Source organism: Alteromonas sp. CNT1-28, assembly GCF_022348345.1.
GTDB classification, from domain to species: domain Bacteria; phylum Pseudomonadota; class Gammaproteobacteria; order Enterobacterales; family Alteromonadaceae; genus Alteromonas; species Alteromonas macleodii.
Map to the genome: position 1 here is coordinate 57,672 of NZ_JAKREZ010000003.1, position 91,212 is coordinate 148,883.

The 91,212-nt window shown below is 44.8% G+C and carries 72 protein-coding genes and 3 tRNA genes (1 of these 75 cut by a window edge); 46 read left to right on the forward strand and 29 right to left on the reverse strand.

All coding sequences use genetic code 11. From position 1 onward, the window contains the following. Together MHN02_RS03000 and MHN02_RS03005 are read right to left on the reverse strand one after the other, a co-directional pair. Positions 1 to 78 carry the beginning of a glucose 1-dehydrogenase gene (locus MHN02_RS03000; RefSeq protein ID WP_239244497.1) on the reverse strand. 687 nt of this gene lie to the left of the window's left edge, so only the first 78 of its 765 coding nucleotides appear in the window; the start codon lies at positions 76 to 78; the stop codon falls past the left edge of the window. A gap of 44 nt (positions 79 to 122) precedes the next feature. Next, positions 123 to 1,037, reverse strand: coding sequence for a haloalkane dehalogenase (locus MHN02_RS03005; RefSeq protein ID WP_239244499.1), 915 nt, complete (start codon positions 1,035 to 1,037; stop codon positions 123 to 125). A gap of 245 nt (positions 1,038 to 1,282) precedes the next feature. On the opposite strand from MHN02_RS03005, the gene MHN02_RS03010 reads away from it, so the two are divergent. The 4 genes from MHN02_RS03010 (at position 1,283) to MHN02_RS03025 (ending at position 7,597) form a co-directional block, all read left to right on the forward strand. Continuing rightward, positions 1,283 to 3,406, forward strand: coding sequence for a 3-hydroxyacyl-CoA dehydrogenase NAD-binding domain-containing protein (locus MHN02_RS03010; RefSeq protein WP_061094864.1), 2,124 nt, complete (start codon positions 1,283 to 1,285; stop codon positions 3,404 to 3,406). Positions 3,407 to 3,566: 160 nt separating this feature from the next. After that, positions 3,567 to 4,748 carry an acetyl-CoA C-acyltransferase gene (locus tag MHN02_RS03015; protein WP_239244501.1) on the forward strand — a complete coding sequence of 394 codons (1,182 nt, stop codon included), beginning with the start codon at positions 3,567 to 3,569 and terminating at the stop codon, positions 4,746 to 4,748. 9 nt (positions 4,749 to 4,757) lie between these two features. After that, positions 4,758 to 6,557 (forward strand): acyl-CoA dehydrogenase C-terminal domain-containing protein, encoded by a 1,800-nt coding sequence (locus tag MHN02_RS03020; RefSeq protein WP_014949232.1) that lies wholly within the window; start codon positions 4,758 to 4,760, stop codon positions 6,555 to 6,557. A 155-nt stretch (positions 6,558 to 6,712) separates the two neighbouring features. After that, a complete protein-coding gene (locus MHN02_RS03025) occupies positions 6,713 to 7,597 on the forward strand; it encodes an alpha/beta hydrolase (protein WP_239244503.1) in 885 nt (294 codons plus the stop codon). A gap of 94 nt (positions 7,598 to 7,691) precedes the next feature. Here MHN02_RS03025 and MHN02_RS03030 read toward each other — a convergent pair whose 3' ends face one another. The 4 genes from MHN02_RS03030 to MHN02_RS03045 all read right to left on the reverse strand — a co-directional run bounded on the left by MHN02_RS03030 (position 7,692) and on the right by MHN02_RS03045 (position 10,753). Continuing rightward, a complete protein-coding gene (locus tag MHN02_RS03030; RefSeq protein WP_014949234.1) occupies positions 7,692 to 8,090 on the reverse strand; it encodes a DUF3718 domain-containing protein in 399 nt (132 codons plus the stop codon). Positions 8,091 to 8,388: 298 nt separating this feature from the next. Beyond that, positions 8,389 to 8,787, reverse strand: coding sequence for a DUF3718 domain-containing protein (locus MHN02_RS03035; RefSeq protein WP_014949235.1), 399 nt, complete (start codon positions 8,785 to 8,787; stop codon positions 8,389 to 8,391). 332 nt (positions 8,788 to 9,119) lie between these two features. Further along, positions 9,120 to 10,076, reverse strand: coding sequence for a sugar-binding transcriptional regulator (locus tag MHN02_RS03040; protein ID WP_239244505.1), 957 nt, complete (start codon positions 10,074 to 10,076; stop codon positions 9,120 to 9,122). Next, positions 10,073 to 10,753, reverse strand: a complete 681-nt coding sequence (locus MHN02_RS03045) for an HAD family hydrolase (protein WP_239244507.1) — start codon at positions 10,751 to 10,753, stop codon at positions 10,073 to 10,075. The genes MHN02_RS03040 and MHN02_RS03045 overlap by 4 nt, the downstream gene beginning before the upstream one ends. 440 nt (positions 10,754 to 11,193) lie before the next feature. Between MHN02_RS03045 and MHN02_RS03050 the strand changes: the two genes are divergently transcribed. Then, positions 11,194 to 12,909, forward strand: a complete 1,716-nt coding sequence (locus tag MHN02_RS03050; RefSeq protein ID WP_239244509.1) for a hypothetical protein — start codon at positions 11,194 to 11,196, stop codon at positions 12,907 to 12,909. Positions 12,910 to 12,919: 10 nt separating this feature from the next. Next, positions 12,920 to 14,437: a mannitol dehydrogenase family protein gene (locus MHN02_RS03055; RefSeq protein ID WP_239244510.1), complete on the forward strand. Its 1,518-nt coding sequence runs from the start codon at positions 12,920 to 12,922 to the stop codon at positions 14,435 to 14,437. Between the two features lie 171 nt (positions 14,438 to 14,608). Here the strand turns inward: MHN02_RS03055 and MHN02_RS03060 are convergent, their stop codons facing one another. Both MHN02_RS03060 and MHN02_RS03065 read right to left on the reverse strand, forming a co-directional pair. After that, positions 14,609 to 15,001 carry a DUF3718 domain-containing protein gene (locus MHN02_RS03060; RefSeq protein ID WP_014949240.1) on the reverse strand — a complete coding sequence of 131 codons (393 nt, stop codon included), beginning with the start codon at positions 14,999 to 15,001 and terminating at the stop codon, positions 14,609 to 14,611. Between the two features lie 163 nt (positions 15,002 to 15,164). Next, positions 15,165 to 16,067, reverse strand: coding sequence for a LysR family transcriptional regulator (locus MHN02_RS03065; protein ID WP_061094868.1), 903 nt, complete (start codon positions 16,065 to 16,067; stop codon positions 15,165 to 15,167). A 231-nt stretch (positions 16,068 to 16,298) separates the two neighbouring features. On the opposite strand from MHN02_RS03065, the gene MHN02_RS03070 reads away from it, so the two are divergent. Further along, positions 16,299 to 16,748 carry a MaoC family dehydratase gene (locus MHN02_RS03070; protein ID WP_014976345.1) on the forward strand — a complete coding sequence of 150 codons (450 nt, stop codon included), beginning with the start codon at positions 16,299 to 16,301 and terminating at the stop codon, positions 16,746 to 16,748. 274 nt (positions 16,749 to 17,022) lie between these two features. Here the strand turns inward: MHN02_RS03070 and MHN02_RS03075 are convergent, their stop codons facing one another. Continuing rightward, complete coding sequence (locus MHN02_RS03075; protein ID WP_014949248.1) at positions 17,023 to 17,187, reverse strand: entericidin A/B family lipoprotein; 165 nt, start codon at positions 17,185 to 17,187, stop codon at positions 17,023 to 17,025. Between the two features lie 17 nt (positions 17,188 to 17,204). After that, complete coding sequence (locus tag MHN02_RS03080) at positions 17,205 to 18,191, reverse strand: mechanosensitive ion channel family protein (RefSeq protein WP_014976346.1); 987 nt, start codon at positions 18,189 to 18,191, stop codon at positions 17,205 to 17,207. A gap of 421 nt (positions 18,192 to 18,612) precedes the next feature. On the opposite strand from MHN02_RS03080, the gene MHN02_RS03085 reads away from it, so the two are divergent. The 14 genes from MHN02_RS03085 (at position 18,613) to rpsO (ending at position 35,230) form a co-directional block, all read left to right on the forward strand. Then, positions 18,613 to 21,318, forward strand: a complete 2,706-nt coding sequence (locus tag MHN02_RS03085; protein WP_014976347.1) for a TonB-dependent receptor — start codon at positions 18,613 to 18,615, stop codon at positions 21,316 to 21,318. A gap of 190 nt (positions 21,319 to 21,508) precedes the next feature. Beyond that, entirely contained in the window at positions 21,509 to 21,811 is a 303-nt protein-coding gene (locus tag MHN02_RS03090; protein WP_014949251.1) for a 4a-hydroxytetrahydrobiopterin dehydratase, read from the forward strand. 201 nt (positions 21,812 to 22,012) lie between these two features. Continuing rightward, a tRNA-Met gene (locus tag MHN02_RS03095) sits at positions 22,013 to 22,089 on the forward strand. A gap of 53 nt (positions 22,090 to 22,142) precedes the next feature. Beyond that, a tRNA-Met gene (locus tag MHN02_RS03100) sits at positions 22,143 to 22,219 on the forward strand. Positions 22,220 to 22,271: 52 nt separating this feature from the next. Beyond that, positions 22,272 to 22,348 (forward strand) — tRNA-Met (locus tag MHN02_RS03105). Between the two features lie 171 nt (positions 22,349 to 22,519). Further along, positions 22,520 to 25,855, forward strand: coding sequence for an MHYT domain-containing protein (locus MHN02_RS03110; RefSeq protein ID WP_239244512.1), 3,336 nt, complete (start codon positions 22,520 to 22,522; stop codon positions 25,853 to 25,855). Positions 25,856 to 25,869: 14 nt separating this feature from the next. After that, a complete protein-coding gene (locus tag MHN02_RS03115) occupies positions 25,870 to 26,871 on the forward strand; it encodes a two-component system response regulator (protein WP_014976349.1) in 1,002 nt (333 codons plus the stop codon). Between the two features lie 377 nt (positions 26,872 to 27,248). Next, complete coding sequence (gene rimP, locus MHN02_RS03120) at positions 27,249 to 27,707, forward strand: ribosome maturation factor RimP (RefSeq protein WP_014949254.1); 459 nt, start codon at positions 27,249 to 27,251, stop codon at positions 27,705 to 27,707. A gap of 45 nt (positions 27,708 to 27,752) precedes the next feature. After that, positions 27,753 to 29,249, forward strand: a complete 1,497-nt coding sequence (gene nusA, locus MHN02_RS03125; protein ID WP_014949255.1) for a transcription termination factor NusA — start codon at positions 27,753 to 27,755, stop codon at positions 29,247 to 29,249. Positions 29,250 to 29,273: 24 nt separating this feature from the next. Next, positions 29,274 to 31,880, forward strand: a complete 2,607-nt coding sequence (gene infB / locus MHN02_RS03130; RefSeq protein ID WP_014976350.1) for a translation initiation factor IF-2 — start codon at positions 29,274 to 29,276, stop codon at positions 31,878 to 31,880. 114 nt (positions 31,881 to 31,994) lie between these two features. Then, on the forward strand, positions 31,995 to 32,396 hold the full coding sequence (gene rbfA, locus MHN02_RS03135) for a 30S ribosome-binding factor RbfA (RefSeq protein WP_014949257.1): 402 nt from the start codon (positions 31,995 to 31,997) through the stop codon (positions 32,394 to 32,396). Continuing rightward, positions 32,397 to 33,368 carry a tRNA pseudouridine(55) synthase TruB gene (gene truB, locus MHN02_RS03140; RefSeq protein WP_239244514.1) on the forward strand — a complete coding sequence of 324 codons (972 nt, stop codon included), beginning with the start codon at positions 32,397 to 32,399 and terminating at the stop codon, positions 33,366 to 33,368. 194 nt (positions 33,369 to 33,562) lie between these two features. After that, positions 33,563 to 34,849: a hypothetical protein gene (locus MHN02_RS03145; RefSeq protein ID WP_239244516.1), complete on the forward strand. Its 1,287-nt coding sequence runs from the start codon at positions 33,563 to 33,565 to the stop codon at positions 34,847 to 34,849. Positions 34,850 to 34,960: 111 nt separating this feature from the next. Next, a complete protein-coding gene (gene rpsO, locus MHN02_RS03150; RefSeq protein WP_012518257.1) occupies positions 34,961 to 35,230 on the forward strand; it encodes a 30S ribosomal protein S15 in 270 nt (89 codons plus the stop codon). 120 nt (positions 35,231 to 35,350) lie between these two features. Here rpsO and MHN02_RS03155 read toward each other — a convergent pair whose 3' ends face one another. From MHN02_RS03155 to MHN02_RS03170, 4 genes are all read right to left on the reverse strand, one after another. Next, a complete protein-coding gene (locus MHN02_RS03155; RefSeq protein WP_239244518.1) occupies positions 35,351 to 37,708 on the reverse strand; it encodes a diguanylate cyclase in 2,358 nt (785 codons plus the stop codon). A 50-nt stretch (positions 37,709 to 37,758) separates the two neighbouring features. Beyond that, positions 37,759 to 38,517 carry a 23S rRNA pseudouridine(2604) synthase RluF gene (rluF, locus tag MHN02_RS03160; RefSeq protein ID WP_014949260.1) on the reverse strand — a complete coding sequence of 253 codons (759 nt, stop codon included), beginning with the start codon at positions 38,515 to 38,517 and terminating at the stop codon, positions 37,759 to 37,761. Positions 38,518 to 38,659: 142 nt separating this feature from the next. Further along, positions 38,660 to 39,472: a hypothetical protein gene (locus MHN02_RS03165; RefSeq protein WP_239244520.1), complete on the reverse strand. Its 813-nt coding sequence runs from the start codon at positions 39,470 to 39,472 to the stop codon at positions 38,660 to 38,662. Positions 39,473 to 39,663: 191 nt separating this feature from the next. Next, entirely contained in the window at positions 39,664 to 41,220 is a 1,557-nt protein-coding gene (locus MHN02_RS03170) for a bifunctional GNAT family N-acetyltransferase/carbon-nitrogen hydrolase family protein (protein ID WP_014949262.1), read from the reverse strand. 426 nt (positions 41,221 to 41,646) lie between these two features. Between MHN02_RS03170 and MHN02_RS03175 the strand changes: the two genes are divergently transcribed. Continuing rightward, on the forward strand, positions 41,647 to 42,318 hold the full coding sequence (locus MHN02_RS03175; RefSeq protein ID WP_069944173.1) for a 2OG-Fe(II) oxygenase: 672 nt from the start codon (positions 41,647 to 41,649) through the stop codon (positions 42,316 to 42,318). Positions 42,319 to 42,526: 208 nt separating this feature from the next. Continuing rightward, positions 42,527 to 44,212, forward strand: coding sequence for a response regulator (locus MHN02_RS03180; RefSeq protein ID WP_014976356.1), 1,686 nt, complete (start codon positions 42,527 to 42,529; stop codon positions 44,210 to 44,212). 119 nt (positions 44,213 to 44,331) lie between these two features. Here MHN02_RS03180 and MHN02_RS03185 read toward each other — a convergent pair whose 3' ends face one another. Together MHN02_RS03185 and MHN02_RS03190 are read right to left on the reverse strand one after the other, a co-directional pair. Then, positions 44,332 to 46,917, reverse strand: coding sequence for an ExeM/NucH family extracellular endonuclease (locus tag MHN02_RS03185; protein ID WP_239244522.1), 2,586 nt, complete (start codon positions 46,915 to 46,917; stop codon positions 44,332 to 44,334). 329 nt (positions 46,918 to 47,246) lie between these two features. Next, positions 47,247 to 48,569, reverse strand: coding sequence for a DUF2252 family protein (locus MHN02_RS03190; protein WP_014976358.1), 1,323 nt, complete (start codon positions 48,567 to 48,569; stop codon positions 47,247 to 47,249). 293 nt (positions 48,570 to 48,862) lie between these two features. Here MHN02_RS03190 and ahpC point away from each other — a divergent pair, with 293 nt between their 5' ends. The 5 genes from ahpC (at position 48,863) to MHN02_RS03215 (ending at position 55,668) form a co-directional block, all read left to right on the forward strand. Beyond that, positions 48,863 to 49,426 (forward strand): alkyl hydroperoxide reductase subunit C, encoded by a 564-nt coding sequence (ahpC, locus tag MHN02_RS03195; RefSeq protein WP_014949268.1) that lies wholly within the window; start codon positions 48,863 to 48,865, stop codon positions 49,424 to 49,426. Positions 49,427 to 49,607: 181 nt separating this feature from the next. After that, entirely contained in the window at positions 49,608 to 51,197 is a 1,590-nt protein-coding gene (gene ahpF, locus MHN02_RS03200; RefSeq protein ID WP_014976359.1) for an alkyl hydroperoxide reductase subunit F, read from the forward strand. Between the two features lie 267 nt (positions 51,198 to 51,464). Further along, the gene (locus tag MHN02_RS03205) at positions 51,465 to 53,627 is read left to right on the forward strand and encodes a TonB-dependent siderophore receptor (RefSeq protein ID WP_239244524.1); all 2,163 of its coding nucleotides are present in this window, start codon (positions 51,465 to 51,467) and stop codon (positions 53,625 to 53,627) included. Positions 53,628 to 53,636: 9 nt separating this feature from the next. Further along, a complete protein-coding gene (locus tag MHN02_RS03210; RefSeq protein ID WP_239219706.1) occupies positions 53,637 to 54,173 on the forward strand; it encodes a hypothetical protein in 537 nt (178 codons plus the stop codon). A gap of 10 nt (positions 54,174 to 54,183) precedes the next feature. After that, the gene (locus MHN02_RS03215) at positions 54,184 to 55,668 is read left to right on the forward strand and encodes a PepSY-associated TM helix domain-containing protein (protein ID WP_239244526.1); all 1,485 of its coding nucleotides are present in this window, start codon (positions 54,184 to 54,186) and stop codon (positions 55,666 to 55,668) included. A gap of 313 nt (positions 55,669 to 55,981) precedes the next feature. On the opposite strand, the gene MHN02_RS03220 is transcribed toward MHN02_RS03215, so the two are convergent. Then, positions 55,982 to 56,560, reverse strand: coding sequence for a demethoxyubiquinone hydroxylase family protein (locus MHN02_RS03220; protein ID WP_239244528.1), 579 nt, complete (start codon positions 56,558 to 56,560; stop codon positions 55,982 to 55,984). Between the two features lie 205 nt (positions 56,561 to 56,765). On the opposite strand from MHN02_RS03220, the gene MHN02_RS03225 reads away from it, so the two are divergent. The 3 genes from MHN02_RS03225 to MHN02_RS03235 all read left to right on the forward strand — a co-directional run bounded on the left by MHN02_RS03225 (position 56,766) and on the right by MHN02_RS03235 (position 60,173). Then, positions 56,766 to 57,836, forward strand: coding sequence for an SMP-30/gluconolactonase/LRE family protein (locus tag MHN02_RS03225; protein ID WP_239244530.1), 1,071 nt, complete (start codon positions 56,766 to 56,768; stop codon positions 57,834 to 57,836). A 253-nt stretch (positions 57,837 to 58,089) separates the two neighbouring features. Then, positions 58,090 to 59,754: a S41 family peptidase gene (locus MHN02_RS03230; protein WP_239244532.1), complete on the forward strand. Its 1,665-nt coding sequence runs from the start codon at positions 58,090 to 58,092 to the stop codon at positions 59,752 to 59,754. Continuing rightward, positions 59,754 to 60,173 carry a hypothetical protein gene (locus MHN02_RS03235; RefSeq protein WP_014979155.1) on the forward strand — a complete coding sequence of 140 codons (420 nt, stop codon included), beginning with the start codon at positions 59,754 to 59,756 and terminating at the stop codon, positions 60,171 to 60,173. The genes MHN02_RS03230 and MHN02_RS03235 overlap by 1 nt, the downstream gene beginning before the upstream one ends. A gap of 91 nt (positions 60,174 to 60,264) precedes the next feature. Here MHN02_RS03235 and MHN02_RS03240 read toward each other — a convergent pair whose 3' ends face one another. After that, the gene (locus MHN02_RS03240; protein ID WP_239244534.1) at positions 60,265 to 62,607 is read right to left on the reverse strand and encodes a YgiQ family radical SAM protein; all 2,343 of its coding nucleotides are present in this window, start codon (positions 62,605 to 62,607) and stop codon (positions 60,265 to 60,267) included. A 254-nt stretch (positions 62,608 to 62,861) separates the two neighbouring features. Between MHN02_RS03240 and MHN02_RS03245 the strand changes: the two genes are divergently transcribed. Next, positions 62,862 to 63,326 (forward strand): EVE domain-containing protein, encoded by a 465-nt coding sequence (locus MHN02_RS03245; protein WP_239244560.1) that lies wholly within the window; start codon positions 62,862 to 62,864, stop codon positions 63,324 to 63,326. A gap of 125 nt (positions 63,327 to 63,451) precedes the next feature. Here MHN02_RS03245 and MHN02_RS03250 read toward each other — a convergent pair whose 3' ends face one another. Further along, the gene (locus MHN02_RS03250; RefSeq protein ID WP_014979158.1) at positions 63,452 to 63,862 is read right to left on the reverse strand and encodes a hypothetical protein; all 411 of its coding nucleotides are present in this window, start codon (positions 63,860 to 63,862) and stop codon (positions 63,452 to 63,454) included. Between the two features lie 167 nt (positions 63,863 to 64,029). Between MHN02_RS03250 and MHN02_RS03255 the strand changes: the two genes are divergently transcribed. The 8 genes from MHN02_RS03255 to MHN02_RS03290 all read left to right on the forward strand — a co-directional run bounded on the left by MHN02_RS03255 (position 64,030) and on the right by MHN02_RS03290 (position 75,090). Next, positions 64,030 to 66,369, forward strand: coding sequence for a TonB-dependent receptor (locus MHN02_RS03255; RefSeq protein WP_239244536.1), 2,340 nt, complete (start codon positions 64,030 to 64,032; stop codon positions 66,367 to 66,369). A 15-nt stretch (positions 66,370 to 66,384) separates the two neighbouring features. After that, on the forward strand, positions 66,385 to 68,538 hold the full coding sequence (locus MHN02_RS03260) for a bifunctional TVP38/TMEM64 family protein/FAD-dependent oxidoreductase (RefSeq protein WP_239244538.1): 2,154 nt from the start codon (positions 66,385 to 66,387) through the stop codon (positions 68,536 to 68,538). Between the two features lie 5 nt (positions 68,539 to 68,543). Beyond that, complete coding sequence (locus MHN02_RS03265; protein ID WP_239244540.1) at positions 68,544 to 69,533, forward strand: DUF547 domain-containing protein; 990 nt, start codon at positions 68,544 to 68,546, stop codon at positions 69,531 to 69,533. Continuing rightward, positions 69,520 to 70,923 carry an ABC transporter substrate-binding protein gene (locus tag MHN02_RS03270; protein WP_239244542.1) on the forward strand — a complete coding sequence of 468 codons (1,404 nt, stop codon included), beginning with the start codon at positions 69,520 to 69,522 and terminating at the stop codon, positions 70,921 to 70,923. Before MHN02_RS03265 ends, MHN02_RS03270 begins: the two co-directional genes overlap by 14 nt. Next, positions 70,923 to 72,722 (forward strand): ABC transporter permease subunit, encoded by a 1,800-nt coding sequence (locus tag MHN02_RS03275; RefSeq protein ID WP_239244544.1) that lies wholly within the window; start codon positions 70,923 to 70,925, stop codon positions 72,720 to 72,722. The genes MHN02_RS03270 and MHN02_RS03275 overlap by 1 nt, the downstream gene beginning before the upstream one ends. Positions 72,723 to 72,776: 54 nt before the next feature. Beyond that, positions 72,777 to 73,406 carry an ATP-binding cassette domain-containing protein gene (locus MHN02_RS03280; RefSeq protein WP_014979164.1) on the forward strand — a complete coding sequence of 210 codons (630 nt, stop codon included), beginning with the start codon at positions 72,777 to 72,779 and terminating at the stop codon, positions 73,404 to 73,406. A gap of 76 nt (positions 73,407 to 73,482) precedes the next feature. Next, positions 73,483 to 74,148: a CDP-alcohol phosphatidyltransferase family protein gene (locus MHN02_RS03285; RefSeq protein ID WP_014979165.1), complete on the forward strand. Its 666-nt coding sequence runs from the start codon at positions 73,483 to 73,485 to the stop codon at positions 74,146 to 74,148. Positions 74,149 to 74,220: 72 nt separating this feature from the next. Beyond that, positions 74,221 to 75,090, forward strand: coding sequence for a sterol desaturase family protein (locus tag MHN02_RS03290; protein WP_239244546.1), 870 nt, complete (start codon positions 74,221 to 74,223; stop codon positions 75,088 to 75,090). A gap of 26 nt (positions 75,091 to 75,116) precedes the next feature. On the opposite strand, the gene MHN02_RS03295 is transcribed toward MHN02_RS03290, so the two are convergent. From MHN02_RS03295 to MHN02_RS03305, 3 genes are all read right to left on the reverse strand, one after another. Beyond that, positions 75,117 to 75,875, reverse strand: coding sequence for a DNA/RNA non-specific endonuclease (locus MHN02_RS03295; RefSeq protein ID WP_014949288.1), 759 nt, complete (start codon positions 75,873 to 75,875; stop codon positions 75,117 to 75,119). Between the two features lie 331 nt (positions 75,876 to 76,206). After that, positions 76,207 to 77,262: an alcohol dehydrogenase family protein gene (locus MHN02_RS03300; RefSeq protein WP_039232619.1), complete on the reverse strand. Its 1,056-nt coding sequence runs from the start codon at positions 77,260 to 77,262 to the stop codon at positions 76,207 to 76,209. Positions 77,263 to 77,326: 64 nt separating this feature from the next. Then, positions 77,327 to 77,845, reverse strand: coding sequence for a TetR/AcrR family transcriptional regulator (locus MHN02_RS03305; RefSeq protein WP_061485764.1), 519 nt, complete (start codon positions 77,843 to 77,845; stop codon positions 77,327 to 77,329). A 277-nt stretch (positions 77,846 to 78,122) separates the two neighbouring features. Between MHN02_RS03305 and MHN02_RS03310 the strand changes: the two genes are divergently transcribed. Further along, positions 78,123 to 78,869, forward strand: coding sequence for a hypothetical protein (locus tag MHN02_RS03310; RefSeq protein WP_061485765.1), 747 nt, complete (start codon positions 78,123 to 78,125; stop codon positions 78,867 to 78,869). 50 nt (positions 78,870 to 78,919) lie between these two features. Continuing rightward, positions 78,920 to 79,726, forward strand: coding sequence for a DUF3307 domain-containing protein (locus MHN02_RS03315; RefSeq protein WP_061485766.1), 807 nt, complete (start codon positions 78,920 to 78,922; stop codon positions 79,724 to 79,726). A gap of 141 nt (positions 79,727 to 79,867) precedes the next feature. On the opposite strand, the gene MHN02_RS03320 is transcribed toward MHN02_RS03315, so the two are convergent. Continuing rightward, positions 79,868 to 80,773 (reverse strand): LysR family transcriptional regulator, encoded by a 906-nt coding sequence (locus MHN02_RS03320; protein ID WP_014979173.1) that lies wholly within the window; start codon positions 80,771 to 80,773, stop codon positions 79,868 to 79,870. A 198-nt stretch (positions 80,774 to 80,971) separates the two neighbouring features. Here MHN02_RS03320 and MHN02_RS03325 point away from each other — a divergent pair, with 198 nt between their 5' ends. The 3 genes from MHN02_RS03325 to MHN02_RS03335 all read left to right on the forward strand — a co-directional run bounded on the left by MHN02_RS03325 (position 80,972) and on the right by MHN02_RS03335 (position 82,702). Then, positions 80,972 to 81,943, forward strand: coding sequence for an NAD(P)H-dependent oxidoreductase (locus MHN02_RS03325; RefSeq protein ID WP_061485767.1), 972 nt, complete (start codon positions 80,972 to 80,974; stop codon positions 81,941 to 81,943). A 109-nt stretch (positions 81,944 to 82,052) separates the two neighbouring features. Further along, complete coding sequence (locus tag MHN02_RS03330) at positions 82,053 to 82,256, forward strand: ankyrin repeat domain-containing protein (RefSeq protein WP_041449840.1); 204 nt, start codon at positions 82,053 to 82,055, stop codon at positions 82,254 to 82,256. A 173-nt stretch (positions 82,257 to 82,429) separates the two neighbouring features. Further along, the gene (locus MHN02_RS03335; protein ID WP_061485768.1) at positions 82,430 to 82,702 is read left to right on the forward strand and encodes a hypothetical protein; all 273 of its coding nucleotides are present in this window, start codon (positions 82,430 to 82,432) and stop codon (positions 82,700 to 82,702) included. Between the two features lie 73 nt (positions 82,703 to 82,775). Here MHN02_RS03335 and MHN02_RS03340 read toward each other — a convergent pair whose 3' ends face one another. Continuing rightward, the gene (locus tag MHN02_RS03340; protein ID WP_239244548.1) at positions 82,776 to 83,597 is read right to left on the reverse strand and encodes a DUF4437 domain-containing protein; all 822 of its coding nucleotides are present in this window, start codon (positions 83,595 to 83,597) and stop codon (positions 82,776 to 82,778) included. A 188-nt stretch (positions 83,598 to 83,785) separates the two neighbouring features. Between MHN02_RS03340 and MHN02_RS03345 the strand changes: the two genes are divergently transcribed. Next, on the forward strand, positions 83,786 to 84,745 hold the full coding sequence (locus MHN02_RS03345) for a LysR family transcriptional regulator (protein WP_061485770.1): 960 nt from the start codon (positions 83,786 to 83,788) through the stop codon (positions 84,743 to 84,745). A gap of 62 nt (positions 84,746 to 84,807) precedes the next feature. Here MHN02_RS03345 and MHN02_RS03350 read toward each other — a convergent pair whose 3' ends face one another. From MHN02_RS03350 to MHN02_RS03370, 5 genes are all read right to left on the reverse strand, one after another. Next, positions 84,808 to 87,003, reverse strand: coding sequence for a TonB-dependent siderophore receptor (locus MHN02_RS03350; RefSeq protein ID WP_239244550.1), 2,196 nt, complete (start codon positions 87,001 to 87,003; stop codon positions 84,808 to 84,810). Further along, a complete protein-coding gene (locus MHN02_RS03355) occupies positions 86,993 to 88,303 on the reverse strand; it encodes a DUF3526 domain-containing protein (protein ID WP_239244552.1) in 1,311 nt (436 codons plus the stop codon). Before MHN02_RS03355 ends, MHN02_RS03350 begins: the two co-directional genes overlap by 11 nt. After that, the gene (locus MHN02_RS03360; protein ID WP_239244554.1) at positions 88,300 to 89,742 is read right to left on the reverse strand and encodes a DUF3526 domain-containing protein; all 1,443 of its coding nucleotides are present in this window, start codon (positions 89,740 to 89,742) and stop codon (positions 88,300 to 88,302) included. The genes MHN02_RS03355 and MHN02_RS03360 overlap by 4 nt, the downstream gene beginning before the upstream one ends. Further along, entirely contained in the window at positions 89,739 to 90,461 is a 723-nt protein-coding gene (locus MHN02_RS03365) for an ABC transporter ATP-binding protein (protein WP_239244556.1), read from the reverse strand. The genes MHN02_RS03360 and MHN02_RS03365 overlap by 4 nt, the downstream gene beginning before the upstream one ends. 330 nt (positions 90,462 to 90,791) lie before the next feature. Further along, positions 90,792 to 91,172 (reverse strand): heavy metal-binding domain-containing protein, encoded by a 381-nt coding sequence (locus MHN02_RS03370; RefSeq protein ID WP_272492312.1) that lies wholly within the window; start codon positions 91,170 to 91,172, stop codon positions 90,792 to 90,794. Positions 91,173 to 91,212: the final 40 nt, after the last annotated feature.

A 91,212-nucleotide genomic window follows, 5' to 3' on the forward strand; every position in this document is an offset into this window, starting at 1 on the left:
CGATAACAAGCGGCCAAAACCACTGCCTGCGCCGGTAATTAATACAACTTGCCCTGAAAAGTCGAGTAGAGCATCCATGGTAATCTCCTATTAGTAACTGTTTAATGTTTTTTGAAACGTGGCTATTTCAGCTGCGTTTGGTTTATAAATTGAATGAGTAATTTGGCTAGCATTTCCCCTTGGTCTTCCTGGATAAAGTGACCACCGTTTTCCACAAGGGTATGAGCCATGCCGCTGCTGCCCGGAATGAGCTTTTGAAATACCTTGTCGCCACCTTTAGTGACAGGGTCGCTATCACCAAAAGCCGTAACAAAAGGTTTGTTATATTGCTTTAGCTTTTCCCATGCCTGTCTATTCGCCTGTGCCTCAGCATTGTCTGGGCTTGTAGGAACAAGAATAGGGAACATACGTGCACCTGCTTTAAAGCTTTCGTCTGGAAAAGGGGCGTCGTAAGCTGCAAGCGTCGCCTCATCTAGAACAGTGGTTGTGGCGTTTTGAATGATCGTAGATGTGGGAAATACGGTGACATCCTGTGAGAATCGGCGCCATTTGATGAAAGCATCGCTTGGCGGGTGGTCGCCAGTGGGCAATCCGGTATTAGACACCATTACACCCGAAAAACGCTCAGGCATATCGGCGACAAGTCGCAAGCCTAGTAAACCTCCCCAGTCTTGACAAAAGAGTGTAACAGGGCCCTTAGTCGCCTGTGAAAACCAGTCTTTTAGCCATATCACATGACGAGCGTAGGAGTAGTCCTCCTTTCTTACTGGTTTATCTGAGCGTCCAAAACCAATGAGATCCGGCGCGATGACATTGAATCCCGCATCAGCCAATATGGGCATCATCTTTCGGTACAAATAAGCCCACGTCGGTTCGCCGTGTATTAATAGCACGGTATGTCCATCTTTCGGTCCACATTGATAATGGGCCATTGTTATTTCACTGCTTACTGTGTCTGTTATTTCAGTGAAACAGGGGGAGTAGGGAAAGTCAGTGATCGTGTCGAAGGCGCTTTCCGGTGTTTTAAGCACTTGCATAGCCAATTATCCTTTTGTAAATAAAATGTAATTACAAGTGTTGCCCGATTAACAAAAACACCGGTTTTATTTTCTGTCAAATAAACCTTAGGCAAGGTAGGACAAGCTCTGCGCAGAGAAATGAATTCACAAAGGGGCTGGCGGTCAATATTAAATATTATGATAAATGTCTATAACACCAATAAACTTGGATGATTGACAACACTGCAATAACATCCAGTTAACGTGATAAACAGGACATGGTTATGACTGAGATGGAAAATAAAGCCGTAGAATATGCAGTACAACAGGGTGTTGCCACGCTGACAATGCAAAGTGCGCCCGTTAATGCGCTGTCACGCGCTATCAGAGTAGGGTTGATAGAAGGCATAAACAACGCACTAGATGACGATAGCGTAAGTGCCATTGTTATTACTTCTTCACTACCTATTTTTTCGGGTGGAGCTGACATCAGCGAATTCTCTGGTGGCGATTTGTCTCCCATGCTGCCTGAGGTACTAGACAAGATTGAAAATGCGTCTAAGCCGGTTGTTGCTGTTCTCCCTGGACCAGCATTCGGCGGTGGCTTAGAAGTGGCGTTAGCTTGCCATCATCGCATCACCTTTGCCGACAATAAGGTGGGTCTTCCAGAGGTAAATCTAGGCATATTACCGGGCGCAGGCGGTACTCAGCGCCTTCCTCGTTTAGCCGACGCACAAACATCGTTAGAAATGATCGTAACAGGCAAGCCTACGTCGGTGGTCAAACTTCCAGGTGTCTTCGATAAAATTTCTGATAAGCCTGAGCATTTACTTGAAGATACAAAAGCGTATTTACAAGCATTAACGCCAGATAAAGCGATTAAACGCACCAGTGATATCACGCTGTCCATGTCTGACGAAACGCAGGCGGTGTTTGATGCAGTAACTGCACAAACTAAAAAAGCGACTCGTGGTTTCTTTGCTCCATTAAAATGTATCGAAGCGGTACGCGGCGCTTACACGCTCGCTTTTGAAGATGGCCTTAAAAATGAAGGCAAGCTTTTCATGGAGTGTATGAATACGCCACAGGCGCGTGCCCAGCAGCATTTCTTTTTTGCTGAACGCGCAGCAGGTCATGTGAGCGATTTCGACAAAAATACTCCTGAGCGCAACATTGATAAAGTTGCGATTATCGGCGCCGGAACAATGGGCGGTGGTATCGCTATGAACTTCGCCAATGCCGGCATTCCAGTCACAATGCTTGAGCTCAAAGAAGAAGCGCTAGAGAAGGGATTAGCGCTTATTAGAAAGAACTACGAAAACTCGGCGAAAAAAGGCAAGTTAACCCAAGAGCAGGTAGAGAGCCGCATGGCACTGCTTTCAGGTACTACGTCGTATGACGACTTAGCTGATGTTGATCTCGTCATCGAAGCCGTTTTCGAGAAGATGGAAGTAAAGAAAACCGTATTCTCGACGCTGGATAAAGTGTGTAAGCCAGGCGCCATTTTGGCTTCAAATACGTCAACACTGGATATAGACGAAATAGCGACAGCCACATCCCGTCCCGAAGATGTGATTGGTCTTCACTTTTTCTCGCCAGCGAATGTGATGAGACTGCTAGAAGTGGTTAAAGCAGAGAAGACATCTGCTGAAGTCATTAAAACCTGCATGAAGATGGCTAAACGCATCAAGAAAGTAGCGGTGTTGGTAGGCGTTTGCTTCGGATTCGTAGGAAACCGCATGATTGAGCCTTACGGCCGTGAAGCTAACCGCTTACTGCTAGAAGGAGCAACACCTGAGCAAGTTGATCGCGTTTTAACCGAGTTTGGCATGCCAATGGGGCCGTTCACTATGGGTGATATGGCTGGATTAGATATTGGTTACTATGTACGACAGTCTCGACAAGAGCACATTGCACACGACCCCGCTTACGGTGCAGTGGCAGATCGCTTGGTAGAAAAGGGGCGCAACGGACTCAAAACCGGACGCGGAGCATACAACTATGAACCTGGCAGTCGAGTTCCTGTCCCAGATCCAGAAGTACTAGAAATTGCCAAGCAAGAAGCAGAACGTTTAGGCGTGGTTCAGCGTTCAGACATTAGCGATGAGGAAATTCTAGTTCGCGTCATGTACTCATTGATTAACGAAGGTGCTGCCATCTTAGAAGAAGGCATTGCAGCTAAATCTAGCGATATCGATGTGATTTATGTTTACGGTTATGGCTTCCCTGTGTATCGCGGCGGCCCTATGCAATATGCCGACGAAGTAGGGCTAGGCACTATTTTAGATAAGCTGACTACCTATCGTGATCAATTGGGTGATTACGGAAAGATGTGGCTTGAACCAAGTGATTTGTTGGTGAAATTGGCCCAAAGCGGCGGCACGTTTAAAAGCTATAAAGCGAAGTAGACATAGCTCTAGTTAGCGAGAATTAATCGACGGTGAGAGCTAGCGATAGCTCTCGTTACCCGACATCCGAATTTGGTAAAGCTAGGTAACTTCGAGAGGAAGCACATAGGCCTAGCTAAACTTTGGCTGAACTTTCAGCCCAACTGAAAGGAACATGAAAATGCGCGATGCAGTTATCGTAAGTACAGCACGTACGCCAATCGGGCGCGCTTATAAAGGTGCACTGAACAATTTACCCGCCCCTTCATTAGGTGGCCACGCTATTCAAAACGCAGTAGCACGCGCAGGGATCGACCCTGCCAGTGTCGACGACGTGATAATGGGCGCAGCGCTAACCCAAGGCAGTGGCGGCATGAATATTGGCCGCTTGGCTGGCCTAGCGGGTGGTTTACCGGTCACCGTAGCGGGTATGACACTCGACCGCCAATGCAGTTCTGGCATGTATGCCATTGCTACCGCAGCGAATTCAATTCGTACAGGCGATACCAACATTATGGTTGCGGGTGGCTTAGATTCTATCTCTTTAGTGCAAAACAAAAATATGAATATGTTTCGTGCAGTAGACCCTGCACTGGTTGCAATGCACAAAGATATTTATATGCCAATGCTTCAAACTGCGGAAGTAGTAGGTAAGCGCTACAATATTAGCCGTGACGTACAAGACGAATACGGTTACCAAAGCCAAATGCGCACAGCAGCGGCTCAAGAAGCGGGCAAGTTTGATGATGAGATTGTACCTATCACAGCAACGCAAGCCTTATTTAATAAAGAAACAGGTGAAACCTCTGAGCGTGAAGTGACCTTGTCGAAAGATGAAGGAAATCGCCCAGAAACAACGTTAGAAGGGCTTAAAGCGCTTAACCCAGTGATAGAAGGTGGTTGTATTACCGCAGGTAACGCAAGCCAGCTTTCTGATGGAGCCAGCGCGACAGTGATTATGGATGAGCACTCAGCGGCAAAAGGCAATGCTCAACCTCTTGGTATTTATCGCGGTATTGCAGTGGCAGGCTGTGAGCCAGATGAAATGGGAATTGGCCCAGTGTTCGCCATTCCTAAGCTATTAAAGCAGCATGGATTAACCATGGACGATATCGGTCTATGGGAGCTTAACGAAGCGTTTGCGGTACAGGTACTGTATTGCCGCGATAAGTTAGGCATTCCAGACGAATTATTAAACGTAAACGGCGGTGCCATTTCTATTGGTCACCCATACGGCATGAGCGGTGCTCGCATGGTGGGTCATGCACTCATCGAAGGTAAACGACGCGGTGCGAAATATGTTGTTTGCACCATGTGTATCGGTGGCGGCATGGGCGCTGCTGGTCTATTTGAAGTAATATAGGTATTGGGTATGGAAGGTTATAAAGCTCCACAACGTGACGCCATGTTTGTAACACATGAGCTACTAAATTATCAAAATCACTATCAAAAGCTAGGTTTCGACGAAGCATCTGAAGATCTGGTTTCGGCGATTTTCGCTGAAGCTGCAAAGTTTTCAGAGAACGTACTGGCACCCATCAATGCATCAGGCGATGAAGAAGGGTGTAAGTGGGTTGATGGTGAAGTAACAACGCCTAAAGGTTTTAAAGAAGCTTATCAAACGTATGTTGAGGGCGGATGGCCAGGAATGTCTCACCCTGAGGAATTTGGCGGTCAGGCATTACCATATTCGTTGTCATCTATCATCGCTGAGTGGTTTTCAGGCGCAAACCATTCTTGGGCGATGTACCCAGGTCTAAGCCAAGGCTGTATGGCAACAATAAAAGCCCATGGCTCTGAATTGCTACAAAAAATGTTTCTTGAAAAGCTAGTTAGCGGTGAGTGGACAGGTACTATGTGTTTGACCGAAGCACATTGCGGTTCAGACCTTGGCATGTTGAAATGTCGCGCGGAACCACAAGAAGATGGTACCTACAGCTTAACAGGAACGAAGATTTTTATTTCGGCAGGTGAACACGACTTGTCTGAAAATATCGTACACATTGTGCTAGCTCGATTGCCAGATGCGCCAGAGGGTACCAAAGGTATTTCACTATTTGTTGTGCCTAAATTTAACGTGTCTGAAGATGGCGAAAAGCAAGATAGAAACGCAGTAGGATGCGGAAGCATTGAACATAAAATGGGTATCAAAGCCAGCGCAACCTGTGTGATCAACTTTGATGGTGCAAAAGGTTATTTGATTGGGCCACCAAACCGCGGCCTAAACTGCATGTTTACGTTCATGAATACCGCACGTATTGGCACTGGTCTTGAAGGCTTGGCATCATCTGAAGCAGCATTCCAAGGTGCGCTTCGCTATGCAAAAGACCGCATACAGTTCCGTTCATTAACAGGGCGTAAAAATCCTGATGGCCCAGCTGATCCTATTATTGTGCACCCTGATGTACGTCGTATGCTGTTAACGCAGAAAGCGTTCGCGGAAGGCAACCGAGCGCTTGCCGCTTACTGTATGCAGTTAGTTGACGTTACTTTGTATGGTAGCGACGAGGCTGAGAAGCAACTTGCGGATGCAAAACTTGCATTCTTAACGCCTATCGTAAAAGCCTTTTTAACTGAAACCGCGCAAGAAGCCACGAGTTACGGTATGCAGGTTTATGGCGGCCACGGCTTTATCAAAGAATGGGGTATGGAGCAGCTAGCTCGAGATACCCGTATCTGCACCATGTATGAAGGTACTACAGGTATTCAAGCCGTTGACCTATTAGGTCGTAAAGTAATGGGCTCTAATGGCGAATTGCTTAATGTATTTGTTCAAGAAGTGCGCGACTACTGTAATTCATTGCGCGATAACGCTCAGTTTAGTGCTTGGACTAACGCGCTAAACTCTCATCTTGACGAGTGGCAGCAGATCACTATGGATATCGGTAAGGCAGCAGCATCGAACCCAGATGAAATTGGTGCAGCGTCTGTCGATTACTTAATGTATTCAGGTTATGTCACCGTTGCTTACTTCTGGCTAAAAATGGCAGTGAAAGCACAAGAGCAGCTTGATGCAGGTAGCACGGAAACCGAGTTTTATAAGAGTAAAATCTTAACAACGGGCTTCTACTTTGACCGTTTATTAACCCGTACTCGCTCACTGGTTTCGGCAATGCAATCAGGCGCAGACAACTTGATGTCAATGCCAGAGAGTATGTTCGCTATCGAGTAACGACATAAAAGTAATACACGTGCGTAATTAAAAGACGTACGAAAGGCCGAGCAAATAATGTAGCCGAGAAAATGATTTAACCAAATAATCATTTGGATACGTTATTTTGCTCGGCTTTTTTGTTTCTTAAAAACAACATAGAGGAAGTGAGCACAGTGGTTGTGTCAAAGTACGTGAATGTTGAGGGAGCCTGCCTTCATTATTTATCCCGAGAAGAAGAGAGCGCAGAGAATCCTCTGCTTATCATGTTTCATGGCTTTCCAGAAAATGCGCACACATGGGAAGCGTTAATGGCGATACTTCCCACATCACTTGACATCATTGCTCCAGATTTGCCCGGTTATCATTTATCGAGTCCACTACCCAGTGAAACGGATTACCAAGTTCCATCATTGATAAGTCGAATGGCCGCCTTCATCGAGAAAGTTCAAAAAGGCCGAAAGGTTATTTTGTTGGGACACGATTGGGGTGGGGCAATAGCGTGGCCCCTAGCAGCCTTTCACCAAACATTAATTAGCAAACTTATTATTGTTAATGCCGCTCATCCTTCTTGTTTTACACGGGCAATAAAGACCTCTTCTACGCAAAGAGCAAAAAGTCAGTATATCTCTGCGCTTATTGATAAGGGGGCAGAGCGGACCCTTACAAATACTAGCTTTACGTTATTGAAAAATATGTTAGGAAACGGCTTTTTTGAGAAAGAAACCAGCTATTCAAGGACGCTACTTAACGACTGGGGTAAACCTGAAACCCTCAGTGCGATGCTCAATTACTATCGGCAAATGCCTCAACAAGTGCCACAAAAGAATGTATCTGAGAAAGTGTTGAATGATATTCGTATACCTGAAATATTCATTCATTGCCCAACCCTGTTATTGTGGGGGGAGCAGGATGATGCGTTTGATCTAAGTGTACTGGATAAAATCGAACACTATGTTCCATTGATAATTAAGCGGTTTAATCCGCACGCGTCGCACTGGTTACACAGGGAAAAACCTGAATGGGTACAAAAAGAAGTGATAAATTTTATAGGGTTCTAGAAAGGGGTGAGGCCCCTAAAAGGGGCCTCCAGTGCGGCGTCCTGCCGCTACCATGTTGAATCGTTACGTCACATGGTGTGATTAATTAGTTATATTAGATTCTGCCGTTAAGCTCTGTTGAAATAGGAGAGCTTTGAAGACCTTGTTCAGCAATCCACGCTTGAAGTGTCTTACCGTCTGACTCAGGCTCTGCTAAGTCTTTGCTTGGCATTTTCTTAACCAGTAGAGTACCTACTTCAACCGCATTGCTAGTAAGAGCAGTGCGAATTAGGCTTTGACCGTTACAAGAAATGCCAGAGTAGTAATCGCGAAGCTTAAGTTTGTAGTCTGATTGAACGCTACGCATTTTCTTACGTAGTTCGCCCTTGTCATCTGCTTGAACAATTGTGCAAATGTTTGCAAGTGCTTCGTTGATGTCATTAGCCTGAGCTGCGTTAGAAAAAGCTAAAGTTGATGCTGCAATTACTAGAGAAGTTTTAACGATTTTCAACATGGTTAAATTCCTTCGGTTGTTGTTATTAAGATTGTGTTCGTTCGTTGAGACGCATTAAACCCGAATCTAACTATTTGAAAAACATGTTGTAAAATAACATGGTATGTCAAACCATACCTAAAGTGTGAGCTTGCGTTACGAGCTCACGCATACCGTAGCTTGATTACCTAAGTCACTGGGTTGAAGAACGTGAAAATTTAAAGAGACAGAAAGTAAAAAGGCCCCGTAGCGGGGCCTTTCATTGCAGCTGACGCTGCAACCATGTTGAATCGACTCACATGGCTATGTGAATTAGTGCTTAGATTCTATCGTTAAGCTCAGCAGAAATTGGCGAGCTTTGTAAGCCTTGCTCTGCTATCCACGCTTGAAGTGTTTTGCCGTCTGATTCGGGCTCAGAAAGGTCTTTGCTTGGCATTTTCTTAACAAGCAGTGTACCTACCTCAACTGCGTTGTTCGTTAACGCCGTGCGGATAAGGCTTTGACCACCGCATGAAACACCTGAGTAATAATCACGTAACTTTAATTTGAAGTCAGACTGTACGCGACGCATCTTCTTACGCAATTCGCCTTTGTCGTCAGCCTGAACAATAGTACAGATGTTTGCTAGTGCCTCGTTTACGTCATTTGCTTGTGCTGCGTTTGAAAAAGCTAATGTTGATGCTGCGATGACTAGAGAAGTTTTAACGATTTTCAACATGGTTAAATTTCCTTCGTTATATTTGTTTAATTAATCGGTTTGTCTGTTCGGGATTAATTAAAAAACAATCAGGTCGAATGAAAAACATTCAGTCAAATAACAAGGTATATCGAATAATACGTTAGACTAAAGATTAAAGAAGTATGAAATGCGCTGTAGCCTTTAGTATTAAAGGGCGCAGGCGAACTAAGTTGAACTGCAATCGAAGATCAATAAATAGCCAAATAAAGTGCAAAAAAACAACGTTAATGCTGTTTTTTTGCTTTTTGTTGAAGTTAATGCGTATTAAAAATGTACGCAATAGGCATTTTATTAATAAGAAAAGAACGAAATTAAGAAGTGAGCAGTGCTGAGGCAGTACGTTCTGTCGTGATGAGCCCATTAAGCAATTTCGATCGCAGAGCGCCTCTTATAGCGTGCAGTTTGTTGTCGCCCGCTGCAACACCCACTACAGGCTTTTCTGGCGTTGCTTTCAACTTAAAGCTCGTTACTCTCTCGTTAATATCGCAACTCATCAGCGCACCTTCTTCATTAAAGATCCAGCTTATGATTTCGCCACTTGCACCAGATTCAGCGAGGGTTGCTAATTGATCATCGTCGATAAATCCGTCTTTATACAATGGAGACACGCTGCCTAAGTTACCAATGCCTACGAAGCTAATATCCGCTTGTTCGGCAAGCGTGTGAATTCTAGATATGTGTTGTTGCTGTTGCCAAATTTCCCGTTCTAGTTTACTAGATGCTATTACAGGGATAGGCATAGGATAATGCTGTGCTTTAACTCTGTCGGCTACGTGAACAGCCACGTCATAACGCGTCGCCTCTCCGTTATCAGCAATATTACCAACAAGGGAAACAATTTTATGCTGAGGGCAGTGAAGTATTGACAATTCATCAGCACAGGCACGCAGTACACGGCCAGTGCCAAACGCGATGGTTTGTGGAGCGTCGAATTTTAAAGCTCTTTCTATTGCTGCTGCACCCGCTTGACCAAGGCCAAGCGTTGAATTGGGATCGTCATCAACACTGGGCACGACTTCACAGAAAGTTAATCCGAATTTTTTCTCTATGCCTTGCGCTAATTCCATACATCTAGCAATCGGGTGTTCTAAGCGCACTTTCACAAGACCTTCCGACATAGATAACGCCACTAAGCGTTGTGCGCTTTGGCGTGATGTTTTGAGCGTTTTAGCTATCTCATCTTGCGTCTTACCACCAACATAGTACATCCATCCTGCTCTGGCGGCCTCGTCGAGTTTATTGAGTTCGTTTTGTGCTTTCTTACTCATTTAATTTTTCTCATGTCAAAAATGTCAGGGATTCGAGAGTTAAACTCGTCCCATGAATTAATGGTGTTGTCCGATGTCACAATACAATTCTGTAGATGTGCGCCACCTGTATAGTGGAAGTAGCGCATGTCCGCGGCTTTAGCGGCAGCAATCCCAGGCTGAGAGTCTTCAATAACTAGGCAGTTTGTAGGAGCAACGTTGAGAGCACTTGCCGCATATAAAAATAAATCTGGTGCTGGCTTGCCTTTATTAACGAGTGCTCGCGTGAAAATGCGGTCTTCAAAATAGGAAAGAAGCCCTGTGCTGGTTAACGCCTTTGTTGTTCTTTCAGGTGAACTGCTTGTGGCAACACAAAATGGAATACCTAGTGAGTTAAGTGCAGAAAGTACAGAGGTGATACCGGTAGTCTTTTGTAAATGGCACTCGAAGCTGTCGAACAGTAATCCATGGAATTTGTTTTTCATGGACGTGGTAAGTGTGAGCGTAAAGTCATCTTTTAACTTACCCTGAACGTGCTCCATGCTCTTTCCAAGAAAATGCTCTATAAAATATTGTTTCGATAATGCAATATCGAAACTAGACAGAAGTGCTTGCCACGCCTGCATCGATAGCACTTCACTGTCAATCAGTACGCCATCACAATCAAAAATCACCAGTTCCACGTTGTGTGCCTGCAAGAGTCACCTTCCTTTAACTATTAACATTTAACCAACGTCCACTTGCCAATTCCGTATTCGTACACCAAAGGTCAACAGGCGCCAATTATATGAACATTTGCCTAAGTGTAAGGTAATTGATGGCGTTTGTTCCACCTTAACAAGCAGTTCTTGAGTCCTATGACTACATACGCGGCTTTCGGCCTCAAATTTCGACTCTAAAATTTCTTCATAGTATTAAGTGGATAGATTATATCGCGTTTATTTTGATTGGTTAATTGTGCATTTTTATTGTGTTAATTAAATAAACAAGCCTCCGTTTATTTTGTTAATGGCTGTTTACAAAGTAGAGGGTATATGCAAATATTTACAAAAATTGAGATATATCCCAGTGTCTGGGCAAATGCTCTTAATGTATTTTGAAACCAGTGGGAAATACACCTACAACACGAGATTTGAAGATGAAGTCGACGTCTAGTGATATTGATATTTCACAAGTTAGTGACGAGCAACTCCCCGTCGCTAAACATAAACTGAAAGGCTGGAAGCATTTCATGGGCTTGTACGCCGGTGAACATGTGGCGGCAACTGAATTCGTATTCGGTGCAACCTTTGTTGCGCTAGGCGCCACCATGACCGACATTCTGTTGGGTTTATTGATTGGTAATCTACTTGCTGTCCTAAGCTGGACACTTATCACTACGCCTATCGCTGTAGATACCCGTTTGAGCTTGTACTCGTATCTTCAGAAAATAGCTGGCGACTCTATGACCAAGCTCTATAACTGGGCGAATGTAATCATATTTACCGTGATATCGGCCGCTATGATTACGGTGTCGGCAACCGCCGTGCGTTTTGCATTGAATATTCCGGCGCAGTTAAATTGGTATCCGACTAATTTAGCTTTTGTTGCCGTCGTGCTTGCAGTCGGTGTGATAGTTGTCTTTGTCGCTATGTATGGCTTTAACGCCGTTTCCAATTTTTCTCGTATTTGTGCGCCTTGGTTGTTTACCATGTTCATTTGCGGTCCACTTATTCTAATGCCTGCACTCGCTGAATCTGTAATTGGGCAAACGTTTCTTACATCGTGGAATGACTTTATTCATATCGGTAGTACATCGGTGTGGACGGGCTTCACCCAAAGTGGTGAGCCTGGTATTGGTTTATTAGAAGTGATTGGCTTTTCGTGGGCAGCGAACACGATAACGCATTTCGGCCTTATTGATATGGCGTTACTGCGTTTTGCTAAGCGTAAACGTTACGGTTTATGTACGTCGGCGGGTATGTTATTTGGTCATTATATAGCATGGATTTCAGCCGGTATTATGGGCGCAGGAACAGCGGTTATTGTTCAAAAGTCCATTGGTGAATTAGACCCGGGCGATGTGGCTTTCCATGCATTAGGTCTTTCTGGACTCGTTATTGTTATCGTTGCAGGCTGGACTACAGCAAACGCGAATCTCTATCGCGCTGGACTTGCCGCGCAAGCTATTTTTAAAGATAAATCACGTACTACAACGACCGCAGTCGTCGGTATGGTCACCGTTGCAATTGCGTGTTTTCCGTTCGTGTTTACTAAATTACTGCCACTGTTAACGTATGCTGGATTACTTGTTGTTCCTGTAGGAGCAATTGTGTTCGCAGAGCACGTAATTTTTCCGCGTATTGGATTCACACGTTATTGGGCACATTATCAAAGCCTTACTCACAGCACGCCAGCGGTAGCGAGTTGGGGGTTGGGGCTTGTGTTTGGCTTTGGTTTAAATGTCTTAGACGTCATGTCTTTCTACTATCTATTCATACCCACGTGGTTCTTCACCATAGCTGTCTATACAGTACTGGCCGCCAAGTATGGCGCTAAACAAGCTTATCCTGAGCAAGAAGCACAAGTAGATGCTTTCAATGCACGTGTTGAAGCTCATCAGCAGCAAGAAGCGGCGTTAGAAAACGAACACGTTGAAGACGTTACTGCCGTATCTAAATTACTGCGTCTTACTTCGCTAGCGAGTTTGTTGGTGTCCATAGCATTGGCAATCAAAACTTTTTCTCTTAGTGACACGGTTGCCGCTTACGAATTGAACCGAGACCTATTCTTTAATGTTGGGTTCGCGTGCACCGTTATCTATTTCGTTACTGCGTATTGGGCGATGCGTCGCCACAAAGCGTTACAAAGCTAATAAGGTTCTTATGCAATCTCAAACGTCTATTTTATTGAACAGAGCGAACTTATCGTCGTTGCCAAATGACGTAAGGCGTCCAGCTTATGATGTGGAGAACGTTCAAACGGGTATTGTTCACATTGGTGTGGGTGGTTTTCATCGGGCACATGAAGCCATGTATGTAGACAGATTAATGGCAAAAACCGGCGATCTATCGTGGGGCATTTGTGGTGTGGGTCTTCGCGAGAACGACCGTGCAATGAAAAAAGTGTTCGACGAACAAGATAGCTTATATACCTTGGTTGAAAAGCACAATGACGGTTCCCGCAGTGCATCAGTTATCGGTGCAATGACGGGGTTTTTGATGGCGCCGGACGATCCTCAAGCAGTCATTGATAAAATGGCTGATCCCGAAGTACGCATCGTATCGTTAACCATTACCGAAGGTGGGTATAATTTTGATGCTTCCTCAGGGGAATTTATTACCACTAACCCTGATGTCATTCACGATATCGAAAACCCCAAAACGCCTAAACTGGTTTTCGGCTATTTAGTCGCAGCGCTTAAAAAACGCAAAGAAAACAACGCAAGGCCTTTTACCGTTATGTCATGTGACAATATCCAGCACAATGGCCAAGTGTTAAAGAAAATGCTGCTTGCGTATATTGAACTGTTTGACCAAGCGTTTGCTACTTGGGTTAACGAAAACGTAAGTTTCCCTAATTCAATGGTAGACAGAATAACGCCTGCAACCACAAATGACGATATCGCAACGTTAAGGGCTCAGGGCGTAGAAGATGCTTGGCCTGTAGTGTGTGAGCCTTTTGACCAGTGGGTTATTGAAGATGACTTTTGCAATACCAAGCCGTGTTTAGATTTAGTAGGCGCGCAGTTTGTAAGCGATGTGGCACCGTACGAAAAGCTTAAGCTTCGTATGCTTAATGCGGGCCATTCAGTACTTGGGTTGGTTGGTTCTGTAGCAGGGCTTGAAACTATCCATGAAAGTGTTGAAGCGAAACAGTTAAAGCGTCTTCTATCAATCTTTATGGAACAAGAGGTTATGCCAACACTCGACCCAGTAGAGGGGATTGACGTGTATGAATACAGAAATACGCTGCTATCTCGTTTCTCCAACCCTTTTATTAAAGATACGCTAGCGCGAATTTGCCTTGAAAGTTCGGCTAAGCTTCCGGTGTTTTTATTTCCCACTGTACGAGATAATTTGGCGGCCAACAGAGACACCGATATAAGTGCTTTAGTTGTTGCTTGCTGGGCCTTCTATTCAGACAGGCATGCCTCTCAAGACGGGAAGTCACTTGAAATCAACGATGTGTTAGCTGATAAGTTACACAACGCGGCTAGTAATAACCAAATAGACAGCCTTAGTTTTTTAATGCTAGAAGAAGTATTTGGCAAGCTGGTTGGTGAAGCGCGTTTTACCGCTAGTTACCAGGACTTTGTAGAGCGCTTGTATCAACAAGAGCCGGTGTTGCTGATTAGCGAAAAGGTAGTAAACAATAAACTCGAGCTTGCTAGAGCTTGTTAGATTGTATTGGTAATCTGCATTAGTACGAAGGGGGAGTAGGGGATACTCTCCTTTTTTATGCATTGAATTTTATAGACTGATACAAAAGAAAAAAGCGACCCGAGGGTCGCTTTCTAAAGTGCAGATTTCTCTGCAACCATGTTGAACTGGTTCACATGGTGTGAAACTGTTTTATAGGCGGTCGTTGATAACCGCAGCAATTGGGTTATCTTGCAGACCGTTTTCCGCAACCCAAGCTTGAAGTGTTTTTCCGTCAGCTTCAGGTGCTTCTAAATCACTTTTTGGCATTTTCTTAACAAGTAACTCGCCAGCTTCTAAAGCATTGTTCAGCAGTGCTGTACGAATTAGGCTGTTACCGCCACAGCTAATTGCTGAGTAGTAGTCTTTAAGTTTCATGCGGTAGTCTGATTCGACTGAACGCATTTTCTTACGTAGTTCGCCTTTATCGTCCGCTTGAACGATAGTGCAGATATTCGCTAGTGCTTCGTTAACATCAGCCTGTGCTACGCCCGACACACCTAATGTCGCTGCGATAACAAGAGAAGTTTTAACAATTTTCAACATGGTTAATTCCTCAAGTACTTCTATAGATTGTTTGTTTGTTCGAGAGGATTAAACGATAAAAATGAAATCTTGAAAACGTTCTAAGCGATACTTAGGTATGTGGTTTTATAAGTATGTGGAGACAAAAAAGCGCCCATAACGAGCGCTGTTTGGAGAAGTGGCGTTAGTGAGGTTTATAGTTGCTCGCTACTTCCATTATTTGTTCACGCATCCACATATGAGCGTGATCATGGTCGGCGCTTACATGCCAATAAAGGAAATACTCTACAGGCGGTAAATCAAAAGGAACCTCGTACAACGCAAGATCGTAATGTTTAGCAAGGTGAAACGGCAGGCACGCGATTAGGTCTGTCTTCACTATCGTACTTGGTACGGTTAAAAAATGTTGACCTCGCATAACTTCCTTGCGTCTTTTGCCCATTTTATCTAACGCAATATCTATTGGGCCCACACCAGATTTACGCTGTGACACATTAATATGGCCTAATCGTAGAAAGGTATCTAAGTTAAGCCCGTTTTTGAGCGCAGGATGATTTTTACGTGCTAACACAACAAGTCTGTCTTGAGCGATTTTTTCTTTACACAAATGAGGGTCTGTAAATGTCGATGCATCTGAGTAAAAGTCCAACGTGCCCGATGCCATCGCCGAAACAACTTGGCTTCTAGGAATCTCGTAGTTGGTTAACCCAATATTTGGCGCCAAATTCTGCAAACGTGAAATGAGACGAGGCATAATGCTTACTTCAAGCAAATCACGGCTGGCAAAGTTAAAGGACTTCTCGGCTGTGAGAGGGTCGAATGTATGACTTTCTTGCACGCTTCTGCGTAGTAAGGCTAAGGCTTGTCGAGCTGGAACAATAATATTTTGCGCTACGGGGGTAGGCGTCATACTGTGGCCGGTACGAACGAACAGCGGGTCGTTAAGCATTTCTCTTAGCCTTGCTAAAGAGTTACTTACCGCTGGTTGAGTAATGCATAAGACATCTGCTGCCTTGGTTAAGCTTCCTGCCGTGTAAATGGCGTCGAATACTGCAAAAAGGTTCAAATCGATTCTATTGAGATTCATAACTAATCCTTTAAGAGCGAGTGCCCTGAAAAAAGCCAATAGATGAAGAGGCGCTAGTTTGTATCACGGTGCGTTTAATAGAAAACTGTGATCCAATGCTACATAGCATCTACGAATAATTTACGTTAGTGTAACAAGAATATTTATAAATACCTATTATTAAAAGTTAATTGAAACATTCAAGGTAATAATAGTAGTTTTATCGTCAATAAATGGAGATTGGACTGAAAAATGAGAACACTTTTAGACTTAGCAGTGGGAGATACCCTTGAACAACCTGAATGGCTGACGGTTACGCAGGACATGATCAATCAGTTTGCAGACGCTACCGGCGATCACCAGTGGATACATTTAGATGCTGCGCGCTGTGAAAAAGAAAGTCCCTTTAAAACAACAATTGCTCACGGCTTCTTGACTGCCAGTCTCATGCCTAAAGCATTCGCTGAGGTAATCGCGCCAGACGAACGTATCGCGTCTATGATCAATTATGGCATTGATAAGTTACGTTTTCTTGAACCAGTACAAAGTAATGATGCCGTTAAATACCGATTCAAACTTGTCGAAATCACTGAAAAGGCGCAAGGGAAGCTTTATAAAGTAGAGGCAAGTTGCTTACTTAAATCGAATGGGAACCCAGCGCTAATAGGTGGCTTTCTCATGCTCGCGGTGCTTAAGCCTTGATAGATTGCTGTTTTACGCAGTAAAAGTGGCTGTACAGACTAGTACGGCATATTGCCAAATGCGTATGACGATGCGTGTGCTACGTCGTTGTCTAGTTGATATGTCGCACCGTGTATTGCAAAAACATGGTGCCACAAAATAAAAAAGCCTGAGATGCTGGCGTTTGTTGACCTTTGATATATAGCAAAGGTCAACAGGGCCTAGTTTAGCGATCGTCAGGCTTTTACCTACACAGTCCTACTTTATCGGCAAGACCTATGTCGACAGAAACGAGTTAGTTAGACGCTTCTTCGGCACCTTCTTCAATGGCTTCTCCAGCACTTTGAATATCTTTACCGGCCCCTTCAACTGTTGCACAACCGCCTAAACTCCCAAAACTGGCTGCGAGTATAAGTACTAAAAAAGCGTGTTTAAGTGTTTTTGAATTTAACATTTCCATTTGCATCTCCGTTAGTTTCATTCTTCTGCGGGTTGCTCAGGGTTATCACCCGCTTTCACATCAGACTGCTCAGTTGATGAATTTGTATTACCTTTACTTGAACTTCTCTCATCCTGCTTTTTAAGCATGCTATTAAGCTTATCTCCCCCTTTAGCATTGAAATCCAATGTTCTGATAGGGAAAGGAATAAGAATATCGTTTTCTTCTAATACCGTTTTTACTGTACTGATCGCGTCGTGGCGTACGACCATAAATCCTGGCTCTCCTGGATATCGAATCCAAAACCACAGTAATAGGTTGATACTTGAATCGCCAAAAGACTCTGCGTAAACCGCGGTCTCTTCTTTTTTTATGACATAATCTTTTTCATTCATAGCATCCGTAATAACTTTGGCGGCTTCTTCTATATCATCAGCATAAGAAATGCCGACAGGGATCTCTATTCTTCGATAACCAAGATATGAATAATTGGTCAATATATTTCGGAAAAGAATCTTGTTGGGTATAACTTCAAGTTGACCATAAAAGGTTTCAACTAAGGTGTTTCTAAGGTTTATTTCCTTTACGTTACCAAATACACCTTCTGCCTCAATGACGTCACCAATTTCAAAGGGTTTTCGAATTCCCATGGCTACACCGGCAATGAAGTTTTCCGTCATGTCCTGAAACGCAAAACCAATGGCCAACCCGACGATACCTGCGCCTGCAAGTAAAGAGGTGACAGTACCTTTAAGGCCAACAAAGTCTAGCGCAATGAAAATTCCCGCTATTAAAACGATAGATTTGATTATGGAGGTGAGGAGGCTTGCAATTTGTCGAGACTCAAACGTTCTGCGCATAATCTTGCCAGCAACGTTGCCGATCACTTTGGCGATAATGCCAAAGGCTATCGCAATAAAAAATGCGACAACAATGTTAGGAAGAAGCGTAATGCCACCTTCTACCCAAGACTCTAGCTTTTCGCTGAGTAATTTATAAACCTCATCTATTTTTGGAAACTCCATAGACCTCGTGCACCTTCATATAAAGTGTTCCTGATGTTTCAAGAATCATTCCTTTCAAAATAATCTTGTAACGCATTGAAAATTGGAGGGTATGCCTGGTTTTTGAGGTGCGCGATCCATCAAGCGTAATGAATAAATTTCCCATATTGGGAAACATATTCTCAATTGGGATATGGCTAAATTCAGTGGAGAGGCTTCAATTTATCCTAAAGGATATCTGGTCAGACCATGTGTAAAATTAATGTAAACATATTATTCACAATAAATTTACAAAGGTGAAATTCAAGCATAGTATCAATTGCGTAGGTCAATATTTGTTCATGGCCTCAGACAATAACAACACGAAATCGAACAGCCTGTCGCTAGCGGAAAGTGTGGGTAGTAATGCCGGTAGTGATAAGCCCAGATTTGGAATCACACTATGAAATTTAAAACGCGTAAGACAGCAGTGGCGGCAATGGTCGGTACTGCTTTATTTTGCTCTCCTTATATCGCATCAGCCCAAGAAGCAGACGTTGAAAGTGAGCAAGAAGCTAAGAAAGACGTAGAACTCATTTTGGTTACTGGTAGTTTTGTTCGCCGTAGCGAAAACTTCGAATCTCCTTCTCCACTAGCCGTGGTAGATAGCGTGGCTATAGACGCGATTGGCGCAAAGAATATTGCGGATATTACACAAACACTCACTATTAACACGGGTGCTGAAAACAACCCAGATGCTTTTACGCAAAACGCAACAGCGGGTACGTCGAATATTAACCTTCGTGGTTTAGGCGTAGCGTCTACTCTGGTTTTACTTAACAACAAGCGTCAGGTCGTTACAGCGCAACCAACGAACGAAGGCCTGAACTTCGTCGATACCAGTTCACTTGTGCCAATGATTGCCATTGATCGTATGGAAGTGGTTAAAGATGGTGCGTCGGCTCTGTATGGTTCTGATGCCGTTGCAGGTGTCGTTAACTTTATCACCAAACGCAATTATGACGGAGCAATGGTAAGCCTTGACTATCAAGATGGTGCGCATGGCGACAACAAAGAATACATTTTACAAGGTTTATGGGGCGCAACCGGTGATAACGGAAGCGTACTAGCGGCGATAAGCTATACCAACCGTTCGCCGCTTTTTCTCAGCGATAGACGACTAAGTCGTCCCCAAGACGATACAAGTGCTCTGGGTAACCCAGGCTCTTTCTTCTTAAACATTCCAGGTGCAGGGGCACTGCCCATTATCGACCCGTACGGATGTGAGGAGTTTGGTGGTGCACCCAATTTACTTGCGCCAAGTGGTACAGTGCCAGGTTTAGAAATTGGTTTTTGTGGTTTTGATTTCGGTAAATTCTATTCATATGTTGCTGATGAGAGCCGAACAAATGCTTATGTACGTGCAGACTACGAGTTCGATAACGATATTACATGGTCGGCTGAATTCAGTTTAGCGAGAAACCGTGCTGAACGTGGTGGAGCACCGAGCTTCCCAATTTTAACCTCTCCAATTGTTCCGGATTATCATCCGCAGAATCCATTTGGTCAGCCTGTCGCTTTCTTCGGCCGCGCTGAAGGTAACGGCTTCCCTGGTGACCCAGCGAATACCGAATCAGATACCTTTCGCTTTAGCACCAGTTTACAAGGTGTGACAGACACTGGGTTCTGGGAAGTAAGCTATACACGTGCGGTTAACGATTTTGTATTTAGGGTTCCTGACGTACTAAATACCGAGTTTCAGCTTGCGCTATACGGTCTAGGTGGCTCTAATTGTGACCCTATCGCTGGAACGCCAGGGGTAGGGGATTGCGAATTCTTCAACCCATTTGCAACGTCTTACACAACGGCGCCTAACTCTGATTACGTGGTTAGCTCCTTTACGGGAACCGAAGTGATCGACTCTAAAGCGGATCTCGAAGTTTTCGAAGCGTTTACATCGTTTGATGTGTTCGAAATGGGCGGTGGCTTTGCGGCGTTAGCATTGGGTGTTCAATATCGTGAAAACCAGCTTAGCCAAGATTACGATGACCTTGCTAACCAAGACAGTTTCACATTCGTTATCGGTAACCCTGATATTGATGGTAGCCAGGATGTATGGGCAGCGTTCGGTGAACTTGCATTACCAATAAATGACGAATTAGATGTTCAGCTAGCGGTTCGTTATGAAGATTACGGCGGTACCATTGGAAGTACGGTGGATCCAAAGTTAGCGATTTCGTGGCGTGCGACTGATGAGTTTTCACTTCGCGGCTCGATATCTACGTCGTTTAGAGCGCCAACAGTGTTCTTAGCACAAGGTGGCGCAACGTCGTTGCAACAGCTTATTGACCCCGTTCAAGGTGCTACGGCATTTGTAGCTGTTAGAACATCGGGTAATGAAGAGCTAAAACCTGAAGAGTCGACAGCCTATAATATTGGCTTCTCATACGAGCCTTTCAGAGACTTTTCTGTTGAAGTTGATTATTGGAATTTCGAGTTTGAAGACTTGATCATTCAAGAGAACGCGCAGGCGGTACTAAATGATGATCCGACTAACCCAGACCGCGTCATCCGTGCTGGAGACCCGCTGACTGGACCTGTTCTTCAAGTAAATAACACGTATGTTAACGCGAGTTCTTTGGAAACATCGGGTCTTGATTTTGTAACTAGTTATAAAATAGAGACAGACTTCGGTAACTTTACACCTACGTTGAATGCGACCTACATCACTAAGTATGACTTGATGGACCCACAGGCAGGGAACATTGATGGTGCAGGACGCCGTAACTTCAATAACATTGGTGTGTCTTCTCCTGAATTGCGCGCGAACTTGGGACTGGCTTGGCAAAACGATATCCATGCAGCCAATATCTTCCTTCGCTACATCTCATCATATGATGATGATCAAAATTGCGCGGACGGTACTGCAAACGTGGGTGGTTGTTCAGGTGGCTTTTACGAAGTGGATAGTCACTTGACGGTAGATGCTCAATACAACATCGACTTAGGCGGCTTATATGATACAGAACAAAGTTATGTGTTGACGTTAGGCGCAATTAACATGTTCGACGAAGAGCCTCCACAGCTATTCACTAACAGCGGGTTTGACTCTAAGGTTCACGATCCACGAGGTCGTCAAATCTATGCGCGCTTAGCTATCGAGTTCTAATCTGTTAATAAGGTAGAAGTATAGCCACCCTTTGACTATAAAAGTTGAAGGGTGGCTTTTTTGTAAACCTTAGCCTCCACTCCTCTTTGTGATTTTGTCTCCAGTCTCTTCTAATGTTAAACCAATCGATTAAAGTATCTCGTAGTAGGTAAGACTTTTACGTAATCATCAGTGATTGAAGGAGATAAGAATGGCGACGAAGCTGTCTGATAATGAAATTAACGAAAAATTGAAAGCGCTCAATGAACTGGTTTCCGATGACACACCATGGGAGCAAAGTGGAGACACTATCAAAAAGACGTTTATGTTTAAGAGCTTTATCCGAGCTTTTGGGTGGATGTCTCAAATTGCGATTTGGGCGGAAAAGCTAAAACATCATCCGGAGTGGTTCAATGTTTATAATAAAGTAGAGGTAACATTGACTACGCACGACGCTGGTGGGCTAACAGAATTAGATTTTTCGTTGGCTGAAAAAATGGAAAAATTTAAATAGCTTGAATCAACGTGTGTAAATAGGAGCTAAAAATCGGTTAATTCGTATTAACTTTGTTCATGTTGGTCAATTAAACCGCTAACAGTCAGAAAAATGAAATATTTCGCATGCTGGTACTTGTGTTGCGAAAGTCCCTATGTATAATACGCACCACGTTGAAGCGAGGCATTAAATGAAGCGCTTACAACAATAATTTTCTGGCGCGGGATGGAGCAGTCTGGTAGCTCGTCGGGCTCATAACCCGAAGGTCGTAGGTTCAAATCCTGCTCCCGCAACCACAGAAAATAACCAGAATTTAAAAGCATTGCAAAGGCAAGCTTTACCGTACAAGCGCGGGATGGAGCAGTCTGGTAGCTCGTCGGGCTCATAACCCGAAGGTCGTAGGTTCAAATCCTGCTCCCGCAACCAATTTGAAAACCAGAATTACAAAGCATTGCAATCGCAAGCTTTACCGTACAGTCGCGGGATGGAGCAGTCTGGTAGCTCGTCGGGCTCATAACCCGAAGGTCGTAGGTTCAAATCCTGCTCCCGCAACCACATTTAAAACCCAGCTTTTGCTGGGTTTTTTCTTTTTATACGGCAAAACATAATAGCGTTCCTTGATTTACACGATAATTTTGAATTAATTACTACACTGTGTAAATGAGTGTGCTAAGTTAACCTCACGCCACCATTGAAAATTAAACTAATAGGTAGTATGGCCGCGTTATGATATCCCGTTTTTTTACTTTTGAAGAACACGCCACCTTAATAGAAGGTGCTTATCATTTTCCTTTGGTCATTCTATCGCTTATGGTGGCTGTGTTTGCCTCATTTATGGCGTTTAATGTGGCAGGGCAAGCCGCGATCACCGAAGACAAACTTCGACGAAATGCCTTATTAGGCACCGGCAGCATTGCATTAGGCGGTGGTATTTGGTCTATGCATTTCTTGGGGATGACCGCTTTTGATTTGTGTCTGCCCGTTGACTATGATCCTCTGATTACCGGGCTCTCTGCCGTTCCCGGGATTGCCGCAGCTTGGGTGGCGCTTCACCTTTTAACTAAGTCCCGTATTAGCCTCGCTGAAATAATATTAGGTGGTGTACTGGTAGGTGCTGGTATTGGCACTATGCACTATAGTGGTATGGCCGCTATGGAAATGGCACCGCTTCTTCGTTACGACCTTGGTATGTTTGCCCTTTCTATTGTGGTAGCTGTGTGTTTAGCCATGCTGTCGCTGTGGATTAAATTCGGCATTACAGCTGCTACGAAAAGTAAAAAGCTGTTAGGAAAACATGTATTACTTGCAAGTATCGTCATGGGACTGGCTATTTCTGGTATGCACTATACGGGGATGGCGGCAGCAAGATTCGTATTGCCACCAGGAATGGAAACGTCGGGTCAGTCTTCAGATATTGCTGTTTATCTAGCAATTTCGATTGCTATCGTTACGTTAATATTAATTACCATGGTATTGGGCATTAGCCTTCTTTTTAAATATCGCGATGTAATGGTACGCGCCATTGAAAGTGAGCGAATTCAAAGTGCTATTACCGATACCGCCGTCGACGCCATCCTGACCGTTGATGACAAAGGCATTATAAAAACCGCTAACCCCGCTGTTGAGCGCATCTATGGCTATACTCAGCAAGAAATAATCGGTATGCACGCAGCTGAGGTAGTAACTCCTGAAAGACGTCATTTATACGGTGATGACTTCTTCAGTCAGCGAGTAGTACCAACTGAGCAAATTATTGGTACAGGAAGAGAAGTAGAAGTACTTCGCAAAGACGGTGAGCGTATACCAGTGCGCTTGGGTGTCGGCTACACAAAAATTGATGGTAAGCCCGTTTTTGTCTCTTTCGCTTCTGATTTACGTAAACGCAAGGAAATGGAAGATGCATTGCGCGAGAGCGAAGCTAAATTTAGAAGTCTTATCTCAAATATTCCTGGTATGGCTTATCGCTGTTTAAGTATGCCAGGGTGGCCCATGGTATTTATTAGTGATGCTGTAACAGAAGTAACCGGATACCCGCCTGAAGATTTTACCTTGCCCAATCCGAAGCGCTCTTTCACCGATCTTTACCATCCTGATGATGTAGAGCGTCTATCATCTATTAGTCCTGATGTAGGCGCCTTTTCATATGAATATAGAATCGTCGCAAAATCCGGAGAGGTGAAGTGGGTTATCGAGCATGGAGTACAGGTTAAAGACGATGATGGCATGGTGCTCTATGTAGACGGCTTCATATCTGACATTACACATCGAAAAGTGATGGAGAATGAATTAAAAGCGGCAAAGGAAAAAGCAGAGCAAGCTGCCGCTGCGCGTACCGCATTTCTTGCTAATATGAGTCATGAAATCCGTACGCCTATGAATGCAATAATAGGCTTTAGCGACCTCATGTTAGGAGAAGCCTTACGCGAAGAGCAAAAATCTCACTTAACCACGATAAACCGTTCCGCACGTTCATTGCTGCATCTTCTTAACGACATACTTGATAGCGCGAAGTTGGATAAAGGTAAGCTTGATTTAGATTATCGCGATTTCCTTATTCGCGAAGAGTTGGATTTAGTTATTTCAACATTTTGGTTAGAAGCCAAGCGCAAAAAAGTTGGACTTGTACTTAATGTCGATGATTCGGTAGCTAACGGATACAGAGGTGTACCGGAGCGAATGCGACAGGTACTTAACAATCTGATAGGCAACGCCGTTAAATTCACTCACGAGGGTGAAGTGACTATCAATGTCAAAAGTGATGAAAAGTATGTGTATTTTGACGTGACAGATACCGGCATTGGTATGACGCAAGAGCAAGTAGAAAGAGTATTCGACCCGTTCTCTCAAGCAGATGCATCGATGAGTCGAAAGTACGGCGGCACGGGGCTGGGAACAACTATTTCCAAGCAGTTAGTTGAACTGATGGGCGGTAATATTTGTGCAACTAGTGAAAAAGGTAAAGGAACGACCTTTACTTTCAGACTTCCTCTAGAAGTTGTAGAAATTGATGATTATGTATCTAGTGAGCTCTCCTCGAAAGCAGCACGTATTGAAACCTCGTTAACCGTACTGGTTGTTGACGATGTGCAGCAAAACCTTGAGCTGCTTTCGTTGCTGCTAAAACGCGCTGGCCACAGTGTAGAAACGGCAACAGATGGACAGATTGCATTGGATAAAATGCGCGCTAAGTCGTTTGACGTGGTACTGATGGATTTACAGATGCCAAAGTTAGATGGCCTAGAGGCAGCCAAACAGCGTCGAGAGTTTGAAAAAGAAAATAGCTTACCACCTACGCCCATTATTGCGCTGACCGCTAGCGTGTTAGTACAGGACAAACATGCCGCGCAGCAGGCGGGAATGGAAGGGTTCGCCAACAAGCCCGTCGATTTCCCTCAATTGATGGACGAGATTGCTCGCGTGCTTAACATAGATACACTTCAGTTGGACTCGGTACCAGACACATTAGAAGTAAATGCTCCAGCATCTGCGCTTAAAGTTGATAAAAACGTGTTGGATTTGAAGAAGGCCATCGATTTATGGGGGAGTGAAGAGGTCGTCCTACAAGAGGTGGATAAATTCTCTACTACCTGCAGGGATAAAGTCGACGACTTAATGGGGGCGGCAATTCGTGAAGACTATAAAGCGGTTGCTACACTTTCACACGGTTTAAAAGGTACATCGGGTAATCTTTGCTTAACCACCTTCTATCATACAACCAGGGAAATTGAAGCTCAGGCTCTAAAATCAGAGGTGAATATTGAAGACGTTAACCGTCTTCGTGATGCCTTAGATAAAATCGAGTTGATGCTTAGCGAATCGCCACTGTATGCCGAAAATGCCATTAATGAAAGTATCGATAATGCATTGCTGCTGAGTCATTTGGAGGCTATGCTCGATAGTGTAGAGCAAAACATGGTAGATGAAGATGAATTGTCATTTTTACGCGAGGTTGGGTGTTCTAGTCACAAAGAACAGATAACTCAAATTCTCTTAGATATCGATGATTTTGAGTTCGAGTTGGCGCATGAGCGCATCTCTACATTGATACAAGAATTAAAGTAGCCAAGAGACGCGGCATGTTAAACATTGAAATCACAAAACCTACTTTATTACTCGTTGACGATGAGCCAGTAAACCTAAGGGTTTTAAAGCAACTTCTCGCTAATGATTATCAGCTTATTTTTGCGAGAAATGGCGAAGAAGCGTTAAAGCTCACTGAGACTAGACAGCCAAATTTGATATTGCTTGACGTTATGATGCCAGGACTGACGGGTTTTGAAGTATGCCGCCAGCTTAAACAGCAAGCAGATACAAGGCACATCCCCGTTATATTTGTCACCGCCTTAAATGATGAACACGAAGAAACGGAAGGCTTCGAAGCGGGCGCTGTGGACTACATTACTAAGCCTATATCTCCGGCCATCGTAAAAGCGCGGGTTAAAACCCACCTCAGTTTGGTGCAAGCTGACGAGCTACTTGATAGCCGTTTACAAGTTGTACAGCGTTTAGGTAGAGCGGCGGAATATAAAGACAATGAGACGGGCATGCATGTCATGCGCATGAGCCATTATTCGAAAGAACTTGCGCTTGCCTATGGACTTACAGATAAACAGGCTGAAATTCTGCTTCATGCTGCACCGATGCACGACATCGGCAAAATTGGTATTGCTGATAGTATAATGTTGAAACCAGGGAAGCTGACAGACGAAGAGTTTGCCACCATGAAAAACCACCCTGAGATTGGTGCGGAAATCATTGGTGATTGCGGCGATTCTTTGTTGTTGAAAGTTGCAAAGTCTGTTTCGCTAACCCACCATGAAAAATGGGACGGGTCAGGCTATCCTAAAGGGCTTGCGGGTGAAGATATTCCCATTGAGGGGCGTATTTGCGCCATTGCTGATGTGTTCGATGCCTTAACCAGCAAACGTCCTTATAAAGACGCCTGGAGTATTGAAAAAACGGTAGATTTTCTTCAAAGCCAAAAGGGAAAGCATTTCGAACCCAGACTTGTCGATTTGATGATAGAAATTATGCCTAAAATTCTTGATATTAAAGCGACATTTAAAGACGAAGACTAAGTCTGCTGGACTAAACCGCAATTAAAATACTTTCATGCAGGCCGAATTTTACACAGAAAAAATCGATACCCTCCAGTGTGTGCGCCTATTGGCTGTTGCTTAATGCGACGGCTATACGTATAATGTGTTCATTAAGTGATGAGAGCGGGCTCCCTCAGTACAGGAAAGTAACGCACTTATCATTAGCAAGCTATCACCTAACGGTGGTTTTACCCATAGGTTTGCAACTGCCCTTGTTGGCAGGTATGGGTTCAGAATTTTAATAAAAGCCCCGCTAGTCCGGGGCTTTTTGTTGTATTAAAACCTGGAGTCAGCCTCGCTGAGCCGGGTGATGACAGGTGGGCTTTAGGCCCTTTTTTCGTTTTTGGAGGTTTGCATTGGCAAAACTTGAAGAGAAACTAACCGAAATGCTAGAGCCAGGTGTTGAAGCACTGGGTTTTGAGTTGGTTGGGATCGAGTTTGTACGAGCGGGGAAGCATTCTATTCTTCGCGTTTTTATTGATCATGAAAACGGTATTACCGTTGATGATTGTGCAGATGTAAGTCATCAGGTTAGCGCAATTTTGGACGTTGAAGATCCAATTAGCACTGAATACAACTTGGAAGTGTCATCACCGGGTATGGACAGACCGCTTTTCAAAGAGAAGCACTATATCGAGTCTGTGGGTGAAGTGGTTCAAATTCGTTTGTCTATGCCAATGGATGACAGACGTAATTTTAAAGGCAAAGTACTCGCGTGCGAAAATGGCATCGTAAGTATTGAAGTGGATGGCCAGCAGTTCCAGTTAGCTGTGGCGAATATCGAAAAAGGTAACGTTGTTCCCACGTTCGATTAACGGAACAGCTCTGCTTTCATCGACGAAAGCAAAAGAGAGGCGAAAATGAATAAAGAAATTTTGTTAGTGGCGGAAGCCGTTTCAAATGAAAAACAAGTGCCTAGAGAGAAAATTTTTGAAGCGCTAGAGTTTGCGATCGCTAGTGCAACAAAAAAGAAAAACGAAGGCGAAATTGAAGTTCGTGTAAGCATCGACAGAACGTCTGGTGACTTTGATACATTCCGTCGCTGGTTGGTTATCCCTGATGATCAAGAACAGGAAAACCCATTTGCTGAAATTACGATTTCTGCTGCACAAATCGACGAACCAGAGATACAACTCGGCGATTATGTGGAAGAACAGATTGAATCTATTAAATTCGACCGCATAACTACGCAGACCGCAAAGCAAGTGATTGTACAAAAAGTACGTGAAGCTGAGCGTCAGCAAATGATTGCTGAGTACGAAGACAAAGTAGGTGAGCTGGTTACAGGTACGGTTAAGAAAGTAAACCGCGACAACATCATCATCGACTTAGGTAACAACGCTGAAGGTGTTATCTACCGCGATGACATGCTTCCTCGTGAAACTTTCCGTCCGGGCGACCGTGTACGTGGCCTTCTTTACGTTATTCGTCCAGAAGCACGTGGCGCACAGCTATTTATTAGCCGTACGCACCCAGACATGCTAGTTGAGCTTTTCCGTCTGGAAGTACCAGAAATTGCGGAAGAGACACTAGAAATTAAATCTGCAGCGCGTGACCCAGGTTCTCGTGCAAAGATTGCGGTTAAAACTAATGACAAACGCTTAGACCCGGTTGGTGCGTGCGTTGGTATGCGTGGTTCACGTGTACAAGCCGTATCAGGGGAACTTGGCGGTGAACGTGTTGATATCGTGTTATGGGACGAAAACCCAGCGCAATTCGTTATCAATGCTATGGCTCCCGCCGAAGTGGCGTCAATCGTTGTTGATGAAGACAGCAACAGCATGGACGTAGCGGTTGAAGCAGACAACCTAGCACAGGCAATTGGCCGTAGTGGTCAAAACGTTCGCCTAGCTAGCCAGCTTACAGGCTGGGAACTTAACGTGATGACGGTTGAAGATCTCAACAAGAAGCACGAAGAAGAAAACGCGAAGGTACTTGATCTATTTACTGCTGGTTTGGACATTGACGAAGAATTCGCGTCTGTCTTGGTAGATGAAGGCTTTACAACGTTAGAAGAAGTGGCATACGTGCCTGCAAGTGAGCTTCTAGCGGTTGAAGGGTTAGATGAAGAAATGGTTGAAGAGCTGCGCAACAGAGCGCGCGCTTTCCTAACCACGCGTGCACTGGCGAACGAAGAATCGCTTGAAGGTGCAGAGCCTACAGAAGCCTTATTAAATCTTGAAGGTATGAGTAAACACGTGGCCTATGTGTTGGCCAGCCGCGGTGTTACCGACCTGGAAGAATTAGCAGAACAAGGTACCGATGATATCAGTGATATCGATGAACTAGACGAAGAGAAAGCCGGTGCGTTAATCATGGCGGCTCGTAATATCGTATGGTTCAGTGAAGAAGAGTAAGGTCAACAGGGGGAAAATTACGTAATGGCAGATGTATCTATTGAAAAGCTCGCCAGCGACATTGGTACGACCGTTGACCGATTGGTTGGCCAGTTTAAAGACGCGGGTATCACTAAGAATGCCGGCGATCAGGTAAACGAAGACGAGAAACAAAAACTATTGGATCATTTAAGTAAGCAACACGGCAGCGCAGCTGAACCAACGCGTATGACACTTAAGCGTAAGACAACAAGCACGTTAAGTGTTGGTAAGTCTAAAGAAGTGAAAGTAGAAGTACGTAAAAAGCGCACTTACGTTAAGCGTAGCGATGTTGAAGAACAGCAGCGTCAAGCGGAAGAAGAGGCGAAGCGTCTTGAAGAAGAAGCACGTCTGAAGCGCGAAGCGGAAGAAAAAGCAGCAGCTGAAGCGAAAAAAGCCGCTGAAGAGAAAGCACGTAAAGCTGAAGAAGCTAAGAAAGCTGCTGAAGAAGAGCGTGCTCGTCGTGCGGAACAAGCGAAAAAAGAAGCTGAAGCACGTAAGGCCGACGAACCTGAGCTAACTGAAGCTGAAAAAGCGGAAGCTGAAGCGGCTCGTCAGGAAGAAGAACGTCTGCGCAAAGCGCAAGAAGAAGAAGCGCAGAAGAAGCTTGAAGAAGACGCGAAGAAAGCGGCTGATGAAGCGCGCAAACTTGCTGAAGAGAACGAGCGTCGCTGGAAGGAAGAAGAAGAGCGTCGTAAAAAAGCAGAAGCTGAAGAAGTTCACTTGCACTCTAACCGTTATGCTCAAGAAGCGGAAGACGAAGAAGACATGCAGGTTGAGCGTTCATCGCGCCGTCGTCGTAAGTCGAAGAAAAATGCGGGTGAGCATCTTAAGCAAGGCTTTAACAAGCCAGCTGCACCTGTAGAGCGTGTTGTTAAGCTTGGCGCAACCATCACCGTTGGCGAACTAGCAAGTAAGCTTGCTATTAAGTCTAACGAAGTTATCAAAACGATGATGAAGATGGGCGAGATGGCAACCATTAACCAAGTACTAGACCAAGATACTGCGGTACTAGTGATTGAAGAAATGGGCCATAAGTACGAGCTTGTTAACGACAACGCGCTTGAAGATGAGTTGTTGGCAGATGGCACTGGCGGTGAAAAAACCACTCGTGCACCTGTTGTAACCATCATGGGTCACGTTGACCACGGTAAAACGTCATTGCTTGACTACATTCGTCGCGCGAAAGTTGCAGACGGTGAAGCCGGTGGTATTACCCAGCACATTGGTGCATATAAAGTAGAAACAGAAAATGGCGAAATCACGTTCCTAGATACACCTGGACACGCCGCATTTACCGCAATGCGTGCTCGTGGTGCTACGGCGACGGATATCGTTATTCTTGTTGTTGCTGCAGATGACGGCGTAATGCCTCAAACGAAAGAAGCGGTACAGCACGCTCGTGCTGCTGGCGTACCTCTTATCGTTGCAGTGAACAAAATGGATAAAGAAACAGCTGATCCTGATCGCGTTAAAACTGAGCTATCTCAACTAGAAGTTATCTCAGAAGAGTGGGGCGGTGAGCACCAGTTCTGTAACGTTTCTGCGAAAACAGGTATGGGCGTAGACGAATTGCTTGAAGCTATCGTTCTACAAGCTGAAGTTCTTGACCTTAAAGCAGTAGCTGAAGGCCCGGGTCGCGGTATTGTTATTGAATCTCGCCTTGATAAAGGTCGTGGTCCAGTAGCATCTGTATTGGTTCAAGAAGGCCAATTACGCGCTGGTGACATCCTACTTTGTGGTGAAGAGTACGGCCGTGTTCGTGCAATGCGTGACGAAAACGGTAATGAAATTAAGATTGCTGGTCCTTCTACGCCTGTGGAAGTACTTGGTCTGTCTGGTGTTCCGGTAGCGGGTGAAGACGCAGCCGTTGTTAAAGACGAGCGTAAAGCGCGTGAAGTAGCAGCGAAACGTCATCAGAAGAAACGTGAACTTAAACTTGCTCGTCAGCAAAAAGCGAAACTTGAAAACATGTTTGCGAACATGGAATCAGGTGACGTTAGCGAACTTAACATCGTACTTAAAGCTGACGTACAGGGCTCTGTAGAAGCGATTTCTGAATCATTGGTTAAGCTTTCTACTTCTGAAGTAAAAGTGAATATTGTAGGTAGTGGTGTAGGTGGTATCACTGAAACTGACGCAACCCTTGCGGCTGCATCAGGCGCTATCGTACTAGGCTTTAACGTTCGTGCCGATGCTACAGCGCGTCGCGTACTAGAAGCTGAAGAAATTGATTTACGTTACTACAGCGTTATCTATAACCTAATTGACGAAGTGAAAGCGGCCATGAGCGGTATGCTTGCACCGGAATTCAAGCAGGAAATCATTGGTCTTGCAGAAGTACGTGACGTATTTAAGTCACCGAAACTGGGCGCAATTGCGGGCTGTATGGTGACTGAAGGTAACGTTAAGCGTAGCAACCCAATCCGTGTACTTCGCGACAACGTAGTTATCTACGAAGGTGAACTAGAATCACTGCGTCGCTTTAAAGACGACGTTCAAGAAGTACGTAACGGTATGGAATGTGGTATCGGCGTTAAGAACTACAACGACGTGAAAGTAGGCGACCAAATCGAGGTCTTCGAAATCGTTGAGGTTAAGCGCGAAATTTAATTGCCTTAGTTAATTCGGCATGTGAGAAACGGGGGCCGAGTGCTCCCGTTTTTGTCTGTATACAGTAAACAGGCTTCACGCATGCCCTGCGTTAAATAAGGAAAGGAGAGTATAATGGCCCGTGAATTTTCACGTACCGACAGAGTCGCTCAGCAAGTCCATAAAGAAGTGGCGAGCATTCTGCAAAATGAATACAAGCACCGCGTTGGCGACATGCCCTTGATCACGGTTTCTGACGTAGATGTGTCGCGCGACCTAGCACATGCAAAAATCTTTGTGACTATCTACAACAGCACCGAAGAAGAAGGTAAAGCGCAAATTAAACAACTGGCAGAATACAAAAAGTTTATCCGCAGTATTCTAGCTAAACGTATTCGCATGCGCTCAGTGCCTGATCTTCACTTCTTTGAAGATAAGTCGATTGTTGAAGGTATGCGTATCTCTAATCTTGTGTCTCAGACCATCGCAAAAGATGAGTCAAAGCGCGATAAAGACGATCCACAAGAGCAGGAGTAAATGGCAAGACGTCGTAAAGGCCGTGAGATTAACGGCATAGTATTGCTTGATAAACCGCTTGGTGGGTCATCTAACCAACTGCTTCAAAAAGTGCGCTGGCTGTACAAAGCTGCGAAGGCTGGGCATACAGGCGCACTTGATCCACTTGCCAGTGGCATGTTGCCGCTGTGCTTGGGTGAAGCTACGAAGTTTTCTCAGTTTCTTCTGGATGCAGAAAAGACCTACGAGGTAACTGCTCAACTAGGTGTTCGCACCACCACGTCTGACGCCGATGGCGAAGTGGTTGAAGAAAAGCCTGTTGATGTAAGCGAAGAACAAGTACGTGATGCGTGCTTGGCGTTTCTAGGTAAGAGTAAACAAATCCCGTCCATGTTTTCAGCGCTTAAACATCAAGGTAAGCCACTTTATCACTATGCACGTCAAGGTATAGAGATTGAGCGTGAACCTCGTGATATTGAAGTGTTTGAATTAGATGTACTGCGTATTGAACTGCCGTTTGTAGAAATGCGCATTAAATGCAGCAAGGGCACTTATATTCGCTCTATCGTAGATGATTTAGGTCAGAACCTTGGCTGTGGCGCCTACGTGACTCGCTTACACCGTACGGAAGTAGCAGACTATCCTACGGATAAAATGGTCTCGCTGGATAAGTTAATTGAAATTCAGGAATCACTGGAAGAAGGTGACTTTAAAGCGCTGGATGACTTATTGATTCCTATGGATACCGCCGTAAGTCGGTTGCCATTTGTGACCATTAACGACGCTGAAAGAAACCGTTTTGATAACGGCCAATCTGTAAAAGGGACTTGTAGCGAAACGCTGAGTGAAGGCGTGTCTTACCGCGTTTACCATGGCGACGATACCAGTGGTATATTCTTAGGCGTAGGGGAAGGGGTTCTTGACCCGAAAGACCAAGGTATCCCTAAACAAGAAGTGTTTGTTAACCCAAAACGTCGAGTTGTTTATAGTTAGTACTTTGCAATGACCTATATCTAGCAGATTATGCTCGTTTAAAGCCTTGCGGTTAACGCAAGGCTTTCTTAATTGCAAATAAAGTAGTATAAAAGGTGCACTATTTAGTGGTAGGTTCTTTATCACTCATACAGATTTCTACTTTCTGCGAAACGTCTTAAGCTGGCGTGGTGTTTTAATTAAGGGATTATTCAATGACCAAATGGATTGGCTTATGGCTTTGTTCGCTATGCCTAGTATTTGCTGCGGGTTACTATGTCAATGATAAACGCCCTACAGTCCCTTCAGAAGTTTCTGTTCACATAACCAATGTAGGCGATGGTAAAGATCAACACGTCTCACAAACAGCGTTACTCCCTCAGCAAGGAGAGACCAAGCGTGAGCAGTCACCCAAAGACTCAGCGAGTAAATCTGACAATATTAGCCTAGAAGCCTGGTTTTCCGACAAGCCCAAGCTTAGCTTAAAACAAATAGGCGCCTTAATTATCTCTATAAGCATGATGGGCGAGCAGGCGATTATCGATACGTTATCAAGCATCGATACGTCTATTAGCGACCCAGATGCTGCCATGATTTTGTCAACAATGGTCTCTCGCTTAGTAGAGCTGAACCCCGAAAAAGCTTGGGACCTTGTTGATAACATGGATATTAACTTGGAATCAAAGCAGCAGTTTCGCATATCAGTTATAGCTAACTGGGCTAATCAATCGCCTTCTGACGCCCTTGACTGGTATATTAATAATTCCTCACTTACCTCAGGCATGCTCGAAAACAACATTTACCCTTCGCTTATTTTTAGAGAAATGGCAAGTGAGGATATTGATAGCGCCTTTCAGTCTATCGCTCTTCTTGAGTCAGAGAATTTAAAAAGTGCGGCCTATAGCGGCATTTTTAGTGTCTTAGAAACATCAGAGCAGTTTCGAGACACGTTATCGTTAATAAAACGTTCGGATGATAAACGGTTAGAAACTAATTTAATAAGTGTATGGGTACGCAAAGACGTTGAAAGCACTAAAGCTTGGTTCGACACGCTAGATGACAACGAACGAAAAAAAGAGATAAAGCGCGCTGTCTTTGATAGTTATGTAAACCAATCACCTAGTGAAGCTGCTTCCTGGTTTGTAAGACATAGCAATAGTGAAAACTATCAATCTGATGTTGAACACGCTGCCAGAACTATCGCTTACTTTGAGCCCGACACTGCGCTAACTTGGGCACAACGTCAAACGAATATTGATACTGAGCAAGTAGTGATTACCTTATTACAAGGAGCTGTTTACAGATCGCCGCAATTTGTAGAGCAAAATTTAGATTTAGTCGTAGATCACGACGCTAAGATAAGCATAGCTCACTCGGTATATTCTGCATACGGATACAAAAGTGACCAGCGGGCAATGGATTTTCTAAACGGTGTCGAATACAAAAGTGAGTTAGCTAAACGTATTAATAAGGTGGAATCGAACCTTAAACGGGTTAATTAATGAAATTACGTCGTTCCGTCCTTGCTAAGTCTGTAAACGTCATTATAATACGGCGCTCATTCCGCTTTGCTGAATTAGTGATCGGCGAAGCATTAATATTAGGAGAATGATATGTCACTAACTAAAGCAGAAACCGCAAAAATCATTGCTGAGTACGGCGTTAAAGAAGGCGACACTGGTTCACCAGAAGTTCAAGTTGCTTTGCTTACTCACAACATCAACAAGCTTCAAGGTCACTTTGCTGATCACAAGAAAGATCACCACTCTCGTCGTGGTCTTCTACGTATGGTTAGCCAACGTCGTAAGCTTCTAGACTACCTTAAAGGCAAGAACGCAGAGCGTTACCTTGACCTTATCAAGCGTCTAGGTCTACGTCGATAAGACTAGGTTTCAAGAAAAGCGCCCAATGGGCGCTTTTTTTTGCAAAAATGTACAGCAAAGTGCAATACGCCCTAGTACATGTATGAAGCCAGCCAATTAACCTTGTGTTTGTACTACGCGTTAGTTCGACGGTATGTTTTGCTTTTTATCTTCAAACATCCGCTCATCTGCAATGTAAATTAACTCTTCTAGCGTCTTGCCTTCTTCTGGATAGCTCGCGTGACCTATGCTGACGCCAACGCTGAACCCGCCTTGTGTGGTAGTAATAGGCTGTGTAAGCTTTTTAGCAAGTCGGGCTTTAAGTGTCTCTACATTGTATTCAGTGCTTAGCTCGGTGATTACTACGATAAACTCATCACCACCAACCCGTGATGCAATATCGTACACGCGACACATGGATTGAAGCCTTTGTGCAAGCTCAACAAGAACTTCGTCACCGATAGTGTGGCCGTATTCGTCATTAATGGGCTTAAATCGATTGAGATCCAGATAAAGTAGCGTACACACCTTATTGTTTCTCTCTAATCGAGGAAGCTCATTTCGCATATAGGTAGATAGGGCAAGCCTATTCGCTAAACCTGTTAGCGTATCGCTATTTGCCAGTTTTCTAATTTTCTGTTCTGCTTCGACTTGCTCGGTGATATCAACATTAATTCCAAACATCTTGTTGCCTTCAATGCGACCATAACCGCTAACATGACGGTATTTGTCGCCAGCGGCTTTCACTCTAAAAATTGCGTGAAATCCTGAGCTATCTTTTATTGATTGCTCTATCTTTTGCTTCACATTGGCAATATCGTCATCGTGAACTGTGTATTCCCAGTCACTAAATTGACCACTAAAACCAGCTTTGGAGACATTGTAGATTTTATGCATCCACTCATCCCAAATGAGCTCGTTAGTAGCGATGTCCCACTCCCATACACCTATGTGTGCTGCGTCAGCGGCCATAGACATGCGGCGGTTTAACGTTTTAAGCGTTTGTTGAGCTTCCCGCCATTTTGTTACGTCTTCGGATAGTGCCAATATGTATTGAGGGGTGCCGTAGTTGTCATCAATGACAATCTTTTTGGTCTCAAAAAAGCGCGTCACACCACCTATATTGAGTTTGAATTCGTTAACGATTTGCTTTTCAGAACTTGAAAGTAATTGCTTATCGTCAGATACAAATTTCTTGGCCTCCGCCTCGTCGAATATATCAAAGTCAGATAGCCCCACGAGTGACGCTTTGTCGGTGCCCAATATTCTACTTCCCGCATCATTTACATGGGTAATCGAAAGGCTGTCGGCACGCTTTACAATCAACATATTGGGCAGTGCGTCAAACACCGTTTGTGCAAAAACTTCTTGGTTCTTTACGTCAGACAAATCTTTTACCGTACACACATATGAAATATGGTTTCCCGGCAGCAAATTAATGCGAAGTGTCAAAGGAAAAACCTTTCCGCTTTTCCGAATACCGTCCAAAGTTAAAGGCACGTTGTGCGCTGCGCTATTCTTTGCCGCTTTTTTTAATCCTATCAGGAGTGGCTCATGGGCATGCTCAGAAGGGCTCACAAGCTCGCGTATGTGAATGGTCTGAGGAGAAAAACTGTCGAGACCAAACATGCTTAACGCGACAGGGTTGGCAAATTCAACCATGCCGGCACTGTCGAAAGTCAATACGCCTTCTTGTACTGTATTTAACACCGCGTTATAGCGCTCTAGCAGTAACGTACGTGCTCGCAGCTCGATAAAAATAAGAATAGTAAACGCGAAAAGCATCACCATTAGCATGACCAAATAAGCGAGGTTTTTGGTTTCTGGCTCTTGTAGTATTTGCGTAGAAGGCAGTGCATATACGTGCATAGACAGCATACCGGTGTAATGCATACCGGATATAGCACTGCCCATTATAATAGCTGGAACAATTTGTTTAAGTATTCGCAGTTGCGAAGTGGTGACATATTCATGGGTTTTTAAAGCAATACCTGCCAGACCGACGGCAACCACAATAGACAAAGAGAAGTACCAGCCATCGTACGCCATGATGGCATTCATCTGCATTGCCATCATGCCGATGTAGTGCATGCTGCCAATGCCAAGTCCCATATATAAACTGCGAAGCAAAAGCGAGTTAGCTTTATGTGGCAGTTTACTCATCACAACAATACTCGCAAGAATCGCGGGTAACACAGAGAGTAGGGTTATGAAAGGGTCGTACGAAACCTCAAGAGGGAGCTGATAGGCAAGCATCCCAACAAAATGCATCGCCCAAATGCCAAAACCAAGAAAGCACGCTGATGCCAGCGACCAAAATGCTCGCTCATTTTGTAACTCTGTTTGCGACATCTTCGCAGAAAGAACGAAAGAGATAAGGGAAGCAGATATTGCAATAACAACAGAAGCCACCACGAAAAATACATCGTAGTTAGCCAATATTTCAGCACTAGGGGGAAAATCCTTTACCGAAAAAAAATGATAATGTCCGTTTTTCAAAGTCTTAAATTGTCTTATCAATAAACTACTACTAAATGTAGTAGTTTCATTTATTTACGCAACTCAACTTTGCTCGCTGTTTTTGTAGAAGAGCGAACTGCATTTTGCATAATAGTTAGTTCACGGCTTGTTAGGTTACGCCACTGGCCAGGTTTTAGTGAGCCGAGTTCAAGGTGCATGATTCGGGTTCGTTTTAGTTTGGTGACCTCGTACCCTAAAAACTCACACATTCTGCGGATTTGTCGATTAAGACCCTGAGTTAGAATAATGGTAAATGTATTTTTGCCCGTGGGTTTAACCACACAAGGCTTCGTCACCGTCCCTAAAATTGGTACTCCGCGAGACATACGGTTGACGAAGCGCTCACTGATTGGTTGGTTAACCGTAACTTCGTATTCTTTGTCATGAGCATTTTCAGCGCGCAGGATCTTGTTCACGATGTCCCCATCGCTGGTTAAAATGATTAAGCCTTCCGATGGTTTATCTAACCTTCCTACGGGGAAAATACGTTCCTTGTGACCGATAGCGTCAATAATGTTGCCTTTGACATGACGCTCAGTTGTACAGGTGATACCAATGGGTTTGTTATAGACAATATATACGCGATCTGACTTGTCTGAGGCAACGGCACCTACAACTTTACCGTCTACCTTTACAGTGTCACCAGGCCCCACTTTCGTACCCAGTTCAGGTGGTTGGTTATTAACGGTAACGCGATTTTGCTCAATGAGTTTATCCGCTTCACGGCGAGAACACAGGCCAGTGTCGCTAATATATTTATTTAAACGTTTGGGCGCTTGCTCACTCATTGCGCATTAGGTCCTATAGATTTCAAAAGAGGGCAATATTATCACGGCAAAAAGAAAGGGGCGATTCGCCCCTTTCTTTTTTATGCGTTAAACCGTGGTTTTTATTCTCGGTTGTATACTATTACAACAGATTTAATCTGGTTTACTGGTTACCTGCAGCTGAAGGAGCCGAACCACTTCCACCCGTTGAACCACCGCTAGATACTACTTTGGTTGCTATATCGCGAATTTCGTTCTCCAAACTGGTAATGCGGCCAGATAAGGTCGTATTGCGTTGCTCTAACACAGACAATTTGTCGGTTAAATTGCGTACGCTTTGCTGAGCGCTTTGTTTATCGCTTGCTGCTTGCTCAAGTTGAACATTAACAGCGAGCAGTTCATCAGCTAACGAAGCAAGTTGATTCTTAACCGAGCCAATGGCCGCCGCTTGCGATTTTACATTTTCTGAAACTGAGTTGATGTTCTTATTCAAGGCGTTTTGAACGTTACCCACGCGGTCGCCAAGATCAGCAATCTCTTGTTGATTACGACGCCAAGCTGACGCCCACAACTTATCCATTTGTTCCCAAAGCTCGTTTGTCTTGTTGGTTAGCTCAGTAACTTTAACTTGCAGGGCAACAGTAGATTCACCAATTTCTTCACCTGTAGCAGATAACTTGTTTTCTAACTGCAAAATGCGCTGCTCCGCTTGCTCAGCAACCGCTTTCTGTTGCTCAAGCATGGTGTACAGGTAATAGCAACCACCACAGGCGGCCAAGGCGAAGACGGCAACGAATACAACCCAGATTCCATTACCGTTTCCACCACCAGAGGGTTGGCGGTTTGCTGATGGGGCAGATGAAGGTGGAGGCGTTGCTTTTGTTGGCGCCGCCTGACGTTTTGTTTGGTAATCACGACGGTCTTCTTCATCCAATCTAATGGTTGGAAACTCATCGTTTTTCGAATTATTTGCCATAGTAAATTTATAATCTCGTTATGTAGTGCTAACTTCATCGCATTTAGATGCTTTAACTCAATAAGAAGACAGCACATTTATATTTGCGCGCTAAAGCATGTTATCGCTAAATTAAAGGAAATTCTACGGCTTATGCTCAATGTCAATTATACATAAGCCATAAAATCCGAGAATTTCCTTAAAGCGTAGCGCTACTGCTTATCGCCGATCCATTCAACGCGATACAAATCTCGTCTTCTATCAAGATAATTCCGCACAGAACCTTCATTTTGAAGCTTAGTGAGTTTATCCAAATCCAAATCAACAATGAGCGTCATTTCTGTGTTTGGCGTGGTCTCAGAGACAATTGCGTCATGTGGGAACGCGAAATCACTTGGCGAGAAAACCGCGGTTTGCCCATATTGAATATCTACGTTGTCCACTTTGGGTAAGTTACCTACGCTACCTGCAATTGCCACGTAGCATTCATTTTCAATAGCGCGGGCCTGCGCACAGCGTCGCACGCGCAAATAACCGTTTTTGGTATCTGTCCAGAAGGGAACAAACAAAATTTGCATTTCCTGATCGGCAAGAATACGCGCAAGCTCTGGAAACTCCACGTCATAGCAGATCAAAACGCCGATTTTGCCGAAGTCGGTATCAAATGTCTTAAGGCTGTTTCCGCCTTTCATTATCCAATCTTCTTTTTCGTGAGGTGTTGGATGAAGCTTATACTGGCTTTCAATCGTGCCGTCGCGTTTGCAAATGTAGCTGACGTTATAGAGCTCTTCCTCTTCTACCACAGGCATAGAACCTGCGATAATCGTAATATTGTACGATACTGCCAAATGAGACACGGCAGTTAAAATCTCATCGGTATAGGTCGCTAAATGCCAAATTGCATCAATTGATGAATCTGACGGGCTCAGGCCCATTAATGGCGCGTTGAAAAACTCAGGGAACAGGGCAACGTCGCAAGAATAGTCAGACAAGGCATCGACGAAGTACTCTACTTGTTGTAAAAGCTCTTCTACATTATTGAAGTAACGCATTTGCCATTGAATACATCCGATTCGCGCGCTGGTCTTCCTGCTGGCGATGAGGGAAGGCGTGCCCGGTTCATAATAAATATTGTGCCACTGAAGTAGCGTCGCATAACCCTGTGAGGCTTCATCCTCTGGAAGGTAAGCCGACATGACTTGCTTGACTTCAAATCCATTTGAAAGTTGAAAAGTTAAAATGGGGTCGTAGATGTCTTTGAGCTTGACTTGCTCAATGTATTCATAAGGCGACAGCTCATGCGCATGGTTTTTATAGTTCGGGATTCGACCGCCCGCCATAATGGATTTTAGATTCAAATTACGACAGAGCTCTTTACGCGCTTCGTAGAGACGACGACCAAGGCGTAGACCTCGATACTCGGGTGAAACAATTACTTCAACTCCATAAAGCACATCACCGTTAGGATCGTGTGTGGTCAAATAAGCATCACCCGTAATTTCATCGTAGCTGTGTTTATCCCCAAACTGGTCATAATCTACAATCACTGAAATGGCGAAAGCGACCACTTTGCCTTTATCTTCAATACATATTTGCCCATCGGGAAATGTAGTAACTTGGGCTTTATAGTTAGAGTAAGGCCATGCGCCTCCAACGTTGGCGTATACCTCATCCATTAACGCTTTAACATCGTTGTAGTCGTCCAGTCTCAAGTTTCTTAAGTCTAGATGATGTTCCGTTTCTTCTATTTGTGTTTGATCTTGACTCATGGGTTACTCTTTTTGCTAAAAATTTTAATACGTACATTGCGTATATCTTTACTAAACCGCCTTGCCATGCGTTTTTCAACTGTTAATTACAATCCGTATGTGCAGACGTAATGGCAACGGAAACAAGGGCAGAAGAAAAGTCTCTCAATCAACCCTCTTAAAATATACGCCTCGGTTTACTTATTGATTTAGTTTACCTTTACCGTCATTTGTTCACTTTAAAATTGATATTAAATAAGCAAGAAGCGTGCGACTTCTTAACGACAAATAATTTTTCTTTTATCGATAAAAAAATAGCGCGGAAAATGCGTGGTGATGCAATTGCTATAGGATTCAACCCCGCGTATAAGTTCGCTAGTTTTTTAACGTACACAACCCGCTCCTAACTACACGATTAGTTAACCGCTCAAAGGTAGAAATGCTCTGATGAATAGAGAACAACTTGCGTCGTATCAGCCTCTTCACGTTTTCGATGAAGCCATATTTGAAAATATCGTCGATGACTTAGTCACGAAAGGCTTTTCTATTCAAGAGCATGGTTTACCTGATTTCATTACACAAGCACTTTTGGCCTGCCAGCGTTCAATCTCTGAAGCTGAATATCAAGCGGCAGGTATTGGTCGCGCAGAGAATTATCAAAAGGCTGAAAAAGTTAGAGGAGACGAGATTTGCTGGATTACAGGTTCATCTAGCGAAGGCGCTTTGTGGCTTTCGTGGTGTGAAGCCATGCAGCAGTATGTAAATCGTTCGCTCTTTATGGGGCTTTTTTCTTTTGAAAGTCATTTTGCCTGCTATGAGCCGGGTAAATTTTACAAACGCCATGTAGATGCGTTTAAAGGTCAGGGCAATCGCGTGTTGTCTTTAGTCGCCTATTTGAATGACGACTGGACTTCAGAAGATGGGGGAGAACTCGTGCTCTACACTGATGAAAGTGATCTAATTGGAACAAGGGTGCTGCCAACGAAAGGTACTTTCGTTGTCTTTTTGAGCGAACAATTCCCTCATGAAGTATTACCTGCTGCCCGCAGCCGTCACTCGGTTGCAGGTTGGTTTAGGGTTAACGGAAGCGTTAACGACGCGATTGATCCGCCTCGATAAAAGCACTAATCACGTTGTGAAACGCGCGTGTATCTAAAAACCAAGACTTATGTATAATAAGTTTAGGCTGTATGCGCGCTATTATTACAAAACTGGTTTGAATTATGGGCCAGCTCCTCTCGCGCACAGCTCGCGCAACATTGTGCCGTCGCAATAGCAAGTATTCTATTACGACGCTTAGGGAAAAGACGTTAGAAGTGATTGGTAAATGCTGGAAAAAATACCTGCCCCAACCCCAAGAGAAGAATTACATGTGCTGGTTATCGATAACCAGGGGCTTGTACATGATGTAGTGTCATCAGCTTTGCATGAAATTGGAATAAAAAACGTAAGCAGTGCTTTTAATGCCTTTCACGCGAAAAGGTTATGTGCTGCAAGACAATACGACTTTGTTTTACTGGCGTTTAACGTCAGTCACGACAAAGATGGCTTTCACCTTTTTGAAGAATTAAAACACCTCAATCACATCAACGACACCACCACGGTCATTTTTCTCAGTGCAGAGACATCGCCTGAATTGGTTAATTGTATTGTTGAATTGCAACCGGATGACTTTTGGGTCAAACCTCTTCAGCGCAACAAAATTGAGCTGCGTTTGGAATACCTTATCCAAATAAGGTTAAAGCTACATAAAATGCTTCATTGTATGCAGGAGGGGGACTATTCCACCGCTATGTACTATGCAGAGCGCCAGTTAAAAGATCCTTCGCTATCGGAGTATCACACCAGAATTAAACGCTTAATTGGTGATTGCTTATTGCAGCTTCGCGATTATCAAACTGCGGAAGACTACTTTAGAAGCTTATTGCAGAGCATGGATCATGCGTGGGTTCACATTGGTTTAACCCGGTCGTTGCTTCGACAAGATGAATTAGAAGAAGCCCAGCTACTGGTTGATGACTTATTGCAGCGCCACGACACGCGATTCTTAACCTTTGACTTGCTTGCCCAGTATTTCATAGAGAAAGAGCAGTTCGATATTGCCTACGAACAAATGAAAGAGGCGAGTAGGCTAGCACCTCGCAATATTGAGCGTAACAAACGGTTATGGGACCTTGCTCGATTGAACCACGATAAGGTGGGGCAACTTTCAGCCGTTCAGAATATGGCAAAGTTTGCTAAAAATTCTATCCATGACTCACCTCAGCTAACGCTCAATGTTATTCGTTCAACCATTGATTTAGCCACAAGCCTTGGCAGTACAGAAGGCGAACGCTATATGAAACGCGCAGAATCTGAACTGGAAGAATTGAAACAACAAAAGGGCATGCAGTCTCAGCTTGGCGAGCAGATTGACGTCGTAAAAGCGCGTGTCTTGTGCTTGCGAGACGACAAAAAAGGGGCTGAAAAGTTGATGAAGGATCGTTCGGCATCTACCGACGGCCTCTCGATGGAAGATAGCCTCGATAAAATGAAAGCATTTCACGAGCTAGGAATGCGTGAACACTGTGTGAGTATATTAGATAAGCTTAGAAAGCAAATTGAGGGGGACACGTTTACTTCTCAAGTGGTAAATGAATACCTGAATCAAGAATCGATTGAACGTACTGAAATTCAATTTACCACAAAAGAGCTTAAGCAAATGGCTGCGGTTAACTACAAAGAGAATCGGTTGTCGCCAGCCTTCAACAATTTACGCCAGGCACTAACACTGTCGCCTAAAGACAAACAAGTTGCGCTTAGCTTGTTAAAAGTTATTACTCAAATTCACTTAGGGGATAATTTAACAGACGAGCAGATGGAAGCGGCCCATAAAGCGGCGAAGTTTCTTCTAAGTAGCGACTTGTCGCCAACCCAGGCTGAAAAGCGGGATCAGTACATAAGCCGAATAGGTATAGAAGTGGACGACAGTAACGCTGCTGACTTAGTTGGTGTGGTGGCTGTTAAAGCATAACGGTTACTACACAGACTGTCATTGGAAAGAGTACCAATAAAAAAGCTGCCTCCATTGAGGCAGCTTTTTTTATGTGAATGAAGCACACCCGTTACGCGTGTACTTCATTCTTTCACTTTTTACTTCTTAACAGTAGTCGAACGACGACGAAAGCCAATCGCTGCAGCTAGCAGGGCAAGAATTCCTCCCATTGCTCCACCTGAGCTATCATTGTTTTCTTCTTCTTCCTCTTCAACTACGTCTGCTTGTAGGTCAAAGGTTGCGATGAATGGGTCGTGATCTGAGCTTCTAAATGGACCAACATCAGTAAAGGCGTAACCGTCTTCATCTGGGTAATAACGAAGCGCTTGATCGTACTGCAACTGGTAAGCTTCAACTGAGTTGATGTTCCAGTGAGCACCGTCAATGGCGTCTTCAAGCATGGCTTCACTTGCTAGTACGTGATCTAAACTACCTACCTGTTCAGTTCCGTAGAACCAATATGAGAAGCCTTCTGCATCAAACTCTTCAGCCAAGTTGTGATAGCCGAAGCTAGACTCTACGTCCACTGACGAGCCTTCATCCATACCTGTATTGACCGCAGTCGTAATAGTGTATCCACGAGACTCAGGTGTGTAATCGGTAAGTACAGCTACTGGATCTTCAGCGCTATAAGCGTTTAAGTCGCCTAAGATAACCTTGCGCTCTGGCAGGCTCTCATCACTTAATGCGTTGCCTAATGTGATAGCTGCCGATACACGAAGTGCGTTACAGCTACCCTGAATCGTGGTGATTTCAGACGGCGCTTCTGCCACATCTTCTGCACACTGTGAACCTTTTGATTTAAAGTGATTCACGGCAACAAGGAACGATTTGCTGCTTTCAGTGTGTACAAACGATTGAAGAAGGCTTGGGCGCATGCGTGCCAGGCTATCTTCATCAATTTGTTGCTCTGGCATAGCAACTACCATGGCATCATTTTCTGGCGTCACTACTGTAGCTTTGTATAACAAGCCTACAGTAATCGCATCCGTACCAATTTCACTACCATCACTGGTCGCGATGAATGAGTATTGCTCGGTTTCACCAAGTTCGGCGTTAATAGCATTAACTAGAGATTGGATAGCACTATCTTCGCCAAAACCATCGTTTTCGATTTCCATCAAACCGACAACGTCTGCGTTAAGGTTAACGATAGCTTCAACGATACGACCCTGTTGCAATTCAAACGCCACTTCATCGTCTGCGCCGCGGTTTTCGTCATAATCGAAAGTTACGTCGCCATTTGCATCTACTTCACCATTAAAGTAGTTAAGCACGTTGAACGTAGCAATAGATAGGTTGCCTTCTGTAACCACTGGGTTTGCTTCGCGAGAAGACGTTACTTCGATAACGTCGTTTGGATTAATTCTGTAAGTGCCAAAACTGTAGTTTAGTGGGCCAGCAGCAGTAACCGAATCACCAATGCGAATGGCATTAGCGTAGCTGAAAGTAGGGAAGTAATTAAGAGCATCTGGGTACTGCGAGCTGCTGTTATCTTCGATTGTAAGAAGGCTTGTCTCGCTCGCTTCTTCTGCCGCAGTATATGCTTCTGACAGAGGCGCAGCTACGTCGCTTGGTTGGCGTTTAATTGTATCGCTAACAACGATTTCACCAAAACGCCACAGGTTGTTTGTACTCGTCACTGTTGCATCAGTCACGCTAACAACCATACCTTCAACGGTTTCAAGGTCAAGTTCGTACGGCATAGAAAGTTCTACCGCTGCTACAGCATCCGCTGTACCACAATCAAGTGCAGCCACATCACTATCCATAGCGAGTGTGGTCATACCGTAGTTTTCTTCTACTTCACCGTAAAGGCGAACCAGGTTACCTGTTTCAACGTCGACAGAACCTTCTACAAATAAGCCTTCAGACGTGGCGTCGTCAGCGTCGTAATCAGACGCTTCTTCTTGGACAAAGAAGCCGCCAGCACGTGTGCCAGTTACAATAGCTTCAATTATAAAGTTATTGCCAACTTCAGCAGAGCTGCTTTCACTGCCCTGTATAGCACTAATAAGTGTCGCGTCTGCACCGCAAATACCTAGCTCAACAGCAGGCTCTTCTGGAACTTCTACAACGTCACCGCCACCTTCAGTGGTAAATGTACCCGCTGGAAACGGCGTTGCAGCGTCAGTGTTAGTGGTCGAGCCATCAAGCGCGTCAACACCACTGTAAGCCCAGTTAGATGCTTCGAAACTGCCGCCATTTGCTGTTTGACCTGACGTCCGGTATGCCCAACCGTCTAGGTACTCCCACGCGGTGCCACTACCGTCGGTGTTGATATCGCCAAACGTGTCAATAACGCTGCCATCTTTAAAAAGCTCAATAGCATCGTCACCATTAATACCCATTGATGAAGTATCGTAGTCTGGTGCAGAACCGAAAAACGCAGTAAATCCATCAATTTCTGATGCTACGTAGATATAAGTACCAGCGCTTGCAGACGCACCAGCTGGAAACGTAAACTCTTCGCCATCAGTACCGCCGCCGTTGTTTGCAGTTCCAAGGGCATAAGTAGATAAATCTGCTATGTCATTGACTACGAAAAGTTCAACTGCTTTTGGAACACCACCGCTTAACGGTCCATCGATAACACCACTAATGACTAAATCGTTAGCTTGGATGGCGGTTGAAGAAAGTGCAGAAATGATTCCTGCAGATAGTAAAGTTAATGATGTTTTCACGTCATTTTCCCTTTGTAGTTTTCATTATTTTTAATTCACATAAATACTGCTTCTGCTTTTGCCGAAATAGAAAAAACAGAGTGATATGTGAAGCGCAATTTTCTTATTGCTTGAACTACACTAAGGGCATTTGTAATGGATAGGAATGACTTAACCTTATTCAAGCTGTTTTTAAAATATTACTTAAATATCAAGTTCTTATCATCTATAGGTAAGTTTACTCATACCTTTAACTCTTAACCAAAAGCTAATATAGGTGTTAAGTAATGCTAACGACACGTCTATGACAACAGTTCGCCTGGTAAAAAATACGCTTTTTATTGATATCTTTATTTCAGCGCACGAGTGAACAGCGCATGATCATCAACTACTTGTTCTGTATAAAGATTTGCTATTTTTACGAGCAGGCTTTTTACTTGAGAAAAAGACGTTGATGCTGCCGACGCGAATCGTGTACTTCTTCTATCGCCTCGGCAGTGAGCTAGCGCAAGGCTATACCCGCACAATTCGGCAAAATACTCAAAGCCACCATTTATCGCTTTATTTCCCATTGCAATATCTTGTGGGTCGATTCCCACTTTAGCGTGATGTCGGGAGCGAACTAGGTAATGCGCATTTTCAAACTTAACTTCATCAAGCACTAAGTCGGGTTTTCTTTGCATTCTTCGTTGGCATCGAGCTGTAAGGTGTGCAGCATTTAGGCGATTAACTGGGTTAAAATCTGGAAAGTAATAAATAGGCGCAGCAACACGTTGTTGCTTAACCTCTACAATATGACAATGCGCAAAGCTTGCTGAATTATGTGGTTTTGCTGGTCCTACTAAAAAGTAGTAGCGCGCCATATTTACCGACCCGGTGCCCGCGTCCAGGCGTTTCACTATATCGACTACCGCATCGTCCATGTAGGGAGCAAAAGCTTCTAGTAGCGTGGCGTATTCTTGTGGGCTTAGGGTAGAAAATTTCTCACTGTTGGCCTTAAACCCCAAGGTCTTGCCGTCAAAATGAACGGCTTTAGCCAGCGCACTTTTAACCGTGAAGTCTTCTCCTCCTGCGCTGCGGGCTTTGGCTTTTTTATATAGTTTGGTCAGCTTGCTTGGCACGGCATCTGGGCAGTAGTCTATGGCTTCATTAATCACCATGGCGTTTTCTACTACTTGGCTACAGGTTTCTACATAACGCTCAATAAATGCGTATTGCGCATTAATAACCTGCTGGTGGCTGACAACAGGTTTAGTGATGTCGATGTTATCGCACGCATACTTTCCATCAACGGTGCCTAGGCAATGTATCTGGGCAAGGTGCAATGAAGTGAGATAACGAAGCACATCCCAATGTGCTTTGCCGACACACGCATCATCAAAGTCGTTGGGTGAGAAGATCACTGTATCTCCGTGAGACCCTTCTTCTGTGAGAAAGCCAAAATTGGAAGTATGACAGTCTCCCATCACGCTGGTGAGGGGAACTGTCTCGCATTCTTTAGGAAAATTGATAAGGCCAGCTTTTATATCAGCGTAAAACAACTGCGCACTGCCTCTGTAGAAAACAAAGGGGCTGGCCTCCATTTTTGCATGCTTTGCCAATGTGCGAGATGGCGCGTGTCCATCGATTAGCATTATTTCGTGGGAGATGCGCTGTAGTCGGGAATGGGTCATAGTTTTCTCATTCAGCAGAGTTTAGCCGGTGAAACCGTATTTCAAAACAATCAATCTATTTGGGCTCAATTTTCATCGTTCAATTCAATAACCTGATTAAGCGATTCATTTTTACCAATTAGTTTTTTGTGATTGTGCGCGCTATTCTTACCACCAGTTTCGAGAGACATGAATTTCGCAACAAGTGATTATCTTCACAAAACTGCAAAACCATGTCGACACAATAAACGTAAAGTTTGTATTCGTATGTGTTTAACGTGCGAAAATAATTTAAACCAAATGGAGAATTAAACATGGCATTGATTAATACTGCTATCAAACCTTTCAAAGCAACTGCATTTAAAGACGGCGAATTCGTAGACGTAAGCAGCGAAGACATCAAAGGTAAATGGGCAGTTTTCGTATTTTACCCAGCTGACTTCACATTTGTTTGTCCAACTGAGCTTGGCGACATCGCTGACAAGTACGAAGAACTTCAGTCACGTGGCGTAGAAGTATTTTCAGTATCTACTGACACTCACTTCACTCACAAAGCATGGCACGATTCTTCTGACACGATCAACAAGATCAAATTTGCAATGATTGGCGACCCAACAGGCGAAATCACTCGTAACTTCGATTGTATGCGTGAAACTATGGGTCTTGCTGACCGCGCTACATTTGTTGTTGACCCAGAAGGCATCATCCAAGCGATGGAAATCACTTCTGAAGGTATCGGCCGTGACGCAGATGACCTAGTACGCAAAGTTAAAGCCGCTCAGTACGTTGCAAACAACCCAGGTGAAGTTTGCCCAGCTAAGTGGAAAGAAGGCGAAGCAACTCTAGCACCTTCACTTGACCTAGTAGGTAAAATCTAAGCAGCACGCTTAGCGCTTAATATATGAAAGCTCAGCGCTTTGTGCATTGCACAGTATTAAGCAAATAATTTGCAGGGGGTGGGTCTCCACTCCCTGATATTAATTTCCAATTTCCGCTTATGTTGTTGACCCTTCAAAAGGTTGGCGGGGATCGGCGTGTCGAAAATAAGGCAGAATAACCGTGTTAACTAAAGAAATTTTACAAGCATTGAAATCATATGCAGAGTCAATGCAAAAAAACGTAACCTTTGTCGTACAGACCGGTGAACATAGCAAGCGTGAAGAGCTTGTGACGTTTCTGTCCGACATTGCTTCAGTAAGCGAAAAATTAAACGTAGAAGAGCGTGACACAAATGGTGAGTTGCGCAGTGCAATCAGCTTTTTATTGGAAGCTGACGGCGAAGATACGGGAATTCGTTTTTCTGGTATCCCTGGCGGTCACGAGTTTAACTCGCTTGTACTTGCCATGCTGCACGCAGCGGGCACTGAACTTAAGCTAGACGATAGCGTTAAGTCGATGGTGAAAGCGGTGAATGAACCACTTAATTTTGAAGTGTTCATTAGCTTAAGCTGTCACAACTGCCCTGAAGTCGTACAGGCACTTAATCAATTCGCTTTGATTAATCCTAATATCAAGACCGAAATGATCGACGGCGGGTTATATCAAAATCTAATTCAAGAGCGCGACATTCAAGGTGTTCCTAGCGTATACCTTAATGGCGAGCTATTCGCGAACGGTAAAGTTGATGCCTCTGTGCTTATCAACAAGTTAATTGAACGCGACCCTAGCCTTAAAGAAGCAAACAAAGGCGATGCGTTACCACTTCAAGACGTAACGGTTATCGGTGGTGGCCCAGCAGGTGTTGCATCGGCGATTTACAGTGCCCGTAAAGGCCTTAAAGTTGCCATCGTTGCTGAAACTTTTGGCGGCCAAGTTAAAGATACCATGGGTATCGAGAACCTTATCTCAGTACCTAAAACAACGGGCCCTGAGCTTGTTGGTAACTTGATGGAGCACGTACGCGATTACGACATAACGCTTAAAGAGCACGTACGCGTTGATAGCATTGAGAAAGGCAATATTAAAACCATTACGCTTTCTTCTGGCGAACAGATCCGCACTCGTACGGTTATTGTTGCGACAGGCGCACGCTGGAGAGAACTTGGTGTTCCGGGCGAAAAAGAGAACATCGGTAATGGTGTTGCGTACTGCCCACACTGCGACGGCCCTTTCTTCAAAGGTAAAGACGTAGCGGTCATTGGCGGTGGTAACTCAGGTATTGAAGCGGCACTTGATCTTGCAGGCATTGTAAAATCGGTGACGGTATTTGAATTTATGCCAGAACTAAAAGCGGATAAGGTACTTATCGATCAAGCTCAAAAGCGCGATAATATTACCATTATCAAGAACGCGGCAACGCGCCAAATTACTGCTGAAAATGGCAAAGTGAACGCAATTGAATACCAAGATCGCTCAACTAACGAAGTGCACACCCGTGAACTTGCAGGTGTATTTGTTCAAATTGGACTTGTGCCTAACAGTCAGTTTATGAAGGGCACGGTAGACATGACACAGTATGGCGAAATTATCGTTGATACTAAGTGTCATACATCTGAGCCGGGTATATTTGCAGCCGGTGACGTAACAACAGTACCGTATAAGCAAATTGTTATTTCGATGGGCGAGGGCGCGAAAGCATCGCTTGCTGCATTTGAATACTTATTAAGCCATGAAGTAGTTGAGTCTGAACAGGAAAGTGAAGCGGCATAGTCATTAGCCTTTCACTTCTCTTGAGAGTTAAAGCCGAGCTAACGCTGCTAGTTCGGCTTTTTTGTATGCGCGTATCTTTATGTTACTTAACAACCTCGGTTAACGCGTTTTCTGTTACTTATTGATGTTAATGTGAATGATACTGGTTATCATTTGTGTAAATTTTTGCTAAATTAGACGAAAGTACTAATGCAGCCTTCATTTCACTTCATTCTTGTAATAGGCGAATTGATGGGTCTTAAAAATTAATAACAGAAAACACTCAACATGAATAAGAAATTACTCAGCTTGGCGGTAGCGGCTATCTTAGTGTCTCACGCGCATGCTCAGGAAGATGAAAGTGGCGCTGGCTTAGCTATAGATAAGCGAGAAGCAACAGGGGAAAAAGCAGAAGCGAATGCAGTAGAAAAGATTGAAGTAGTGGGCATGCGTTCTCCGTTTGGCGCAACAAAAACAAATACACCCATTGTTGAACTCGCCCGTACAATTTCCATTGAAACCGCATTAGATTTAAAGCAAAAAGGTGTGTTAAATCTTTCTCAGTCTGCCACCTATATGGCGGGCGTGACGGGGGAGTCATACGGATACGCCACCCGAGTCGATTCAATCTCTTCCAGAGGATTAAGTATTCCGCGCTATCGCGACTCAATTCAAGAGTTGTTTGGCAGCTATAATTCTACGCGAGCTGAAATTTACACAATGGAACAGGTTGAGTTGCTTAAGGGGCCTGCCTCTGTACTTTACGGTCAGGGCTCTCCCGGTGGCATAATGAACTATGTGTCAAAAACGCCCACGTTAGGCAAAGGAAGCGAAGTGGTGTTGTCCTACGGAAACTTCGACCGCGCGCAAGTTGGGGTGGATGTAAACGGCAGCCTGTCTGAAGATGATAGGTGGATGGGGCGTTTTGTTGGTATATATCGTAATGCTGACTCTCAGGTTGATTATGTTAGCGATGACACCCAAGTATTCATGCCGTCACTTTCCTTCATGCCTTCTGACGATACAACGCTAACGCTAATCGGGTTATTCCAAGATACTGATAGTGATACAGCAGCGCAGTTTATTCCTGTGGAAGGGACATTATTGCCTTTGGCTGACGGCACTTATTTACCCGACCAAGATGTTTACGCAGGTGAACCAGGGTTTAATAAATTTGATACTAAGTCGAACCAAGTTACTTTGCTTGGCGAGCACTTGATTAACGATACAACGTCACTTTCATTTACTGCCTTATGGCGAGATGGTGAGGCAGACTACCACCAAGCGTGGCCCACTTTTACGGGCGGTACTCGCTATCTAAACGCTTTTGTAGGGGCACCGGTCGCGCCTACCGATACCTTTGTGCCGAGAACGTTTTATCAAGCAGACAATACGTTTAATCAACACGCTTTTGATATTCGTGTAAACAAGGGCTTTGTAACAGGCGCTTTCGAACATGAATTATTAGCAGGTGTACAATATCAACATGTTAAGACCGACGCCAACTCTGCTTACTATGCTGGTGGTGGGGTATTACAAGGTGATTTTAGGTACATTCTGGACTTGGCCAACCCTGAGTACACAGGCGCACCAGAGCAAGGTATTTTCGACGCAATCTACAACGATGCGCCTGAACAGACAGTCACGGACACGGGGTTATACCTGTCTGATCAAATTTCCTATGAAAACTGGCGGGTAACGCTAGGCCTACGTCACGACCGCGTTGATAATGATACAGGCGTAACTGAGCAGGATGACACGCAAACATCTTACTCAGCTGGAATTTTGTATCGCTTTGACAACGGTATTTCCCCCTACCTTAGTTACGCTGAGTCGTTCGAGACGGTAGTGGGACTAGATAACAATAACAACCAGCTTAAGCCAGAAGAAGGCCGTCAATACGAGGCAGGGATTAAGTATGAACTCTCGTCAGTTCCTGGTTTTATCACGCTGGCGTATTACGATATTGAAGTTTCAAACCTTCCTAATCCTAACGGATTACCAGACGAAGCGGCGCAACAGCAAGGCGTAACGACCATTGAAGGGATTGAGCTAGAAGGGCGCGTAGACTTTGGCCAGATAACAGCGCAGTTTGCGGCGTCGGTCTTGGATGCAGAAGATCCTAACGGTTTTTCGTTGTCAGCACAGCCAGACAGCAATGCATCCCTATGGATAAATTATTCTCCACTTGAGCTTGAAGCGCTGACGGTAGGAGCTGGTATTCGCTACGTGGGAGAATCAGTTTCTGAGAATGGTATCATCAGATACGACACGCCTAGCTACACCCTTGGTGACCTGATGGTGTCGTACGAGCTAGCAGATAATTTGAATTTGCAGCTGAATGTAAGAAATGTGACCGATAAAAAATATCTCACGTCTTGCTTATTCAGAGGTGACTGTTTCCCTGGTGTACGCAGAACAGTGAACGCGTCGTTAACCTATTCGTTTTAAGGATTTATCATGCTTTCAGTTGCAGCGGGTGGTTTAACACTTGCAGCCTTAGGTGTTATTTATAAAAGTTGGCGCGCTCAAGCGTCAACGTATCTTTATTTGGGTCTTGTCGTATGGCTAGTTGCAGCAGTGTGCTGGTCTTATGCTCAGGGGTGGGAGTTTGGCGTGCTGTATGCGCTGTGTATCCCTTCCATTTTAGTGTGGCCTTTTATTGCGTTTAACCAAACTCATTTGCCTCAGCCAAAAAATGTACCTCAGCCGAGGAGCTTTGATTTCTCGCGACGTACAGTTCTAGGGAACATCGCAAACTACATCGTGGTGCTGGTTGTTTTATTGGTTGTGAGCGTGTTATTGACGCTAGGACTATGTGCGCTACTTCCATTCTCAATAGCAGGGAAGTTGGCTACAGGTATCGTGCTGTTGCCAATTTTGTGGGGTCTTATTGTTTATCACTACCTTGCTACCGCCCACAAAATTAAAGTTGTTGTTGCTTACGCAGTTTTGGCTGCGCTTTGCCTACCAATACTTATTTTCTTCCCCATGTAGGTGAATATCGATGGATAAAATAACAAAACAAAATGCATTAAATGCACATACTTGGGTAGGCGTTTTTCTAAGTGTACTTCTCTTTTTGGTGTGCTTATCTGGGACCGTTGCGGTTTTTCACTTAGAGTTTGAAAGGTGGGAACAGCCGCATATTGAAGAAATGAAGAATGTTTCTCCTGATGTTGTTGAAAAGGCGATGGACACCTTTTTGGCTCAGAATACGCAGGAGTCTCACCATCTTTATGTGGTTTTCCCTACATCAGATATCCCTCGGTTGGTGGTAGAAAACGATCATGCTGCTTACTTTGCCGACAGTGAAGGTAACTTATTAGAGCAAGAAAGCGTGTCTTTTACCGAAATGCTCGTGAACTTGCACTTGTATCTCAATTTGCCACAAAGTTGGGGAATGATTTTGGTCAGCGCTTTGGGCGCTATCATCTGTACCCTTGTCGTCACTGGAATTATTGCTCACAAACGAATAGCAAAAGATGCTTTTAAACTTCGACGGGGTGGCAACGGTCAGCAAGCACAAATTGATTTGCACAACCGTTTTGGACTATGGGCAGCGCCTTTTCATTTAGTTATAGGTATAACAGGCGCATATTTTGGTATGGCAGGGATCATTTTGGTGGTTGTTGCCTCACTAAATTACGAAGGCGATCGCGACGCGGTTATCCAGAAAATCTTTACGCCAGACCCTGTATTAGCGCCACAGGAAGGTAAACCGGCTATTGGTAGGGCGTTTGCACAAATGGAAACGCTAGCGCCAGAAAAGTCGCCAATATTTTTAACGGTACACGAAGTCGGTGAACCAGAGCAGTTCATCGAAATATATGCCAAGGCACCCAATAGAATGATCTACGCAGAAGGCTATCGATTCGATACGGCGGGTAACTTTATCGGTGTGGCCGGCTATGAATTCGGTGAATGGGGTAAGCAGTTGGTATGGGCGATGTACCGTTTGCACTTCGGTGACTTCGCCGGCCTTACCAGCAAGTGGCTGTACTTTGTTCTTGGTGTAATGCTGACCATGCTTTGCGTGTCGGGTATGGAGATTTGGCTGTCTAAGAAGGCGCATCCGCCGTTAGCAAGCAGGCTTTGGTACAGCACGGTGTGGGGTAGTGTGAGTGCACTCGCATTAACTGCTGTAGCAGATATGTTTTTTACAGGCTCGCTCATCGCCGTTTTTTGGTGCCTTATGCTATTTAATACCGGCATTACAGTGGGAGTTAAATCACTCACAAAGCCGATATGGTTGCTTATATCAGGCCTAAGCGTAATGGTGTTACTCATAGCCTATGCGGCTATGCACCAAAGCGCGACGCTATCGGTTGCGTCACTTCAGCTTAATATACCTATGGCGGTGTACGTGGTGTGGAGTGTTTATCGTGCTAATACGCTGCTTAAGCGTGCTAAAAATGCAGAAAGTCAGATTGAAGCCGACGCGAGTAACAGCGTGCCTCAATCAGCGCAAGAAAAAAGAGTGAATGCGTAAATCTTATCGTAACTATTAGGGGCTCACAGGAAGCCCCTTAGTTACGCTTCTTTCTTTTCCACGTACCGCCATACATATAGCCATTGCTGGCCTTTGCTCGTTCTTGACAAGCTTTGCATACTATACGCCACGTGTCTTCATCACCACATCGAATACGAAACTGTGTGTCGGCATTGATAGCGCAGTTGTCACAGGGTTTTGGTAGCCGAACTCTGTCCTTTTTTCCCACTTTAAAAGCGTCTCTTTTTTTTCAATTAATAAATTCTCTGATGCCTATTTTTTATCACAGGTCAATGCGCATAAGCTCGAAAACTTAAATCACTTTTGCGATTGCAACGGCAATAGAAGAGCCTTTTTCAACGGCTGCGCCCCATAATTTCATTAATAACGACGGCCTTTTCGTCATTAGGATCAGCGCTTCATCTCTGTGATGTTGTTCATCTGCTTGGCATTGTCTAAACCGATTTATAACGTTTGAAGGGGGGATGGGTAACGCAGAAATGCGCTTACATTGTTCTTCGTAATGCGAATCTACGAACTGCTCTACTCGGTAAATGGTGTAGTAAAAGCAATTTATACCGCAAAGTCTTGGAATAAAGCCGGTGATAAACCCAGAAGCTATCCATAAAAGTAAAATAAAACTGCCTCTAAAAAGCGGCATCTCGTTTTCAAACACGGCGAGGTGTCGTCTTTCCGTTTTAAGGTGCTCATATATGAAGGGTTGTGCCTCGTTGTTTGTGCCAGAAAGATTAACCAGTTTTAAAACACATTCGGCAAATAGAGCACCACGGTATATCCAAACGGCTCCCGTCTCTCCCGCGTGGCTCGCACGTAGCTCTTTGTCTACTTGCTTAGCATAATTATCTCCGAGTGTTTTTGCATAAAATGGCATGACGTACCTCAGTAGCATTTTATAAACAAACGATCTGAAGGGGGGAATGGATGCTACCTAACGAATTTGTAATGCATATTCAAATATGCGCTATTTAGAAAGCTCTGGATGATAGTGTTCTATTTATAAACGAAAGCAGAGTATCGGAGGGTTGCTTGCTATGGTTGATAGATAGACAACATGCGTTGCTTGTAGGAGAGCATAAATGAAGGTATTCGGTGGAGTGTTCATAGTCATTTTAGGGTATTTACTACTATGGCCAGTACCCATTGCGCCAATGAGCTGGCAAGCACCGAACAGTAACGGGTTTTCAGGGCAATTCGCTGAGAACACACGTTTGTCAGGTCTTACGCTCATTGCATTAGACTCAGATAATGGGCCGGAGGATTTTGCTATAAATGCTGCGGGAACTATTGCAACAGCTACCCACTCTGGAGCGGTATTGTTAAAGAAAAAAGGAGACGCAACATTTGCTCCATGGATTAACACGGGTGGACGTCCGCTGGGTATCGAGTTTGATGCAGACGATAACTTATTAATTGCTGACGCCCATCGCGGATTGCTAATCGCAAACCCTGAGGGTGAGCTAACGGTACTGGTTAACCAAGTTGACAACACGAAAGTTATGTATGCCGACGATGTGGATGTTGCTAATAACGGCAAGATTTACTTCACTGATGCAACCACGAAGTTTTCAGCCATGGAATATGGAGGAACGCTGCAAGCTAGCCTGCTAGAAATTTTGGAACATAGAGGCAATGGCAGGCTTATAGAGTACGACCCAGTACGTAGAACCAGCAATGTACTGATGGATGGTCTGGTTTTTGCGAATGGTGTCGCAATAAGCCATGATCAAAATTCAGTGTTGGTCAACGAAACCGGTAAATATCGCGTGTTGCGTTATTGGCTAGTTGGGCCAAAACAGGGCCAAGTGGAGGTCGTGATTGATAATTTGCCTGGATTCCCAGACAACATCAGCCAGGCAACTAGCGGCGCGTACTTTCTGGGTCTTGCTTCGCCTCGCTCCGCTCCCGTTGACGCTCTATCTGACAAGCCTTTCATTCGTAAAATTGTACAGCGTCTGCCACAGTTCATGCGCCCGCAAGGTCAAGCATACGGGCACCTTGTTAAAATAAGTGAAAGCGGAGAGGTTTTACAAAGTTACCAAGACCCTAGTGGTGGCTTTCCCTTTGTTACAGGCGCAATACAGACAGATGAAGGTGTATATGTGAGTAGCTTAACTGCACGAGCAGTAGGTGTGTTGCAGTTAAACTAGAGACGATAATAAGCATATTGTTACGGCAGAATAAGTAGTCTTCTTTTCTACCGCGATAGAGCGATACGCGTCACGAATGAAACTTTCTCATCAACTCTGCAACACGTTTTCTTACATTTCGAAACATTTTAAACTTTTGTTATGTAGTTACGCTTAGAAGGATATGTCACTATCGGCTATGCTAATAAAAGTTGTTTTTAGCACAAGTTTAATAGTTTTGGGCTAGCCGTTTTAAAAGGATATTTTCTAAATCATGAAAGCGTATACGTATTCTTCTGTTGCACTTGCAGTCACGATTTCTCTTCTAGCTGGATGTGGAGGCGGCTCAGGCTCGTCCAATACCCCTCCTGTGGTGACAACGCCTACCACGCCAACGACACCTGTAACAACAGAGCCAGAGTGGGAAGCGGGGGTGTATGAACCGCAATCTCAATATTTAGCGAAATGTGAGACTCCTAGAAGTGGTATTGATCCTTTTACTAATAGGGCTTACCCAGATACACAAGGTACCGCTATGGATGAAAAGCTGTGGCTACGTACTTGGACTAATGACACTTATCTGTGGTACGACGAAATAGATGACAATGACCCTGCAAATTTCTCAGTGTTGGGATATTTTGATCAGCTTAAAACCAATGAGCTAACGCCAAGCGGTACGCCAAAAGATAACTTCCACTTTTCACAAGACACTGCCGAATATAACGAACTGTCTCAATCGGGGATTTCATCGGGCTATGGGTTTGATTGGGAATTTGGTTCAACAACCGTGCCGAGAGTACTAACAGTGCGATTCACTGAGCCGGGTTCACCTGCAGCTACTGCTGGCGTGCCTCGCGGTGCGACCCTTTCGCGTATAAACGGCGTCGACTTTGTCAATGCCAACACGCAGCAGGGCGTCAATGCGATTAATGCTGCTCTGTTTCCGGAAGACGCAGGTACGGTGACAAGCTTTGAGTTTGTGCAGGTTGATGGTTCAACTCTCTCAGTAGACATCACCTCCGGCGATATCAGCGTAACGCCGGTTCAAAACGCAAAGGTACTCGATACCGAAAACGGCAAAACGGGCTACTTCCAATTCAATACCTTTATCGTTACCGCGCAAGAAGGGTTGATTGATGCGTTCGATATGTTTGTTGAAGAAAATGTGACCGAACTCGTCATTGACCTTCGCTACAACGGCGGAGGACGTTTGGCGCTGGCTTCACAGCTTTCCTATATGATAGCGGGTCCTAACCAAACCAATAACGCAACCTTTGAAACATTGCGTTTTAACGATAAAAACCCAAACACCAACCCTGTCACCGGAGAGACCATTCGTCCAACACCGTTTTACCGCAACGTTATTGACTATAACGCAGGGCAACTTACCGACACGCTTCTGCCTAGCCTTTCGCTGACGAAGGTTTACGTTTTAGCCACGGGCGCGACATGTTCAGCAAGTGAAGCGGTAATGAATGCACTTCGTGGTATTGATGTAGAAGTAGTGCAAATTGGCTCTACTACTTGTGGTAAGCCGTATGGGTTCTACCCAACAGACAATTGCGGTGAGACCTACTTTACTATCCAGTTCCAAGGAGTGAATAACAAAGGGTTTGGTGATTATGCTGACGGTTTCATGCCTACCACCACGCCTAATTTCGATTTTGAGTTGCCGGGGTGTGAAGTTGAAGATGACTTTACCGCAAGCTTGGGCGACCCAAATGAAGGGATGCTATCAGCCGCATTGGAATATGCTGCTACAAGCTCATGTCCCGAAGTTGTCACGTCAAACGGCGTGGCGGATGTCAAAGCACTGCGCAGTAACCAAAGTGCGTTAGGGGGCGAAAAGCTTATTCCTATCGACAAGCCTGAACAACGCAAAGAGAACTTTATTTTACACAACAAAATAAATCAGCCTGTTATTCAGGAGCGCAAGTAATGTCGCTTCCTAATAAAAAAGGAAAATTGCTAAAAGGAAGATTGCTAGCAGCACCTCTCGCCATACTTTTGCTCTCGGCGAGCGGATGCGCGACAACGCAGGAGGCTGAGTTACACGAGGCAATAACCAAATCCATAAGTGTGAGTCAAAAGCAAACTATTGAAAGTAAGATCAGCAACTGGTTTGGTGGTCTAAATATAACGATAGCCGATGATGCATTCAGTCAAACCGCGAGCATTACGATTGAGCGTAAAGCAAAGGATGATAGTAGGGGATTACCTATTGACGGAAGGCACGACAACCCTGTTTATAGCTTTACGCTGCTAAGTGATGGTGAACAGTGCGTGTTGCGTAACGACCAAAATGGGGAACTTACCAAGCTTGAAAATGTGACCTGTTATATTGTGGACGAGGCATAAGTCGGGATAAATCGACGAAAGCGCAATGTCATCGTTGACAATAGGCATTAAAAAAACGCCCAGAGTTTACAAGCTCTGGGCGTTTTTGTTGCTATCGTTTGTGCATGCTTGGCTGCTTTTGCGTGCGGCCGCGGCTGTTGCCACTACTATTATTTCCTTTCGAAGCGTTGCCTCTGTTCTTATTCCCGCCGGCGTCGTTACGCTGCTGTGCTGTGTTACCACGACCTTGCTTGTTAGCGTTGGAATTACGTCGGCTCTTATTTACGCTGTTACCGCCTTTGCTGTTCTTGCCCTGAAAGGTAGGAGGAAGCCCAGTATGTTTGGTTAGTGCGCGTTCACCACGACGGCCTTTTTGCGCTTTTTGGCGTTTTTCATCTGCCGTTTCTGGCGGAACAAGGTGCTGAGGACCACGGCCTATTAAGTCTTCACGCCCCATACGCGTAAGGGCTTCGCGAATTTGCGCAAAGTTTTTCGGGTCGTGATAACGCAGCATCGCCTTGTGTAATCGACGGTGAATTTCACCTTTTGCAGAAGGCACCTCTTCACTGTCTCTAGTGACTTTGCGAAGGGAATTTACCTCGGTATGGTACATGGTGGTAGCCGTTGCCATTGGCGACGGATAGAAGTTCTGTACCTGATCGAGCTTAAATTTGTTTTCTTTAAGCCAAATCGCAAGGCTTAGCATATCGTCGTCGGTGGTACCCGGGTGCGATGCAATAAAGTAAGGAATAAGGTACTGCTTTTTACCTGCTTCTTGTGAGTACTTATCAAATAGCTCTTTGAAGCGGTAGTAGCTGCCCATGCCCGGTTTCATCATTTTTGAAAGAGGACCATCTTCGGTGTGTTCTGGAGCGATCTTTAAGTAGCCGCCTACGTGGTGAAGGGCCAGCTCTTTCACGTATTCTGGGTCTTCTACTGCTAGGTCGTAACGTACGCCTGAAGCAATCAATATCTTTTTAATTCCAGGCAACTCACGAGCACGGCGGTATAAGTCGATAGTTGGCTTATGGTCCGTATCCATGTGCGCACAAATGCTAGGGTACACACAAGACGGGCGACGACATGTAGCTTCTGCTTTAGGGCTCTTACAGCGCAGGCGATACATGTTCGCCGTCGGGCCGCCTAAGTCTGAAATAACACCAGTGAAGCCCGGTACCGTATCGCGTATTTGCTCAATTTCTCGAATAATAGAGTCTTCAGAACGGCTTTGAATAATACGCCCTTCGTGTTCAGTAATAGAGCAGAAGGTACAGCCGCCGTAGCATCCGCGCATAATATTAATACTGAAGCGGATCATATCGTATGCAGGGATTTTAGCATCGCCATAGACAGGGTGAGGCACACGCTGATAGGGTAAATCAAATACCGCGTCCATCTCTTCGGTTTCAAGCGGCATGGCCGGTGGGTTAATCCAAATGTGTCTGTCGCCGTGGCGCTGCATTAGCGCACGCGCACAACCAGGATTGGTTTCTTGGTGCAAAATACGCGACGTATGTGCGTATAACACCTTGTTGTCTTTCACCGTTTCGTACGCAGGTAGCTTAACGTACACGTTTTCCCAAGGCTTACGCTTTTCTTTCTCTTTTTGCGCAGGCTGAATCACAATGGGGGCGGCTTCTGGCGCTTCACTGCTTTTGGCGTCTTTATCCTGCGAATCGCACTCGGGCTCCATCTGGTAGGGGCTTGGAATGGCGTCTATCTTGCCCGGCCTGTCTAGAGAGGTCGAGTCAACACCTTGCCACTCTGGTAAGGCTTCTTTAACGATAATCGCAGTACCGCGAATGTCTCGCAAATCGGCAATATCTTCACCTGCCGCTAAGCGATGAGTGACTTCAACAAGAGGACGTTCGGCGTTACCGAAAAAGAGCATATCCGCTTTGGAATCGAACAGTACAGAGCGGCGTACTTTTTCACTCCAATAGTCGTAGTGCGCAATGCGACGTAAGCTGGCTTCTATGCCACCAACAATAACAGGTACGCCTTTAAACGCTTCACGGCAGCGCTGTGAATACACGGTAACTGCACGATCAGGGCGCTTGCCACCTACATTGCCTGGCGTGTAAGCGTCATCGTGACGAAGCTTTTTGTCAGACGTGTAACGGTTGATCATAGAGTCCATATTGCCGGCTGTTACGCCGAAATACAGATTGGGTTTACCCAACTTCATGAAGTCGTCTTTGCTGGTCCAGTCTGGCTGTGAAATAATCCCCACGCGAAAACCGTGTGCTTCAAGTACTCGGCCAATCACCGCCATACCAAAACTAGGGTGATCTACATACGCATCGCCCGTTACCAAAATAACGTCACAGCTGTCCCAGCCAAGGGCATCCATTTCTTCCTTCGACATGGGGAGAAACGGCGCAGTACCCAGACAGTGTGGCCAATATTTAGGGTAAGAAAACAGACCGCGATCGGCCTTAATGGTGGCTTGCATAGTAATCACATCTAGATAAATCAGAGAGTTGCTGAGCTTCAATAAGGCTGTAGCTCAGAATAAGTGCGTAATTATAGCAGTGTTGGCCAAGCTAAGGTATAGCACTGTCATTAAATTAAAGAGCTTTGTATACTCACTTAAAGCAACAAGCTGCAAAGCTAGCCATGAGCGCAGGTTTTTATGAGCGCTTCAAATGCCCGCATTTAGCGAATGAAAGGCTTGTCTATTTACAACGAAGAGAATTAACGACGACTATGGCGTATTGGCTATTTAAAACAGAACCTGATGCATTTTCAATCGATGACTTGGCAAACCGCCCAGAACAAACGGAACCGTGGGACGGCGTAAGAAATTACCAAGCGCGTAACTTTTTACGAGACGGCGTTAAAAGGGGTGACAAAGTATTTATCTATCATTCAAGTTGCAAGCTGGTCGGCATTGCAGGTGTTGCTGAAGTGGTAAGAGACGGCTACCCGGACACCACGCAGTTTAACCCTGAATCAAAATACTACGATCCTAAATCAAGTCAGGATAACCCCCGCTGGTATCGCGTTGACGTGAAATTTGTAGAGAAATTTCCAAGCGTTCTGCCGCTTTCAGTGATTAAAACGATGGACGGTATTACTGAACTGCCATTGGTCAAAAAAGGTGGAAGACTGTCAATCATGCCTGTAGAAGAGGCTGAATGGCAGCAACTGTATGCTGCTGCCAAACAGTAAGTTAAATGCTAAAAAGCGTAGCCGTCATATCTTGTTAGCTTGCTAAAGATAAATATAAGGGCTATCGCTATGCGCTAACTTTCTAGCGTGCTGTGTATCTAGCGTGTTTAGCTAACGAATAGCTGCTACTTGCCAATGGCAAATTTAGTATCGGCATCGCGCAATAGGAAAAGTGCAAAGCACGCGCCCCACATTGGCCATGCAGCAAAAAACAGCAGGTGATTAAAGGCATCTAGATACTGCGGGAATGAAGACAGGGTAGACCCACCGTGAAGGATAAAAATAAGACCGTAGGTGTATTTTTTCGCAAGTCCCGCTAAGAATGCCAAAACCAGCGCAAGCTGCAGTGCGCCCATAACGTAAACGGCCATTTCAGGCACGCCGCCGATACCATAGAACTTTTCAAAAATGGCCATGCCGTGGGCTGGGTTAACAAACTTATCGAGTGTCCATACGAACATAACGATAAATATTGTTACGCGAAGAGAAAGTAGCGACCATTGTAGTCGGTTTTGAATATCGGTGTTGTTTTGCATACATGCTCCAAAAGTATAATAGTGCAAGCATACTAGAACGACCGTTCAAAATAAAAATTTCAATTAATTTTGTGTTTTTTAATATTTTTTTGAAAATTAAATGTACTGAAATTTTTTGTGACGCGTATCGGTCTTGTCGAACAAGAATTAAAAATACGGATCTGTTAATGAAAAAAGTAATCGGCCTAGCCGTTAGCACACTCGCACTTGCCATCAGTCAATCGCTCTATGCCAAACAAGCGGCAGATATTGAAGTGGTTGAGGTAACCGGAAACCAGCAGAGTTTAGATACGCTAAATCCTGGCGACAACACACTTAAACGCATTTTCGGTAGCGGTTTAAGTGCAGCTGAGACGCCTAGAGCGGTGACGTCACTGTCGGCACAAGCGATAGAGGCACTTAACATTAACGATTTACACGACATCGTAAAAGCGGCGCCTAACGCGTACGCCTCTAGCGGCTTTGGCACGCCAAGCCTGCCCAGTATACGCGGCCAATTAGGTGAGCTTTTTCAAGATGGTATAAGACGTCAAGCAGGCAACAATGGCTTTGGTTTGCCTTTGTCGTTCAACAGCGTCGAGCAAATTGACGTGGTGAAAGGGCCGTCGCCAGTGTTGTTTGGTAGCACGCAGCGCAACGGTGGCTTTGTAAACCTTCAAACAAAGGTTGCGCCGACCACAGAAAGCAAGGGGAAAGTCACCCTTCGCGCCGGGCGCTGGGATCAGTATTCAGCGCAAGTGGATTACGGCACAGCTATAGAAGAAGGTAAAAGTGGTATTCGCTTTAGTGCAGAGTACTTAGACCATGGCAGTTTCTACGATTTTGCCGAGCGCGATAGCACGAACCTGTTTGTAGCCTATCGCTATACGCCAAGCGATGTACTGACGTGGGATATCAGCGCGGAGTATTATGACACAGACTATCCAGACAACGCAGGTATCAACCGCCCAACGCAAGACCTTATCGATAACGGTATTTATATTACTGGGCAAGGCACTCAGCCGAATGGCAGTACAGTACCGGGGGCAGGTGCTATCATTTCTCCTACCGGAGAAGTGGTTATTCCTCGCAACCGCGTATTCACAAATCCTGACGACATTAACGGTGCTGAAACTACGGTTATTCGAAGCAGTGTCGAATACAAAATGACTGATAACGTGGCGCTTCGCAACATTACTTATTATCAATATCTTGAACGTGAAGAAATAGCGCAAAATAGCTTTGTTGAGATCATTGACGGGGCTGACACATTCGAAAACCGCACTGAGCTAGATTATAAGTGGAACGACAGCCAAACCACGACTGTAGGGTTAGCGCTACGTTACAACGACGTGTTGGGCTATAGCCAGTTTACCACTGAGGCCGATAATCCGATTGATTTAACCGGGCCTATCTCAAACCGCGTTATTCCGCTTACCGATGCCCAAAAAGCCCGATTAGTTGAGCTGCGTCCTGGCGTATATGTTTCACCGGGTGCGCAATACGACGTAGACGGTGATGGTAACGGCGATTTTAACTTGTCAGACACCACCGACTCTACCGCATGGCAAACAGGCCTGGCGCTTCAGCAGCGCTCTATTTGGACCGATAAATTTTCAACTATTGCTGGCGTACGTGTTGATTACTATGACGTAGACGCGCGTGACCCACTAGCGCCGATTGGTGTTGAAGCAGCTTCAGATTCGTACAGCGATACATTAACCAGCTACCAGTTAAGTGCAGTGTACAAATTAACGGGTGATGTAAATGCTTACGCGGCGTTTTCAGAAAACGACGCAACATCGAACAGCATGGCGGGTGGCACGGTGTTAGGCGGTAATAACGAGATTAACCCGCTTAACTTTGCTACTGAAAATACGCTGTACGAAGTGGGTGTAAAATATGCGCCAAACAGCAGCTGGTATGCAGAGGCCGCTGTGTTTGACCAAACCCGAAGCCTACGTAACCGTGATGGCAGTAACAGTGGTGTGAAAACGCAAGGTTTCGAACTACAAATGTTCTATCAAGCAGACGATGTTTGGGTAAATGCCGCGTATAGCTACTTAGACGCGCGTTTTGATGATTCAGCGGCGTTCCAAGGTACGGCGCAGGTTATTGATGCGTTTGATAATAGTCGCCCTGATATTATTGAAGGTACAGGAGTAGGATCACCTTCTTTTGCCGCGTTCCCTGCATCAGACAGTCGCGTTCAGGGGATCCCGCCACAAATTGCTTCTATTAACGCTGGCTGGCAAATTACGGATGACCTGCAAGTGGGGGCAAGTGCTCTCTATACCAAGTCATTCCCACTAGACTTTCTGCAAACGGTGCATATTCGCGACCAATATACGGTTGATGTAAATGCAGACTATCAAGTAACAGATGACCTTCGATTGCGTTTAGATATCATTAATGTGACCGATGAAGAAAACTGGCAGCCGCTGTTTGAAGGTGGGTATTTCGGTGCGACACTTGTCATGCCAAACGTACCTCGTCACGCTCAAGTTACCATGCAATACGCGTTTTAAGCGCTAAGGATATTTATGTTTAAGAAAATAGCGCTTTTAGGGGTTATCGTTGCCGCCATATTTAGCTTTTTTTATTTTGATTTAAATAGCTATCTAACCCTTCAAGGTATGAAGGATTCACTCGATACGTTTCAATCGCAGATTGCTCAAAACCCGGTATTAAGTATAGGTGTGTTCTTTGCCATTTATGTTGCCGTAACTGCACTTTCTTTGCCAGGAGCAGCTATTTTGACCCTGGCAGCAGGGGCTTTGTTTGGCCTGGTTCAAGGCTTAGTTATTGTATCGTTTGCCTCGAGCGTAGGGGCAACGCTGGCGTTTTTAGTTTCACGCTTCATATTACGCGACACCGTGCGAAATAAGTTTAAAGAAAAGCTCAAAAAGATTGATGAGGGCGTGGAAAAGCAAGGTGCGTTTTACTTATTTACCCTGCGCCTAGTGCCAGTATTCCCGTTTTTCCTTATCAACCTGTTGATGGGGCTAACGTCGCTTAAAACCTGGACATTCTACTGGGTAAGCCAAGTGGGCATGCTTGCGGGCACCGCGGTATATGTAAATGCGGGTACTCAACTTGCCCAAATAGACAGTTTGTCTGGCATTGTCTCACCTGGGCTTATCTTTTCATTTGTACTTTTAGGCATATTCCCTTGGATAGCTAAAGCTATCGTAGCAGTGGTCAATCGCCGTCGCGTGTACAAAGGCTACAGCAAGCCAAAGAAGTTTGATCGCAACTTAGTGGTTATTGGAGCGGGTGCAGGTGGTTTGGTTACCAGCTATATTGCTGCTGCGGTGAAAGCAAAAGTCACGCTGGTAGAAGCTGGCGAAATGGGCGGCGACTGTCTTAACTACGGCTGCGTACCGAGCAAAGCCATTATAAAAACGGCAAAAGTGGCCAATCAAATGCGCCATGCCGATAGCTATGGTTTAGAGCCGGTAACACCCGCTATGTCGTTTAAAAGGGTGATGGCACGTGTGCACGAAGTGATTGCGGCAATCGCGCCTAATGACAGTGTAGAGCGTTACACTAGCTTGGGTGTTGATGTTGTAAAAGGCTATGCGAAAATTATCGACCCTTGGACGGTGGAAATCAAAAAGAACGATGGCGGCACCCAAACACTAACCACAAAAAATATTGTGGTTGCTACAGGTGCAGCACCATTTATTCCCGAATTACCAGGCATTGAGCAAAGCGGCTATGTCACCTCTGATACCTTGTGGACCAAGTTTGCTGAACTTGAAGACGCGCCAAAACGTTTAATCGTATTAGGTGGCGGGCCTATTGGTTGTGAGCTCGCCCAAGCCTTTTCACGCCTTGGCAGTGACGTAACGCAAGTTGAGCGTGCCCCGCGTTTAATGGGCAGGGAAGATGCGGATGTGGCGGAGTATGCTGAGTCTGTGCTTAGAGAGAGCGGCGTAAACGTATTGACGTCCCATGATGCGCTTCGCTTTGAACAACAAGACGGTGAAAAAGTACTTGTTGTAGCGAAAGAGGGTGTTGAATCTACTATCGCCTACGACGAAGTCATTGTGGCTGTGGGACGAAAAGCCCGTTTACATGGTTTTGGTCTGGAAGACTTAGGTATTCAATTTGATAGAACAATTGAAACAGACGAATACTTGCAAACCCTGATGCCTAATATCTTTGCCGCTGGCGATGTAGTAGGGCCTTATCAATTTACCCACGTGGCCGCCCACCAGGCTTGGTACGCTGCAGTCAACGCACTTTTCGGCACGTTTAAAAAATTCAAAGTTGATTATCGTGTTATCCCATGGACAACCTTCATCGATCCGGAAGTAGCGCGCGTGGGCATTAACGAGCGTGACGCTGCCGAGCAAGACATTGACGTTGAAGTAACGCGATACGAGTTTGCAGAGTTAGATCGTGCTGTTGCGGAAAGTGCTAGAAAAGGGTTTATTAAAGTACTCACGCCACCGGGTAAAGACAAGATACTGGGCGTTACTATCGTCTCGGAACACGCAGGAGACTTATTGGCTGAGTTTGTTATTGCGATGAAGCACGATCTAGGGTTAAACAAGATCCTTGGCACTATCCACGCTTACCCAACATGGGCTGAAGGCGCAAAGTATGCAGCAGGGAATTGGAAGCGCGCAAACGCACCTGAAAAATTGCTCAGCTATGTAGAGAAATTCCACACGTGGCGCAGAGGGTAGTTAATGTGAAAAAAGCATTAGCGGTGACAAAAGGCTTAGCGGTGAAAAACGCATTGGTGATGGCGAGAGAACAAGTAATGACAAGAGTAATCGCGATGTCCAGACGAATCACTATTAGAAAATTTGGTCGATTGGCAGTAAGCAGCATCATGCTGCTTGCTGCAAGCGTAAGCTTTTCTGCTCTCTCTGATGAAGCGGTGCCAAAGCAATTGAACAGGCTACACGAACCGTTTAGTGCGTTGCTAAGCGAGCATGTGAAAACCATAGACAATGGTGCCAGCACGCAAGTTGATTACCATGGGTTTAAACAAGATAGGGAACGTTTAACTCAGTATTTAAATAGCTTAGCTAAGGTAGAAAAAAGTACCTTTGACGGCTGGAGCAAGGCCGACCAACTGGCATTTCTTATCAATGCATACAATGCTTATACCGTTGAGCTAATCCTCACCGAATTCCCAGACATAGACTCTATTCGCGATTTAGGCAGCTTTTTCTCGTCGCCATGGAAAAAGGAAATTGCGCCGCTACTTGGTAAAACCCGTACGCTGGATGAAATAGAGCACGAACTTATTCGCGGACAAAATAAAACCACGGAAGGATATAACGAACCTCGAATTCATTTCGCCGTAAACTGTGCCAGTATTGGTTGCCCTGCGCTGCGAGAAGAAGCGTATGTTGGCGCAAGGCTAGAAAGCCAGCTTGACGCACAAACCAAGCGTTTTTTAGCCGATACGTCTCGCAACAGAATGGACGGTAACACCTTGAAGCTTTCAAAAATATTCGACTGGTACAGCGAAGATTTTGAAAAAAACACCAATCGGAAAAGTGAAAGTTGGCAAGGTATTAAAAACGTAAACACGGAAAATCTCAGCCAATTTTTGCTGTTATACAAAGATGCATTAAACCTATCGAGTCAGCAGGTTTCAGTGCTTGAGCAAGATAACGCAGCGCTAGAATTCTTAGATTACGACTGGGCACTCAATGCCACGCAATAGCGCTTCAGTTAGCACGAAAACGGCTTGTTTACGCCGCTTTGGCAAGTTTAGTCGCCTCATTAAGGGGCTGGCACTGGCATCAGCTGTTTTCAGTTCTCAGCTAATCACGGCTTCTCATTCATTTGCGGTACCGTTTGATATTCCCAGTGTTGATGGTTCTATTGTTGAAGTTTCTGGCAATGAAATACAGAGCCAGCCTCAAGCGCCAACACGTGCGTCAACGGCGGTCAATCGCACTTCAGCGCAATCGCCTAAAGACGACACACAAAGCAAACCTCTGGTACGTTTTCATGCATGGGGGGGGAGCGCTCAAGTAAATGGTTATTTGCAATGGGTCGCCGCGCAAGTTAGCCAGCGTTTTAACATCGAACTGCAGCACGTTAAGCTTGCTGATACCAGTGACGCCGTGTCACGCGTATTAGCAGAAAAAGCGGCCGGTAATCACGATAACGGCAGCGTAGATTTAATATGGATAAATGGCGAAAACTTTGCGGCAATGAAAAAGCATGACTTGCTCGCTAAAGACTGGGTTAAAGAACTTGATCATTTCGCGCTAACCCGCCCGGAAAAGAACTCTGCCATGGTAACCGATTTTGGCGAACCCACGCTTGGTATGGAAGCGCCGTGGGGGAAAGCGTCCATGGTGTTTTATTATCGCAGCGCGCACATGAAAGCGCTAGGCACTGCGCCTCCTCAAACCATTAATGAACTGCTTCGCTTCTCTCAAAAAGCGCCAGGACGCTTCACTTATCCAGTGCCAAGCGATTATTTAGGCATTAGCTTTATAAAATACGCAGCAATTGCACTTAACGGCGATAAGCAGTCTTTGTTTTACCGCCCCGTTACTGAACAGTCTCTTCAGGCTGTATTGCCAGCGCTTTGGACTTATTTGGACCAGCTGCATCCCACTATGTGGCAGCAAGGGAAGTATATGCTTCGCCAAGCCTCACAACTTCAACGCTTGGTTGGCACAGGTGAGTTAACACTCGCGTTTTCATTTACCGCCGCTGAAATTCCATCTGCCGTAAATCGTTTTGATTTACCCGATGATGTTCGCACCTATGCCATGCAAGACGGTAGCCTTGCTAATGTCCATTTTGTGGGGCTGACCTACAATTCGAAAAACAAAACAGCAGCAAAGACAGTAGTAAATTTTTTGCTTTCGCCAGAAGCACAGGCCGAGAAGCAAAAGCTGGAAGTGTGGGGTGACGATACGGTTCTTGATATGGCATCGCTGACACAAGCACAAGCTATGCTGTTTAAAGACGAGTCTGTGCACAAATCTGCCCTCGACAAATCTCAGTCAGCGGTGCTGTTAGCCGAACCCCATGCAAGCTGGACTGATAAATTGCGCGAAGCCTGGTATGAACGTTACGGGGCTCGCTACTAATGTTTATTCACATTACACTTGTTGCACGCTGGTGCTTGCTACTTTTACTTTGTATTCCCGTATTGGCAGGGCTGGTAGGGGTAATATTTCCTGCGTTAGGTTATTTCCCAGCTATCGGCGCAAACACCTTTTCAGCGCAAGTGTTTGCTACGCTATTCGGTCTTCCAGACATTTGGCAAATGATGTGGTTGTCGCTTTTTACGGGCGTAGGCTCAACCCTTTTAGCCGTAATAGCAGCGTTTTGTATTCTCGCCACGTTTTACGAGTCTTCCCTGCTAGGCAAAATTCAGGGTGTGTTAAGCCCGTTTCTGGTATTTCCCCACGCAGCTGCAGCTATTTCCCTTTTATTTGTAGTTAGCCCTTCTGGTATCTTTGCAGCAGTCACCACGCGCTTGAATGCGTATTTTAGTCATGCTTTCACAACCCCCTTTGTTAATGAAATCAGCGAAATGGCATTGCCCGCTGCGAATGATGGAACGCTACTTTATGACAGTCTAGGACTAAGTATACTTATCGCGCTTAGCCTGAAAGAGCTGCCGTTTATTTTGTTAATGACGCTAAGCGTTATGTCTCAGCCGCTGGTGAAAAAGAAACTCACGGGGTATGTAAAGGTGGGGACAGCGTTAGGTTATTCGCCTACTGCGAGCTTTTTTAAACTGGTGCTGCCGACAATTTTTTCCCAGATAAAGTTACCGCTTTTAGCAGTACTAGTTTTCGCCACTTCAAATGTAGAAATTCCACTTATTCTAGGCCCAAATAACCCGAGCACTTTGGCTGTCGCCATTATGCACTGGTTTAATCATATTGATTTGTCCATGCGACTGCTTGCAAGTAGCGCTGCTGTGGTTCAGGTGGCAGTTTCAGCCGTGGCGGTACTGTTGTTTTTTGGTATAGAGCGATTAGTGACCTACACCGGTAAGCGCAGCCTTTCAGGTGGAAATCGATATTTTGCCGATGTAGTGTTACGCGCGTGCGGCTTTGCCATCATGGCGTTTTACATTATCTTGATTTGCACAGTGGTATACACGGTTGTTGTGTACTCCTTTGCTAAGCAATGGCATTTCCCGCTGTTATTGCCAGAGGGGCTAACACTGCTGCATTGGAATACGGCAACAAGTGCGCTGACAACACCGCTTATTAATACCTTATTGCTTGGCGCGCTGGTGAGTACAACTTCATTGGTACTTGTTTTATTTACCCTAGAAAGCGAACAGTTAAAGCCAGCGCGTGCTCTTGCTTCGAATGCATTTTCTGTCTCTCTATTTTTGCCACTATTGGTACCTGGCGTAGCTTTCCTATATGGTCTGGTCTGGTTCCAGCAGCTTGTTTTTCAAAACGCCGTATGGTTTCACACCTATGTGGCGCACATGGTTTATGTTGTGCCCTACGTGTTTTTATCGATGGCGGTGGCGTATAGGAAGTTTGACAACCGATACGCCATGGTGGCGCAGAGCTTGGGCAAAACGCCGTGGCAGGTGTTTTACCATGTTAAGCTGCCTTCGTTGTTCAGCGCCATTATGGTGGCATGGGCGTTGGGGCTGGCGATTAGTTTTAGCCAGTATTTACCTACCTTGCTGGCGTCTGGCGGGACGCTCCCTACTGTTACTACCGAGGCTGTAGCGTCGGTATCGGGGAGCAGTACGCGACTTACTGCGGTGTATGTCATTATTCAAGCGGTAATGCCGTTAATTGGATTTATGATCGCTTGGTACATGCCTGCAGTTGCAACGAGAAGACGAAGTAGGCAAATGCTGGTATCAGATCCTCACAGCAATCGTTCTGCAGACCCGGTGCAGTAAAAGCGCATGGCTAACATAAAAACAAGAACAAAAACTACAAGGGCGTAATTTATAGTGCTTAGTTTAGAAAACGTCGTTATTTATCGCGATGACAAGCCGCTGCTTCAGTTAAGTTCTGAGGTAGCAAAGGGGGAAGTGCTGACCGTTATGGGACCTAGCGGCGCAGGTAAATCTACTTTGCTTCAAGCCATCGCCGGACAGCTTCAGGCTCCCTTTAGCGTTACTGGACAAATTAAAATTAACCACGTGGTGATAAACGATATCGATGCGCACCTTCGCAAAGTGGGTATTATGTTTCAAGATGCGCTTTTATTTGAACACATGACCGTGGGAGAAAACATTGCGTTCGCTATGCCTGATAAGGCATATAAAAACAAGCAATTGAAACACGATGCTATTAATGCGTTATTAGTAGCCGTCGAACTTGATGGCCTCGCTGACCGGACTGTGAATACGCTCTCTGGTGGCCAGCAGGCCAGAGTAAGCCTTATCAGAACGTTAGCTTCTGAGCCTGATGTGGTATTGCTTGACGAGCCGTTTAGCAAACTAGATGTAGCCCTTCGTAGTCAAATCCGCAGCTGGACATTTTCGCAGCTAAAAGCACGTAATATACCCGCAGTATTAGTGACGCACGATAAAGACGATGCGCTAGCCGCAGGCGGCAACGTCATAGAAATTTTATAGCGGTATTACATAGGTACTGCCGAAGGTAGTACTGAAATAGTAAAAAAATACTGCAGAGCGAGTAAAGAGACATGTTATGTTAGATGCCAAAGTTACCCCTTTTATAAAGCCACTTTTAAAACCGTTGATAAAAGCGCTAAACAGCAAGGGCGTTACCCCAAATCAGGTTACGCTTGCCGGGTTTGTCATCGGTGTTCTTGCGCTTCCCTTTATTATTCTTAACTGGTGGAATATGGCGCTAGTCTGCATCATATTGAATCGTGTTTTTGATGGAATTGACGGTGAACTGGCACGCTATCAGCAAAGTAGCAGCAGTGCAGGTGGTTTTTTGGATATTTGCTTAGATTTTCTATTCTACGCTTCTATTCCTTTGGCGTTTGGCATTGCTAACCCTCAAGAGTGGGGCATACCAGCAATGGTGCTGTTAGTTACCTTTATTGGCACTGGCAGCAGTTTTTTAGCCTTTGCCATTGCAGCAGAGAAGTTTCAAATAGATAGGCCCCAGTTTGCTAACAAGAGTTTTTATTATATGCAGGGGTTAACCGAAGGCACTGAAACCATTTTAGTGTTTTTGGCGTTCTGTATTTGGCCGCAGTATTTTGCAACGCTTGCCTATGTGTTCGCTGCAGCCTGTGCCGTAACAGTCATTACTCGCATAGCAGGGGGCTTTTCTACGCTTCACAGGGTAGAGCGCGACGCTGCAAAGTCAGAACGCACAGTGCCTTCTTCAGGTTATGAATGATGGTGAAAGTTCTCGTAGCAGTAAAAGTAATCTGAATTTTGGAAGTAATTAACGTGATAAAGGTAATTTGCTTTGGATAATACCGCGGTTATTCGCTTAAGCGTATTTCTTGGCGTTTTTGTGCTTATGGCAGTACTTGAAGCACTGTTGCCAGCGCGAGAAGCCGTGCTTAGTAGGAAAACACGCTGGTTGGGTAACTTGTCCATGGTGGTAATGGGGGCACTGGTATCGCGTATTTTGCTTCCGGCCACACTCGTTGGTGTGTCTTTATGGGCGCAGCAGAAAGGCATAGGTGTGTTCAACGTTTTACTGGATGCCGTGCCGGCTGATGCTTCAAGCTCCAATCAACTGCTAAACAGTGGTGAGCCTCTCAATAATTCATCAACGTATCTTGTTCATATAGCCATCGTAACGTTAAGTGTTTTACTACTTGATATGCTTATCTATTGGCAGCACCGACTTTTTCATACCGTGCCTATGTTGTGGCGCTTTCATAAAATGCACCATGCCGACAGTCATGTCGACACCACTACAGGCCTTCGCTTTCATCCAGTTGAAATTGCTATGAGTTTAGGTATTAAAGCCGCGGCGGTGGTGATACTAGGCGTGCCTGCTATTGCTATTGTTATCTTTGAAGTGGCGCTAAATGGCTTTGCCCTTTTTAATCATGCCAATATTAGGTTGCCACAAAAGTGGGATGATAGAATTGGGCTTGTGCTAATCACACAGCGCTTACATCGCATTCACCATAGCCAGGCTAAAAATGAATCTAATTCGAACTACGGGTTTAGCGTATCGTGGTGGGATAGGCTCTTTAGTAGTTTTACGCCTCGTGCTGCGTTTAGCGACGAAACATTGCCCATTGGTCAAAAAGACGTGCCAGCCACTAAGAAGAACGCAAGTATCATTGCGCTTTTACTGCAGCCATTTAAAAAGAGATAGGCATCCCTGCCTTTTTAGATGGGTTATTAACAGCCGAGCGCAGCGGTTAAGCCTCCTAATCCCCCTTCAACAGCATTTTCTTTATAGCTTGGTAGTGACGGCATAATGTTTAGACCTGTTCTGGATTCAACTTCATTAACCGTTACCTCAGTTGCGCAAAAGTTATCACTGCGAGCTGCGTTTTGCTCTAGGATGAAAGCAGAGGCTTCCACCCAGCCGTTAACATCGGTAATGACGACTTTAAAATATCCACTAGGAATGCTGTGCGACTCATCTGCCTCTGGCAGAGTAGCGAAATACCACTCATATAACGGCCCAGAAACCACATAAACGTCTTGCCCAGTTCTCACTACATCACGCACCGCATTTTCTAGATCCACCCAAGGACCTTGGTTTAGGTCTGAATCTTGAGGTGTAATGTTTGATAAATAATTTAGCATTTGCCAATCGGCTGTGTTGCTGAACGAAGCAAGAGGAACTTGATGGCCGCGGTCAGTGCCAATTGTAGCCCATGCTCCGCTGTAATCGTTCGGCTCTAAAGTATTCGCAGAGTTAATTGAAGGGTCAGCTTTCCAATTACGACTTCTTGATGGGCCGTCAATAGTGCTTGGGGTTACATGATAGGCCACCCAGTTGGCGAACTTTGTTTGTGCATTATTGTTTAGGGTGTAAATGGAACGGGTAATGGTTTGTCCAGATTGACCAGTGGGGCAGTTGTAAACACAGTTATCAGCAAACGCATTAAATGCGCAAATTGTTAGTGTGAACGCGATGAGCTTTTTCATTATATTTCCTTTTGTTTTTAGACGCCTGCGTTTTACAGGCTGTACCAAAGTACAGGTCTAAAATGTCAGGAAATAGTACCTAATGTTACAAAGAGTACAAAAACAAATACCTATGTTTGAAAACGCGATTAGCAGTGGCTTTTCTTATAATGCCCTGGCTTGTTGAACGAGCCGACGAAGCACGTTATCGCGCAAGATATGCTGGCAGAAAATTATGCTCAGTTGTGTAAGAGTTAGTGTTAAGAGCTTCGCCAAGCATTTACTCGGCGAAGCTCATAGGAGCGCCCGTCGTCAAAGGACTTTGGTTTATGTTCTTTCGGGCATATCGACGTTATTTGGGCTGTAACGTCAATACCATCTTACCAATGTGTTTTTTCTGCTCAAATTCTTGCTGCGCTTGGTGTATTTCACTTAGTGGGAATGTGCTCGATACAAGTGGTTTAATATTGCCTGCTTCGATGTGTTTTACTAAGTTGGCAAATACATCGTGTCCTAAAATAGTGCAGCCTAATAGGGTTAAATCTTTCAAATACAGAGTCCGAACATCCAAAGAAACGTCGTGACCAGCAATTGCGCCCGACGTAGCATAGCGGCCAAACGGTTTTAGGATCTCAAGTAGCTCTGGCCATCGTGGGCCCGCAACAAGGTCGATAACAACGTCGAACGGCTCGCTTTCTGCCATGTGTTGCCAATCTTCATCACGCAAAACGGTCTTGTCGGCGCCTAATGCTTGTATGGCTGATTGCTTTTGTTCGCTGGTTACTGCAACAACATAGGCGCCACGTGCTTTAGCGAGTTGTACGGCAGCTGAGCCTACGCCGCCCGAGGCACCGGTTATAAATACTCGCTCACCTGTTTTTACGTTTGCTCTGTGCAGCATGTTTTCGGCTGTAGAGTAAGAGCAGGGGAACGAGGCTAGTTCCACATCTGTCATCGTTGAATTTACTGCATGGGCGTGGCGCGATGCGACTTTAGTAAACTGTGCGAAACCTCCATTGCATTCCGAGCCGAAATACCAAGGGGTACTTAGCGGTTTACTGTCAACTTCTACCAAACAAGGCTCAATGATGACGCGTTCACCAATACGTTCTTTGCTCACGTTATTACCCACAGCGGTAATATAGCCACATACGTCGGCGCCTTGAATTAGAGGTAGGTTTAACGCATTGCCGGCCCATCCAGCATCTTCTGCATTGTTGTCGCCTTTGGAATACCAACCTTTTCGCGTATTTAAGTCGGTGTTGTTTACCCCCGCAGCGCGTACTTCAATAAGTACATCGTTGTCGCTGAGTGTAGGCAAAGGTATGTTTTCGTTAAATGTAAGCGCGTCGAGATCGCCATGTTTGGTTAACTGCACGCCGTACATTTCATTTGGCAATGATTTCATATTGTCCTCCAGAATTTTTGCTTTAGACGAGAAAGGTAATGGTTGATGCAAGTGCTAAGAAGGGCTAATCAAGTAGCACTGTTAGTGCGCCTTTCGCTGCGGTTAACGCTTTATCACCAATCGTTGGCCATGCTGATGACATGCCCTCATGTAGCAGGAACACGCTGTTTGAAAGGGCTGGGTCTTCGAGCTTTTCATTCAGCCACGTTAACACCGCGTGTTTGTGGTTGTTCACAGCGGTTTCAATTTGGAGGTTATTGGGGTAACTCGCCAAAGCCTGCAATGACATGCAACCTCTGGGAGCGAATGTCGTTAGCCATACCGACAAGCGTTCAAATATGTGGTTAATTGCTTCGTTACGCGTCGAGGGACAGTTTTCTTCCAGAAACGCGATGTAACGGCTGTGACGATAGTCGAGCGCGCCAATAATCATGTCTTCTTTTGAAGGGAAGTATTTGTACAAGGTTTTTAGTGTGGTGCCAGTGTAGCCCTTGAGTTTAGCCACATTAGGCTCTGCGAATCCGTAAAGGGCAAAAGCTTGCTCTAGTTTCGAAGCTAACTCAGATTGTTTGGGCGCGGTCATACCGGGTCTCCTCGAAAACGTTTGCTATTTTCGTCTGCTTGGCACATCACTTGTTAACCAATTAAACAGATTTTAAGTAGAATGAATATTCTACTCTAGGGTAGAATAAGTATTCTACTTAATCAACAGCCGCTATACGTTCTTTGTTATATTTTGCTTTCCGTTACGCAATTTAGTCACATGTATATTTGTGATTAATAATAATCACATTTTGCTGTGTGATTGTTTTTGAATTTGAGATGGTAGCGTGTCATAGTGGACTTCTAAACGGAAAAAAGTGTCTATTGAAAGTAGAAAAGGCAACGCGGCGCATAGTGAAATGACAAGAAAGAGTGCTTTAACAAGTAATACAAAAAAGCGCGCTGGTGTGATTACCGGTGACGTCTCCAACTCTCAGTCTTATTCTGATGCTGAATTCAGAGAGATAATTGCTACGCTGAGAGAGCGTTTAACATACTACGCCGAGTACTACGGTGGAGACTTTGATATTTATCGAGGAGACGCATTCCAGCTAGTTGTTGCACAACCACAGCATAGCATTGCAGCCGCAGTTGGATTGCGGCTAGCTCTTAAGGCGCACGCTTCAGGAGTAGATGTGCGAATGAGTGTTGCTGTGGGAGAAGCGCAATTTCGCCCTTCAGAAGTAAAAACTGGCACTGGAGACGCATTTGTGTTGTCAGGACGAGGGTTAGATAACATAAAGCCGCACCATCTTACTTTTTGTAGCGGTGAACAAACACTCGACGACAAAACGCAGCTCTTAACACGTTTTGCCGACGCGCATATCAATGGACTGACACAAACCCAGTCGCAAACCTTACTCGCGTATCTTGAAGCCACGGATAAGAGCCATGAAAGTGTAGCGGCCAAACTAGATAAAAATCGCAGTAATGTAAGTCGAATTCTCAATGCCAGTAACTATAAACTGATAGCGGAATATCTCGACTATATGGAGAGAGCGCTCATGTTATGGGTTCAAGAAGGAACCTCATTAAAAACGGAACAATTGACCAAGGAAGACTAACGTGATGACGGGTTATACAAAAAACATAATGCTTGCAACAGGAGAGCCAAATGCTTGCTGAACCTCAACTGCTGGTGGCACTCGTGTTAGCGCATCTATTAGCAGACTTTTATTTTCAACCGTTTACCTGGGTACAGCAAAGAAACGAACGGCACGCACTGGCTTTGCCCTTATACCTACACGCAATCATACACGGTATACTCGCGGCAGCAGCAATGTTCTTGTTTTCATCAACGATAAGTATCGCAAGTATAGGTGTTAGTGCAATTGTAGTCGCCGTTTCTCACTTCAAAATTGACGTGATTAAATCGTATTGTAAGCAAAACACTACGTCTTTTGTTGTCGATCAAATAGCGCACATTGTCGTGATCTTAGGCGTATTTTTGTATGCCACCAATCAGTGGCGCGAGGCAGTGGGACTACTTCAGCGGGTAGGTACATCGCACCTATTAGTGATCTTGGCCTATTTGGCGGTACTCAAGCCCAGTTCAGTTATTATTAAACAGCTGCTGTCGCCTTGGAGCGATGAAGTATTAGCTAACAAAATGCCGTCCTCTCACCCCAATGATCCGCCCACAATAAGTACAGAGGCACAACAAACTTTATCACTGGCAGGTCAACGAATTGGCTATTTAGAGCGCGTACTCATGCTTACCTTTGTATTGTTAAACCAGTTTTCTGCCATAGGCTTTCTTATTGCGGCTAAATCTATATTTCGCTTCGGCGACCTCACTAAACACCAAGACAGAAAGCTAACTGAATATGTACTTTTGGGCACCTTCACCAGTGTGGCGATGACGTTTGCCATTGGCTTGGCATGCGCAGCGGCATTAGGGCAATTACCCATAAAGTCTTAGCAAGGGCTTTATTGCGTTATTATTGTGCGAAAGACCGCTTAGCGCATCTGCAGCAAGTTAAAAACGATACCCTAGCGCACTGAAAGCAAACAAGTTACTAACGCTTGTTGAGAGTAGATGCACAGTAAAAACCAACAGGCTCTAGCGTAAAACGGCGTGTTTTTCTTCAAGAAAGTCAATTAAGGCCCTAATTCTTTGGGCCTTTTGACTATGTTGCTGAAAATACATAAACAGCCCTGAATAAGGAAACCAGTTCTCTTTAAGTACGGGAACAAGCTCGCCAGTTTCAAATAATTCATCCACCATAGGTTTAACAATTCTTCCTACACCTAACCCTTTTTTGGCAGCATCAATCATCAAATCTGTATCGTTGACTACCATAGCAATCGGCATTGAAACACTCACAGCTTGCTGGTTTTGCCACAGATGAAGTGGCGCAAGTTTGTTAGAGGTAATAAAACGATATTGAATGAGCTTGTGTTGCTGAAGGCTATCAATAGACGAGGGAAGGCCATACTTTTTAGCGTAGTGAGGTGAGCAGAACAAACATTCTTTAGTGGCTTTAGTTAATCGCTTTGCCACCATGCCTTCTTCTATCCTATCACCAAAGCGAATACCCACATCCATCCCATCGGTAATCAAATTTACGGCTGCATCGTTTATCGATACCTCAAGCTTTACGTCTGGATAGCGCTCGCAAAACTCTTGGTAATAAGGCGCCAGAAGCTGTTGGAAGGCGAAGCGGGGAGTGGTAATACGAACCGTGCCCCTAGGGGTATAGCTAAGGGCGTTAACCTCTTCAAATGCAATATCTAACGTGTCGATAGCATGATGAGTTTGCTGCTTAAGTAACTTTCCCGCATCGGTTAATTCAACTCTACGCGTGGTTCGATTGAACAAAGGAACGCCCACACTTGCTTCTAGAGATTTTAGCGCTTGGCTTACAGACGGTGGTGCCATTTCTAACTGGCGAGCAGCGCCACTAATACTGCCTTCGTCGGCAATAGCATGAAAAACAATAAGTTGTTGAAATGTGGTGCCGTTCACTTATAGCGCCTCTTGAAAGTCTAAGTGACAAATTGGTCGAAGGGTTTCAAGCCCAAAATTATATCTAGAATTTAATTGTTAGTTTTAAACTAATAATCTTTGAGTTAATCATCATCTAAAACTAAAGGTCATTCAAGCATAAACTTCTATCTGTTCACTTTGAACCAACCATAAAATTATCACGCAAAGGTAGAAGTAATGAGTAAAGTATTAGTTATCTCCGGCCATCCTAATTTAGACCAGTCCAATGCTAATAGCGCTATTTTGCAAAGCCTGACTAAGCGCATAAACGACATTGAAGTTAGACGTTTGGACACCCTTTATTCTAACAACCCAATTGATGTAGAGGCAGAGCAAAAAGCCTTGCTTGAAGCTGAGGTAATTGTGCTGCAGTTTCCTTTCTACTGGTATTCTGTACCAGCTTTACTTAAGCGCTGGATTGACCAAGTATTTACTTATAATTTTGCGTTTGGCCCTGAAGGAGACAAGCTGGCGAATAAACATTTTTTACTGTCCATTTCGGTAGGTGGCCCAAAAGAGTCTTATGGACCGCTAGGCTATAACCATTTCAGTGTAGAAGAATTCTTACGCCCGCTAGAACAGCTCGCTTATCTTGCAAAAATGCAGTACCACAAGCCAATTTACAGCCATCGCATGGTATACATCGAAGGTGTTTACAACACGCTTTCAGACGTTCAGGCCCGTGGTGACCAACATGGTAAGCGGGTAGCCGATGCTATAGATGTTTTGATGAACTCACCAGAATTGCTTATCAAACAGTTTGTAACGACGTGGTTTGGGCAGTTCGATCAATTGCCGGCGTCAAGTGAAGCTTTTCTACCGAATCTCAGCGAGGAGGTTGTCTGGCAAGCGCCAGAGGGACGATTTCAAGGCCATGCTGGATTCAACGACTGGTACGCGAAGGCACGCAAGACGTTTAAACCTAACTGTGAGCACCGTGTAGATCAAATTGATATCAAACCCGATGCTGATTCAGCGAAGCCCAATGGATTTATAGTAGACCTTCGAATTAACCTTCGCGCTGACACATTTGAGTCGTCTGACTTTAAAGGGGAATCGGTTGAGCTACAGGTAAAAGAGCGCTGGCATGTGCATATTGATACCGAAGGTAAAGTAATCATCGACAGTTATGTTGTTAGTCCTTTGTAGGGATTAACAACGTGCTAAAAACCCAAAACCAGAATTTAAAACCAAGACAAAAAGCATTTAAAAAGTTAGGCGAGACAATGAGTAAACCTATCCCAAATACAAGAAAAGCGTGTCAGTCTCTGGCGTTAATTGTGCTCTCTGGCATGGGCATTTAGAGGCAGCGAAAGTATTGGTGGAAGCAGGAGCTAGGTTAGATTTGAAAGGTTATGATGGCAATACACCAGAGCAGCTTGCAAGGCAAAACGGTTATTCTATGATTGCTGAATACCTAGAAAATACGCGAAGCAAGAGGGGAAATGCCCCGCGTACGTGAGCTGAAAAAAACGTACTAATGCCTATCGCTTTTAATTAACGAGCCGCTATACGAAACAAACGGTTAGACAGAGTGCTGCAGAATCTCAATTGATTGCTTTTTATTCAATATATTTGCTTAGTTGAATTATCTAGTTTACATTTAAAAGTAATATTAGATAGAAGAACTTAGGTATGAAATTACTACTGGCAGCGTCAATTATTTTATTAGCGGCATGTGACACAACGGAAATCGCTCAGCAGCAACCAGAAGTTAACAGCGGTGCGATTGCACTTTATGACGAACGGGGTAATTTCGTTAGGGAGTATCGTGATGTCCAAGACTGTCATGCCGCTGCTATACGTTACAACTTACGCAACGTAAAAGAAAACTCTGAAAGCAGTAACACTTACAGACGCGCTGGCACTATTGAGCCTAGAGTAACTTCATCGTGTCGAGAAGTGTAACAGCACTTGTGTTATAAACCTGCTTGAACAAAACGCCCTTAAATGGGCGTTTTTTTATGCTTAACATTTATTATCACTTGGAATCTTTCACTTGATAAGGTGATGTTGCACGAATGTAGACGATTGAAGGCTTGTTACCTTCGTTTTCAATGCGTGAGTGTGCACCTTTAGACAAAGTAAAATAGCTACCTGGATCAAGCGTTTTGACGTTGTCATATTTCAAGCTCCCACTAATTACGACTGCTTTGAATTCGTCAGATTTCGCTACTATCTCACCTTCAAAGCCTTGAGGCAGTTTAACAAACGAGCCATAAAGTGAGTGTGTATCTCCCCACAGGTAGGCTGAAGAAACACCTGTTGCCGAAATATTGGCAGTGTCTGTTTCGTGCAGCCACACCATATTGTCTGCGTGAACGTTGATTGGCCTTTCACCGTTGTCAAAATGTTCTTTTGATGGCTTTACAAGGTATGGGCCTTCATCAATTTCTAGATAAATCAGGTTGGTTTTGTCGTTCGCTGCAGTCGTGTGATCTTCACCTGCAGGTTGAGTCCAAAACGAACCTGTTGGCATCCACATCTTTGCTGCGTTTGGATCGTCATTGTGCATTTCGCCTTCAATCACAATACCTCTATAGGTTATGTTGTGAATGTGCGGTGGCGATTCAAAGCCTTTGTTAAATCGCAATAACATCCCCGTTGCCGTGTCTTTTGTTCTGTCTCCCCACAAGTCTGCTGCTCCTGGGCTTTTGTCGCCACGGGCTGGATTCAAGTAACCCCATTCGGCATCCTTAACTGCAATAACTTTGTCTTGTGCGTGTGCGCTAGGAAAAAGAAGAAAACAGGTGCTCAATAATAGCGATGCTATTGTAAGTTTGTTTCGTTTCGTTGGTTTCATTCAAACCTCCTAATTGTTGGTCGTAGGTTTTATTTAACAGACAGGCACAGTCTATTATTTCGAATAAGTCTCATAAACGACCAAAATCAATAAAGACTTTCCTGAAAATGTGGATAATAGAGGTGATCCATTTTACTTTGTCTTTTTTGCCTTGAAATCAAAAGAGTGAAATAAACGTTGAGGGAAGTATGAAAACCGAAGACCTGTCTGTGTTCGTAAAGGTGGCTGAAGTGGGCTCGATAACCACTGCTGCGATAAAACTTGATATTAGTTCATCTGCTGCAAGTATGGCGGTTAAACGTTTAGAAGAGCAGCTTGGCGTAGCGCTATTCGTGCGAAGTACACGCAAAATTCGATTGTCACCTGAAGGAGAGCAGTATTTGCCTATGGCAAAGCAAGCACTCGACACCTTACAGCAGGGCCTTGCATTAGTAACAGAGCAGAAGCAGAGCATTCACGGTGAGCTTCGCATGGCGATGTCTTCGGAAATGGGTCGCAACCTAATGCGTGAACTGCTAAATAAAGTGCAGCGCGAAAATCCAGAACTTTCATTGCGATTACATGTGAGCGACAGTCGGGTGGACTTCTACCGCGATGGTGTAGATGTAGCACTTAGAGCCATGACAAAAGAAGCGGTTAAAGAATCGCAGATGTATGGTTTTAAAGTGTGCAATATTCCGCATGTGATTTGCGCGTCTCCCGATTATTTAGAAAGAAACGGTGAGCCTACAACTTTGACTGATTTAGCGCAGCACAACGCACTTCTTTATAAACTCTACGACCAAACCCACAATACGTGGGAACTTATAAAGGGGGGCGAAAGAGTCAAAGTGAAAGTGAATAGTAATCGCGCTGTGAATGACGGTGATATTGTTCGGCGCTGGTGCGTAGATGGAGAGGGGATCGCTAAAAAGTCATGTATAGACGTTGCGGGGGATTTACTGAGCGGAAAGCTGCAGCGTATTTTGACTGGTTACCACGTACCGCTAACTGAAATGTGGCTCATGCTGCCTAGCCGGCATCTTATTACGCCAGCGGTAAGATTAATTAGAGATGAATTAAAACAGGTTATTGAAAATAAGCGTCAACGTCTTATTCAAAATCAAATATTAAAAGAGAGTGAATGGCCGCCGTGTGACAACGCCTAATTTAGTTAAAACAACACCTGAACATCATAAACGGAGAGGCTTTAAAAGCCTCTCCTTAAACCTTAAAAGCGATAGGCGGCGGTGAGCCTAAAGCGTTGAGGCGCGCCAGGTTCAACCCACACATCTGCGAAAGAGTTAGTATAAAACTCTTCATCAAACAGGTTATCTATTGCAACTTTAACTGATAAGTTTTCTATAGGCTCTATTTCAGCAAACGCACGAACCGTGGTGTAGCTTGGTAAGTAGAAATCAGTAGCGGTTTGACCTAAACGCTCATCAACATACAACAGTCCTGAACCGATACGTAGTGGCATATCAGCAAATGTAAGTCCCTTGCTCAACTGAATGCTCAATTGGTTTTCTGGAACGTTAATTAAAGGGTCGCCAGATTCAATGGCTGCAACAAAGTTAGCATCCGCCGCATCGTTTGTACTTTCAGCATCTACGAAGGTGTACGACACCCAAAGCGAAATATCATTTTCAAATTCAGCGTTAATGTCTAACTCAACACCACGGCTACGCGCTTCGCCAGCAGGGGTTAAAAAGAAACCGTCAGACGCCTCAGGGCTATCATCATAAACAAGGATGTTACTTTGCTCGATATTAAACACGGCGAAGGTGATATCACCCCGTATATTGTTAAACATTGATGTGAGGTCGGCTTTAACACCAATTTCCGCAGATTTCGATTCGTTAGGTTTAAACGGGTTTCCGGCGAAATCCGACCCCGTCAGCTGACGGAAACCTTCACCGTAAGTTGCGTACACACTTGTGGTGTCATCAAACAGATAAACAGCACCCACTTGTGGAGAAAAGCGTGTGTCGTCTTGTGATGTGGTACTTACAGGTGACGCCAGGCGATTATCAATTTCCTGCTCGAACTTATCGAAGCGACCACCCAGCCTAACTTGGAAATTATCAGTGATGTTGATTTGGTCTTGGAAATAGATCCCCCACGCTTCCTGAACTTCAAAACGGTCCAAGTTGTCAGACAATTCCACATCTGGAAGTGGTGAGTAATCCGGATTAAAAATATCGACCACTAAGTACTGTTCTAAGTCCAAGTCGTTAATGTCAGTATCGCTTGAAAAGAATGGCGGGCGATAGCGCAGAATAATCTGATCATTTTCAAACTTATCGTAGTCAGCACCAATAATCACGCGATGTGAAAGCGACCCAGTATCGAATTGTCCCGCTATTTCGCCGCGTAAAACGAAGTAATCGGTTTGGAAATTACGGTAGCGCTTAAAACGTGACAGCAAGGCTTGATTAGGATCGATAAACAACGTTTGGCGGCCACCAAAGTTGTTTTCTAATGCGTTACCCTCGAAAGTGGTATCGCGCAAGCCAGCACCCAAAAGCAGGTTCCATTCGTCAGCAAGTTTATGAGAAATCTCAATTTGATGACCAACCACTTCAGTATCAATGGTGTCGCCATTAGGATCGCCGGTAAAGGTTTCAATTGGCTGGTGGCCCAATTCACCATCGATGGCCACTACGCCACGGTCGAAAGGAATTTTTTGCTCGGTGTATTCAAGTTCGTACGTAACCGTGGTGTCTGCTGATGCTTCCCACGTAACCGATGGATAAAAGCCAAAACGCTCAGTTTCTACTGTATCGCGGAAACTTTCAGCATCTTCATAAAAGCCTACTAAGCGTACACCTACATTTTCAGCACTGCCTGCAACCGATTGTACATCAGCCTCAATGCGCTTCTGTGACCAGCTTCCGTAAGTTGCATTAATTTCACCACCTTGACGAAACTGGGGGCGCTTTGTAACAAGGTTTACCGCTCCACCTGGTTCACCGCGACCAAACAGCGCAGCTTTTGGGCCTTTTAACACTTCAACATGATCAATGCCAGAAAGATCACGAGGTCCGCCAAATCCGCGTCCTGCGTTAAAACCATTTACCAGAAACCCGCTAGGTAAGTTTTCGTCACCTGAAAAACCACGAATAGCAAAGCTGTTCCAAAGGCCACCAAAGTTATTTTGTCTGGCTACCGAAGCGGACAAGTCTAAAGCGTCGTTAAGGTTTATAGCGCCTGCATCATTGATGAGACCAAGGTCGATATCCTGCGCTGCTGCCGGCACTTCTTTATATTCAAATGCCCCTTGATACGCACGGTGCATACCATGCACCGTAATTTTCTCTACATCCGCTTCTGATTGAATATTAGTGTTTTGCGCATTTGCAGGCGCATTCAAAAGCGTTGCGATAGAAAGGGCGAGGGTAGATTTTACCCAGCTAGTCTTCATTAGTGTTTTCCTGTGTCTTTCTTATTTTTGGTGAAAATTGAGGTAGCTGTTTAAAACTGGCCGAAGAAAACTCCGGGGCTTCAAACAAGTGATGATAGTAGAATTTGCGCAACGACGCATGAAATTCACGAACGTTATTTTCGTAGTTAACCATGGCTTTAACATCGGTATCAGCCGCACTCGTTAATAAGCGTTGCGTTAACAAAGACGGGGATAGCAGAGCAACATAGCTTGCAATTTTATCTTTGCGTAAGGTGGCGGCTTGATAAGCCTCTGAAAGTTCCTTTGCCGTTTGGTCGCCAACTTGTTGAAATGCGTAATACCACTTCCAATTAAATGAACTGTCTCGCTGTGGATCAAAGTCGGTTTTATCCGCCCACTGTGGGTGAGTTTCAATAAATGCTTCCCATGTTTGTTCAACAGGTTTGTCCCATGCACTGTTAACGGCTTCTCGCTGCGTGAGCACAATGTCGCCGCCCTCAGGTGTATCAACCGACGCATTAATTATGGTGTGCCCAGTAACTGGCACAATAACCGTTGTGACAAGCCATACGCCTAACATGATTGAAGCTAGGTGCGTGGCGCTGAAATTAGCAAAACGCTTAGCAGCACCTATAGCAAGCACAATAGCGCTCCAAATAATTATGCTGCCAATGACGATGGTACAAACCGTTACTGTTTGAAACACAGACGCGCCATTCACTACACTAAAGGCAATAAACGGAATAAGTGTAGCTAGTGTCAAGGGAACCAGGGTTACCAATACGCGTGATGACCAAATAGCATGTGAATTGCGTGCGGTTACATTGAGCAAGTCAAAACGGCGGGCTTCGCGTTCCTTCGCTTTTAAGTCGTAAAGGAGCAAAATGATAAACAGAGGCAACAACACACTGGTAACGAAAGCAAAGTCAAAACGCCCTAAGAAAGCAAGCTCCGGATTGTCTGTATCGCTTTCATAAATCTGACCTTCTAGCGCTAGCATTCTAATACGGTGCTTCCACGGAAACACATCGCGCTCTCCTACGGCAGCAAACGCCAACGGCGAGGGCGGGGCATAGGTCAAATGAAAGGCGTAATAGGCTACCATGCCATAATTAGATTGGTGAGTAAGGACAGCGTTGCGCTCTGTTTCATCTTTATCTAACAAGCGCTCAATAGTGGCTTGCTGTTCTTGCATTTCCGAATAGCCAGACCACAACGACACCGAGCTTAAAAGAAACACGACCAAAAGCGTTAGTTTTATCTGACGATGGCCAAATACGAAACCCGCTTCTCGTTTAATATCGCTATAACGCATCATGGATTTAATCTCCTAACTGCAGCTTGAAGAAGTAGTGCGGTAAGTCCCATCCAAAGCAACAGCTGAATAAAATAAATCAACGCGTTACTAATGCGTGTGCTTCCTGCTTCTGGTTTAAAATCAAACTCTGCTAAGATCGCCCAGTTATCTGCGCCAACCACAGCTTTGTCTGCTGCTTCTTCACTGGCGTTGCGGTTCATATCTAACTTGTAATCGAGTTTTTCAGCGTGAACCTTGTTCAAAGCCTGAACAAACTCAAGTCTTAGCGTTTCCGCTTCCCTTAAAAAGCGGTGGTGTGTCTCGAGGCTAGTTCCCGCAAGGATCGTAGAAATAGAGCGCACCGCAACCGTCGGCGAAAGCCAGCCAAACTGCCGTGCTATTTGGGCTTGTTCCAACTCTTCGGACATGCGGGTTTCAGCAAACTCATTAAGCACTTTGGCTTGTCGACCTTCGGAGTACTGGGCAACAATGCCCCTGAAATTAACGGGTAAGTCGTTAACTGAATCTACATTGTATTTAGCTAGTAAATCTTCTTTTAGCTTTTTGAATGCAGGATCGTTAACGTCATGACCGTCACCTAAACTTCTAAGTTTTTCTTCCACTTTGAAATCGGCTTCAAGTTTTCCCATTGAAGGGGCAATGTTTGTGGCAACGCTGCTCCCTAAACGAGGAAACAACACACAAGCGCTCATCCAAATGACAACAAGTACGGTGAAGCTAACGCTGCTTTTCTCAAATATGGCCGAGCACGCAGTGACTACCGTGGCCCATAGTAAAAAGTAAACCACATAACTAAGGCAAAAGAGTATTACAACAAGTGCACTTTCGTTTGAAAACGCGACATAAAGACAGGCAAGCAGTAGCGGGAGTAAAAATAGGCTGCTAGCGGTTATAAGCGCCAGAAGCTTCCCTAAGAGCAATTGCCAACGGGTGGTGCCTTGAGAAAGCAGTAAGGTTAGCGTGCCGGCTTCGCGTTCACGTGACACGCTGCCGTAGCCAATTAGAATAATAAATAAAGGTGCAAGAACCAAAGCTAAAAAGCTGGGTGTTAAACTACTAAAGCGTGTAAGTCCTGCGGATTGGCGCTGCTCGGCGAACATCGCACTATTTTGGCGGTGCCCTTCTAAAAATATAGCGTTCCCCGTGTAGGTATCGACACCCGGTTCAATTACGCTCAGTGGAGTGGGGGCACGAAATACATAATGACCATAATGCACCATGCGATGAGGGTGCTTATCAGGCTGTGCCTCAAAGCGTTGTTCAGCTTCTGTTTGAAGGTGGTCTCTGGTGTGGGCAGCCTCATCGACGTGAAAGGCGTTAACTACCAGTGCAGCTATGGTAAGCATAGCGCCTAGCAATAAAACGGTCGCTGCTACTTTTGTTCGCATCCAATAGCGCCACTGTTCTGCACAAATGATCTTAGCAACATTCAGTATCATACATTACGCCCTGAAAATGCTGCGTGAACGGCTTCAGTATCTATTGGCGTATCGCCAGCGCGCTCGAAGGAACCGGTGAGTTTGCCATTACTTAAAAGCACAATTCGATGGGCAACTTGGCAGGCACCATAAACGTCGTGGGTAACCATAAAAATAGTAGCGCCACCCGCTGCCAGCTCTGACACTAGCGCATTAAATTCGTCGATGGCTGCTGGATCTAGCCCTGATGTGGGTTCGTCTAAGAACAGTACAGGCGCATTGCGCAGTAGCGCCAGGGCAATTGCGGTCTTCTGACGCATGCCTTTTGAATAATTAGATAGCGCCTTATTCCACGAATCTTCTTGAAGTGCGACCTTGCGAAGTGCGGCGAACATATCGTCGTCAGACTTATCGACTCCAGCCACTGACAAGAAATAGCGAATGTTTTCTAAACCAGAAAGATGGCCATATAAGGTGACAGATTCGGGTAAGTAGGCAACAGACTTTTGAACCTGGTTTGGTTGGGTAGAGGCATTGTGCCCTAATACAGTAGCGCTACCGCTACTTGCCTTCATAAGCCCTAAAAAGGTTTTAAGGGTGGTGGACTTACCTGCACCATTTCCACCTAAAAGTGCAAATACTTCGCCTTTTCCTACATTAAAATTGAGATTGTCTAGAAGCGTGCGATCGTCAACACGCACGGTAAGCGCATCCGCGCATATCACTGAATTTGTTTGCATTGTTTGGAGAAGCTATACATTAGAATTGTTCTGCAATGTTATAATATAACTATCTAGATGGGAATAGCTTTTATTTAGGTAGCTTATGTTTTGTCTTAATTAGAAATAATTTACAAATTTCGGAGGCTGAAACGAAAAAGGCTTGCCGAGTGGCAAGCCTTTGAAATTGGTGGAGCTGGCGGGAAGTGCCACCTAGTTCAGAGGTTAATAATTAACCTAGAATTTACAGTTACTTATAGTTAAGTGCAAATCTTTTTCGGTAGATATCGTGACACTTAATCGTGATACCTGTTTATTGGCGAGGGTTCGCGAACCAACCTTTTTAATCTATCATTTATCAATCTCTATTGCGGTTCCACTCGCCACGAGGAACATCATAGGACTACCTGCGCCAGCTACCTCGCTGTAGTCTAAATCTACAGCTACAACGGCGTCTGCGCCTAGATTATGCGCCTCACGTCTCAATTCGGTTAAGGCCATGGCCCGAGCCTCTTTGAGAGCGTTTTGCGTAGACGATTGTCTGGTCTCGCCGATACTGCTTATCTCGGCTACTAATGAAGATAAAATCGTAGAGCGGTAGACGTATTCGGCAGTTACGATTCCCAATCTTTTACGAACAGCAAATGGTGAAATCGACTCGGTGGTTAGAATTATGTGTACTAGCTCAGACTTGATCTGACAGTTACCCGTTTTTTCAGGTGTCGCTGTCAGTTTAGATTTGAGCTAGATTCTTCTCAGCCCAAGTCCGTTT

Excerpts from the sequence above, each read along its gene's own strand:
- MHN02_RS03240 (WP_239244534.1), bottom strand. The coding sequence starts at position 62,607 with ATGCAAGCCACCATTAAGGCCGATCGCGGTCTGTTTTCTTACCCTAAA.
- MHN02_RS03115 (WP_014976349.1), top strand. The coding sequence starts at position 25,870 with ATGTTAAACATTGAAATCACAAAACCTACTTTATTACTCGTTGACGAT.
- MHN02_RS03360 (WP_239244554.1), bottom strand. The coding sequence starts at position 89,742 with ATGATACTGAATGTTGCTAAGATCATTTGTGCAGAACAGTGGCGCTAT.
- MHN02_RS03060 (WP_014949240.1), bottom strand. The coding sequence starts at position 15,001 with ATGTTGAAAATTGTTAAAACTTCTCTTGTTATCGCAGCGACATTAGGT.
- MHN02_RS03180 (WP_014976356.1), top strand. The coding sequence starts at position 42,527 with ATGCTGGAAAAAATACCTGCCCCAACCCCAAGAGAAGAATTACATGTG.
- MHN02_RS03190 (WP_014976358.1), bottom strand. The coding sequence starts at position 48,569 with ATGACCCATTCCCGACTACAGCGCATCTCCCACGAAATAATGCTAATC.
- MHN02_RS03295 (WP_014949288.1), bottom strand. The coding sequence starts at position 75,875 with ATGAAAAAGCTCATCGCGTTCACACTAACAATTTGCGCATTTAATGCG.
- MHN02_RS03215 (WP_239244526.1), top strand. The coding sequence starts at position 54,184 with ATGGATAAAATAACAAAACAAAATGCATTAAATGCACATACTTGGGTA.
- MHN02_RS03030 (WP_014949234.1), bottom strand. The coding sequence starts at position 8,090 with ATGTTGAAAATCGTTAAAACTTCTCTAGTAATTGCAGCATCAACTTTA.
- MHN02_RS03015 (WP_239244501.1), top strand. The coding sequence starts at position 3,567 with ATGCGCGATGCAGTTATCGTAAGTACAGCACGTACGCCAATCGGGCGC.
- ahpC (WP_014949268.1), top strand. The coding sequence starts at position 48,863 with ATGGCATTGATTAATACTGCTATCAAACCTTTCAAAGCAACTGCATTT.
- MHN02_RS03145 (WP_239244516.1), top strand. The coding sequence starts at position 33,563 with ATGACCAAATGGATTGGCTTATGGCTTTGTTCGCTATGCCTAGTATTT.
- MHN02_RS03080 (WP_014976346.1), bottom strand. The coding sequence starts at position 18,191 with ATGGAGTTTCCAAAAATAGATGAGGTTTATAAATTACTCAGCGAAAAG.
- MHN02_RS03035 (WP_014949235.1), bottom strand. The coding sequence starts at position 8,787 with ATGTTGAAAATCGTTAAAACTTCTCTAGTCATCGCAGCATCAACATTA.
- MHN02_RS03270 (WP_239244542.1), top strand. The coding sequence starts at position 69,520 with ATGCCACGCAATAGCGCTTCAGTTAGCACGAAAACGGCTTGTTTACGC.
- MHN02_RS03020 (WP_014949232.1), top strand. The coding sequence starts at position 4,758 with ATGGAAGGTTATAAAGCTCCACAACGTGACGCCATGTTTGTAACACAT.
- MHN02_RS03065 (WP_061094868.1), bottom strand. The coding sequence starts at position 16,067 with ATGAATCTCAATAGAATCGATTTGAACCTTTTTGCAGTATTCGACGCC.
- MHN02_RS03325 (WP_061485767.1), top strand. The coding sequence starts at position 80,972 with ATGAGTAAAGTATTAGTTATCTCCGGCCATCCTAATTTAGACCAGTCC.
- MHN02_RS03170 (WP_014949262.1), bottom strand. The coding sequence starts at position 41,220 with ATGAGTCAAGATCAAACACAAATAGAAGAAACGGAACATCATCTAGAC.
- MHN02_RS03085 (WP_014976347.1), top strand. The coding sequence starts at position 18,613 with ATGAAATTTAAAACGCGTAAGACAGCAGTGGCGGCAATGGTCGGTACT.
- MHN02_RS03220 (WP_239244528.1), bottom strand. The coding sequence starts at position 56,560 with ATGCCATTTTATGCAAAAACACTCGGAGATAATTATGCTAAGCAAGTA.
- MHN02_RS03040 (WP_239244505.1), bottom strand. The coding sequence starts at position 10,076 with ATGAGTAAGAAAGCACAAAACGAACTCAATAAACTCGACGAGGCCGCC.
- infB (WP_014976350.1), top strand. The coding sequence starts at position 29,274 with ATGGCAGATGTATCTATTGAAAAGCTCGCCAGCGACATTGGTACGACC.
- MHN02_RS03250 (WP_014979158.1), bottom strand. The coding sequence starts at position 63,862 with ATGCAAAACAACACCGATATTCAAAACCGACTACAATGGTCGCTACTT.
- MHN02_RS03235 (WP_014979155.1), top strand. The coding sequence starts at position 59,754 with ATGTCGCTTCCTAATAAAAAAGGAAAATTGCTAAAAGGAAGATTGCTA.
- MHN02_RS03300 (WP_039232619.1), bottom strand. The coding sequence starts at position 77,262 with ATGAAATCATTGCCAAATGAAATGTACGGCGTGCAGTTAACCAAACAT.
- MHN02_RS03110 (WP_239244512.1), top strand. The coding sequence starts at position 22,520 with ATGATATCCCGTTTTTTTACTTTTGAAGAACACGCCACCTTAATAGAA.
- MHN02_RS03070 (WP_014976345.1), top strand. The coding sequence starts at position 16,299 with ATGAGAACACTTTTAGACTTAGCAGTGGGAGATACCCTTGAACAACCT.
- MHN02_RS03005 (WP_239244499.1), bottom strand. The coding sequence starts at position 1,037 with ATGCAAGTGCTTAAAACACCGGAAAGCGCCTTCGACACGATCACTGAC.
- MHN02_RS03075 (WP_014949248.1), bottom strand. The coding sequence starts at position 17,187 with ATGGAAATGTTAAATTCAAAAACACTTAAACACGCTTTTTTAGTACTT.
- MHN02_RS03355 (WP_239244552.1), bottom strand. The coding sequence starts at position 88,303 with ATGATGCGTTATAGCGATATTAAACGAGAAGCGGGTTTCGTATTTGGC.
- MHN02_RS03260 (WP_239244538.1), top strand. The coding sequence starts at position 66,385 with ATGTTTAAGAAAATAGCGCTTTTAGGGGTTATCGTTGCCGCCATATTT.
- MHN02_RS03245 (WP_239244560.1), top strand. The coding sequence starts at position 62,862 with ATGGCGTATTGGCTATTTAAAACAGAACCTGATGCATTTTCAATCGAT.
- MHN02_RS03345 (WP_061485770.1), top strand. The coding sequence starts at position 83,786 with ATGAAAACCGAAGACCTGTCTGTGTTCGTAAAGGTGGCTGAAGTGGGC.
- MHN02_RS03335 (WP_061485768.1), top strand. The coding sequence starts at position 82,430 with ATGAAATTACTACTGGCAGCGTCAATTATTTTATTAGCGGCATGTGAC.
- rluF (WP_014949260.1), bottom strand. The coding sequence starts at position 38,517 with ATGAGTGAGCAAGCGCCCAAACGTTTAAATAAATATATTAGCGACACT.
- MHN02_RS03010 (WP_061094864.1), top strand. The coding sequence starts at position 1,283 with ATGACTGAGATGGAAAATAAAGCCGTAGAATATGCAGTACAACAGGGT.
- rbfA (WP_014949257.1), top strand. The coding sequence starts at position 31,995 with ATGGCCCGTGAATTTTCACGTACCGACAGAGTCGCTCAGCAAGTCCAT.
- MHN02_RS03225 (WP_239244530.1), top strand. The coding sequence starts at position 56,766 with ATGAAGGTATTCGGTGGAGTGTTCATAGTCATTTTAGGGTATTTACTA.
- MHN02_RS03340 (WP_239244548.1), bottom strand. The coding sequence starts at position 83,597 with ATGAAACCAACGAAACGAAACAAACTTACAATAGCATCGCTATTATTG.
- MHN02_RS03285 (WP_014979165.1), top strand. The coding sequence starts at position 73,483 with ATGTTAGATGCCAAAGTTACCCCTTTTATAAAGCCACTTTTAAAACCG.
- MHN02_RS03210 (WP_239219706.1), top strand. The coding sequence starts at position 53,637 with ATGCTTTCAGTTGCAGCGGGTGGTTTAACACTTGCAGCCTTAGGTGTT.
- truB (WP_239244514.1), top strand. The coding sequence starts at position 32,397 with ATGGCAAGACGTCGTAAAGGCCGTGAGATTAACGGCATAGTATTGCTT.
- rpsO (WP_012518257.1), top strand. The coding sequence starts at position 34,961 with ATGTCACTAACTAAAGCAGAAACCGCAAAAATCATTGCTGAGTACGGC.
- MHN02_RS03275 (WP_239244544.1), top strand. The coding sequence starts at position 70,923 with ATGTTTATTCACATTACACTTGTTGCACGCTGGTGCTTGCTACTTTTA.
- MHN02_RS03315 (WP_061485766.1), top strand. The coding sequence starts at position 78,920 with ATGCTTGCTGAACCTCAACTGCTGGTGGCACTCGTGTTAGCGCATCTA.
- MHN02_RS03205 (WP_239244524.1), top strand. The coding sequence starts at position 51,465 with ATGAATAAGAAATTACTCAGCTTGGCGGTAGCGGCTATCTTAGTGTCT.
- MHN02_RS03365 (WP_239244556.1), bottom strand. The coding sequence starts at position 90,461 with ATGCAAACAAATTCAGTGATATGCGCGGATGCGCTTACCGTGCGTGTT.
- nusA (WP_014949255.1), top strand. The coding sequence starts at position 27,753 with ATGAATAAAGAAATTTTGTTAGTGGCGGAAGCCGTTTCAAATGAAAAA.
- MHN02_RS03165 (WP_239244520.1), bottom strand. The coding sequence starts at position 39,472 with ATGGCAAATAATTCGAAAAACGATGAGTTTCCAACCATTAGATTGGAT.
- MHN02_RS03055 (WP_239244510.1), top strand. The coding sequence starts at position 12,920 with ATGCAATCTCAAACGTCTATTTTATTGAACAGAGCGAACTTATCGTCG.
- MHN02_RS03175 (WP_069944173.1), top strand. The coding sequence starts at position 41,647 with ATGAATAGAGAACAACTTGCGTCGTATCAGCCTCTTCACGTTTTCGAT.
- MHN02_RS03305 (WP_061485764.1), bottom strand. The coding sequence starts at position 77,845 with ATGACCGCGCCCAAACAATCTGAGTTAGCTTCGAAACTAGAGCAAGCT.
- MHN02_RS03050 (WP_239244509.1), top strand. The coding sequence starts at position 11,194 with ATGAAGTCGACGTCTAGTGATATTGATATTTCACAAGTTAGTGACGAG.
- MHN02_RS03230 (WP_239244532.1), top strand. The coding sequence starts at position 58,090 with ATGAAAGCGTATACGTATTCTTCTGTTGCACTTGCAGTCACGATTTCT.
- MHN02_RS03090 (WP_014949251.1), top strand. The coding sequence starts at position 21,509 with ATGGCGACGAAGCTGTCTGATAATGAAATTAACGAAAAATTGAAAGCG.
- MHN02_RS03255 (WP_239244536.1), top strand. The coding sequence starts at position 64,030 with ATGAAAAAAGTAATCGGCCTAGCCGTTAGCACACTCGCACTTGCCATC.
- MHN02_RS03350 (WP_239244550.1), bottom strand. The coding sequence starts at position 87,003 with ATGAAGACTAGCTGGGTAAAATCTACCCTCGCCCTTTCTATCGCAACG.